The 109,330-nt window shown below is 42.8% G+C and carries 93 protein-coding genes, 1 tRNA gene and 12 pseudogenes; 57 read left to right on the top strand and 49 right to left on the bottom strand.

The features are described 5' to 3' along the window. Positions 1-796: pseudogene (locus SLS51_RS10875) on the top strand (ImcF-related family protein); the annotation flags it as partial. Positions 797-798: 2 nt separating this feature from the next. Here SLS51_RS10875 and tnpC read toward each other — a convergent pair. Continuing rightward, positions 799-1,503, bottom strand: a pseudogene (tnpC, locus tag SLS51_RS10880) (IS66 family transposase); the annotation flags it as partial. A 168-nt stretch (positions 1,504-1,671) separates the two neighbouring features. Here tnpC and SLS51_RS24925 point away from each other — a divergent pair. The 3 genes and pseudogenes from SLS51_RS24925 to SLS51_RS24665 form a co-directional block, all read left to right on the top strand. Continuing rightward, a pseudogene (locus SLS51_RS24925) lies at positions 1,672-1,830 on the top strand (hypothetical protein); the annotation flags it as partial. A 15-nt stretch (positions 1,831-1,845) separates the two neighbouring features. Beyond that, positions 1,846-2,004: a hypothetical protein gene (locus tag SLS51_RS10885; protein ID WP_323838200.1), complete on the top strand. Its 159-nt coding sequence runs from the start codon at positions 1,846-1,848 to the stop codon at positions 2,002-2,004. A 12-nt stretch (positions 2,005-2,016) separates the two neighbouring features. Beyond that, positions 2,017-2,166, top strand: a pseudogene (locus SLS51_RS24665) (DUF7716 domain-containing protein); the annotation flags it as partial. 56 nt (positions 2,167-2,222) lie between these two features. Here the strand turns inward: SLS51_RS24665 and SLS51_RS24670 are convergent. Both SLS51_RS24670 and SLS51_RS10890 read right to left on the bottom strand, forming a co-directional pair. Beyond that, positions 2,223-2,291, bottom strand: a pseudogene (locus tag SLS51_RS24670) (DUF7706 family protein); the annotation flags it as partial. Between the two features lie 464 nt (positions 2,292-2,755). Further along, positions 2,756-3,484, bottom strand: coding sequence for a LuxR family transcriptional regulator (locus SLS51_RS10890; protein ID WP_323838202.1), 729 nt, complete (start codon positions 3,482-3,484; stop codon positions 2,756-2,758). A 510-nt stretch (positions 3,485-3,994) separates the two neighbouring features. On the opposite strand from SLS51_RS10890, the gene SLS51_RS10895 reads away from it, so the two are divergent. Next, positions 3,995-4,588 carry an inclusion body family protein gene (locus SLS51_RS10895; protein ID WP_109791279.1) on the top strand — a complete coding sequence of 198 codons (594 nt, stop codon included), beginning with the start codon at positions 3,995-3,997 and terminating at the stop codon, positions 4,586-4,588. Between the two features lie 685 nt (positions 4,589-5,273). Here SLS51_RS10895 and SLS51_RS10900 read toward each other — a convergent pair. Beyond that, positions 5,274-6,002, bottom strand: a complete 729-nt coding sequence (locus SLS51_RS10900; RefSeq protein ID WP_323838205.1) for an autoinducer binding domain-containing protein — start codon at positions 6,000-6,002, stop codon at positions 5,274-5,276. A 449-nt stretch (positions 6,003-6,451) separates the two neighbouring features. Here SLS51_RS10900 and SLS51_RS10905 point away from each other — a divergent pair, with 449 nt between their 5' ends. The 5 genes from SLS51_RS10905 to SLS51_RS10925 all read left to right on the top strand — a co-directional run bounded on the left by SLS51_RS10905 (position 6,452) and on the right by SLS51_RS10925 (position 16,471). After that, a complete protein-coding gene (locus SLS51_RS10905; protein WP_323838207.1) occupies positions 6,452-7,057 on the top strand; it encodes an AidA/PixA family protein in 606 nt (201 codons plus the stop codon). 662 nt (positions 7,058-7,719) lie between these two features. Further along, positions 7,720-8,322: an AidA/PixA family protein gene (locus SLS51_RS10910; RefSeq protein ID WP_323838209.1), complete on the top strand. Its 603-nt coding sequence runs from the start codon at positions 7,720-7,722 to the stop codon at positions 8,320-8,322. A gap of 637 nt (positions 8,323-8,959) precedes the next feature. Then, a complete protein-coding gene (locus tag SLS51_RS10915) occupies positions 8,960-9,577 on the top strand; it encodes an AidA/PixA family protein (RefSeq protein ID WP_323838211.1) in 618 nt (205 codons plus the stop codon). A 718-nt stretch (positions 9,578-10,295) separates the two neighbouring features. Then, positions 10,296-11,963, top strand: coding sequence for a ShlB/FhaC/HecB family hemolysin secretion/activation protein (locus SLS51_RS10920; RefSeq protein WP_323838213.1), 1,668 nt, complete (start codon positions 10,296-10,298; stop codon positions 11,961-11,963). Positions 11,964-12,028: 65 nt separating this feature from the next. Continuing rightward, positions 12,029-16,471, top strand: coding sequence for a hemagglutinin repeat-containing protein (locus tag SLS51_RS10925; protein ID WP_323838215.1), 4,443 nt, complete (start codon positions 12,029-12,031; stop codon positions 16,469-16,471). 716 nt (positions 16,472-17,187) lie between these two features. Here the strand turns inward: SLS51_RS10925 and SLS51_RS10930 are convergent. Genes SLS51_RS10930 through SLS51_RS10940 form a run of 3 tightly spaced genes read right to left on the bottom strand, consistent with a single transcriptional unit; the run spans position 17,188 to position 18,472 of the window. Then, positions 17,188-17,661: a hypothetical protein gene (locus SLS51_RS10930; protein WP_323838217.1), complete on the bottom strand. Its 474-nt coding sequence runs from the start codon at positions 17,659-17,661 to the stop codon at positions 17,188-17,190. After that, entirely contained in the window at positions 17,625-17,984 is a 360-nt protein-coding gene (locus SLS51_RS10935) for a tlde1 domain-containing protein (protein ID WP_323838219.1), read from the bottom strand. Before SLS51_RS10935 ends, SLS51_RS10930 begins: the two co-directional genes overlap by 37 nt. 2 nt (positions 17,985-17,986) lie before the next feature. Beyond that, positions 17,987-18,472 (bottom strand): Hcp family type VI secretion system effector, encoded by a 486-nt coding sequence (locus SLS51_RS10940; protein ID WP_323838221.1) that lies wholly within the window; start codon positions 18,470-18,472, stop codon positions 17,987-17,989. 228 nt (positions 18,473-18,700) lie between these two features. Here SLS51_RS10940 and yhjD point away from each other — a divergent pair, with 228 nt between their 5' ends. Together yhjD and SLS51_RS10950 are read left to right on the top strand one after the other, a co-directional pair. Then, complete coding sequence (gene yhjD, locus SLS51_RS10945) at positions 18,701-19,696, top strand: inner membrane protein YhjD (RefSeq protein WP_323838223.1); 996 nt, start codon at positions 18,701-18,703, stop codon at positions 19,694-19,696. Positions 19,697-19,750: 54 nt separating this feature from the next. Continuing rightward, positions 19,751-19,957 carry a 2-hydroxymuconate tautomerase family protein gene (locus SLS51_RS10950; RefSeq protein ID WP_011144704.1) on the top strand — a complete coding sequence of 69 codons (207 nt, stop codon included), beginning with the start codon at positions 19,751-19,753 and terminating at the stop codon, positions 19,955-19,957. Between the two features lie 43 nt (positions 19,958-20,000). On the opposite strand, the gene SLS51_RS10955 is transcribed toward SLS51_RS10950, so the two are convergent. The 8 genes from SLS51_RS10955 to SLS51_RS10990 form a co-directional block, all read right to left on the bottom strand. Beyond that, positions 20,001-21,491, bottom strand: a complete 1,491-nt coding sequence (locus tag SLS51_RS10955; RefSeq protein ID WP_323838226.1) for an insulinase family protein — start codon at positions 21,489-21,491, stop codon at positions 20,001-20,003. A 178-nt stretch (positions 21,492-21,669) separates the two neighbouring features. Then, positions 21,670-22,377, bottom strand: coding sequence for a HAMP domain-containing protein (locus tag SLS51_RS10960; protein WP_323838376.1), 708 nt, complete (start codon positions 22,375-22,377; stop codon positions 21,670-21,672). 359 nt (positions 22,378-22,736) lie between these two features. Beyond that, on the bottom strand, positions 22,737-23,756 hold the full coding sequence (gene dppF, locus SLS51_RS10965) for a dipeptide ABC transporter ATP-binding subunit DppF (protein WP_323838228.1): 1,020 nt from the start codon (positions 23,754-23,756) through the stop codon (positions 22,737-22,739). Next, positions 23,753-24,733 carry a dipeptide ABC transporter ATP-binding protein gene (gene dppD, locus SLS51_RS10970; protein ID WP_323838231.1) on the bottom strand — a complete coding sequence of 327 codons (981 nt, stop codon included), beginning with the start codon at positions 24,731-24,733 and terminating at the stop codon, positions 23,753-23,755. The genes dppF and dppD overlap by 4 nt, the downstream gene beginning before the upstream one ends. Positions 24,734-24,745: 12 nt before the next feature. After that, the gene (gene dppC / locus SLS51_RS10975) at positions 24,746-25,645 is read right to left on the bottom strand and encodes a dipeptide ABC transporter permease DppC (protein WP_323838233.1); all 900 of its coding nucleotides are present in this window, start codon (positions 25,643-25,645) and stop codon (positions 24,746-24,748) included. 10 nt (positions 25,646-25,655) lie between these two features. Next, a complete protein-coding gene (gene dppB, locus SLS51_RS10980; protein ID WP_323838236.1) occupies positions 25,656-26,675 on the bottom strand; it encodes a dipeptide ABC transporter permease DppB in 1,020 nt (339 codons plus the stop codon). Between the two features lie 118 nt (positions 26,676-26,793). Next, positions 26,794-28,401, bottom strand: coding sequence for a dipeptide ABC transporter periplasmic-binding protein DppA (gene dppA, locus SLS51_RS10985; RefSeq protein ID WP_323838239.1), 1,608 nt, complete (start codon positions 28,399-28,401; stop codon positions 26,794-26,796). 602 nt (positions 28,402-29,003) lie between these two features. Then, the gene (locus SLS51_RS10990) at positions 29,004-29,924 is read right to left on the bottom strand and encodes an EamA family transporter (RefSeq protein ID WP_323838242.1); all 921 of its coding nucleotides are present in this window, start codon (positions 29,922-29,924) and stop codon (positions 29,004-29,006) included. A gap of 555 nt (positions 29,925-30,479) precedes the next feature. Between SLS51_RS10990 and SLS51_RS10995 the strand changes: the two genes are divergently transcribed. The 6 genes from SLS51_RS10995 to SLS51_RS11020 all read left to right on the top strand — a co-directional run bounded on the left by SLS51_RS10995 (position 30,480) and on the right by SLS51_RS11020 (position 35,444). After that, positions 30,480-31,256, top strand: coding sequence for a tRNA-dependent cyclodipeptide synthase (locus SLS51_RS10995; RefSeq protein WP_323838245.1), 777 nt, complete (start codon positions 30,480-30,482; stop codon positions 31,254-31,256). Positions 31,257-31,341: 85 nt separating this feature from the next. Then, entirely contained in the window at positions 31,342-32,565 is a 1,224-nt protein-coding gene (locus SLS51_RS11000; protein ID WP_323838249.1) for a cytochrome P450, cyclodipeptide synthase-associated, read from the top strand. A 305-nt stretch (positions 32,566-32,870) separates the two neighbouring features. Continuing rightward, positions 32,871-33,206, top strand: coding sequence for a PadR family transcriptional regulator (locus SLS51_RS11005; protein ID WP_323838251.1), 336 nt, complete (start codon positions 32,871-32,873; stop codon positions 33,204-33,206). 53 nt (positions 33,207-33,259) lie between these two features. Then, positions 33,260-34,153 (top strand): permease, encoded by an 894-nt coding sequence (locus SLS51_RS11010; RefSeq protein ID WP_323838253.1) that lies wholly within the window; start codon positions 33,260-33,262, stop codon positions 34,151-34,153. Positions 34,154-34,165: 12 nt separating this feature from the next. Beyond that, positions 34,166-34,351 (top strand): hypothetical protein, encoded by a 186-nt coding sequence (locus SLS51_RS11015; RefSeq protein ID WP_323838255.1) that lies wholly within the window; start codon positions 34,166-34,168, stop codon positions 34,349-34,351. Between the two features lie 16 nt (positions 34,352-34,367). Further along, positions 34,368-35,444 (top strand): methyltransferase domain-containing protein, encoded by a 1,077-nt coding sequence (locus SLS51_RS11020; protein WP_323838257.1) that lies wholly within the window; start codon positions 34,368-34,370, stop codon positions 35,442-35,444. A gap of 102 nt (positions 35,445-35,546) precedes the next feature. Here SLS51_RS11020 and SLS51_RS11025 read toward each other — a convergent pair. From SLS51_RS11025 to glyQ, 4 genes are all read right to left on the bottom strand, one after another. Further along, a tRNA-Pro gene (locus SLS51_RS11025) sits at positions 35,547-35,623 on the bottom strand. Positions 35,624-35,782: 159 nt separating this feature from the next. Then, positions 35,783-35,995: a type II toxin-antitoxin system RelB/DinJ family antitoxin gene (locus tag SLS51_RS11030; RefSeq protein WP_323838378.1), complete on the bottom strand. Its 213-nt coding sequence runs from the start codon at positions 35,993-35,995 to the stop codon at positions 35,783-35,785. 63 nt (positions 35,996-36,058) lie between these two features. Further along, positions 36,059-38,128: a glycine--tRNA ligase subunit beta gene (gene glyS, locus SLS51_RS11035; protein WP_323838259.1), complete on the bottom strand. Its 2,070-nt coding sequence runs from the start codon at positions 38,126-38,128 to the stop codon at positions 36,059-36,061. 9 nt (positions 38,129-38,137) lie between these two features. Next, entirely contained in the window at positions 38,138-39,052 is a 915-nt protein-coding gene (gene glyQ, locus SLS51_RS11040) for a glycine--tRNA ligase subunit alpha (RefSeq protein ID WP_323838261.1), read from the bottom strand. 211 nt (positions 39,053-39,263) lie between these two features. On the opposite strand from glyQ, the gene SLS51_RS11045 reads away from it, so the two are divergent. The 3 genes from SLS51_RS11045 (at position 39,264) to SLS51_RS11055 (ending at position 42,122) form a co-directional block, all read left to right on the top strand. After that, the gene (locus SLS51_RS11045) at positions 39,264-39,821 is read left to right on the top strand and encodes a DNA-3-methyladenine glycosylase I (protein WP_323838263.1); all 558 of its coding nucleotides are present in this window, start codon (positions 39,264-39,266) and stop codon (positions 39,819-39,821) included. Positions 39,822-40,026: 205 nt separating this feature from the next. Then, on the top strand, positions 40,027-41,280 hold the full coding sequence (locus SLS51_RS11050; RefSeq protein WP_323838265.1) for a valine--pyruvate transaminase: 1,254 nt from the start codon (positions 40,027-40,029) through the stop codon (positions 41,278-41,280). 521 nt (positions 41,281-41,801) lie between these two features. Beyond that, entirely contained in the window at positions 41,802-42,122 is a 321-nt protein-coding gene (locus tag SLS51_RS11055; RefSeq protein WP_323838267.1) for a YceK/YidQ family lipoprotein, read from the top strand. A gap of 62 nt (positions 42,123-42,184) precedes the next feature. Here SLS51_RS11055 and SLS51_RS11060 read toward each other — a convergent pair whose 3' ends face one another. Continuing rightward, positions 42,185-43,474, bottom strand: coding sequence for a YidR family protein (locus tag SLS51_RS11060; protein ID WP_323838269.1), 1,290 nt, complete (start codon positions 43,472-43,474; stop codon positions 42,185-42,187). A 133-nt stretch (positions 43,475-43,607) separates the two neighbouring features. Here SLS51_RS11060 and SLS51_RS11065 point away from each other — a divergent pair, with 133 nt between their 5' ends. Then, positions 43,608-44,225, top strand: a complete 618-nt coding sequence (locus SLS51_RS11065; RefSeq protein WP_323838271.1) for a trimeric intracellular cation channel family protein — start codon at positions 43,608-43,610, stop codon at positions 44,223-44,225. On the opposite strand, the gene ligB is transcribed toward SLS51_RS11065, so the two are convergent. From ligB to SLS51_RS11080, 3 genes are all read right to left on the bottom strand, one after another. Then, on the bottom strand, positions 44,219-46,126 hold the full coding sequence (gene ligB, locus SLS51_RS11070; RefSeq protein WP_323838274.1) for an NAD-dependent DNA ligase LigB: 1,908 nt from the start codon (positions 46,124-46,126) through the stop codon (positions 44,219-44,221). The genes SLS51_RS11065 and ligB overlap by 7 nt on opposite strands. Positions 46,127-46,461: 335 nt before the next feature. Beyond that, positions 46,462-46,713: a Tn3 family transposase gene (locus tag SLS51_RS11075; RefSeq protein ID WP_323838276.1), complete on the bottom strand. Its 252-nt coding sequence runs from the start codon at positions 46,711-46,713 to the stop codon at positions 46,462-46,464. A 327-nt stretch (positions 46,714-47,040) separates the two neighbouring features. Then, the gene (locus SLS51_RS11080; protein ID WP_323838278.1) at positions 47,041-47,412 is read right to left on the bottom strand and encodes a DUF4158 domain-containing protein; all 372 of its coding nucleotides are present in this window, start codon (positions 47,410-47,412) and stop codon (positions 47,041-47,043) included. Positions 47,413-47,596: 184 nt separating this feature from the next. On the opposite strand from SLS51_RS11080, the gene SLS51_RS11085 reads away from it, so the two are divergent. The 9 genes from SLS51_RS11085 (at position 47,597) to SLS51_RS11125 (ending at position 60,330) form a co-directional block, all read left to right on the top strand. Further along, positions 47,597-48,427, top strand: a complete 831-nt coding sequence (locus SLS51_RS11085) for a KilA-N domain-containing protein (protein ID WP_323838280.1) — start codon at positions 47,597-47,599, stop codon at positions 48,425-48,427. Positions 48,428-48,434: 7 nt separating this feature from the next. Further along, positions 48,435-49,046 carry a recombinase family protein gene (locus SLS51_RS11090; RefSeq protein WP_228901517.1) on the top strand — a complete coding sequence of 204 codons (612 nt, stop codon included), beginning with the start codon at positions 48,435-48,437 and terminating at the stop codon, positions 49,044-49,046. 576 nt (positions 49,047-49,622) lie between these two features. Continuing rightward, positions 49,623-50,816 carry an RCC1 domain-containing protein gene (locus SLS51_RS11095; RefSeq protein ID WP_323838283.1) on the top strand — a complete coding sequence of 398 codons (1,194 nt, stop codon included), beginning with the start codon at positions 49,623-49,625 and terminating at the stop codon, positions 50,814-50,816. 70 nt (positions 50,817-50,886) lie between these two features. After that, positions 50,887-52,215: an RCC1 domain-containing protein gene (locus tag SLS51_RS11100; protein WP_323838285.1), complete on the top strand. Its 1,329-nt coding sequence runs from the start codon at positions 50,887-50,889 to the stop codon at positions 52,213-52,215. A 786-nt stretch (positions 52,216-53,001) separates the two neighbouring features. Next, a complete protein-coding gene (locus SLS51_RS11105; RefSeq protein WP_323838287.1) occupies positions 53,002-53,679 on the top strand; it encodes a hypothetical protein in 678 nt (225 codons plus the stop codon). 1,207 nt (positions 53,680-54,886) lie between these two features. Continuing rightward, entirely contained in the window at positions 54,887-55,780 is an 894-nt protein-coding gene (locus SLS51_RS11110) for a hypothetical protein (RefSeq protein ID WP_323838289.1), read from the top strand. A gap of 537 nt (positions 55,781-56,317) precedes the next feature. Continuing rightward, the gene (locus tag SLS51_RS11115) at positions 56,318-57,004 is read left to right on the top strand and encodes a hypothetical protein (protein WP_323838291.1); all 687 of its coding nucleotides are present in this window, start codon (positions 56,318-56,320) and stop codon (positions 57,002-57,004) included. A gap of 604 nt (positions 57,005-57,608) precedes the next feature. Continuing rightward, on the top strand, positions 57,609-58,799 hold the full coding sequence (locus SLS51_RS11120; RefSeq protein ID WP_323838293.1) for an RCC1 domain-containing protein: 1,191 nt from the start codon (positions 57,609-57,611) through the stop codon (positions 58,797-58,799). A 235-nt stretch (positions 58,800-59,034) separates the two neighbouring features. Next, the gene (locus SLS51_RS11125) at positions 59,035-60,330 is read left to right on the top strand and encodes an RCC1 domain-containing protein (RefSeq protein WP_323838295.1); all 1,296 of its coding nucleotides are present in this window, start codon (positions 59,035-59,037) and stop codon (positions 60,328-60,330) included. 79 nt (positions 60,331-60,409) lie between these two features. Here the strand turns inward: SLS51_RS11125 and SLS51_RS11130 are convergent. Continuing rightward, positions 60,410-60,571 (bottom strand): annotated as a pseudogene (locus SLS51_RS11130) (zinc ribbon domain-containing protein); the annotation flags it as partial. A 168-nt stretch (positions 60,572-60,739) separates the two neighbouring features. Beyond that, a complete protein-coding gene (locus SLS51_RS11135) occupies positions 60,740-60,895 on the bottom strand; it encodes a hypothetical protein (RefSeq protein ID WP_157852133.1) in 156 nt (51 codons plus the stop codon). 135 nt (positions 60,896-61,030) lie between these two features. On the opposite strand from SLS51_RS11135, the gene gmk reads away from it, so the two are divergent. From gmk to spoT, 3 genes are read left to right on the top strand one after another with little or no spacing between them, the layout of a single operon-like run. Then, positions 61,031-61,654 carry a guanylate kinase gene (gene gmk / locus SLS51_RS11140; RefSeq protein WP_323838299.1) on the top strand — a complete coding sequence of 208 codons (624 nt, stop codon included), beginning with the start codon at positions 61,031-61,033 and terminating at the stop codon, positions 61,652-61,654. A gap of 54 nt (positions 61,655-61,708) precedes the next feature. Then, positions 61,709-61,984, top strand: a complete 276-nt coding sequence (gene rpoZ, locus SLS51_RS11145; RefSeq protein ID WP_011144672.1) for a DNA-directed RNA polymerase subunit omega — start codon at positions 61,709-61,711, stop codon at positions 61,982-61,984. Positions 61,985-62,001: 17 nt separating this feature from the next. Beyond that, the gene (gene spoT / locus SLS51_RS11150; protein WP_011144671.1) at positions 62,002-64,119 is read left to right on the top strand and encodes a bifunctional GTP diphosphokinase/guanosine-3',5'-bis pyrophosphate 3'-pyrophosphohydrolase; all 2,118 of its coding nucleotides are present in this window, start codon (positions 62,002-62,004) and stop codon (positions 64,117-64,119) included. A 172-nt stretch (positions 64,120-64,291) separates the two neighbouring features. On the opposite strand, the gene SLS51_RS11155 is transcribed toward spoT, so the two are convergent. The 12 genes from SLS51_RS11155 to SLS51_RS11210 form a co-directional block, all read right to left on the bottom strand. Beyond that, positions 64,292-64,576 (bottom strand): hypothetical protein, encoded by a 285-nt coding sequence (locus SLS51_RS11155; RefSeq protein ID WP_158538181.1) that lies wholly within the window; start codon positions 64,574-64,576, stop codon positions 64,292-64,294. Next, positions 64,557-65,057: a CaiF/GrlA family transcriptional regulator gene (locus SLS51_RS11160; protein WP_011144669.1), complete on the bottom strand. Its 501-nt coding sequence runs from the start codon at positions 65,055-65,057 to the stop codon at positions 64,557-64,559. Before SLS51_RS11160 ends, SLS51_RS11155 begins: the two co-directional genes overlap by 20 nt. Before the next feature lie 131 nt (positions 65,058-65,188). Beyond that, positions 65,189-66,568 carry a hypothetical protein gene (locus SLS51_RS11165; protein ID WP_323838306.1) on the bottom strand — a complete coding sequence of 460 codons (1,380 nt, stop codon included), beginning with the start codon at positions 66,566-66,568 and terminating at the stop codon, positions 65,189-65,191. Between the two features lie 117 nt (positions 66,569-66,685). Continuing rightward, positions 66,686-69,424 carry a fimbria/pilus outer membrane usher protein gene (locus SLS51_RS11170; protein ID WP_323838309.1) on the bottom strand — a complete coding sequence of 913 codons (2,739 nt, stop codon included), beginning with the start codon at positions 69,422-69,424 and terminating at the stop codon, positions 66,686-66,688. A 75-nt stretch (positions 69,425-69,499) separates the two neighbouring features. Next, positions 69,500-70,294 carry a fimbrial biogenesis chaperone gene (locus tag SLS51_RS11175; protein ID WP_323838311.1) on the bottom strand — a complete coding sequence of 265 codons (795 nt, stop codon included), beginning with the start codon at positions 70,292-70,294 and terminating at the stop codon, positions 69,500-69,502. Between the two features lie 36 nt (positions 70,295-70,330). Further along, the gene (locus tag SLS51_RS11180; protein WP_228985051.1) at positions 70,331-71,068 is read right to left on the bottom strand and encodes a fimbrial biogenesis chaperone; all 738 of its coding nucleotides are present in this window, start codon (positions 71,066-71,068) and stop codon (positions 70,331-70,333) included. Positions 71,069-71,130: 62 nt separating this feature from the next. Beyond that, positions 71,131-71,820 carry a fimbrial protein gene (locus SLS51_RS11185; RefSeq protein ID WP_323838316.1) on the bottom strand — a complete coding sequence of 230 codons (690 nt, stop codon included), beginning with the start codon at positions 71,818-71,820 and terminating at the stop codon, positions 71,131-71,133. A gap of 50 nt (positions 71,821-71,870) precedes the next feature. After that, complete coding sequence (locus tag SLS51_RS11190) at positions 71,871-72,590, bottom strand: fimbrial protein (RefSeq protein WP_323838318.1); 720 nt, start codon at positions 72,588-72,590, stop codon at positions 71,871-71,873. Positions 72,591-72,657: 67 nt separating this feature from the next. Next, on the bottom strand, positions 72,658-73,284 hold the full coding sequence (locus SLS51_RS11195; protein WP_323838320.1) for a fimbrial protein: 627 nt from the start codon (positions 73,282-73,284) through the stop codon (positions 72,658-72,660). Continuing rightward, positions 73,268-74,011, bottom strand: a complete 744-nt coding sequence (locus SLS51_RS11200) for a fimbrial biogenesis chaperone (protein WP_323838322.1) — start codon at positions 74,009-74,011, stop codon at positions 73,268-73,270. The genes SLS51_RS11195 and SLS51_RS11200 overlap by 17 nt, the downstream gene beginning before the upstream one ends. A gap of 125 nt (positions 74,012-74,136) precedes the next feature. Continuing rightward, positions 74,137-74,760: a fimbrial protein gene (locus SLS51_RS11205; protein ID WP_323838324.1), complete on the bottom strand. Its 624-nt coding sequence runs from the start codon at positions 74,758-74,760 to the stop codon at positions 74,137-74,139. 425 nt (positions 74,761-75,185) lie between these two features. Continuing rightward, the gene (locus SLS51_RS11210; protein ID WP_165578709.1) at positions 75,186-75,752 is read right to left on the bottom strand and encodes a tyrosine-type DNA invertase; all 567 of its coding nucleotides are present in this window, start codon (positions 75,750-75,752) and stop codon (positions 75,186-75,188) included. A 441-nt stretch (positions 75,753-76,193) separates the two neighbouring features. Between SLS51_RS11210 and recG the strand changes: the two genes are divergently transcribed. The 4 genes and pseudogenes from recG to SLS51_RS11230 form a co-directional block, all read left to right on the top strand. Further along, positions 76,194-78,275: an ATP-dependent DNA helicase RecG gene (gene recG / locus SLS51_RS11215; RefSeq protein ID WP_323838327.1), complete on the top strand. Its 2,082-nt coding sequence runs from the start codon at positions 76,194-76,196 to the stop codon at positions 78,273-78,275. Positions 78,276-78,867: 592 nt separating this feature from the next. Continuing rightward, on the top strand, positions 78,868-79,146 hold the full coding sequence (locus tag SLS51_RS11220; RefSeq protein WP_323838329.1) for a hypothetical protein: 279 nt from the start codon (positions 78,868-78,870) through the stop codon (positions 79,144-79,146). 95 nt (positions 79,147-79,241) lie between these two features. Then, entirely contained in the window at positions 79,242-79,502 is a 261-nt protein-coding gene (locus SLS51_RS11225) for a hypothetical protein (protein WP_323838331.1), read from the top strand. Between the two features lie 834 nt (positions 79,503-80,336). After that, a pseudogene (locus SLS51_RS11230) lies at positions 80,337-80,459 on the top strand (ISAs1 family transposase); the annotation flags it as partial. A gap of 27 nt (positions 80,460-80,486) precedes the next feature. Here SLS51_RS11230 and SLS51_RS11235 read toward each other — a convergent pair. Together SLS51_RS11235 and SLS51_RS11240 are read right to left on the bottom strand one after the other, a co-directional pair. Beyond that, the gene (locus SLS51_RS11235) at positions 80,487-80,777 is read right to left on the bottom strand and encodes a type II toxin-antitoxin system RelE family toxin (RefSeq protein ID WP_011144654.1); all 291 of its coding nucleotides are present in this window, start codon (positions 80,775-80,777) and stop codon (positions 80,487-80,489) included. Continuing rightward, on the bottom strand, positions 80,767-81,021 hold the full coding sequence (locus SLS51_RS11240) for a type II toxin-antitoxin system RelB/DinJ family antitoxin (protein WP_011144653.1): 255 nt from the start codon (positions 81,019-81,021) through the stop codon (positions 80,767-80,769). The genes SLS51_RS11235 and SLS51_RS11240 overlap by 11 nt, the downstream gene beginning before the upstream one ends. A gap of 377 nt (positions 81,022-81,398) precedes the next feature. Between SLS51_RS11240 and SLS51_RS11245 the strand changes: the two are divergent. The 3 genes and pseudogenes from SLS51_RS11245 to SLS51_RS11255 form a co-directional block, all read left to right on the top strand. Further along, positions 81,399-81,503: pseudogene (locus SLS51_RS11245) on the top strand (type II toxin-antitoxin system prevent-host-death family antitoxin); the annotation flags it as partial. A gap of 596 nt (positions 81,504-82,099) precedes the next feature. Further along, entirely contained in the window at positions 82,100-82,315 is a 216-nt protein-coding gene (locus SLS51_RS11250) for a type II toxin-antitoxin system prevent-host-death family antitoxin (RefSeq protein WP_323838334.1), read from the top strand. Positions 82,316-82,424: 109 nt separating this feature from the next. Then, a complete protein-coding gene (locus SLS51_RS11255) occupies positions 82,425-82,667 on the top strand; it encodes a type II toxin-antitoxin system RelE/ParE family toxin (RefSeq protein WP_323838380.1) in 243 nt (80 codons plus the stop codon). A gap of 57 nt (positions 82,668-82,724) precedes the next feature. On the opposite strand, the gene SLS51_RS11260 is transcribed toward SLS51_RS11255, so the two are convergent. Continuing rightward, positions 82,725-83,492 carry a Fic family protein gene (locus tag SLS51_RS11260; protein WP_323838336.1) on the bottom strand — a complete coding sequence of 256 codons (768 nt, stop codon included), beginning with the start codon at positions 83,490-83,492 and terminating at the stop codon, positions 82,725-82,727. A gap of 71 nt (positions 83,493-83,563) precedes the next feature. Between SLS51_RS11260 and SLS51_RS11265 the strand changes: the two are divergent. The 4 genes and pseudogenes from SLS51_RS11265 to SLS51_RS11280 form a co-directional block, all read left to right on the top strand. Next, positions 83,564-83,719, top strand: a pseudogene (locus SLS51_RS11265) (transposase); the annotation flags it as partial. Then, positions 83,711-83,859 (top strand): annotated as a pseudogene (locus SLS51_RS11270) (transposase); the annotation flags it as partial. The pseudogenes SLS51_RS11265 and SLS51_RS11270, both read left to right, overlap by 9 nt. Positions 83,860-84,032: 173 nt before the next feature. Beyond that, complete coding sequence (locus tag SLS51_RS11275; RefSeq protein ID WP_323838338.1) at positions 84,033-84,323, top strand: type II toxin-antitoxin system RelE/ParE family toxin; 291 nt, start codon at positions 84,033-84,035, stop codon at positions 84,321-84,323. 11 nt (positions 84,324-84,334) lie between these two features. After that, positions 84,335-84,652, top strand: coding sequence for a HigA family addiction module antitoxin (locus tag SLS51_RS11280; protein WP_139654436.1), 318 nt, complete (start codon positions 84,335-84,337; stop codon positions 84,650-84,652). 430 nt (positions 84,653-85,082) lie between these two features. Here the strand turns inward: SLS51_RS11280 and gltS are convergent, their stop codons facing one another. After that, on the bottom strand, positions 85,083-86,291 hold the full coding sequence (gene gltS / locus SLS51_RS11285; protein WP_323838341.1) for a sodium/glutamate symporter: 1,209 nt from the start codon (positions 86,289-86,291) through the stop codon (positions 85,083-85,085). 482 nt (positions 86,292-86,773) lie between these two features. Beyond that, positions 86,774-88,327 carry a 4-hydroxyphenylacetate 3-hydroxylase family protein gene (locus tag SLS51_RS11290; protein ID WP_323838343.1) on the bottom strand — a complete coding sequence of 518 codons (1,554 nt, stop codon included), beginning with the start codon at positions 88,325-88,327 and terminating at the stop codon, positions 86,774-86,776. Positions 88,328-88,800: 473 nt separating this feature from the next. Here SLS51_RS11290 and SLS51_RS11295 point away from each other — a divergent pair, with 473 nt between their 5' ends. After that, complete coding sequence (locus SLS51_RS11295) at positions 88,801-90,510, top strand: AsmA family protein (protein WP_323838345.1); 1,710 nt, start codon at positions 88,801-88,803, stop codon at positions 90,508-90,510. Positions 90,511-90,680: 170 nt separating this feature from the next. Beyond that, on the top strand, positions 90,681-91,103 hold the full coding sequence (locus SLS51_RS11300; RefSeq protein WP_323838347.1) for an NUDIX hydrolase: 423 nt from the start codon (positions 90,681-90,683) through the stop codon (positions 91,101-91,103). A 37-nt stretch (positions 91,104-91,140) separates the two neighbouring features. Here the strand turns inward: SLS51_RS11300 and fabY are convergent, their stop codons facing one another. The 3 genes from fabY to yihX all read right to left on the bottom strand — a co-directional run bounded on the left by fabY (position 91,141) and on the right by yihX (position 93,238). Next, on the bottom strand, positions 91,141-92,058 hold the full coding sequence (fabY, locus tag SLS51_RS11305) for a fatty acid biosynthesis protein FabY (RefSeq protein ID WP_323838349.1): 918 nt from the start codon (positions 92,056-92,058) through the stop codon (positions 91,141-91,143). A gap of 72 nt (positions 92,059-92,130) precedes the next feature. Then, the gene (dtd, locus tag SLS51_RS11310; RefSeq protein ID WP_011144641.1) at positions 92,131-92,568 is read right to left on the bottom strand and encodes a D-aminoacyl-tRNA deacylase; all 438 of its coding nucleotides are present in this window, start codon (positions 92,566-92,568) and stop codon (positions 92,131-92,133) included. Positions 92,569-92,611: 43 nt separating this feature from the next. Next, positions 92,612-93,238 carry a glucose-1-phosphatase gene (yihX, locus tag SLS51_RS11315; RefSeq protein ID WP_323838352.1) on the bottom strand — a complete coding sequence of 209 codons (627 nt, stop codon included), beginning with the start codon at positions 93,236-93,238 and terminating at the stop codon, positions 92,612-92,614. A 156-nt stretch (positions 93,239-93,394) separates the two neighbouring features. Here yihX and SLS51_RS11320 point away from each other — a divergent pair, with 156 nt between their 5' ends. The 3 genes from SLS51_RS11320 (at position 93,395) to SLS51_RS11330 (ending at position 96,343) form a co-directional block, all read left to right on the top strand. Continuing rightward, positions 93,395-94,849, top strand: coding sequence for a carbon starvation CstA family protein (locus tag SLS51_RS11320; protein WP_323838354.1), 1,455 nt, complete (start codon positions 93,395-93,397; stop codon positions 94,847-94,849). 757 nt (positions 94,850-95,606) lie between these two features. Beyond that, positions 95,607-95,759 (top strand): DUF5993 family protein, encoded by a 153-nt coding sequence (locus SLS51_RS11325; protein WP_041380504.1) that lies wholly within the window; start codon positions 95,607-95,609, stop codon positions 95,757-95,759. A gap of 14 nt (positions 95,760-95,773) precedes the next feature. Beyond that, positions 95,774-96,343, top strand: a complete 570-nt coding sequence (locus tag SLS51_RS11330) for a disulfide bond formation protein B (RefSeq protein WP_323838356.1) — start codon at positions 95,774-95,776, stop codon at positions 96,341-96,343. A 61-nt stretch (positions 96,344-96,404) separates the two neighbouring features. On the opposite strand, the gene typA is transcribed toward SLS51_RS11330, so the two are convergent. Next, positions 96,405-98,243, bottom strand: coding sequence for a ribosome-dependent GTPase TypA (gene typA / locus SLS51_RS11335; RefSeq protein WP_323838358.1), 1,839 nt, complete (start codon positions 98,241-98,243; stop codon positions 96,405-96,407). A 546-nt stretch (positions 98,244-98,789) separates the two neighbouring features. On the opposite strand from typA, the gene glnA reads away from it, so the two are divergent. The 4 genes from glnA to SLS51_RS11355 all read left to right on the top strand — a co-directional run bounded on the left by glnA (position 98,790) and on the right by SLS51_RS11355 (position 103,186). Further along, positions 98,790-100,199, top strand: a complete 1,410-nt coding sequence (gene glnA, locus SLS51_RS11340; RefSeq protein WP_323838360.1) for a glutamate--ammonia ligase — start codon at positions 98,790-98,792, stop codon at positions 100,197-100,199. A 153-nt stretch (positions 100,200-100,352) separates the two neighbouring features. Next, positions 100,353-101,402: a nitrogen regulation protein NR(II) gene (gene glnL, locus SLS51_RS11345; RefSeq protein ID WP_323838362.1), complete on the top strand. Its 1,050-nt coding sequence runs from the start codon at positions 100,353-100,355 to the stop codon at positions 101,400-101,402. A 9-nt stretch (positions 101,403-101,411) separates the two neighbouring features. Then, positions 101,412-102,851 carry a nitrogen regulation protein NR(I) gene (glnG, locus tag SLS51_RS11350; protein ID WP_323838364.1) on the top strand — a complete coding sequence of 480 codons (1,440 nt, stop codon included), beginning with the start codon at positions 101,412-101,414 and terminating at the stop codon, positions 102,849-102,851. Positions 102,852-103,045: 194 nt separating this feature from the next. Beyond that, on the top strand, positions 103,046-103,186 hold the full coding sequence (locus SLS51_RS11355) for a hypothetical protein (RefSeq protein WP_323838366.1): 141 nt from the start codon (positions 103,046-103,048) through the stop codon (positions 103,184-103,186). A 163-nt stretch (positions 103,187-103,349) separates the two neighbouring features. Here the strand turns inward: SLS51_RS11355 and hemN are convergent, their stop codons facing one another. Continuing rightward, a complete protein-coding gene (gene hemN, locus SLS51_RS11360) occupies positions 103,350-104,723 on the bottom strand; it encodes an oxygen-independent coproporphyrinogen III oxidase (protein ID WP_323838368.1) in 1,374 nt (457 codons plus the stop codon). Positions 104,724-104,916: 193 nt separating this feature from the next. After that, the gene (gene yihI, locus SLS51_RS11365; protein WP_323838370.1) at positions 104,917-105,426 is read right to left on the bottom strand and encodes a Der GTPase-activating protein YihI; all 510 of its coding nucleotides are present in this window, start codon (positions 105,424-105,426) and stop codon (positions 104,917-104,919) included. A 193-nt stretch (positions 105,427-105,619) separates the two neighbouring features. Between yihI and SLS51_RS11370 the strand changes: the two genes are divergently transcribed. Next, complete coding sequence (locus SLS51_RS11370) at positions 105,620-107,083, top strand: ArnT family glycosyltransferase (RefSeq protein ID WP_323838372.1); 1,464 nt, start codon at positions 105,620-105,622, stop codon at positions 107,081-107,083. Between the two features lie 53 nt (positions 107,084-107,136). Here the strand turns inward: SLS51_RS11370 and SLS51_RS11375 are convergent. Further along, positions 107,137-107,268: pseudogene (locus SLS51_RS11375) on the bottom strand (amino acid ABC transporter substrate-binding protein); the annotation flags it as partial. On the opposite strand from SLS51_RS11375, the pseudogene SLS51_RS24675 reads away from it, so the two are divergent. Further along, a pseudogene (locus SLS51_RS24675) lies at positions 107,262-107,339 on the top strand (helix-turn-helix domain-containing protein); the annotation flags it as partial. The pseudogenes SLS51_RS11375 and SLS51_RS24675 sit on opposite strands and share 7 nt — an antisense overlap. 174 nt (positions 107,340-107,513) lie before the next feature. After that, positions 107,514-109,193: a ShlB/FhaC/HecB family hemolysin secretion/activation protein gene (locus SLS51_RS11380; protein ID WP_323838374.1), complete on the top strand. Its 1,680-nt coding sequence runs from the start codon at positions 107,514-107,516 to the stop codon at positions 109,191-109,193. Positions 109,194-109,330: the final 137 nt, after the last annotated feature.

Consider the following 109,330-nt stretch of genomic DNA (forward strand, 5'->3'; position numbering starts at 1 on the left):
CAGTCCGCTGTTCAGCTTCACCCGCCAGATACAGGGGCTGCACAGCTATCTGGTGCCGCTGCTGGAGGGGCTCCTCGACAACGGCGGCCCGGCACAGCCGGGCCTGCGGGGGGTTTATCTCACCTCGTCCAAACAAATCGGCCAGATGGATGACATTTTTACCCAGTCTGCCGCCGTGCAGTATCACCTGGGGCCGCAGGCTTTTCCCACCTGGCCGGTGGCGGACACCGCGCCCTACTTCACCCACGCGCTGTTTGACGAGGTCCTGCTGGCCGAACCGAATCTGGCGGCTGAAAACCGCCGGTGGTTAAGCCGCCACCGCCACACACTGCTGACCTTCTCCACCGTGGGTACCGCCGTGGTGCTGGCCCTGTGGACCGGCTGGCACGCCGCCTATCAGAAGAACTACCGGGCCGGTGACGAGGTCCTGACGCAGGCCAAAATCTTCCTGTCGGTGCCGCCGCCCACCGGCGAAGACCGTCTCGGGAATTTACAGCTTCCCCTGCTCAATCCGCTGCGTGAGGCCACACTGGCCTACGGGGATTACCATCAGAAAGGGCTGCTGGCGGATATGGGGCTTTATCAGGGCGCGAAGGTCGGCCCGTATGTGGAAAACACCTACCTGCAACTGCTGTCTCAGCGCTTTCTGCCGGCCTTAATGAACGGCCTGCTGGACGACCTGAACCGGGCACCGAAAGGCAGCGAAGAAAAACTGGCCGTCCTGCGTATCATGCGGATGCTGGAAGATGGCAGCGGCCGCCATAAATCGCTGGTCGAACACTATCTGCAGGCGCGCTAGGTCTGACCTTTTCCCGGGGCCAGTATCGGCAACGGGGTCTCATCGGCATGCAGCACCGGGGACGTCAGCAGTGTCTGCTTCAGGGCATCGGCCAACGGCTGCAACGCCACAGCCACCTGCCCCACCCAGTCCGACAGGGTGCTGCGGGCCAGGGTTACGCCGCTGCGGGCATAGATTTGCTGCTGACGGTAGAGCGGCAGGTGGTCACGATATTTAGCGACCACCACCTGAGCCAGCAACCCCGGCTCCGGAAGGCCCTTTTCAATAAGATGGGCGGGCTGGGCTTTAGCATGCACACACTGACAGCGCGCGCAGCTGTACTGCGGGCTGATATAGCGCCGGACGATAAACGTGGCCGGACGGTATTCCAGTCGCTCACTGATTTCATCACGCAAAAAGCGCAGGGCATGACCGCAATCCGGGCAGCTCTCCGTCTCCAGCGCCAGCCGGATATCTTCACGGGGTAAAGTTGCCGGCAAAGGCTGACGTTTAGGATGAGACACGGGCGCGTCCTCCTTGATATGCAGGCGTGACAGCTGGGTTTCCAGCACCGCGATATCGGTATCGGCATCTTCCTCAAACTGACTGCGTTTGGGACCGGCAGGCAGGGTTTCGCTGTGCGCGCCAAAACGCCAGCGTTGCGCCTGTTTCAGGGCCTCTTCCAGCTGGCGAATATAATCACATTGTTGCTGAAGCAGCGCCATTGGGTCACATGGTGTTGTTTTTGCTCCGGGGTATATCGGCTACGGCTCATGGTGTCAGTCTCCAAATGAAAATCAGGAAGCAATAGCGTGCACGGGCCCGAGGGGGAGAACAAGGTGAGATAACCGGACGTTTACGGTCCAAAAAGTGGATTTGAACGTACTAGCCCGCCTAATCATTCATGGCACCATAATGCTCAAAATCCAACTAAGATAGAACTTATTCCAAGATCTCAACATCAAGTGCCTGGCGCTGTACAGAAAAGCCTTCATCCAAATCAGGAAGGCGGATTTAAAAAGTTAGGTAGTGGAAAATGTGGTGAACTATAAATAATGAGGTAGTTTATGAAATTAGTTTCTATTGCTGATCTATTATCGACCCCAGAAAATAATTCCAGCGAGTGGTTTTGCTTACCTCCAGATCAAAATAGTTGGACGTTAGAAACAGAAGGAGTTTTTTCTCTGAGTAGTGCTGATTTTCCACCTGATTCTGATGATTATTGACCTAAACAGGTAAAAGAAAACGGGTGGATTGAAGTTTTAGATGGAGGAGCAATTGAAGAAGTAGTAGCCAATACTAAGGCCCAGTTAGACAATCCATCTCTTAATGATCTATTGAAGGCATTTATTTTTTATTTCGAAAATGATGCTTTTATGGGGTTTTAATTATATGTGATATGAGCCGGAAAGGTCCTGCGAGATCTTCCAGCCTTATTTATGATCTACCGTGGCGAATACCCACGGTAAGCCAGCGCTAACTGGAGCTTACCGATGGCATCTTTAATCTGATACGCTTCCTCTGATTTTAAAAAAGATAGATATCAGAAGATAACCAATCCTAAAATCAATGATCACCATATTTATTATGAATAATAAACTTGAAGAGAAGTTAATGACTACAGTGGATATTATTAGGCACTATTTAATAAATAGCACTACGGATTATTTGGTGAAATGGTTCACTATTGATAAATATTTTAGAAGAGGATTATTGGTTTAGTAGGAACACTAAAAGCAACTCAAATAATCATTACTCTCCTTTAACTCATTCATATATTAAACAAAGAACTGGCAGAACCGTAGTATTACTATTCTGCCAAAGGAGAAGTACATTTGGTTGAGGCTACTTTTATATTTTAAATAGATATCATTACCATCTTGTCAGGAAAGTCTCTCCAACTCCTATTTACAGTGCTACCAATAAAGGTACAAAGGTAAAAAATATAATCATCTGATAATTACAAATTGATATTAGTTATATATAGCCAAGTAATGCAGCTTTAGCTATTGCCTGGAATTTATTCTTACAATCCAATTTCTTGACGATATTCATTAGGTGAAAATCAACTGTACTTTTAGTGACACAAATGGTTGATGCAATTTCAATTGATGTCATCCCATCTGCGGTATACCTTAATACTTCTAATTCTCTATGTGAAAATGAGGTATTATCGATATAGAACGATTGTAAATACTTTGTGTGTGATGTTAAGTATTTTATTATCCTAATATATACTCCTAAAATTTCTCCACTACATTTATACATTGTCTCATTATCAATAGGCCCATCTTTTCCCGCAACAGAGAATATTCCGTAAGTTCCTGAAAATGCAGGAAGACCAAAGGTGATCCCAGAACGAAATTCATATTTCTGATTCATATACCAAAGCTCTTGTCCATTAGACTTGGAAAAAAAATCCAAGTCCCATATTTTTGAAAAAGAAGGTGGAACAGGCCGGAAATTTAGAACGGGATCAATCATCCAATACTTTTTTTCTATATAAAGGGCTCTCCAAGATTCATGATAATTATTAAAGAAATACACTTCTCGATTAGAGATAGGAAAACGCGCCTTTAATACAAGGGAGAACAAACTAAATCCCGAAATTTTGTCAATAAGCTCACAAATTTCAGCTACAAAATGGGGGTCTACATCTAATTTATGAAAATTATAGGGTAAGGCATATGGTCGATTAATATTCATTCAATTTCCTCTTGAAAATTAAGAATATTGATAGTGAATCCTGATATTTATTATAGTAGCAAAATTTACACTTAATAAAGAAAATAATTATTTACTGTTATACAAAAGCAAGATTTGATAAACCACAATGTATTATTGGTAAACAGAAGAAATTATATCATTAAGATTGAAATTTTAATAATCAGGAAAAATAATATATATAAAAACATATTATAGCCATATGAAGAACATTAAACTATTTTTAAATCAATATAAGTGATTATTTAATATTTTAATCTTAAGTTTTTATGTTTTATTTTTCACAACAACAAATTAACTAACATATTGAGCTATATGAAGCAATACCTAATAAATATATGAGTAATTTTCCCGTATAAACTATGATTTATACCAGTAGCTGTTTCAACTTTAATAGTTAATTATATAAAAAGAAAGTTATTAGAATAATAATGAGTAAGCAAAATAACCTTTCGATTCCCAATAAATAGTTTAAATATGTAAAGAGGTGTTATGATGAGTGAAGTCATTCAGGGTAAAGATGATATTGCTATAACCAAGAATTCTATTACAGCTGATGTAACCTTTGTTATTGATGTTGATTCAATTATTGAATATCTTCGTAATAATAATCTTAAAAGTTCTCTGGATCCTAAAGATCCAACAGTTATCCGTCAGCATGTATATATAGCTAATTATACTCCAGAGCTTGGATTGAAAGTGGCGAGTTCATCTGGTGCCCGTGTCACGGTTCCCATTAATGCGAATATTAGATGGAGGGCGACAACTGTATCTAATAATTTCGACTATACGATTATATTGTATAAATTCAAAAAGCTTAGTATAGGAGACGATGTCATCTCTGTCCCATCACAAATATGGTCACAGAACCCTATGGGCAAAAAAGTTCCAATGGTCCCTTCAGGTATTAATGCGAATGAGGATGAACCTAAGATAATTTTTGTCGAATCTCAAGATAGTTATTTCCAAGCAATAGCTCATAAACCCGGAGTAGAACAATATACATGGTTCTTTGCCGCTTATGACGGTAAAAAGCTCCTGGGTTATTATCGATACGATCCATATGTTGAAGTAACTAATAGCTAATCATTTGTATATTTTCATTTTTTACTGGAAAATTATCAAAATAGTTTTCCAGTATTTTTATTTTTTACTTTATCAAATTTACCTAAATATCTATAACAAACACTAACCCATATAACAATAAAATGCGATTTCTCGTAGTAAGTGCAACATCCTTACACTAAAAATAAACCACTCCATATTCCTTTAAATAATTCATTTGATATTTTACCACTGAAAGTTTTTCGTGAACGTAATTCTCTATTTTTTCTGTGCAGGCAGATGGGTGTCGCTAAGGTATTTAACACCATAGATCATCTGGAGAAGTTACTCTCTTCCGATAAGCATCCTAAAGCAGAGTTTGACGTTTGCCATTTATTGGGCCTTGAGTCCATACAAACATTAAGCAAAGAACAAGCAGAATTATAATATTACAATTCTGCCCGAGAAAAAGAGTATTGATTGAATGTGTTTTCCAGTTTCAAAAAATATTACTTCCATCTTGTCAGATAAAATCATTCATGCCCTCTATTCAAAATAGGGACAATAAAGCCAACAATGATGAAATCTCAAATGTTTTCTCAAATTCCTCTACTTAATCCATTCAAATAATTATCTATAACTACTATCAGCATGGCTGTATAAATAATATATAGGCTATTTTATAAAGCGAAAATTATAAAAAAATGACAATTCCTAATTGATACTATTATATATAACCAAATAATGTTGCTTTAGCGATTGCCTGAAATTTATTCCTACAACCAAGTTTCTTAACAATATTCATTAGATGAAAATCAACGGTACTTTTAGTTACGCAAATAGTTGAAGCAATCTCACTGGAAATCATACCGTCTGCGGTATACCGTAGCACTTCTAATTCTCTACGCGAAAATGAAATCTTATCTATGTAGAATGTCTGTAAATACTTTGTATGTGATGTTAAATATCTTATTATTCTAATATATACCTTTAGAATCTCCCCACTACACTTATACATTGTATCGTTATCAATCAATCCATCTTTTCCCGCAACAGAGAATACTCCATAAATTCCCGAAAATGCAGGAAGTCCAAATGTGATCCCAGACCGAAATCCATGTTTTTGCGTCATATACCAAAGTTCTTTACCATTAGATTCAGAAAAAAAATCTATGTCCCATATTCTTGAAAAAATAGGCGGTACAGGCCGGAAATGTAGAGCAGGATCAATCATCCAATACTTTCTTTCTATATAAAGCGCTCTCCAAGATTCGTGATAATTATCAAAAAAATGCACCTCACAGTTAGATACCGGAAAACGAGCCTTTAATACAAGAGAGAACAAACTAAACCCTGAAATTCTACCAATAAGTTCACAAATTTCAGCTACAAAGTAAGCATCTACGTCTAATTCATGAAATTTGTAGGGTAAGACATATGGTCGATAAATATTCATTCAAGTCCCTCTTAAAAATTAAGAATATTGATATTTGAACCTAGCATTTATTATAGTAGAGAAATTTCCATGTAATAAAGAAAATGATTATATATTGCCATAATTTTCAAAATAAAGCTAAACAGCTTATACGCAAACCTAATTATGTAAATAAAAAGAATATTAAGCTATTTCCCAAAAAATATAAATGAAATTTTAATATATTAATCTAGAATAAATTTGTTTTGCATTTAAAACAACAAGTTAAATTAAAATATTAGCTATATCAAAGACACACTCTGATAAATATATAAGTAATTTTCTTATATAAACTATGATTTATACCAGTGGCTGATTCAGGTTTAATGGTTAATTATTAAAACACAAGAGAATTATTAAAATAATCAGGGAATGAATACAACAGTTCAATGTCTTACAAATGAATTTTAAACATAAGAAGAGGTATTATCATGATTAACGCAAGTGAACTCAACCATAAAACCATATCTGGCCCTGCATTCCGTCCGGCAGCTGATGTTATTTTTATTGTTGATGTGGAGGATATTCTGAAGACGTATCCCCAACCTCAAAGATCAGATCCAAGAAAACCAACCTATATTCAGAATTTTCATAATGACAATACTAAAAGTCCTATATATATAGCCACTCATATTTCAGATACTTACTCATCCAAAAGTGCTTTATCTGGCGATACGATAAGGGTCCCACTTAATTCTAATATCAGATGGAGAGCTATAAGTATATCTGTTAATTTTGACTATACTGTTTTGTTATATAATTTCTTTAAAGTATCTGGAGATACCCTTGTATCTCTACCTAAGTCATATGTTTCTAAATATCAAGAAATTCCAGCATTGCCTCCTGGTGTAGACGCTAATGGTTGGTATGTGCCAGATTTTGTTCAAACTGAAGATAGATTCTTTCAGTCAGTAGTTGATGGTCATTTAGGAGATTCAGGTACAAATAGAGAGCAATATTCATGGGACTTTGCTATCTATAGAAAAAAAGAACTTTATGGATTTTTTAAATATGACCCATACATTGAAGTTTACTAATAGCTAACCATTTAAATACCGTAATTTCCGAGACTGTAATTTCCACTGGAAAATTATCAGAACAGCTTTCCAGTGTTTACTTTTTTCACTTTATTAACTTACCTAAATATCTATAACAAACACTAACACATAAGTAATCTTCATCCCCTCTACCAATTAAACAATTTTCTGATAATTACTTCATTCACAATTTAAACAACATCATTTAATATTATTGTCCTCTCTAAGGAACATCACTTATAAAATTATTACATTAGAGATTAACGTTTCCTAATCCAAATATATCTGGGTGATAATTTAGCTTAACAATACAGAAGAAGATAAATCATAATATCTAATCTATTGATAAAATAAACTATATCAATAGAGATAATATTTTTTAAATAAAATTAAACAGTATATACAAAATATAATATCACCATAAAAATCATATTGAAGTTTTTATAAAACAACCAGCCAATAGATACGTTTAATGATATTCAAAGTAGTCTCTGATAAATATACAAGTAATTTCCTTTTACAAACTGTGATTTATACCAGTGGCTAATTCAGGTTTAATGGTTAATTATTAAAACACAAGGGAGTTATTAAAATAATCAGGGAGTGAATATAACAGTTCAATGTCTTACAAGTGAATTTTAAACATAAGAAGAGGAATTATCATGATTGATGCAAGTGATCTTAACCATGAAACCATATCTGGCTCTGCATTCCGTCCGGCAGCTGATGTTATTTTTATTGTTGATGTAGAGAATATTCTGAAGACGTATCCCCATCCTAACAGAGAGCCAAGAAACCCAATCCGTATTAGTAATTATTATAATGACAATACTAAAAGTCCTATATATATAGCAACTCATATTTCAGATGCTTACTCACCCAAAAGTGCTTTATCTGGCGATACGATAAGAGTCCCACTCAATTCTAATATCAGATGGAGAGCTATAAGTATATCTGTTAATTTTGACTATACTGTTTTGTTATATAATTTCTTTAAATTATCTGGAGATACCCTTGTATCTCTACCTAAGTCATATGTTTCTAAATATCAAGAAATTCCAGCATTGCCTCCTGGTGTAGACGCTAATGGTTGGTATGTGCCAGATTTTGTTCAGGCTGAAGATAGATTCTTTCAGTCAGTAGTTAATGGTTACTTAGGGGAGACAGGTACAAATAGAGAACAATATTCATGGGACTTTGCCATCTATAGAAAAAAAGAACTTTATGGATTTTTTAGATATGACCCATACATTATAGTTTACTAATAACTAAATATTTAAACACTTCAATTTCCACTGGAAAATTATCAAAATAGTTTTCCAGTGTTTATTTTTTCACTTCATTAATTTACCTAATCCCCATAACAAATACCAATTCAATAATTTCCCTACAATTATTCCATTCACAATTTAAACAACATCCTTTCTATTATTAACCTCTCTAATGAAAATCACTTGTGAAATTATCACATTAAAGATTAACATTTCCTAATAAAAACATAACTGGGTGATAATTTAGCTTAATAATACTATCAATGGATAACTTAACTATACAGAAGAAAATGCATCATAATGTCTGATCCATTTATAAAAGAAACTATATCAATAGAATTAAGATTTTTGAAATCAAACTAAACAGTATATACAAAATATAACATCGCCATAAAAATCATATTGAAATTTTTATAAAAAAATCGGCCAATAGATAAGGTTAATTAGATTCAAAGTAGTCTCTGATAAATATACAAGTAATTTCCCTGTACAAACTGTGATTTATACCAGTGGCTAATTCAGGTTTAATAGTTAATTATTAAGATACAAAGGAGTTATTAGAACAATCAGGGAGTGAATACAACAGCTTAATATTTTACAAATGAATCTTAAACATAAAAGAGGTATTATAATGATTGATGCAAGTGATCTTAACCATGAAACCATATCTGGCCCTGGTCCTGAATTCCGTCCGGCAGTTGATGTTATTTTTATTGTTGATGCAGAATATATTATCAATAATTATCCCCGACCTACACACCCAGAGCCAAATTGTCCAGTTAATCTTGGTAGTTCTGGCAATTTTGATAATACAAACACCAAAAGTCCTATATATATAGCAACTCATATTTCAGATACTTACTCACCCAAAAGTGCTTTATCTGGCGATACGATAAGGGTCCCACTTAATTCAAATATCAGATGGAGAGCTATAAGCATATCTGTTAATTTTGATTATACGATTTTGTTGTATGAATTCATTAAACGCAAGGGATCTAATCTTATATCTCTACCTGAATCATACCTTGTTAAAAGTCAAAACATCCCGGCATTACCTCCTAATGTATACGCCAATGGATGGTATGTGCCAGACTTTGTTCTGGCTGAAGATAGATACTTCCAGTCAACAGTCAATAATTATCGAACAGACGAAGAAAATGGGGAAATGTATACATGGCGTTTTGCTATCTATAGAAAAAACAAACTTTATGGCTTTTATGGTTTTGATCCATACATTGAAGTTTACTAATAGCTAATCATTTAAATATCGCAATTCCTACTGGAAAATTATTAAATTAGTTTTCCAGTATTTTTATTTTCCACTTTACCTAAATATCTGTAACAAACATTAATTTATATAATAATATTATTTCCTTATAAAGAAAATCTTCTAACATCCAAGTAAATTTCATTCCCCTCCACCAATTCAACAATCTTCCGACAATTATTCTGCCATCAATTCAGCGGATATTCTTTCTATTATCTATTTCTTTAGCTAAAATAACTTACAGGAACTATTACATCTGTCATTATCGTCTCTCAAGCTAAATAACCGTGAATTAAAATTTAGCTTATTATTATTTTCTTAGATTAATCTTTCCTTTCTTTAAAAATCTTCCTGGTACAATCCACACTATTATTTAAAAAAATACCTCCTGTTACTCATTCCACTTAAGTTAATTCATTAATAAGCAATAAAATCATGGCTCTAATTAACTCATTATTACCCGAATAACCAACTAATTAAAATTTCTAATAGAAAATCGAGATATAAAAGAAACGCCACTCGTTAATCAGAGCAAGATATAACCAATAGTGTGCTTTAATAACGAATAAATTAGCCAATATGTATACCCGCTATCTTTCAAGTTGCCTCTTGAAATCCATAGGGTATATGTCATTACTATCAGGCTATCACCCTATATTTATGTTTTATGGAATAAAATATCATCCTTATCGGTGAATTAATGATAAAAAGAATATCTATTCTCATATTAGGTTGTATTTCCTTTCAGATAATCGCCTCACCGGCAGAGGTAAATGATAATCTGCCAATGACTGAGGCTAGAAGAACTTTGCAAGATAGTTCCAGGGAAATTAACCAGCTGATAGAACAACGCCGATATCAGCAACTAAAGCAGCAGGCTAATGCAGTCCCTGAGTCAACTCCTGCGCCAGTTTTGCCGGAATCTAAGCAATGTCTGCCGTTAACCGGTGTTTACCTTAAAGGGATCTCCCTGCTCTCTGTTCGGGATTTAAGTACGCTCAGCGCTTTGTCCCCGGCGTGTATCAGTAGTCATGATATCAATCGGCTCAGCCATGAACTGACTCATCTTTATATCAGTAAAGGCTATATCACCGCCCGTGTTCAGTTTATTGCGCCTAATACCGATGGAGAGTTAGGGCTAAATGTTATCGAAGGGTTTGTTGAAAAAATCGAAGGCGGTGATCGCTGGGTGAATAGTAGTATGTTATTTCCCGGTCTGGAAAAACAACCGCTCAATATCACGCAGTTCGATCAAGGTTTAGATCAGGCTAACCGGCTACAGTCCAATAAAACTACCCTGGATATTTTACCAGGAACAGTGAATGGTGGTTCGGTGATTAAGCTGCATAATCAGCGCAGTAAGCCTTGGTTATTGAATATCAAAACTGATAATTATGGGCAAAAGAGTACTGGGAAATGGCGGGTCCGCACCAATGCCAGTTTTGACAGCCCATTTGGTTTATCCGATTTCATCAGTCTGAATGCCAGTAGTACGTTAGATAGCCCATCCAACCGGTATAGCCGTGCCTATACTCTGCTTTATTCAATGCCCTATGGCGCAGCAACATTCAGTGGGTTTGGTAGTTATTCCCAATATGCTAGCCGCCCCCATTTACAAATGAGAACAATAAAGATTTATGGTGATACTCAGCAAATCGGCATGCGTTCTGATTTTGCCTTCTATCGTAATCAATCTCAGATTAATAGTGTCAGCGGGCAATTCACTTACAAGAATTACAATAATTACATCGACAATGCCAAGATTGGTGTCAGTAGCCAAACATTGAGTGTCTTTGAACTCGGTGTTCATCATTTACATATCATTCCAACCGGATTAATCACGCTCAATCTGAGTGTTGAACAGGGTTTGCCTTGGTTTGGAGCACAAACCGGAACCGCTTATCTCGATAAGCAGTTCACCAAAGGCAAGTTGATGGTCAATCTGCATCAGCGTTTTATGCTGTTCAACTCGCCTTATCAGCTCAATAACCTGTTTTATGGGCAATACAACCAGCACGGTCTGCCCGGCGTCGAATGGCTGAATATCACTGATCGGAATGCTGTCCGGGGATTTAGCAAAAATACGCTATCCGGGGATAACGGCTGGTATCTGCAAAATACGCTGTCCCGGACGTTTCCCCTCGCCAACAGCACATTATCAATGCGTATCGGCATTGATATTGGCCGGGTTCAAGGATATCGCAGCCCACAAGGCTGGCAAAGCAGCGCCGGAATCAGTTCTGGCGCCACATTGAGATACCAGAGCATGGTATTCGATCTAGAAACCAGTCGAGGAAAGTTACTTTCTAATCGCCGAGCATCTGATGAACCCATTCAGGTGCTAGTCCGTTTTTCTTACACCTTTTGATGTTTTTAAGCAGTACCCGACGCTATACACACAGCAATATAACTAAATATATAGAGACTTAATGTATGAAAAACAAAAAATTCAGGTTATCCCCTACCGGCAAGCTTGCCGCTTCTATGGCAATCATTCTTGTCTCTTGTTCTACCAGTTTTGCCAGTGAAATCGTTGGGGGTGGCGACCCAGCACACCATCCCGATATTTTCGCGGCCGAAGGTAAAGCAACGGTTGTAAATATCGTGACACCCTCCTCTTCCGGGCTGTCACATAACCAATATCTGGATTACAACGTTGGCCAGATGGGCGTCGTCCTAAATAATGCGCTAGAGGAAGGTCAATCACAATTGGCGGGGCAGCTTGCCGCTAACCCTAATTTGAATGGTCAAGCGGCTAGTCTGATTCTGAATGAAGTTATCAGCAGGAACCCTTCCCTGTTATTAGGTCAACAGGAAGTGTTTGGTATAGCAGCAGATTATGTACTGGCAAACCCGAACGGTATCACCTGTAATGGATGTGGTTTTATCAATACTAACCGCGCTTCTCTGGTTGTGGGTAATCCATTGATAGAACAAGGTAATTTGCAAGGTTTCAGTACGTTTAATAATCAGAATAGCCTGAAAATTAAATCGGATGGTTTAATCGCCAATGCGATCCTTGATCTTATCGCACCCAAAATTGACAGCCGGGGCCCAGTCACCGCTCAAAAAGAGATTAATGCGATCAGTGGTGAAAATAAAATCTCCACCACAGGAGAAGTCATTGATTCTCAGCAGGAGTTAACCAGTGTATTGGATAGCTATTATCTCGGTAGTATGCAAGCCGGGCGTATCCGTCTACTCAATACCGCAAAAGGTAGTGGCGTTAATCTGCAAGGCTCGCTCACTGCCAGTGATGAGATTATTGTTGATTCCCACGGTCATCTCAATTTAGAAGCAGCACATCTACGAGGTGGAAATATTGATCTCTCGGGTAATGATATTGAGGTAAAAGGTAAAGTCAGCGAATCATCATATAGCCGTGATGGTAGCAATAATTACCAAAGCTATTTCAGCGGTTCTTATACCAATGATAGTAAAAGCAGTCAGTCACTCGCTCGTACTAAGCTTGAAGGCAAAAATATTTCATTAGTCGCCAACAGTAATCACCGGATTACAGCCACGGATATCGTAGGTGATGATGTGAATCTGAGTGGTGCTAATCTCACTTTAGATGGGCAGCAATTAAAGCAATCCACTAAAAATATTAATAACCAACGAAGTTATTCCTGGCGCCACGAGGTAACTCAGGAAAGTGAAAAACTGCATCAGGCAGGAAACAATATCCATGCCAAAGGAAATGCGAGCTTAAATGCGACGGAAGGTGACGTTAAGATCTTTGGCAGCAAAATAGATGCTAAAGGCGAGCTAGCGGTTACAGCGAAAAAAGGTGTTCAAATTGCCGGTCTGACTGAGACAGAAAGAAGCGCAGAAACAGGTTACAAAAAAAATCACACGGCTAAATTGCAGACCGGAAGTTGGGAAGAGAGTCAACAGACCGAGCGTTTGATTGCCAGTGAATTACAAGCAGGAACTCATCTTAATATTAAGGCAGGAACTCGTGCTGAAATTCTTGGGGCAAAAGTCCATGCAGGTCAAAATCTGACATTAGAAGCCGGTAAACAACTGCAAATCGATGTTCAGAAAACGGCTGATAGCCGGGCTGTACGTGATGATAAAAAATACTGGGGAGGTATCGGCGGCGGCGGGAATAAAGATAACAGTGAGTTGAAAGAAACCAACCATGCATCTGAATTGACAGCCAATGGGCGTTTATTGCTGTCAGGCTATGAAGGTATCGCCATTACCGGCAGCAAAGTGAAGGCGGTCCAAGGTGCTTTTGTAAATGCTAATAGTGGCGAATTAACCATCGATAATGCGGTCAGCCATATCAATCATAAAGTTGATGAACGAACGGGCACTGTATTCAACATCACTAGCGGTTCAAAAAGAAATAATAGCCAGCAACAGAAATCTCACGGTAGCGAGTTGGTTTCTGAAGCGGATCTTAAATTACTCGGTGATGAAGATATCAATATCATTGGCAGTCAGGTGCAAAGTACCGGCGCGCTTAGCCTGAACACATCCGGTAATATCAAGGTGCTCTCTTATGGCGAACGGAAACAGGTTGATAAACAAAGCACCTCTCTGGAGCCGCAAAACCACTTCCAACCAAAGGGGGATAAGCAGTATCGTGCCGGAATAGGTATTGAACATACCAGTAACAGTCAAAAAAATCAGACGGTAACACAGCAAGCTTCCACGTTGAGTGGCGGTAGCATCACTATCGATGCGGATAAAGATGTCACCCTACGTGGTTCCAATCTGGTGACGACCACAGGTGATGCTAAGATCACCGGTGCGAATGTTCATCTGTTAGCTGCGGATAATAAAAAATCCGAAGAGAAATCTCAGAGTAAAAAGTACGTTGGTGCCTATCTTACCGGAGGAATCGATAAAGTCGGTTCAGGTATTCATGGTAGTTATGAAGGAAATAACAGTAATCATACCAGTACGACGGCTGTTGTTTCCGGTTCTCAGATTGCAGGTAATTTGAAGATTAAAGCTAACGGTGAATTGGTTCAGGAAGGGACGAAGCATGAAGTCAATGGCACCTATACCGCTGAGGCAGGCAAAGTCAGCAATCTGGCTGTATCGAATACGGAATCAAATACCAATCACAAACTACAAGTTGGTACAGATATTGGTGTCAACGTAGATTATAGCGCTGTTACTCGCCCGATTGAGAAAGTGGTTAAAGAACCGGCTAAATCTGCGCTGGACGGCACTTTAACCAAAAAAGGCACACCTAATTTCGGCGCGGATATTGCCGCCAACGGCAGTAGTATCCAAACCGCGAACAAAAAATCCGAAACGGTTGTGACCGCTGTTCAAGCCAGCGATATCGTCATTAAAACCAATGGCGAACTGTATGATCAGGGCACTCAATATCGGGCTGATAAAGGTAACGTTACATTAACCGCCGGTAACCATATCAGTGAAGCAGCACAAAACCACCACCAAAGTAGCCACAGTGAAACCAGCGGCAATGCTGACCTACGTGTTTATACCACCACCGGTGAAGATATTTCTGCGAATGGTAAAGGCAAAGGTGGCACACAAAGCAGCCATACTGCGACTACCACAGCAGTCACTAGCCGGATTACCGCAGCGGATGACATTCATATCCGCGTCGAAAGGGATGCTGAGTATCAAGGTACCTCTCTGAATGCCGGCTCAGGCAAAGCCAATATAGATGCTAAAGGTGATATTCGTTTTGATAATGCCACCAATAGCACAACGAAAACAGCAACCGGTTATAACGGTGAGGCATCGGCTAAAGGGGGAAATTCGCCAGAGGGCAAGAATGTTCATATCGGTCTTGGCGGGGGTTACAACACAGATAGCAAAAACAGTACCACAGCTCAGGTCAGTGAAATTGGCGGTAAGCAAGGTGTCAATCTGAGTGCAGGTAATAACTTGACGTTGCAAGGTGCTCAAGTGACCGGTAAACAAATCGACCTGAACGCTAAACAAGGCAATGTTGAACTGGTATCTGCTCAGGATCGCACTAACAACGATAGCTGGGAATTTAACCTGAAAGGCAATGGCGGAAATGCAAGCTCGATCAAGAAAGCGGAAGATGACAGTACAACCACCACCGCAAAACAGAGCTTTGGTGGGGAAGTCAAAGTAGGTATTGATCGCCTGCAAGCAACAACCCAACGTAATAGCCATATTAAAGGTGAAAATGTCGTTATCAACAGCGGTGGTGATACGACAGTTGCTGGAGCACGGATAGAAGCTGATCAGGTAAAAGGCAGTATTGGTGGTGATCTACGAGTTGAAAGCCGTAAGGATACTGAACATGGGTTAAATGTCGGTGTTGATGCTGGCATGAATTACACCAAAGAATCCAAAGTAAAAAGTGACGATATCCCTAAAGACGAGTCAGCTAAGGATGATTCGTCTAAAGACGATGTGTCGAACGATGAGGTATTGAAAGATGATCCATCTAAAAACCCAACCGAAGAACCACAACCGAAAGGATGGCAGGAAAGATTAACCTCTACGTTTAATAGTCTTAATAATATTAAAGGTATTAATGGGGTTACAGGTAAACTTAAAAGCAATGTCGATATTAAAGATCGAGAAAATGTCGGTGAACAATCGGTTATTTCCGGCAATCAAGGGGTTAATTTAGATGTAAAAGGAAATACTCATCTGATTGGCGGGCAGATTGGTAGCGAGAAAGGCCATGTCATTCTTAATACCCAAAATGTGGAACAACAATCTGTTACTCGCTATGACAATAGTAAAGGCGGTAACGTTGCATTACCTGATTCTGTTAGCGGAATAGTTAAAGCAGTTCAAGAAGGTGTATTGTCCGGCAAAATACCTTTAGTGAAAACGTATAGTAATGAAACCGAAACTAGTACAACTAATGGCGAAATAATTAATCGTAAATCTGATTAATTTGTTCTTTTATAAAAGATCCTTCAAATGAGGGATCTTTTTATTGCTACCTATATTGAATATTTCAATAGTTCCAATTGACAATGTTAATGCTTTTTCATAATATCAAAAAATTAATAAACGACTTGGTAATATAATTATGTTTAGAATTTTCAAGCGAAATTTAGAACTTGAAAAATACTATAATTCACAAATTGGAATCAAAGGAATATTTAGAAAGGAAACTATTTGTTTAAATATATTCACTGCATATATTATTTTTATGATCGTGTTTAATTTCAATAATCCATTGCTTAGATATGTGGATTACGCTATGGCAATAATGCTAGTCATTATGCTATTAAGTATGTCTATTAAGATAAGTAGAGAGTTTAATATATTGATAAACAGATATCAATCAGAGGATATTAATTACTCTAACGAAAAGATAAAAACTTCACGTAAAGTATTAATTTCAATTATCTTAATAGCTGTTTCAACATTAATGTGGATACCAATCTCATATTTATCCAGCATTATTATATATAATTTTTCATTAAAAGTGCTTTTATTGATAATTATCAGCATATCAATATACCTAATCATGAAAATGTTTAATCAGAGAGTACTCACTATGCATGAATAGGGGATATTAACTCAATACAAGTACGCTTTATACTTTGAATTGTTAGATAATAAGCCGCCACAATGAAAGCGGCTTTTAAATAAAGCTAGCATCAATATGCCTTTATTTCCTTTGAAATTTGATAAATATTTTCTATACCGATAGAACACTCATCATCTGAAGCTAAAGTCGTTGTTATGAAACTGAGTTTATCCCTAGATTTGTTGGTAAATGTTACATGATACATTTGCCTATAAATCGGCTGAGATAAATAAATATCATCAAACTCATGTTTATCATTCAGTACTTTTTTCCTTTCAGCCTTAGCTATTTCACGTTGTAGAATAATAGCTATTTCACTTTTATTTAACTTCTCAGAAAGAATTAATGATGTTTGCGTTTTATCAAAATCGATATTATTTCTATCAATACCAAAGTCATTCAAACTATTCGCAGTAAGCTGAGTTGCCCATCCATTTATATCTGAACAATCAGGCCCTGCGGCAATAGCAGATATTGAAAATGATAATACAACTACCGATAGTAATATTATTCTACCGTTAAATCGTGATCGCCACTGACCCATATTTGTTTCCTGATGGATAAATTAAGAACAATACAACCGTCAGAGCCTGTTCCAGGATGTTTCCTATTATCGCCATGAATTTTAAAAGCATCCCTGCCACACATACTATTACTGCTATCCGGTATTAAAGATAAAGTGTAAGCTTTCGTTTTCACACTGTAATGTGGAGGGCCTATCTTGTAACTTCCACGAGGCAAAGGCCCTTTAAAGGGGACACATTCATTAGCGGTATTATTTTTAAATCCAACAGCACCAGAATATCCTTCAGCAACGAAGGTTCCATTATGATATAGCTTGCCTGAATTAACCTTAAATACCCACATATTTATGCCCTCTCAGCCCAACTATCTGAATATGTAATATTCCCATCAAGATAATGCCACGTTATTTTTTCATAGCTCAAATCAACATATTCATGATGAGTATGCCTTTCAAAAAAGCCATTTTTAATATCGTGCATAAATGTAACAATAGAAGAAACTCTGACGTTTTCTAATACGATTTTGAAGTACTCCTTTTCTTGACCAGCATTATCTATTTTATAGAATCTAAATTCAGCCTTCTTTAAGGTCTGACCTGTACTTAATGCTTTATATAAATAAGGTGATGATGAATCGATTGCTTTCTCAAAAGCAAATCCACCATGAACACGTTTCCCTGTAATCTTCCCTGTTATGTCATCCGTCGGTAACTCGACAGTGTGCATAAATTCCAGCACTTCAATGCTGCCTTCTCGATTCATTATGTCTACAGATCCTTTTATATCTGAACCGCCATCGTCTTGAAGCCAAAGATAAACGGGTATAGCCATACTAATTACCTCCTGAGTTATTGTTTCATTGGTCAATATTATATCAATGACATTAATAAATGGAAGATTAAATTTCACCCAAGACTATCGCCTGGAAAGTCTCTCCTCGTTAGGCTGGTGGCATATCACTTTGACAAGTGACTTAGATTTGACAACGGAATCATCTCGTAGAAATATTGCATGATGAGATTACTCATATTCAAGCAAAGTAACTATTTGAGGCTATACATGCCAAAGTATTATGCAGAAAAACAGGAAGCAACCCAACATCAACCGAAACGGTTATCCAGAACACCTTTGGAGAACGGCATTCATCACAGTAAAAAAACGATTTCTCTGACGGTCAGAGTAGGAAATTATATCCGCGCTATTCCTATTATCGCTCACTTTATCCGTGCAACGCTGCGTTTTAATGATCGGATGGGTAATCAGTTTGGTGCCGCAATAACGTATTTTTCCTTCTTATCACTTATTCCCATTCTGATGCTCTCTTTCGCCATTGCCGGGTTTATTCTGGCCTCTAATCCTGATTTATTGGCAAAACTGATTAACGGTATCGCCAACAGTATTAGTGATCCGACTCTCGCTAATACGCTGAAAAATAGTGTCGATACCGCAATTAAACAACGTACTACTGTGGGATTAACCGGTTTGGCAATTGCGCTGTATTCCGGTGTGAATTGGGTCAGTAATTTACGTCAGGCCATTCTTGCTCAATTCCACCCTATTTGGGTGCGAAATCAGGAAGATAACGAGAAAATCTATTTTAAATATTTTCGTGATTCTATTTCTCTGATTGGACTATTATTAGCGCTGGTGATCACGCTATCACTGACCTCTATCGCAGGCTCCGCCCAAGCAACCATTGTTAAGATGTTAGGGTTAGATGGCATTGAATGGCTGCGTCCATCTTGGTTCCTGATTGGATTAGCCATCTCTATTTCAGCTAATTATCTGCTTTTCCTATGGCTATTTTGGGTGCTGCCTCGCCACCAGCCAGAACGTAAAGCGCTATTGAAAGGAACATTGATGGCAGCGATAGGCTTTGAAGTGATCAAATATATTATGACCATGACGTTACCACGCCTCGCCAATTCCCCTTCGGGTGCCGCATTTGGATCTGTTATCGGTCTGATGACATTTTTCTACCTCTTTGCCCGCTTAACGCTATTCTGCGCTGCCTGGATAGCCACCGCGGATAATAATCATAAAAATACCGAATAAATGTGCCCAAGCAGAGCAATTTGCTAATAATAACCCAATGAATAGGAGCTGTTTATGCCGTTTGTTAATATCAGAATTACCCGTGAAGGTGCTACAGCAGAACAAAAGAAGCAATTAATTGAAGGAGCTACTCAGTTACTGGCCGATGTATTAGGAAAAAATCCGGCGACAACTTTTGTCATTATTGATGAAGTCGATACTGATAATTGGGGAATCGGCGGAAAGAATGTGACTGAACTTAGAGCTGAGGCTAAAAAGTAGCCTTCAATGATGAAGGGCGGTATTGTCCGCCCTTTTTGCTGCTTTAAGAGGCTTTTACATCAGACTTAGATGTCGGTGGTTGTGCCGGAATATCAACTTTATCCTTATGTGGTGTCAGCAACATAATCTGATTAAAGCTGTTTCTTAACTGGTCAACATCCATCTCCGCTTCCCCTTTCGGTTGAATCAGAATAAATGCAACCTCTTGTGAAAGGATCTGCTTCAACTCACGATTAAGCATTTCAGGGGTCAAGGAAGCTAAAAATGCTTGTCTCAAACGTTGATATTGCTCAGGAGCAAGATCCACCACATTGCTCTGTTGGGACAAAAGACGCTGATTAATCAGAATATCCGTGCTCGTATGAGCATACATGGCAAACAACTGGCTGAGTTGTGCTTGTTTTTGCGCATATAGCTCATCAAATTGTCCCTTCGGCAATCCTTTATCGCGTAGTGTGACCAATTCAGCCGCCAGATACTCCATTGCGGGTTTTAAATTACCGGCTGTCGTGTTGAGATTCAGGGCACAACTCGCACGATGATACTGGACTTTACAATCCAGCCCCAATTTCAACGCCTTATCATTTTTTCTTTCCAACCCAAGTTGCAGATAGCGATAAAGTGCCTCGCGGGTAATATCACTGATCCAATATTGATTAAGCACACGCGAATCATTAATCGGCTGCCAATTGAGATCCCAAATCAAGGATAAAGTATCTTCTTTCTTTTTATCACTGATAATCCCTATGGTCTCCGGTTTCATTGGTGACAACGCTGCAATAGTGGCCGGAGTATGGCGTTTACCTTTCAATGATGAAAACGCTAGGTTGATATTTTCCGGCAGAGTACGGCTATCTACATGTCCCGCAACGTATAACGTCATCATGTCAGGGGTATACCACTGCCGGTAAAACTGCTTAAGCTTCTCCAAATCAATAGGTTGAGGTGCGTTTTGTGCCGGATCGTGCCCTAACAGCGTTGAACCTTTCAAACGCCTACGCCACACGGGATCTTGTATATCTGGTGGGTAGGTTGCAACGGATGTATCAGCCATTTTCATGGCATGTTGCAGTGTTTCAGATGTAAATACCGCTTTACCCGCTGCATCAGCCAACCAGTTCAACGCGTCTTTTAGTAGTTCAGGCCGATTATGTGGCAAGCTCAAGCTATAAAGTGTGAAATCATATGAAACAATAGCTGGAGGCAGTGGGTATTTGGGATCAATAGCACTGTTCCATAACTGCTCTAATTTGGTGGAAGATAAGCTTTTGCTACTAAAGAGCACGACTTTCGGAATCAACCAGGTATAACCCGTTTGTTGGGTTTTCTCCGCCAGTGACCCTGTTTTCACGACCAAGCGCAACTGTATTCTGTCGTTAGGACGTTGTGGCGTCTGCAAAATTTGCCAGTTAAAACCGTTTTCCAGTTTACCTTGTTTCCAGGCAGGGTCAGGCTGCAAGGCTTCTGCCTGCGTCTGGCCCGTAACTGCCAGCATTATCCCACCAATAAAATAACGAATTTTCGTACCCTGCATGTGAACCCCTATAGATGTCTATCCTTGGTTTTAGCCTTCGAAGGTTTAACCATTGATGACAGAATATGTTCCCTTCGACCAATAATAACGGTAGAAAAAGCAAAAACCTGAATTTTAGCAGGCGAAATCCTGTCAGGCTTATAACAGAGGATTAGACCTCAAACCGCCATGAATGGTTTCATGATGACGGAGGTTTATGCTTATCAAATTGACGATTATATCCCCTGATCAACATACCCAGTTCATCATCCTGATGGTATTTAGGGCAAGCCATTGGCTCCGATGGTTGATCGTTATTAAGATCCCGTGCAATGTCACGTAATGGGTGCACAATAATCCGGTTGATACACCAGCTTATCGACACCGTAAGGATAAGGGCCAGTAATAAATAAGTTGTCAGCATCAGTGCCAACGTATTAATGACAAAACGATATACTCGGTTGGAATCCACTTGCAAAATCAGATGCCCTAGCGATTTAGCATCCGTCGATACTGAACCATAAACATGAAGAGGAATACTCACTTCCACAGGGATCCCAAAAACACGTTTAGCCAGTTCGGGGATTGGGCGATGGGTAGCAAAGCTCAATCGTATCACCCGGATATCCTCCGGTAACACCACATCCGCACGTCCTAAAATACCTACAGTGCGCAGCCCTATCAGCAACTCTTTTGCTTTACTGAGATCGGAACTAAGTAGTGCTTCCGTTAAAGGTGCCTGTACCTGAACTGCCGCATTATTAAGCTGGCTGATATAATCATCTTTACGTTGCTGTATAAAATGACACAATTGAATCGTAATAAAAATAGCAATGGTCACCAGCGTGACGCTGGTCACTGCGGCCATCTGTTTAATAGTTAACGAACGTTTGACGCGCAATTTCATTTTCACTTAAACCAATGCCTGTGGATATCGCAGTTATAACACGTGATCAATGGAATTGAGTATACTTGATTTTATCGCTAGCGATCCTGTTTCACTTATCCAAGTCGTTATTTTTCTGAAATAATTGTCTTTGGTAGCGATAAGTCGCTACCAAAAATATAAGCAAATATTTAAAGGGTGATACCGGCTAACCCAATATCACCAAAGATGTTTTATTGAATATACCCGTCATCTTTCAAGTTGCCTCTTTATTGGCTGCACTCGCTCACCCCGGTCACATAGTTTGCTATGCTCCCGGGGATTCACTCCCTTGCCGCCGCGATTCATCTTGAAATCCATAGGGTATAATTGCCAAGCAATTATTCCACCGTCACATTTTCATCCTGATCGACCGCAAAACAGGCGATCAGTTGATCACCATATTGATTCAATGTTGGCTGAAACTGAGTACAAACGCTAAGTGCCCGGCGACAACGAGCGGCAAATGCACAACCGGGCGGTGGATTCATTGGGCTGGGTAATTCGCCGGTCAATTTTATCCGTTCACGGCGTAATTCAGGATTCAGCCTCGGTGTTGCTGATAATAACGCCTGTGTATAGGGGTGACGTGGATGACTGAAAATCATCTCCTTACTGCCTTTTTCCACACAACGACCGAGGTACATCACCATCACTTCATCAGCAATATGTTCAACCACAGACAAATCATGGGAAATAAAGACATAAGAGAGCCCCAACTCTTGTTGTAAGTCCATCATCAGGTTCAATACCTGTGCCCGCACCGAGACATCCAACGCAGAAACCGGTTCATCCGCAATCACCACATCCGGGTCCAACATCAGGCCACGGGCAATCGCAATCCGTTGGCGTTGACCACCGGAGAACATGTGCGGATAACGGCTGTAGTGCTCGGTTTTTAGCCCCACCTTTTCCATCATCTGCAACACTTTCTCTTTACGTTCTTGTGCGTTCAACTTGGTATTGATCCGCAGAGGTTCCTCCAGGATCTGCCCAACTTTCTTACGCGGATTAAGTGAACCATAAGGATTTTGAAACACAATCTGGATCTTCTGACGACGTAGCTTTTCCGCGTCTTTATTGGGTATCAGCAGATCTTGTCCCTGATAATAAAGTTCCCCGTCGGTTGGCTTTTCAATCATCGTCAGCAATCGCCCCAGCGTGGATTTACCACACCCCGATTCACCAACAACGGCTAACGTTTTTCCCTTTTCCAATTCGAAAGAGACCCCATCCAACGCTTTTACCGTTCTAGCCGGTGAAAAGAGCCCCCCTTTAATCGGATAATATTTTTTCAGATCTGTCGCTTTTAATAACGGCACAGTGGATATTTGCTGCGCCGGATAAAGATACTCACTCATACTGTCGGCCTCCCCGCATCATCCAACGGTATATGGCATTTCACCTGACGTTCTCCTACCGTTCTTAATTCCGGTTCCACCTGACGACAATGGTCATTTGCATAGGGACAACGTGGGTTCAGTAAACACCCGATAGGCCGGTCATATTTCCCCGGCACAACACCCGGTAAAGGAGCAAGACGGGATTTATCCGTAGCAAATTCAGGTAATGCACGGAGCAACGCCTGAGTATACGGATGACGTGGCGCCCGGAAGATTTCCGATGCCTTGGCGGATTCCACCACCTGCCCGGCATACATCACGATAATATGATGAGCGGCTTCTGCAACCAATGCCAGGTCATGGGTGATTAATATTAGCGCCATATTTTCCCGTTGTTGCAACTCCAACAACAGTTCAATAACCTGCGCCTGAATGGTGACATCTAAAGCGGTTGTCGGTTCATCAGCAATCAGTAATTTTGGCCGGCAGGCAATCGCCATTGCGATCATTACCCGTTGACTCATACCACCCGATAATTGGTGCGGATATACATCCAAACGCGATGCAGGATCAGGGATACCGACCAAAGTTAATAGATCAATCGCCCGCTGGCGGCGAGTACGACGATTGCCACCTTGATGCACTTTCAGCGCTTCCATAATCTGAAACCCAACGGTATAACAGGGATTCAAACTGGTCATCGGATCTTGGAAGATCATTGCCACTTCCGCACCAACCAGTTGGCGACGTTCTCGTTCGGAAATTTTGGTCAGATCACGCTGGTTAAATTCCAGTTTGTCAGCCATCACTCTACCCGGATAATCAATCAATCCCATTACAGCCAATGAACTGACCGATTTACCTGAACCAGATTCTCCAACAATCCCAACAACCTGCCCTTGCTCAACTCGGTAACTGATGCGGTCAACGGCGCGGAATGGTGCCTCTTCGTCACCAAAGTGAACCGATAATTTTTCTACATTTAACAGTGCCATTTCGCCACCTCACTACTGCTTGAGTTTAGGATCAAGTGCATCACGCAAACCATCACCCATCAGGTTAAACGCCAACACGGTCAGCAGAATCGCCACCCCCGGGAATGTCACCACCCACCAGGCACTTTGTGCAAATTGCAATACATCAGACAGCATTGTCCCCCATTCCGGTGTGGGTGGCTGCGCCCCCATCCCCAGAAAACCCAAAGCAGCCATATCAAGAATGGCATTAGAAAAACCCAGAGAAGCCTGCACAATCAATGGTGCCAGACAGTTAGGCAGAATATTGATAAACATCTGGCGCATGGCACCCGCTCCCGCCACCTGTGAAGCCGTCACATAGTCACGGTTCACTTCTACCAACACCGCAGCGCGGGTTAAACGGATGTAATGTGGCAAAGAGACAAAGGTCAACGCCAGTGAAGCATTGACAATGGATGGCCCAAATATCGCCACCAGCACTAAAGCCAGCAACAGGCTTGGCAATGCCAGCATAATATCAACGATACGCATGATGATAATATCCACCACACCACCGAAATAACCCGCCAATACTCCCAGAACAACCCCCATCAACAGGGATAGCACCACCACCAGACAACCTACCAGCAATGAAAGCCGAGCGCCGTACATCAGACGTGAAAGTAAATCACGTCCAACATCATCAGTACCCAGAATAAACTGCCAACTTCCCCCTTCCTGCCATACCGGTGGCGTCAGCAAAGAATCGCGGAACTGTTCGGCCGCACCGTGTGGGGCAAGCACCCCCGCCAACAGAGCAACCAACAACATCAGCACAATATAAACCAAGCCAGCAACGGCCCCTTTATTGCGCTTAAAGTAATACCAGAACTCCTGCATCGGCGTCATAATCTTAGGCACACTGTTTGCAGGATCAGTCACTTGAGACATAATGTGCTCCCTATTTCTTATGCCGGATACGCGGGTTAACGACGCCGTATAGCAAGTCAACTATCAGGTTAACCAAGATGATCATGATCGCCACCAGTAATACACCGCCCTGAACCACCGGATAATCCCGGCGTTGAAGGGCATCGATCAGCCAGCGTCCAAGCCCCGGCCAAGAGAAGATAGTTTCAGTCAGGATCGCCCCCGCCAGCATCATGCCCACCTGCAAGCCGATAACGGTTACAACCGGCAGCAATGCATTGCGAAGCGCATGAACCACAATCACACGCATACGACTCAAGCCTTTAGCGCGTGCAGTACGGATATAATCTTCACCGAGTACTTCCAACATAGAAGAGCGGGTCATACGGACGATCACTGCCAGTGGGATCGTCCCCAAGACAACGGCAGGCAAAATGATATGCATCACCGCATCTTTAAAATCACCGGTTTCACCCCAGAATAGTGTGTCGATTAGCATAAAACCCGTCAGCGGATAACTGTCATCAAGGAAGACACTGTCGCTCATCCGACCCGATACGGGTGTCAGATCCAACTGGACAGAAACCAGCATGATCAACATGATCCCCCACCAAAAGATCGGCATGGAGTATCCGGTTAGGGAAAGTCCTATCGCAGTATGATCAAAAACAGAACCACGCTTTACCGCCGCCAGGACGCCAACGGGAATACCGACAGCAATAGCGAACAACATAGCGCATATCCCCAATTCAAGCGTTGCCTTGAAACGGGGAACAAACTCTTCCCACACCGAGATACGACTTTTCATGGAGATACCAAGATCACCATGTAACACATTACTTACATAATGAAAGTATTGCTGCCAAAGTGGTTTATCCAACCCCATTTCGGCCATTAGCTGGGCATAGCGCTCAGCCGATATTCCTCGTTCCCCGGCCATAATGGTCACCGGATCGCCGGGGATCATATGGACAAAAGCAAAAGTCAGTAAAGTAATGCCAATAAACGTTGGGATTACCAACCCCAGACGTCGGAGTATGAACTGCAACATATCCCGAACTCTCTTTTTTTAAATGCCGGTTACAGCTCTCAGGCCGTTTGGCTTGATAAGGGGGAGGACTTTCCCCCTTTGGCTCACAATTTAATCAAAACCTTAAGTCAAAACAGGATTATTCGAGAGACACGTTGCTGAAAATATGTCTGCCTAGAGGATCAACGACGTAACCTTTGACCTCTTTACGGATAGGTTCATATACCGTGGAATGCGCCACAATCAGGGCCGGAACCTGCTCGTGCATCACAGCTTGAGCCTGTTTATAAAGCTCAACACGTTTAGCATGCTCAGAAACGATTCGGGCTGGCTGTATGGCATCTTCAAACGGTTTGTAACACCATTTGGAGTAGTTGGAACCTCGCTCTTTGGCTGCGCAGCTAAACAAAGTCGCGAAGAAGTTATCTGGATCACCATTGTCTCCCGTCCAACCCATCATGACAATTTGGTGCTCGCCATCTTTAGCTCGCTTCAAATATTCACCCCATTCATAGCTAACAATTTTGGCCTTAACACCAATTTTTTCCCAGTCAGCTTGGACCATTTCAGCCATACGACGGGCATTCGGGTTGTATGGGCGCTGTACCGGCATTGCCCACAGATCAATGGTAAAACCACTTCCCATCCCTGCTTCTTTTAGGAGCTGTTTCGCTTTTTCCGGATCGTACTGATAATCTTTAAGATCATTGTCGTAACCCCACATGGTTGGTGGGATCAGATTTTTCGCTTTTTGACCTGCGCCCTGATAAACCGCTTCAATGATAGCGTCTTTATTGACTGCCATCGTCAACGCCTGACGAACTTTGACGTTATCCAATGGCTTTTTAATGACATTGAAAGCGACATAACCGACATTCAGACCCGGCTGTTCCAGCAAAACGATATCTTTATCCTGTTTCATGCGGGCAATATCCGCCGGATTTGGATATGGCATGATCTGACATTCGTTTTTCTGTAATTTTGCATAACGAACGGATGCATCAGGAGTAATAGAGAAAACTAGCCGGTCAACTTTGGCTTTATCTCCCCAGTATTCTTTGAAAGCTTTATACAGAATGCGAGAATCTTTCTGATATTGCACCAACTGGAACGGGCCTGTACCAATTGGATTCAGATCGACTTTCTCCGGTGTACCGGCTTTCATCATCTTATCTGCATATTCTGCTGACATAATAGAGGCGAAATCCATGCCTAAGTCAGCCAGGAATGGAGCTTCCGGGCGGCTCAGTTCAATCCTGACAGTATAATCATCTACTTTTTCAACCTTATTGATCATCTCACTCATACCCATGCCAATGAAATATTCATAGCTGCCGCCTGACACCTTGTGGTATGGGTGGTTTGCATCTTTTTGCCGCATGAAAGTGTAGATCACATCATCAGCATTAAATTCTCGGCTTGGTTTGAAGTCTTTGCTATCGTGCCACTTAACACCTTTGCGCAGATGAAAAGTGTAAACTTTACCGTCATCGCTAATATCCCATTTTTCAGACAGGCTCGGGATAATTTCAGTTGTACCAGTTTTGAACTCAACCAAACGGTTATACAGTGGTCTGGAGCTGGCATCATAAGTTGTACCAGCGGTGAACAGTTGTGGATTAAAGCCTTCCGGTGAGCCTTCGGAACAGTAAACCAATGTTTTTGCCTGAACGCTGGCGGTTACGGCCAATGCAACTAAGCTGACCCCTAGCTTCAATAACCTCGCTCTTTTAGAGAAAGTCGTCATTTTCTTGCACTCCATTTGTGATGTTGTTATGTACAGCCAGAATCTGCACTTCCTGTCCGAAACTGCGCTGTTTAGGTTTTGTTTATTATTTTCAGCTTATCAATTAAACAACTGTTGTCTCTTGCGTCAATAAGATCTCAACAGATGTCATAAACAACAGGAAAACACAAAGGAAACTAATAATTAACATAGTTAGCACAAAAACATGACAATGCGCACATTTTATAGACAAAAAGACCATAAAAAGCTCATGAATGCAGGATTAATCACTGTTAACCTGTGCGCAAAATTTGTGGTTGTTTGATTAATTAGTAAACGATTATTTCAGAGAAAAAGATGATAACTGGCATAAAATGCTGTGTGCCGAATAAAGTCGGCACCTGAAAAGTAAGTTAAATAAGTATAACATTAATAATATAAATAAATACAAAAACCTGTTACTCGTTTATCTACTTTTCATCGCTTCTGGTTTCATTAATAATTAACTAGTAAATTAACGACCGTTGCTATCATCAGGTCGCTATTAATACTAGATAGGTTTCAAATATTCACCTAATTCTTCAATTATCCTAATTTTTTCATAATTTTTTTGGATAACATCCTTATACCTTTTTGTCTTTTTTTATCTTACTTACACCAAGAATAATTAATAAAGAAACTATAACCGAAGCTGCAATCAAACTTTCAACAGAAAAAGCTATACGTGAATCAAGATATTGGAAAAGAATCGTAAATACAGGTATCAGTAAAAATAATAAAGAGATATGAAGGGGAGTAATGGCATTAATTGCCTTCAATACGAGATAGATTGGCAGTAAATGCCCGACAGCAACAAGAATTAACATCGGAAGAATCATGTCAATATTCAAACTAAGAGAAACATCGGATAGTGAAATATAACAAAATGAAAGTATCACCATTAAAATACTTCTAACAGACAATATCTCATATGTTTGCCATTTTTCCTTGAATAATTTCTTAGAAAAAATAGTGTATAACACCGTTCCTACAGCACCAATTATCACACTAACAATGCCAATAATCCTATCCTGAGTTGAGGTTGATGATAATCCACTATTTCCTAAAAATACATTCACTAGCATCACACCTACACCAATGAGAACTAACCAGGATATGACGACTTCCAATTTTTCTGTTTTTGCCTCGTTTTTATCGATAAAAGATGAAAGGAGGATTGTTATCGCAGGACCACAAGCCACTGAAGCTACCCCCACTATTGCAGGCTCAAGAAAACGTAGCGAAATGATTAATCCCCCCCAATTTAATAGAATTGAGATATTAACAATTAACACCAATAAGGTGTTCTTGCGAACCTTCACAATTAATTGATCAATCCCTTTGAAAATACTTATCATCATAAATAATAAAGTAGATGATATAAAGCAATAAAAGATAACAATAGCTGAATTTATCGATTGCGTTAAATACGCAACAAACACATCAAATGCTGCACTGATGAGGCAAAAAATAACCCCATATATTACGCCATTATATGAAGACATATATCACCTATTATTCTCTTATTCCAAAAATTAAATTTCCGATATTTGATTCCTTTTGTTATTGCGGATTCATCTTTAATATTTCCTGTAGAACAGTCAATCAATGTCATGTTTAGCCGTATCTTACCTTCTTTTTCTAACGTATTAACGATATGCAAAAATATCCTGTCTTTATGTCTACTGATAGAATTTTGATATTCACGCTTCGAAAATACTCGATTACCGTTTATTCTAAACTTATTAATTTCTAGTAAAACTGTGTTCCCTATGTCATTTAATTTCATATTTACATTCCATTTGATGCTCATAGAATATAATATTCATACACTATTCTTATGTTTTTTCAAACAAGTCATTTAATGAATGAGATATATTTCTCAGATGGATAAATTAAATATCATGGATAGTAATTAAATGTTATTTTTTACTATGATATTATTAGTCTATACGTAATTTTCCTACAGGATTACTGATACAAGAGATTAAATAAACCTCAAGTTAAATAGCGTGATTTATACAGGATTATGTGGAATTACATTAAAAAATGGAAAGTCAATGGAAATGTTATCTACTGAAAAAAAATGCTTAAAAGAAACGAACAATCAAATATTATCAATCCATTCAACATTACTGCACGATAATTCACCATCATTTACTGTCCAAGGTGAAACCTCTCGTTGTGACCAAATTATTCAAAAAGGGGATCACGCGCTAATAGGGATAAGCCCCTTTAACTCGCGTTTTTCAAAGGACTATGTGGTGGACCTTATTCAGTGGTCAAGTCATTATTTCCGACAAGTCGACATATTGTTACCCTGTGAACATGAAGCTTCACGCCTTTTAGTCGCTAGTGGAATTGATGATGCTAAAGCTATCAAGAAAACACATCGCGAAATTAGACGTCATTTATGTAACCTTGATTATGCTATTTCCATAGCAACGTTAAAAAGCAAACAAATCAGAGTCATCCAATTTAGTGACTTTGCACTAAACCATGACTACCAATCTCTTAAAACACAAGTTGAAAACGCGTTTAATGAATCAGAATCTTTTAAAAAAAGTTGCCTTGATATATCCTTTCAAGCCATAAAAGGGCGACTAAAAGGTACTGGGCAATACTTTGGTCAAATTGACCTACAATTAGTATATAAAGCGTTGCCATATATTTTCGCTGAAATTCCCTTTTACCTCAATACCCCTCGATTACTTGGGGTAAAGTATTCTACGTTACTTTATCACCGCCCTTGGTCAATCGGAAAAGGGTTATTTAACGGTAGTTATCCTATACAAGTAGCAGATAGACAAAGTTACGGAATCGTCACTCAATTATAAAACACAAACAGTCTGATGAGATAGTCACTGTGTTTAACGTTAATAGGCTCTTAGTAAAAAATATCCTTAGAAAGGAAGCAAAATAATGGCTAAATTAAGCTCTTTCAACATTCACGATCTCAAATTCATAAAAAATCCTTACGATTTTTACGACATTTTGCATAAACAAGATTTAGTTTATTTTGATCAATCCCGAAACAGCTATTTTATTGGCAAATATGAGGATGTTGACGCTATTTTAAAATCCTCAATTTTCAATACTAAGCCATTAACTGCACTTGCCGAACCGGTTATGGGGGATCGCGTTCTTATTCAAATGGAAGGTGAAGAGCATGCGTGTAAACGAAAACTCATGATGCAGGGGCTTTTAAGAGATTATTTTAATAGTCACTACGAACCCATGATTCGAAAGATTAGTGAAGATCTCTTACGACCTCATATAGAAAAAGGAAATATAGATATTGTTAATGACTTTGGCCGAGATTATGCCGTATTAGTAACATTAGGTATTCTCGGACTGCCAAGTGATAACTATCGTGATATAGCTGAATGGCACAAGGGTATCGCCAGTTTTATTACCCAGTTTGACCAAACAGAGCCAGAAAAAATGCACAGTCTTGAATGTAGTCAGAAATTAATTCACTTACTAAAGCCTATAATAGATCAGAGACGGTGTAATCCCAGTGAGGACATTATATCTATATTTTGTCAAGACACAGCGATGTCCATAAGTGAAATTACAGCACTGTGTTTAAACATTCTATTAGCGGCTACAGAACCTGCTGACAAGGTATTAGCAATGATGCTTAATCACTTAATATCTAATCCGAGTATGCTTGATGCAGTGATTAAAGATCGCAGTCTGGTTCGAGATGCATTTGAAGAAACTTTACGTCTGACGCCACCGGTACAACTCATTCCAAGAGAAGCGAGTGAAGATGTCACTATTTCTGGTATCGATATACCTAAAGGCACTGTAGTATTTTGTATGATTGGCGCAGCTAATCGTGATCCATCGGTTTTTCACAAACCAAATGAATTTGATCTATATCGAAGAAAAAATACCACTTCGCAACAGAAAGTAAATCGAAAGAGACATTTAGCTTTTGGTGCAGGTACTCATGCTTGTATTGCGGCTGCATTTTCACTCAGTCAATTGGAAGTTTCATCCAATATTATTTTGGATTGCCTGCATAATTTACGTTTTGCTGATCACTATCATTATCAAGAAACAGGCGTATATACACGAGGACCTTCTAAACTCCTTTTGAGTTTCGATCCAATAGCATCTTCTGCTATCAAGGAATAGTCGCCTTTATCTGAAAATCACTATGGAAACAATGGAATAGGAACATAAAGTTCATACTGTAGTGTGGTGTTGTGGTGTAATGACGCCTATACATAATAGTGAGTATGTGGAACTTCTGAAAAAACATCAGGCTTATGTGAAATCGCTCAGAAGATCCATCTAGAATACAGTTAAGGGATGCCGGAAGTGAGTATCCCTTGAAACAATCAGGAAATATCTTATATATTGACACCTTGATGTTCAATGCATATAGTGCCGTTATGAACAAATCGAAGAAAACACTTAACACTGTTGGACCAACAACAGTGGACTACACTGATCGAATGTATTGGAATGGCATCATTAAGATGAGCTTATCCAAGTTTTTCATTCTTAGTGTCCTACAACAACGACCTATGCACGGTTACGAAATTGCCCGTGAGGTTGAGCATTCTACCCAAGGGTGTTGTTCACCTACTGAAGGTACAATTTATCCAGTGCTACGCGAATTTGAGCAAGGTGGGTATGTAACAGTGCACAATGAAACAGTTGCAGGTCGTGGACGTAAAGTCTACACATTGACAGATAAAGGTCGTGAAGCCTTTGCTGTCGCTGTAGAAGCTTGGATGGACGTCGTTGTACATATCAATCGTCAGCAATGACGATTTTTTTAACTATATACATTACCCATTTATGCATTGATCAGGAATGTAAAATGAACCCAAACTCTTTTTCCGAAACACTTAAATTTTTTACCATCATAAGTACCGAGTTGATCGTTCTGTTTTTAGTTGTGAGTTTCATTGTCGCAATGATGCAAGAGTACATACCAGCCAGTACAGTACAGCGCCTGCTTACCGGACGTGGTTTGCGGGGCAATCTCGTTGGCGCAGGATTAGGGGCAGTAACACCATTTTGCTCCTGCTCAACCATTCCAGTTACCGTGAGTCTACTTAATGCAGGTGCACCATTTGGCGCTACTATGTCTTTCCTTGTATCTTCACCAATACTCAATCCGGTTATTCTGGGTTTGCTGGTGACATTGCTTGGTTGGAAATTCACACTATTTTATGGCGCTTCTGCTTTTATTCTCTCTGTAGCAGTGGGAGCAATCTGGCAGTTCATTGGTTTAGAACGAGATGTCAAAAAAGTGCGTGTAGTCGGTGATAACCACCCTCTGGGAGTAACGGATTTAAAGTCTCGTCTCTACCGCGCCAGTCGCGCTGCATTCAGTCTGTTTAAAACCTCCCTGCCCTACTTACTTATCGGTGCAGGTATAGGTTCCTTAATCTACGGTGTAGTACCGGGAGAATGGATTGCCAATATTGCCGGAGCCGATAATCCATTCGCCATTCCCGTTGCAGCAGCTGTAGGCGTCCCACTCTATATTCGAGCAGAAACATTGATTCCTATCGGTTTAGCATTGCAATCTCAAGGGATGAGTATCGGCGCTGTCGCAGCACTGATTATTGCTGGCGCAGGGGCGAGCATTCCTGAAGTTATTCTGCTCAATACCATTTTCCGTCCCCGTTTAGTGGCTGTTTTTGTCCTGACCATTTTCTGTGTTGCGGTCGGGGTAGGGTATATCGCTAATCTATTATTTGCCTGAAAGGAGGCCGTTATGTCTGAGAAGAAAGGGTTTATTGCCCGTTTATTCGGTAAACAGGAAACTTCCGCATGTTGTGCAATGCGGATTGAAGCGATGACTGAAGAAGCTCAAGATATTTCAAAGGAAAAAAATTCTGATTGCTGTAAGCAAAATACCAAAGGTGCTAAAGAAGAAAACCAAGCACCCAAAAATGTTTAGTTTAAGGAAGAAAAAGATGAAAGAACAATTGATTAAACAACGGATGGAAGACATACAACACTATTATGGAGAAACATTGTCCAACAAACAGGATCTCGCGACGAATATATGTTCTATGAACGCCTCTCCTCCAGACAGAATCAAAGAAATTCTTAAGCTTATCCATCCTGATGTACAGATGCGTTTTTACGGCTGCGGCGCCCCTTTTCCCCCTTTACTGGAAGGATCCACAGTTCTGGATTTAGGATGTGGTAGTGGGCAGGATTGCTTTATTCTGTCTCATCTCGTAGGCGCTGAGGGTAAAGTCATTGGTATTGATGCAACAGCAGCACAAATCAAGTTTGCCCAGAGTTTTGTCGACTATCATCGTCAGATCTTTGGCTACCCATCCACCAACGTTCATTTTCAACAAGGGCATATCGAATCACTAGAGGAACTCGATTTACTACCTGCCAGTATCGACGTTATCGTCTCAAACTGTGTTATCAATCTGTCTATGTCTAAGGCAGATGTGTTGGCTGGTATGACTCGCTTACTCAAGCCTGGCGGCGAAATCTACTTTTCTGACATTTTTTCAGATAGAAGACTGGACCAATCACTGAAAGATGATCCACAAGTTGTTGGTGAATGTATCGGTGACGTTCTATATTTTGAGGATTTTATACGGCTGGCAAGAACAATCGGTTTTAATGATATCCGTGTAACCCATAGCTATTTAAAATCCATAAATAATAAAGAGATCGAAACAAAGTTAGGCGGTGCAAAACTGTATTCCATGACACTAAGACTGTTCAAATTAGAACTAGAAGACCGCTGTGAGGACTATGGTCAAGTCGCAATCTATAAAGGTAATTTACCGGATGCCCCAAATCAGTTTGTTCTTGATCAAGAGCATATCTTTGAGGCAGGCAGAGCAATCCCTGTGTGCGGCAATACGGCTAAGATGATTACCAAAAGCCGTTACCATATATTGTTTGATTTAATTGGCGATGGGAAAAAGCACTATGGCCTTTTCAACTGTGGAACACCGCAGCAACTTGATGCTGATACTAAAATTATGCAAACCGATGTCCCAAACAACTGTGGCTGTTGAGTAAATGCTACCGAATAGCAAAAAGCCTTACAGCAACAATTGTAAGGCTTTTTTGATTTCTTTAAGTTCGCGGAGCTACTTTAACATCCCCAAACTATTATCTGGTCGGCGAGAGAGGATTCGAACCTCCGACCCACTGGTCCCAAACCAGTTGCGCTACCAAGCTGCGCTACTCGCCGAAAACGAGCCGAATCTTACTGCGCTCGCTACAGGCCGTCAATACCTTTTTGATAATCATAGGTTAGTTGCTGATAAAAACAACTGAAAGCCAGTGATGTCGCACTTTCTCACGGATTTCACATCACGCTTAAATTGACTTGAATATCTTGGCTGGCGCATCAGATACCAAGCTGATCGAATAAATCGTCAGCATCTTTTGCTTGATGAATGTCTTCACCACGATCGCTCTTAGCCAAAGTTTCGGCAGTCAATTTATTAGGTACTCGCATTTCAAACGGTAATGCTTTTTCCTTCACAACTTTAGTCAAGGTGATACGCACTAGATCAGATACGGTTAACCCCATACCAACCAAAACCTCAGTAAAATCAATGCCAAGGGCATTAAGTTCCGGCTATCGCATTTCACAACAGCCGGAATTGACTATTTCAGGTCACTATTGCAGTAACGAAATATCTGCCACTCTCAGGAACAAGTCACGCAACTCACTTAACAGGGTTAAGCGATTTACTCGCACCTGTAAGTCTTCATCCATCACCATCACATTGTCAAAGAAAGCATCAACAACTTCACGCAAAGATGCTAACTCAACCAACGCTTCCTGATAGCGACCTTTAGCAAATAGAGGTGCGAGTTTATCCTGTAAAACCACCAGATGTGTTGCCAGTTTCACTTCTTCTGGCGCTTTCAACGTAGAAACATTGACTTTCTCGTTCAATGTCTCTTCAGACTTCGCCAGAATGTTAGAAACACGCTTATTCGCTGCGGCTAACGCTGCAGCTTCATCCAGTGTACGGAAGTGGGTCACCGCTTTAACACGAGCATCGAAATCAGCGGGTTGGGTTGGACGACGCGCCAGCACAGCTTGAATGGTATCAACGCTATAGCCCTGCTCCTGATACCAAGCACGGAAACGGCCAAGCATAAATTCCACCACATCATCCGTAACCTTGGCATTTGTCAGCTTGTCGCCATACAGGCGAACCGCTTCTTCTGTCAGTGTCTGCAAATCCAGAGGCAATTTTTTCTCAACGATAATACGTAGAGCACCCAACGCAGCACGACGCAGCGCAAACGGATCTTTATCGCCTTTCGGATGCTGACCAATGCCAAAAATACCCGCCAGAGTATCCATTTTATCCGCGATAGCTAATGCACAAGATACACCGGTAGACGGTAACTCATCACCGGCAAAACGCGGCTGATATTGCTCATTCAATGCCAGAGCAACATCCTCTGCTTCACCATCATGACGGGCGTAATGCATTCCCATCACACCTTGTGTATCGGTGAACTCAAATACCATGTTGGTCATCAAGTCACATTTGGACAACAAACCAGCACGGGTAGCATGATTCACATCAGCGCCAATTTTCTCTGCAATCCAACCAGCCAACGCCTGAATACGATCCGTTTTATCACGCAAAGTACCAAGTTGTTTCTGGAACAAAACCGTCTCCAGACGAGGTAGATTATCTTCCAGACGCTGTTTACGATCCGTCTTAAAGAAAAATTCTGCGTCGGCCAAACGTGGACGAACCACCTTCTCGTTACCGTCAATGATTTGTTGTGGATCAGAAGAGTCAATGTTGGCAACAAAGATAAAGTTTGCCATCAATTTGCCGGCATTGTCGTAAACCGGGAAGTATTTCTGGTCACCTTTCATGGTGTAAACCAATGCTTCGGCTGGCACTTCAAGGAATTTCTCTTCAAATTTCGCTGTCAGCACAACCGGCCATTCAACCAATGAAGTCACCTCTTCCAGTAAACTGTCGCTGATATCAGCAACGCCGCCTAGCTTAACCGCCGCCTGTTCTACATCCTGCTTAATGAGTGCCTTACGGGTTGTATAATCTGCCAGCACTCTACCACGTTGCTGCAAAATCTCTGGATACTGCTCTGCATTATCAATCGCAAATTCAGATTCACCCATAAAACGGTGACCACGAATGACACGTGCGGATTTAATACCCAGAATTTCGCCTTCAATCAGTTCATCACCAAACAACATGGTAACGGTATGAACTGGGCGAACAAACTGAGTCTCTTTATCGCTCCAACGCATCAATTTAGGAATTGGCAACTTATTTAGTGCACTATTGACCATAGCCGCCAGCAACGCTTTGACACTACGGCCTTTAACCAGCGCACGATACAATAGCCATTCGCCTTTATCTGTCACTAAACGTTCAGCCTGAGCAGCCGTAATACCACAACCGCGAGCCCAACCTTCAGCCGCTTTTGTCGGTTTACCTTCAGCATCAAATGCCTGAGCAATCGCTGGACCGCGTTTTTCGACTTCACGATCAGCTTGCGCCTCATCCAAATTAGCAATTTTCAGTGCCAGACGGCGCGGCGTGGCAAACCAGCTCACTTCACCATACGCTAAATTCGCGTTATCCAACTCCGCCGCAAAATTAGCAGCAAATGCTTCAGCTAATGAACGAAGAGCCTTCGGCGGCAACTCTTCTGTGCCGATTTCCACCAGGAAAGTCTGTTGAGTCATGACAGCCTCTTAGTTCTGATTCTTTTTACACATAGGGAAGCCTAACGCCTCGCGGGAGGCATAATATGCTTCGGCAACCGCTTTGGTCAGGGTGCGAATACGCAGGATATAACGCTGGCGTTCAGTCACCGAGATAGCTTTACGGGCATCCAGCAAGTTGAATGTATGGCCCGCTTTGAGAATACGTTCATAAGCTGGCAGCGGCAACGGCGTTTCTAATGCCAGCAGGTCCTGAGCCTCTTTTTCATATTGTTCGAAGCAGGTAAACAGGAAATCAACATCTGCATGTTCAAAATTATAAGTGGATTGTTCCACTTCATTTTGATGATAAATATCACCATAGGTGGTTTTGCCCAGCGGGCCATCACACCAAACCAGATCATAAACACTGTCTACGCCTTGGATATACATTGCCAGACGCTCAAGACCATAAGTAATCTCACCCGTGACAGGTTTACACTCAAGGCCACCTACCTGTTGGAAGTAAGTAAACTGAGTCACTTCCATCCCGTTAAGCCACACTTCCCAACCCAATCCCCAAGCGCCTAACGTTGGGTTTTCCCAGTTATCTTCAACAAAACGGATGTCATGAACCGTCGGGTCTAACCCTAGCGCCTTCAGAGAATCCAGATACAGTTCCTGAATATTGTCTGGGGATGGTTTAATAATGACCTGAAACTGATAGTAATGCTGTAAACGGTTAGGGTTTTCACCATAACGGCCATCGGTCGGACGGCGAGAAGGTTGTACATAAGCAGCAGCAATTGGCTCTGGGCCAAGTGCACGCAGGCAAGTTATGGGATGAGAAGTACCCGCGCCAACTTCCATGTCCAGTGGTTGGACAATGGTGCAGCCCTGGCGCGCCCAATAATCCTGTAATGTCAGGATCAGCCCCTGAAAGGTCTTGGTATCAAACTTTTGCATGTTGGATCCGCACGCGATACATATGAATTTGAAAGGAAGTAGGCCAGTATACCCTTTGACTTTAAGATATACAGCACTGAATTCGCTCTTAATTTCGCCTTGAAATAAAAAAATCTCAATTTGGTTATTTAACTTGTATATCTATACAGTTAAGGTACTGTCAATGACCAACCACTCATACTGAAAGTAACGACTATTGGAATTAACACGTATGGAATTAACACGCTGCCATTGGGTTACCTCTGATCCTCAATATCTGGCTTATCACGACAATGAATGGGGGAAACCGCTACAAGATAGCCAAAAGTTGTTTGAAATGATTTGTCTGGAAGGGCAACAATCTGGGCTATCATGGCTGACTATTCTGAAAAAACGCGAAGGCTATCGTAAATGTTTTCATCAGTTTGACCCGGTAAAAATTGCCGTCATGGATGAAAATGATGTGGCACGGCTGATGCTTGATCCTGCTATTGTCCGCAATCGCGCCAAAATTAACGCTATTATCAACAATGCGCGGGCATATCTTAAAATGCAACAACAGGGTGAAGAATTCAGCACCTTTATCTGGCGTTTTGTTGATAACAAACCGATTATTAATCAGTGGAAAACCATCATAGAGGTGCCGATAAAAACAGATCTTTCAGATGAGTTATCACACGCACTGAAAAAAAGGGGGTTTAAATTTATCGGCAGTACCACTTGCTATGCATTTATGCAGGCAACTGGCTTGGTCAATGACCATATAACTGACTGTTTATGTAGAAAATAAATTCAGTGAATTACAATAGTCCCAAGATTAACACCAATAATAAAACTGGATATTAACCAAACATTTAGCTCTTTATTTTAAATGTTAAATTAAATGCCATATTAAATAATTAATAGTCATAATTTTCCAGATTGCACCTCGATAATGCGAAGGGTATGGTGTTATTTCTTCTAATTTAAATAACACACCGACAACGAACACGGCTATGATTTTTTCTCAATTCGGTAACAAGTTTACACAAGACGCAGGTATAACCCGCCTGATGAATGACCTTAATCAAGGGTTGCGGACACCTGGTGCAATTATGCTGGGCGGTGGTAATCCGGCACATATCCCGGAAATGGATGACTATTTTCAGCAATTACTGACTGAGATGGTCGCAAGCGGCCAACTCACGGAAACACTATGCAACTATGATGGCCCTCAGGGTAAAGATACGCTAATTCGAGCATTGGCAGAGATGCTGCGCGAAAAACTTGGCTGGGAAATTGGCACACAAAATATTGCCTTGACCAATGGCAGCCAAAGTGCATTCTTTTATCTATTTAACCTGCTAGCTGGACGCGGAGAAGATGGCTCTGTCCGCAAGGTGCTGTTTCCACTAGCACCGGAATATATTGGCTATTCTGACTCAGGGCTGGATGAAGGCTTATTTGTTGCCAATAAACCCAATATTGAATTATTGCCAGAAGGCCAATTCAAATATCATGTTGATTTTGACCATCTCAATATTACCGAAGATATTGGCCTGATCTGTGTTTCTCGCCCAACCAACCCAACGGGTAACGTTATCACTGATGAAGAGTTACAACGGCTAGATTATCTGGCTCAACAACACCAGATTCCACTACTCATTGATAATGCTTACGGCGTGCCATTCCCAGGTATTATTTTCAGCGAAGCTACACCATTGTGGAATCCCAATACTATTCTGTGCATGAGTTTATCCAAATTAGGGCTGCCCGGTTCACGCTGCGGAATCATTATCGCTAACGATAAAATCATCAATGCCGTCAGTAACATGAATGGTATCATCAGCCTTGCGCCGGGCGGTGTCGGCCCCGCAATGGCATTGGAAATGATCCGGCGCAATGACCTGCTTCGTTTGTCACAGGAAATTATCCGCCCGTTCTATCAACAACGGGTTCAAGACGTGATTCAGATTATCCGTCGTTATCTACCGGCGGAACTTTGCCTTATCCATAAACCAGAAGGTGCCATTTTTTTGTGGCTGTGGTTTAAAAATCTGCCGATAACCACAGAAACGCTGTATCAAAGACTGAAAAAACGTGGTGTGTTAATGGTTCCAGGTCACTATTTCTTCCCCGGATTGGAACAAGACTGGCCGCATGCTCATGAATGCATGCGTATGAATTATGTTCCTGATCCGGAAAGTATTGCCAAAGGGATTGCGATTTTGGCAGAAGAAATTGAGCAGGCACATCAGCAAGCAGCCTGAAATCAATATAGTAAAAAAGCTCCTGCCCGGAAATGCAGGAGCAAAATGATAACGAGGACTTTACATAATTATTTTCAGAATTTGTAGAATGCTTTGTGCATAAAGAAGAGAAAGAAACACGCCTTGTTTGCCCACTCTCCTTAAGCAGCCTCTATTCAATCAGAAATTTCTAAATCCAATGCCTCGAATAAGCGTGTTTTTGTGCGTTTACTGATGGCTAACGCAAGAGTACATTACGCATTTAACAAAGAGGCAACTTGAAAGATGACGGGTATAGACTATCCAAATCATCATGATGACGTACATTATTTTTTATTAATTAAAAAACAGAAAAAAATCCTGTTACATAAAAAATTCACGACTTTTTGATATCAGGGCTATGGTCAATGTTACATGACGTGATTATAGTGATTGATGTCAAAACTCTTCATTAAGAGATTTGGGAAAATAAAAATCACCCAACAAACTTATGCAAGAGCAAACTATTTCAGCGGCTTAGCCATACGAGATCAATAGAACCGATGAAGAGTAATAAATTAATTCTATTTTGCGTCACATTAGGATGGTTGTTAATCAGCGGGTGTACCAGCATCATGACACATTCAGGGCCTAGCCGAGGTTATTATCCCGGAGCTAAAGCTAACATTGAAATGTTAAAAGACAAAGATACGGGCTGGGTAATGAAACCATTACTCGCGATTGATCTGCCTTTTTCTGCGCTATTAGATACTCTCTTATTACCTTATGACTATATAAAATCTGACGAAGATCAATCAACAAGTTCACCAAAAGAGCGAATTGAAAAAATAGAAAAAGCACAACATCAAACCAAAACCAATTAATTGATAATCCGTTCCGGTTTATTTATTGCCACCAGCGGAGAATGAACTGATGGCAAATATATTTATTTCAATCCGGTTTCCACCAGGAAAATTTGCATATAACCATCGACTTCACGCATAAATGCAATATGATGACTATCCGGTGAAATCACCACCGCATCCGCAGCAGGCGCTTTTTCTGTACGCTTTGTCAAACGTTGCATCTGACCATTTTGTACATCGCACAGCATCACACTGTTATCACAAATAAAAGCAACAAACCGACCACTACTTTCCCAACTAAAAGCAGATTGAATGCCACAGTAACTCTGAGTTATTTGACGGAGCTCGCCACCATTTGGCGATATTGTCCACAATTGCACAATACCATTATCATCTTTCATTAAAAAACCAATCTGTTCACCATCCGGTGAAGCACGCAACCAGTGACGCGGGTTATTCACGACTCCCGGCCAGCGTTTGTGGCTGGTCAATGTCAAACGACGCTGCATTACACTGGCAGGCGGCGCAGGTAACGTTGTTTCCGTACCTTGCAGCGGTTTTTCCCCTGCTACCGCATAATCAGCATCCTGTTCAGGTAAATCAACTATATAGACTTCCGGTACTTTTTCCCCTGTTGCAGAAATAGTATCGCCAATAAATGCCAATGCCCAACGCTGCCAATTACCATCCGCTTTACAATATCCTGCTTGACCTACCCAACACTCTTCATAGGCGCGGTTAATATCATCACTGCCCGGCTCCGGCCGGAAAGTAGTAGTACTAACCACAACGGAGAAATAGCTACCATCATATTCACGGGGATGGTGCTTAGGTGGTTCAACTGGTTTGAGGGGCACAGCCACGGCGATATTGCGCAAATCCAGCGCTGGATCAAGCTTATGCATAACATGGTCGTTATAAGTAAAACTTAGACGGCTACCATCCGGGCTGAATACATGAACGTGGCTGCCTCCGCGCAACGCTCCCGGGGTATAAGGGGCAGTAATATCCATTGCATCCAGCGTAACCGCTTTTCCCGAAGAATCCTCACTGACAATGACGCCCCGACGGTGATGAAAGTCATAGTGCCATTGCTCATCTGGGCATTCTGGCCCATGAATAAACGCATATCGGACAGGTTCTGTTGGGCTGACTGTCACCACGCCAACATGAGCGCCCTCCTTTGCCTGATAGATAATTTCTGTTTTTCCACTCTGCACATGAATTTTTTCTATCGTTAAACCAGTAAAAGAAGCACCGTTGGGGCGAACATCATAAGCTAACCATTGGCTGTCTGGTGTCCAGACATTAATATTAGTAAGCTGGTGGCTACGGTTATCTAACGTGATTTGCCGTTCCTGAAAGGCCATTTTATTATCCTTGCATCAGGTTTTTTCGGATAAATAATATTAATCCGAAATGGATGGAACTAAAAAATTTCAGTCGAGACTTTACCACTTCGACATTACTCTTACTTTTTTATGCTACGTACATTTCATTTCTATGTTACTAAGTGTTCTTTATATCATCGGTATTACTGCTGAAGCGATGACCGGGGCTTTAGCTGCGGGCCGCCGTAAAATGGATATGTTCGGCGTGATTATTATTGCTTCCGTAACGGCGATTGGCGGTGGCTCCGTTCGAGATATACTACTAGGGCATTATCCCCTCGGTTGGGTTAAGCATCCTGAATATATCGTCACCGTTGCCTGTGCCGCCGTAATCACCACTTGGGTTGCGCCGATGATGAAGCATTTGCGCCGCCTGTTTCTGATCCTTGATGCCATTGGCTTGATTGTCTTCTCCATTCTTGGCGCACAGATTGCGCTGGAGATGAACTATGGCCCAATCATTGCTTCCATTGCGGCGGTTATTACCGGTGTTTTCGGTGGTGTGTTACGCGATATGTTATGTAACACCATTCCGTTGGTTTTCCAGAAAGAGATCTATGCGGGTGTCTCCTTTACCGCCGCCTGGTTATATATTGGCTTACAGCACACGCCGTTACCGCAAAACGGCATTGTTCTGATTACCCTGATCGCCGGTCTGACAGCAAGATTGGTTGCTATTCGCTACCGTCTTGGATTACCGGTCTTTAATTACGAACACTCCGATCACTGAGCCATATCAGCGGGGTTAACTACGACCCCGTTTTCCCGGTCAAAACCCGTTATCCCTGCCACTGACAGTTTCTCTGCAATCGCTTTAATCTGCGTGTCATTGACAAAATCAGACAACTTTTTCAACTGCCCGACAGTAAGCGGTTGTTTTAATTGTGCCGCGGCTAATTTCTGCTCCAGTTGCTGCCAGTGATCAACATTATCAGACAGCTTATCCATATAAGGCACTCCAATCCCTTTCATCCAGTAGGAAAAAGGCTGATTTTTTGCCTTGCTGAATTGCGAATAAATGACCTGTGCCCGTTTATCTCCGATTCCTGGTAAGGCCGCAATTTGTTGAGCTGAAAGCGCTAACCAACCGGTTAAATCAGTGACTAACTTCCGTTCGGTCAACATTACCCAACTACCGCTACTGACACCTGTCATTTGCAGATTTTCACCAAGCCATTTCAATCGTGCATTAAATTGTTGTTCACAACCCACCGTTAACGTCAAACAACTTAGTGCATGATAATGCTGCTTATCCGGTGGCTGAATATCCTGACGCTCTTTGATCCGCCATACCACCTGAGCTAATTTCGGGATACCATGGCCTGCCAATGTCAGCGTCACCTGATCCCCCGGTAATACATCCAACTGCCGCCAACGACGAACAGAACCAATATTGACTCTGCTTATCTGCCGATCATCCAGTTTCACCTTATCCAGCCCAAGAACCACTGAGATTTTGCCCGTTCTGCCAATAGTAAAATTAACTTCCCTGACTTGTGTAACCTGATGGCGTAAAGGGTGTTTCCATGCCACAGCCCAACTGTTAGATCCAGACCGCCACTGGTTTCCTTTAGGTTCAATTTCCTGTTTCAGCACGATACCGTCTGTAGCAAAAGGCATGGGTTGTTCAAAATAGTGCATCCGCAGTTTCTGCACCTGCTCTGGTTCCTCTATTTTATGACTGTAGCGAAGCGCCAATGGAAACCCCATATCTGCCAGTTTGCGCAATTTACTTTCCATCTCCGCAGGGCCATCCGGCCAGCTCCAGATAAACAAACCTATTTGTTTTAATTCTGACGAATGGCCCTTACGCATCATCAAACCCGCAACCCGATTACGAGCGCCATCACTCCCCAATAATTGCTGTCTATGCTCCTCTTTATGCAGAAAGAGTTCTCCTTGCAATACCAAATCAGGTGGAGCATTTTCTATATTCTGCGGAATATCGGGAATATGTCGGCTTTTCGCTGTCCAATTTACCCCTTCGGCACCATTGCCCCGGCTGATTAATGAAACCAGTTTCCCGTTCTGATAAACCAATGTTACCGCCACACCATCAATCTTTGGCTGTAACCAGACAGGTAATCTACCGTGCAACCATCGGTTAATTTCCTGCTTGTCTTTCAGTTTACTTAATCCGGTATGAGCAACCGGATGAACAAGCTTATTATCGGGAAAAACTTCCACAGGAAAATCTGAATGGGGTGCTTGTTTCAGACAGAATTGCCAATGAGTCAGCTCCGACATTAATTGATCATAAACCTCATCATCGATCTCGCTGATCCCTTTCTGACGATAGAGCTGATCCCAGTGCGCCATCTGTTGCATCAAGCTGTTAGTTTCACGTTGTAATTTGTCCTGCGACCATTCGGGGCAATTCTTCTCTGTATTCGAAACAAAAATTTCAGCCGCAACTATCGGTGAACTGAAAACAATGAACAGAATTAATATCAATAAATTAAGCATCCGTTGCTCCCTGGCTATCCATGCATAACAACAAAATAGAGGATAAAGAGATGCTGTCCAAGGCAGAGATAATAACTTTGCGAAGCGGTTCGAAGAATAACTGCCTGAAATCCCAAGGTAACTATTTTTGCCCATCCCCCGATAGGATTCAAAGTTACTTTTCAAGCCCTTCCACTGTTTATGACTTTAATCTGTAAATAATGTCGTCAGGTCAACCGACTTGACGAACTCACCAACGCTAAATGTTGTTGCTATGTCATTAAACTCAAATCGACCGTAGAAATTAATGTGTTGCCACGCCACTAGCGATATTTTACCCAGCTATCCCATCTCAAATAAACCGTCAGGATCACCTCTCTCAAACAAACTGGACAAGAGTTCTGCATTGAAATAAATAACTGCATTGGCTATGAGTCTGGTACATTCGTGAATAATATACCCGTTATCCTTCAAGTTGCCTCTTTGTTGGCTGCACTCGCTCACCCCGGTCACATAGTTTGCTATGCTCCCGGGGATTCACTCCCTTGCCGTCGCGATGCATCTTGAAATCCATAGGGTATATGTTGTTCATTTTCACTTTTTACATTCATTTTGCCCCCGTTGACATGCGCTATCGCTTTTTTTGTTTTATTTTGTCGGGCATAAGAGCTTAATTTCCTAACAATGGATGATTGCGTCGTTTCCTTCTGACCAAGAGAAGTCATTATATGTTGAATATTTGGCCACTCTTCGACAATCCGTTCTTCATGCACTTTACGAATAGGCTTATACGGTAATTGTTAAATTTAACGTCCTTATTTTTTCGGCTGATGATCCTTTGATTTACATGTTTTAGTTTTTCTTCAAGCTCATCTTTAAGTTCTTGCAAAGTTTGGGATATTGGTCTTTGTAATACGGGCAGATCTAGGTCATTCAGGACACTTTGTTTGTCGGCTTTCCACCTGTTCATGGGAATTAAGTCGTCTGTAAAACTTCGATATTTAGTGGTGTTCTGGTTAAAAATGTCCCCTGATTCAAAGGCTGTTTTAAGCATCCTGTATACGGCAAATTCATATCGATCAGGAATGAGTTGAGGTGACTTAACAATGCCCGCAAGATAAACACAGGCTTAGCTGATCTTTTAACAACCCGAGCGGCCAGGTCGTCTTGCCTGGAACTTTTATATTGGCGGCAGAATGATCAGGGAAATGGCAAGCCAGAATATAAGAGATATCCGTGATGACATCTTCCCGCGTGTAGGTAAAGAATATTTTCCTGGATTTAAAATACCCAAGCATAAGAATGAAGTTCACTCTGGAGTTAACAGACCAACCTTGCGGTATTATCTGATGCTCCGTATCGGATAAGGTGAAATAGTATTCTCGTTCCTCCAAAGTAAATCGAGGCAGGCCAAAATAGTCCTGAATTTCAGGTTGAGTCAGTATAGTCAGGCGCTTTTTATTGGTATTCATTTTTTTAATTCTTAATATGGCAGGGTGACATTGAGTATGTCACTTTATCTTTTTCTTACCACCTTTAATAGACATAGATTTATATACAGTTTATATTACATCTTTCCATCCGTATTTAGGCTAAAACAAGGCTGTCAATTAAACCTTCGTTTAACTGACACACCAAAAGCGAGAAGAAAGGTTTATGGCGCAAAAAATTGATGTTCGAGGTATAAAAGTCTCTGTCTTTTCCGACAAAAAAGATGACTATATATCGCTATCTGACATCGCTAAGTACAAAGATGGCGACCGCGGTGATTACATTCTGCAAAACTGGATGAGAAACCGCAGTACCATTGAGTTTATCGGTTTGTGGGAACAGCTCCATAATCCCGATTTTAATTCCATCGAATTCGATGGATTTAAACATGAAGCGGGCGCAAACAGTTTCTCTCTCACGCCAAAACGCTGGATCACAACCACCAATGCAATCGGGATCATCTCGAAAGCGGGCAGATATGGCGGAACTTATGCGCATCGGGATATTGCTTTTGAGTTTGCTTCCTGGATCAGCGCGGAGTTTAAGCTCTATCTATTAAAAGAATTCCAACGGCTCAAACAAGCAGAAAATGAACAGAAAAATCTGGAATGGAATGTTTCGCGCACTTTGGCCAAGGTCAACTATCATATTCATACAGAGTCAATAAAAACGAACATTATTCCCGCCCTGGAGCTTAACCCAAAAGCAAGAAACTTTGCTTACGCTAATGAGGCCGATATATTGAATCTGGCTTTGTTTGGCAAGACAGCCAGCGACTGGCGTAAAGAGAACCCGGAACTAAAAGGCAATATACGGGACTATGCCACACTGGAACAGCTTGTCGTGTTATCTAATTTAGAAAGCTTCAATGCTGAACTTATCGAGCAAGGCTTCTCTGCAAACGACAGGTTCCAAAAGCTGAATCGCGTTGCGGTCAGTCAAATGAAGATCCTGATAGAAAACAAATCCATTGAAAAACTTAAACAATTAAAATAGGTCGTTCATGCGAATTGGGTATACCCGTGTCTCCAAATCTGATGGAAGTCAGGTGCAGGATCTCCAACTGGATGCTTTACTTGCTGCCGGTGTTAATAAAGAAAACATTTATCAGGATGAAATATCAGGGAAATCAGACAAACGTCCTGGATTGGATGCCTGTTTGAAAGCCCTCAGACCTGGCGATGTGTTAATGGTATGGAAGCTTGACAGGCTTGGTCGAAGCTTAAAACACCTGGTGAATACTATCCATGATCTTGCGGATCGAAAAATCGGATTTAAGGTACTGACCGGGCAAGGTGCAGAAATTGATACGACGACGGCCAGTGGCAAATTGGTCTTTGGGATTTTTGCCGCGTTGGCCGAATTTGAACGGGAGTTGATCAGTGAACGAACAAAAGCAGGGCTGGCAGCGGCCAGAGCAAGAGGACGTGAAGGCGGACGTTCTTTTAAACTCACAAAATCTCAGGTTCGCCTGGCACAAGCTTCCATGAAGAGTAGAGATTGTAGCGTATCTGAATTATGTGAAGAGCTTGGGATTAGCAGACAGGCTCTCTATAAGTATGTAGGGCCAGATGGGGAACTCAGGGAACACGGCAAAAGAGTATTAAAATCTTAGCGCTAACTGAGCACCCATTTTTTTCCTCATCAACTTTGAAGCCTATCGGGGGATGGGCAAAAATAGCCAAGGTAGCGGACTTTTTTATATACTGCATAGAGCGGATATTTATGGTGAAAACCTGAATCATTTAACTATTTATTGCATTTCAATTAATAATTAAATACACATGTTACTCTGAATACTTGCATATAAATAATTCTTGAGAACATTTATGGATATTACGACAAAAATATTAATAATTCTTTATTTTCTGTTTTACGATTAATTATTAGTAAATTAATTTACGTGTTAATATATTATTAACAACCATAATGATATATATTTTCTTTAAATCTCCCTGATCAAACTTCAACATTGTGAATTTTATAGCTTATTGATATAAAAGAAACTTAAAACGGATTAGAAAAATAGATTTACCATTAGTCTTAATTATTTTTTCCTATTATATTTAAAGAATAGACAACCTTATTCATATCAGTAGAAATGCAGCTTAACCCGCAAGGGATAGATTTCATGACATAGACTCCCTGTGGGAAAAGGTAAATTCGATATAACCTTCATTAGGAGAGTAATATGAATCAAAATAACGATTTCTCACCAAGTATGGATACCAACGACAATCCTATAAAACAATATTGGCAACCAGACAGGAATAGTGACGCTGATAATAATACGCCCATCGCCTCTACTAAAGAGGCAACTGCCATGTTATTACCAAATGGCAGAGTGATCGCTTGGGGAAATGGTCCTAGTAGTCAAATCCCGCCCGACATTGCTCAATTACAGGATATCGTTAGCCTGAGTGCAACAGATGATGCTTTTGCGGCACTACGGAAAAACCGGAGCGTGGTCGCCTGGGGAAACGAAAACGAAGGTAACGATGGTCAAGTCCCATCCGACATTTCCCAATTGACGGATATTGTCAGCCTGAAAGCAACAGGTTCTGCTTTCGTGGCTCTACGAGCAAACAGAAACATAGTCGCCTGGGGCGATGAATTTTCTGGTGGTCGAATACCTGATGAAATTGCCCAATTGCAGGATATTACCAGCCTGAGTTCAACAATAAACGCATTTGCAGCCCTACGAGCAAATCGCAGCGTAGTCGCTTGGGGAATTAAAAATGGGGGAGGTCAGGTTCCACCAGAAATTGCCCAATTGCGGGATATTGTCAGTATTAGTGCAATAGGTTCTGCTTTCGCAGCTCTACGATCAAACCGCAGCGTCGTCACTTGGGGATTCCAAGACTTAGGTGCTCAAATCCCACCAGAAATTATTCAATTGCAGGATATTGTCAGCATAAGAGCAACAAATTTTGCTTTTGCGGCTCTACGGGCAAATCACAGTGTTGTTACTTGGGGCGACCCATCTTCGGGTGGCAGTATTCCGTCGGAGATTGCCCAATTACAAGATATCGTCAGTCTGTGTACAACATCGAATGCTTTCGCGGCTCTACGGGCAGATCGCAGTGTGGTTGCCTGGGAAGGCAATAATATCAAAACTCCACCCGAAATTGCCGTATTGCAGGATATTACCAGTATAAGTGCAACAGAAACCGCATTTGCAGCCCTACGGATGAACGGTAGCGTCGTTGCCTGGGGATATGGCGATTATCAAGGCAATCAAGTCCCTTCCGGGATAACTCGATTACAAGATATCGTTAGCCTTAATGCATCAAGAAACTCATTCACAATAGTGCGAACCAATGGTCAGAGGGTAGGCTGGGGCTCTATTTACGACAATAAACTACATAATGAATATGATAGTTAGTTAATCCATTGAGCAGAAGTTTTACGGTACAGAAAAGGTAAATCCGATATGACCTTATTAGGAGAAGAAGATGAGCCAAAATAACGATTTCTCACCAAACATGGATACCCACGATAATTCTATAAAGTTATACCAGCAATTTGGGACATACGGTAATAGTAACTCCAACGACAAAATCTGCATCGTCCCTACGGCCTGGTCAACCGCCATGTTATTACCAAATGGCAGAGTGATCGCTTGGGGAGATGATGATGTCAGAAATATCCCACCCGAAATTGCTCAATTACAGGATATAGTCAACCTGACTTCAACAATCTCTGCTGTAGCCGCCCTGCGGGCAGACCGTAGCGTGGTCGCTTGGGGTGATCGAGACAACGGCGGCGAAGTCCCACCAGAAATTGCCAAATTACGGGATATTGTCAGTCTGAGTTCAACGTCGAGTGCTTTCGCCGCCCTGCGGGAAAACCGTAGTGTAGTCGCTTGGGGAGATCCAGATCAGAAAGCGCCAAATTGGGGAAGCCCAATCCCATCCGATATCGCTGAATTACAGGACATTGTCAGCCTAAGTTCAACATATTCTGCCTTCGCCGCCCTACGAGCGAATGGTAGTGTGGTCGCCTGGGGAAATCCATATCAAGGAGGGCAAGTCCCGTCTGACATTGCCCAATTAAAAAATATTGTCAGAATAAGTACAACTGCGAATACATTCGTGGCCCAGCGGGCGAATGATCAAGTAGTCTCCTGGGGTAAATATTCTGTACCTTCTAATATAGACTACAAGTATTTCGTCAGCCTAAGTTCAACATGGACTTCTTTCGCAGCCCTGCAAAAAGATGGCAGCGTGCTCGCTTGGGGAGATGGAGAATCAGGCGGCAGCGTCCCGACAGAAATTGCTAACTTAACGGACATTGTCAGCCTAAGTGCAACAGACAAAGCATTTGCTGCCCTGCGGGCAGACCGTAGTGTAGTTACCTGGGGTGATCCGAACTCTGGCGGTCAGGTTCCACCCGAAATTGCCGCATTAAAGGATATAGTCAGCCTACATCCCGCAATAAGCTCACATCTAGCAAGAGGCTCATTCGCTGCCTTGAGGGCAAATCGCAGCGTAGTCATCTGGGGGGCAAGTACCAGCATCCCACCCGAAATCGCCAACTTAACGGACATTGTCAGCCTAAGTGCAGCAAATGATGCGTTCGCTGCCCTAAGGGCAAATGGTAGCGTGGTCTCTTGGGGACACAGTGATCCAAGCGTCAAACTCCCATCTGGGATAGCCCGATTACAAGATATCGTCAGCCTAAGTACAACCGGTAAATCTTTCACAGTCTTACGACAGAATGGTCAGATATTAGCCTGGGATGTTGGTAACGATAATATAGTACATAGTGAATATGATGATTAATCCATTGTCATTATGAATGACTAAAAAACACGAAAACCAAGGCTGAGCCATAATACCTCGGTTCAGCCTGTCGAGTATTCACTTTAAATCTCATCACAGCCGCTCTCTGTTATTACTAATATTAACTTTCAAATAAAGATTAAAAGACTATGACTTTACGAAATAATTTGGGACGTAAATCCTAAAAACCCCAAAATAACTGACATTTTCATAAACAGGCTAGAGCGGATATTACAATAAACCCCTAGTGATTTTTCTTCCTTGCTTTACAGTTAATACTTAGCATATTAAGTTACATATTTACGTATTAATAAGAGTAGCCATAAAGATGTACATCCCCCCTAAATTCTGTCGCTCAAGTCTCATAATTTCAACCCTTACCACTTATAGATAAAAAAATAATCTGAAATCAACTACCAAAAAATTAATTTAGCATTAATCTTAAGTTATCTGCCGATAACTATTTCCTATTATCTTTTTTTTAAAATAATTGCTAATCTTATTTATGTCTTCGTAGCAATAGAAATTCAGCTTAACCCGCAAGGGATAGGTTTTATGGCATAGGTTCCCTGTAGGTAAAGGTAAATCCGATATAACCTTAAGTTAGGAGAGTAATATGAATCAAGACGATTTCTCCTCAAACATGAGTTCCAGCAATACTCTTACATGAACGAAACCGTGTAATAACAACCTGCACGGGTGACCCGATGCAGAGAATAATCATCTGAAAAAGGAGGGCCCTTAAAAGGCCAATACAATCTGGCCGGGACAGGGTTATCACAAAGAATGAAAATTTTTAATATGGCAACCGGGGAGCTATCCCCATCAGAGTATTATTATACTCTTGCTGCACCCTCTTGGAACCCAACGTGGGCAATCAAAGCTCTCTGGAATCCGGTGATAAATGGGAAAGACAACAGGGGTAAGCCAATTCGTTACCCAGAACCAGAAGTAGGTACCAGTCCCTTATTGAATGTCTTTCCGCCAGTAAGAAATCGTAATTTTCCAAAGCCGATGGGAAGCGATATGACGCTGGAACAAGGCAGGTTCTGGATAAATGCACAAAACAGCATCTTCAAGGTCCCACGTGTGGTCACAGGCACGTATATCTGTCAGATGATTGCCGAACGTAAAGATGGACGTCCAGGGAAAGCCACAGCAATCCTCAAGACGGATGCTACCGTTGTAAATTATATATTCTACAGGTTCAAGGGAGACAAAAACGTTATGGAATCTAGCGTGAACGACCTGATTTACTCAGCAAACTGCCGAGGGACCGGATTTTCATGGGAGCGTAAACCCGAAGAGAAATTTGAGTTGGAAAGTAAGTGGGAAAACGCGGTACCGTCAATTAAAATGCAAGACACTAACGATTGGATTTATGATGTTGCTTTCTGGACGCCACCAGACAACAATCCAAATGGTCAGTTTAAAGACCCAGCCATCCTGAGACCTAATAGCTAACCTGGAGAAGCCAGATCCCTGTAATAACCCAGATAACCTATCTGGAATGAGAAGGCCGATAGCAGCAATAAATAAAAATCTTTAACAGAACAACCGGGGAGTAATCCCCGGTTGAGCACTCAATGAATACAGTTGACATCCTCCCCGCCACAAAGAGGGTGTCGCAAAAGCTCATGTTATCCATTAAAATCTGCGCTCTTCCTTTAGGCGCAGATCTTTTATGACCTTATTCACTCGAAAACTGGAACCGTCTGCTTACACTAAACGTCATAGCGTATAACTTATCAAGGGCCGTTGCCCTGATATTATGGGCTATTTTTAGCTTGTCTGGGTTGTCAGTTCCAATAACAGGCAATAAATCTCTGTGGGTTTATTGTCAATGCTGGCCTTTTGCGACACCCTCTAATTTGAAATATTAGCTTACCTGCCCTCTATTATTACCAAATTAAGTTACTCGTTCACGTAATAATAGTCATAAAGATGTATATCCCCGCTAAATCCCTCTGCCTAAATCTCATTATTACCACTCTTGTGATCTATCTGTGGAAAATAATCTAAAAACCACTACCAACAATCAGGTGTAGCATTAACCTAAGGTTATCAGCCGATAACTTTTTTCTATTAGATTTTTACTTAAATAATGTCTAATATTATTCATATCAGTAAAAACTCAGTTTAACCCGCAAGGGACAAGTCTTATGGCATAGGTTCCCCTGTGGGTAAAAGGTAAATCCAATATATACCCTATGGATTTCAAGATGCATCGCTATTCTGCACGCTACCCTCTGAGTTTTTGGGATACAAATAGCCAAGGTTACATTGGCCGAGATGGTTTTCCATTCCGGTTTCAACTCAATAAATAATAGTCATATTGAATTATCTCATGTGTATCAGCCAGCAATAGCGGATAAATCTAGCGGCAAGAGTAATAGCAGAAAATGGTAGGCAAATATACCTAAAGGCTCGGAAAGCAACATAAAGTAATGCGGACAGTCAGTGCAAAGTGGTATTTGACTTGGGTTTCCTCCGATCAAGAGGAAGTGAATAAGAGCCGGAGTCCAGAGACTAATTGAACAAAACCTGTCATTAAGACAGATAACCTGTAGTGACGACCTGCACGGGTACCCGATGCAGAAAATAATAACTGGAAAAAGGGGAATCTCTGAAAGGCCAATGTCATTTGGCCGGGACGGGATTACAGCAATAAATGAAAATTTCTCACGTAACAACTGGGGAATTATCCCCATCTGAATATCCCATGAATGCGGGTAACACATTCATCAACAGAATGAAACAGGATATTGGTCGGATAACGGCACATTACCGCCAGTGGCCGGTATGGATGATGTGCGTGTCTATAGGGGCGCTCTTTTCCACCTCGGTATTCGCCGCTGCTACACCCAATTGGAACCCAAGTTGGGCAATCAAAGCTCTCGGGAAACCGGTGATAAATGGGCAAGACAACAACGGTAAGCCAATTCGTTACCCAGAAGTGGGTACCAGTACCTTATTGAATGTCTTTCCGATAGTAAAAAATCATAATTTTCCAAAACCGATAGGAAAAGAGATGATGCTAAAAGACGGCATGTTCTGGGTTAGAGCACAATACAGAATCTTCAAGGTGCCACATGTGGTTACAGGTAAGTATACCTGTAAGATGGTTGCCAAACGTAAAGATAGATCTCCAGGGGAAGCCACAGTGACCCTCTATACGGATGCTATCGTTGTCAATCCAGACATCTACTGGTTCAAGGGAGACAAAAACGTTATGGAATCTAACGTGAACGACCTGACTTACACAGTAAACTGCCTAGGGACCGGATTTTCATGGGAGCGTAAACCCGAAGAGAAATTTGAATTGGAAAGTAAGTGGGAAAACGGGGTACCGTCAATTGAAATGCAAGACACCTGCAATTGGATTCATAATGTTGCTTTCTGGACACCACCAGACAACAATCCGAATAATAGGTTTAAAGACCCAGCCATCCAGAAACCTACTAGTACGGGCAGTACGGGCAGTGCGAACCTAGCGAAGCCAGATCCCTGTGATAACCCAGATAATATATCCGGGGTGAGAAAGGCAGATAGCCGCAATAAATAAAAATCGTTAATAGAACAACCGGGGAGTAATCCCCGGTTGAGCACTCGAAGTACATTGGAAATAGACAACCCGTTTCCATAACGGTCAGTTTTTACGTAAACCATTTAAATATTACCATTCGAATATTAATTCCTTCAGACCTGCCTCATTCACGCTTAACCCTATTATTTATTTACTCGTTCGCGTTACTCTTTCAATACTTTCATTCGTATGACATCTCAATGTATGTGATATTTTCTTTACCGGAACACATCCGCCAAATTATCAACCAATCACTTTTTTCTACTATCTTTCTATGCAAATAACAGGTAATGTTATTCAGTGACAATATAAATCCAGCTTAACTCACAAGAGTAGGTTTTACCTTATCGATAGAAATGCCGCCAGTAAAAACTGACGGCAGTAAGAGCTAAAATCCAATGAGGTAACGTGTAGTGACAGCTTGCACGGGTACCCAGATACAGAAAATAATAATCGGAAAAAGGAGAATCTCTGAAAGGTCGATATAATTTAACCGGGAGGGGATTACAGCAATAAATGAAAACTTCTAAAGAATATTTTATTAAGTATACAGAACCTAGTCGACCTCAAATCACGAGTAACCCTCAAATCATAGACTGGGTTCCAGAGAAAGCCATTTTAGCTCTCGGAAACCCGAAGATATATGGAAAAGAGAATAACGATAAATTGGTTCGTTATCCAGAAAGTGGGACGAGCACCTTAGTCTTTCCTAAAGGTGATCCACATTTCGATTTTCCAGGGACACGTTTACCTGATACCGCAGTGTTAAAAGATATGATGTTCTGGATTAAAACGAAAAACCGAATCTTCATTGTTCCACATGTTGTTACAGGAAAGTACACTTGTGAGATAATAGCCTCCCGCAAAGATGGCCAGCCAGGAAAGGCCACCATAACACTTTATACGGATGCAATCGTTGAAAATAATGAGCCCCAATGGTTCAAAGGGGACAGTAACGTAATGGAGTCTAAGCTACTCGATCTGTGTTACGAAATATCTTGCGAAGGAACGGGTTTTTCATGGCAGCGAAAACCTGAAGAGCAAGTTCAATTCGAAAATAACTGGGAAAATGGGGTGCCGTTAATTATAATGCAAGACAGCCAAGATATCCAAAATGTGATCTATAGCCTTGTGCTCTGGTCTGCACCCGTTGATTTAAATCCCAATTTTAAAGATCCTGCCATTCTTTTACCCAATGAATAAAATAATAACCAGCATCAACTAAGAGTAAAGGTCATTTATTTGGGATGAAGCGATAGCAACACAATGAAAATCTTTAACCAGACAACCGGGGAACAATCCCCGGTTGAATATCCAATGAATACGGATAATATACTGAGTTATCATTCACCTTGTTTTTTATCAACCTGAAATATCACAATATTCAATTCCAGTTATTATACTGATTTTCCAATAAAAATTAAAAAAGCGATAACTTCTCACTTCAAATGAGAAGTAAATAACCAATTACTGTAACTGTTAATATTTACACTAACCATTTAATATCATGACGTCGGGTTTAACTCTTCTGAGTCACATCATTCACGTTCAATCACATTATTCGTTTACCTTTTCATGTTATTCTTTCAATACTTTCATTCGTATAACACCTCAATTTATGTGATATTTTCTTTACTGGAATACATCCACAAAATTATAAACTGATCGTGTTTTTCTATTATCTTTTTATTCAAATAACAGGTAATGTTACCCAGTGGCAATATAAATCTAGCTTAACTCGCGATAAACCAATTTTATCTTATAGGTAAAAGCAAACCCAATATTAACCTTATCTAGGAGAGCCAATATGAACCCAAATGACCATCTCTCATCAAACATGGCTACCGGTGATCGTTTTATCCAGCAAAACCTAAAATCAGGCAGAGAAAGTCACTCTGGTGGCAAGATCTCCATCATCTCTATTGAATCGACAACCGTCATGTTATTGCAAAATGGCAGAGTGATCACTTGGGGAAAAAACTCAGATGATAATCAAGTCCCGCCAAGAATTGCCGAATTTGCCGAATTTGCCGAATTGCAGGATATTGTCAGCATAAGTGCAACAAAATCTGCATTTTCAGCCTTGCGGGCAGATGGCAGCGTGTCTATCTGGGATTCATTCCTCAATGACCTACTCCCGCCACAATCAAAAGTGAATAAGATGAAGAATATTGTCAGCGTGAGTTCAATTCCAATAAGAGATGTTTTCACGGGCCTACGGGCGGACGGCAGCATAGCCTCTTGGGGAGCAGTGGATTTTTTAAACACGGCCCTGCCAAGAATGTGTGGATTATCGCTACACAATATCATCAGCCTAAGCGCAACAGAGCAATCTTTTGCCGCCTTACGGGCAGATGGCAGCGTCGTCTCCTGGGGATTGGATTTTTTGCCAACCCCACCCGAAATTGCCGCATTAAAGGATATTGTCAGCCTAAGTTCAACAAATAATACTTTCGTGGCCCTACGAGCGAACGGCAGCGTTGTCTCTTGGGGTGTGGAAATTATCCCGCCAGAAATCGCCAAATTACAAGATATCGTTAGCATAACTACCAATTATAATTATGCCACCGCCCTACGGGCAGACCACAGCGTCGTTTCCTGGTGGGGAATAGTGGTTCCACCCGAAATTGCCGCATTAAAGGATATTGTCAGTGTAAGTGCCACACCGTATGCCTTTGCCGCCTTGCGAGCCGACCGCAGTGTGGTTGCCTGGGGAGATATAGACATTGGCGGAACATTACCACTTAAGATTGCTCAACTGAACGATATCGTCAGCCTGAGTGCAGCAGATTGTGCTTTCGCAGCTCTGCGGGCAGATGGCAGCGTCGTTGCCTGGGGACAACCAAGTCGCGGTGGTTATGTGCCACCGGAAATTGCTAAGTTGAAGGATATCGTTAGCCTGAGCGCATCACACTCTGCATTTGCAGCCTTGCGAGCAGATGGCCGCAGTGTAGGTTGGGGAGGAGGAGATACCAAAGCACATGGTGAATACGATTAATCAGTAAATGTGTTTTTTAGCAGGAGAGACGCTGGCCTGAAAATTGAGTTAATCCTCATAATCTCTTCACCTGTTATGAACGGATTAACACACTACGCTGACCGCCAGCAAATCAAATACCGCAATACAGGTGCTTACACCCTTTAAGCAGAAACCCAGTTTGATGGGGAAGAAATAGGTTTTGCGGCGCAGAATTCCTACAAATAAATCCGACACAGCCTATCAGGAGAGTGATATGAATCAACATAACGAGTTCTCATTCAGCACAGAGACCAAAGACACTTTTATCAAACAACGATCTGGAAGAAAAACTATCAGCTATGGTAGCAATGACGTCATAGACTCTAATGACTTTGGAACCGCCATATTATTACAGAATGGCCATATCGTTGCCTGGGGGGATGCGCGCTACGGTGGCGAAATCCCACCTGAAATTGCTCAACTGAGCGATATTGTCAGTTTAAGTGCAACAAGTGGTGCTTTCGCCGCCTTGCGAGCCGACCTCAGCGTCGTTGCCTGGGGGGATGCGGGCTACGGTGGCAAAATCCCACCTGAGATTGCTGAACTGAACGATATTGTCAGTTTAAGTGCCACACAATACGCCTTTGCCGCCTTGCGAGCCGACCGTAGCGTCGTTAATTGGGGGAATAATTTCTACGGTGGCAAAGCCCCACCTGAAATTGCTCAACTGAACGATATTGTCAGTTTAAGTGCCACACAATACTCCTTTGTCGCCTTGCGAGCCGACCGTAGCGTCGTTACTTGGAGCAATGAGCACTACAGCAACAAAACCCCACCTGAGATTGCTCAACTGAACGATATTGTCAGTTTAAGTTCAACATGTGATCGTTTCGTCGCCTTGCGAGCCGACCGCAGCATTATTACTTGGACCAGTAGTGATAGTTATGTCCCATCAGACATGGCTCAGCTGAATGATATTGTCAGTTTAAGTATAAATGATAATGCTTTCGCTGCCCTACGGGCAAACCGCAGCGTTGTTGCCTGGGGAAAGGGTTATAGCGGTAATGTCCCATCAGATATTGCTCAGCTGAATGATATTGTCAGTTTAAGTGCAAATGATGATGCTTTCGCTGCCCTACGGGCAAACCGCAGCGTTGTTGTTTGGGGAAGGAGTGATAGGAATGATGTCCCATCAAAAATTGCTCGGCTGAATGATATTGTCAGCCTAAGTTCGACAAATTCTGCTTTCTCGGCTTTACGGGCAAACCGTAGTGTCGTTGCTTGGGGAAATATAGATAATGGTGGCATACTCCCACTCGATGTTGCTCAACTGAACGATATCGTCGGCCTGAGTGCAACAAATTCTGCTTTCGCGGCCCTGCGGGCGGACCGTAGTGTCGTTGCCTGGGGGAAGCCAAGTACCGGGGGGTTTGTTCCACCCGAAATCGCTAAATTGCAGGATATTGTCAGCATAGATTCATCGGGGAGCGCCTTTACGGCTTTGCGAACAAATGGCAAACGAGTTGGCTGGGGAGGCGGGGATATTAAAGCACATGGTGAATACGATTAATTGCCGATTAAGCCATACTCTTTCATTGTAACCCGGTGACTGCTCCCCGCCGTAAAAAAACAGCGAGGCTTCCCACTTCTCAGGCCGCAACCGTCTTTATGACGGATTTACGCTGGCCTCCGTGGGCAGAAACGACAAGTCCCGCCGCCTGTAATGCTGTTATGCCCTTGCGCTGGATGTTGATCGCCGCATTGATATCGCGGTCATGTTCGACTCGACAGAAAGGGCATTGCCAGATCCGCCCGCTCATGGACTGCCGCCAGACGTAATCGGGCCTTGCCGCGGTTAGCACTGCCCTTTTAAGACAGTAAAAACGCTCAAAATAACGCGCTTTTTCATCTCAATGCGTCGGATATTATAGTGCTTCTTAACAATTAAAACTCCTTGAGAAATTAGCCATCGGCGGAACTCACTGTATTTCATCCATGCCTCCTTTTCGACCAAGCGATGGTGACACATAAAACAGCAAATACACCATTTTTGTTTCATTCAACAACAGTTGTGATAATACATAGAGCAAAATTTTAACTAAAGAAGTCAACCCTTGGCGATACAAAATATCCATTGGCAATTTTTCCCCTAAGAAAATTTCGGCGGAAATGCATCGGCAACGCGACATGTGTGAATGGGTACGTGTATACTGTTATAAGAATTTTATTCTGCCTTATTTAATTATTATCCAATCAACCAAGATACCACCATGATCCAAGGCACGTTATATATTGTCTCCGCGCCAAGCGGAGCGGGTAAATCAAGCCTGATTCAGGCTTTGTTAAAGACTCAACCTCTGTATGATACTCAGGTTTCTGTTTCCCATACCACACGTGCAATGCGTCCCGGTGAGAATCAGGGTGAGCACTATTTCTTTGTCACGGAAGAAGTATTTCGTCAGATGATCAGTAACCATGAATTTCTGGAACACGCCCGTGTTTTTGATAATTATTACGGTACATCCCGGAAAGTGATTGAAGAAACGCTTGCCAGTGGGGTTGATGTTTTTCTTGATATCGATTGGCAAGGAGCGCAGCAGATCCGCAAACAAATGCCCTCTGCCCGCAGCATTTTTATCCTGCCGCCGTCAAAAGAAGAGCTCTGTCGCCGTCTGCGCGGTCGAGGGCAGGATAGTGAAGATATTATTGAAAAACGCATGGATCAAGCCGTTGCAGAAATAGTTCACTATAACGAGTATGATTATTTAATCGTTAATGATGATTTCAATACTGCATTGGCCGATCTGCACACCATCATCCGTTCAGAACGCCTGCATCGGGAGCGCCAGGCACAACGGCATGATGCTTTAATCAGCAAATTATTGGCAGACTGAACCAAGTTTCAGTATGATGCCCAGTCATTTCTTTACCTGTGGAGTCGCACACATATGGCACGCGTAACTGTTCAAGACGCTGTAGAAAAAATTGGTAACCGTTTTGACCTGGTGTTGGTCGCCGCTCGTCGAGCACGTCAACTACAAACAGGTGGTAAAGATCCTCTGGTTGCTGAAGAGAACGATAAAGTCACGGTTATCGCTCTGCGTGAAGTGGAAGAGGGCCTGATCAACGGTAAAATTCTGGACGTGCGTGAACGCCAGGAACAACAAGAGCAGGAAGCCGCAGAAATGCAGGCGGTTTCCGCTATCGCGGAAAGTCGTCGTTAATCTACGGTAGGTCTGCCTTGTATCTGTTCGAAAGCCTGAATCAGCTTGCCCAAAAATACCTGCCCGGGGCTCAGATTGAGCTCCTCAAGCAGGCTTACTCTGTTGCGCGGGATGCCCATGAAGGGCAAACCCGTACCAGCGGTGAGCCCTACATTACTCATCCTGTCGCAGTTGCCTGCATTTTAGCCGAGATGCGTCTCGACCATGAAACGCTGATGGCCGCCTTGTTGCATGATGTTATTGAAGACACGCCCGCCACCTTTCAGGATATCGCCCAGCCTTTCGGCCCGGTGGTTGCCGGGTTAGTCGAAGGGGTCTCCAAACTTGATAAGCTGAATTTCCGCGATAAAAAAGAGGCACAAGCGGAAAATTTCCGCAAAATGGTCATGGCAATGGTGCAGGATATCCGCGTCATTTTGATCAAACTGGCGGACCGTACCCACAATATGCGCACGCTCGGCGCGTTACGCCCAGATAAGCGCCGCCGTATCGCCCGGGAAACGTTAGAGATCTACAGCCCCTTAGCCCATCGTTTGGGTATCCATCATCTGAAAACAGAGTTAGAAGAGCTGGGGTTTGAGGCCCTTCACCCTAACCGCTACCGGGTTATCAAAGAAGTGGTAAAAGCGGCCCGGGGTAACCGTAAGGAGATGATCCAGAAAATTCTGTCTGAAATCGCAGGCAGGCTGACTGAAGCCGGCATTGAATGCAAAGTCAGCGGCAGGGAAAAACATCTCTATTCTATTTACCAGAAAATGCACCTCAAAGAGCAACGTTTTCATTCAATTATGGATATCTATGCTTTTCGGGTCATCGTTAATAATGTTGATATCTGCTATCGGGTTTTGGGGCAGATGCACAGCCTGTATAAACCCCGCCCGGGCAGAGTCAAAGATTACATTGCCATCCCTAAGGCCAATGGCTATCAATCCCTGCACACTTCCCTGATTGGCCCTCATGGGGTGCCAGTCGAGGTCCAGATCCGCACCGAAGATATGGATCAAATGGCCGAAATGGGCGTCGCGGCACACTGGGCTTATAAAGAACAAGGTGAATCCGGTACCGCCGCGCAAGTCCGTGCGCAGCGCTGGATGCAAAGTCTGCTGGAATTACAGCAAAGTGCCGGTAGCTCTTTTGAATTTATCGAAAGCGTTAAATCTGATCTGTTTCCTGATGAGATTTACGTTTTTACCCCAAAAGGGCGCATTGTGGAATTACCCGCCGGTGCCACCCCGGTTGATTTTGCTTACGCCGTACATACCGATATTGGTCACGCCTGCGTTGGCTCACGGGTTGATCGCCAGCCATATCCATTATCTCAGTCTCTTACCAGCGGCCAAACCGTTGAAATTATTACCGCGCCGGGTGCCCGGCCAAATGCCGCCTGGCTGAACTTTGTCGTCAGTTCAAAAGCCCGCGCTAAAATTCGTCAATTGTTGAAAAACCTCAAGCGGGAAGACTCCATTGGGCTGGGGCGTCGCCTGTTAAATCACGCGTTGGGTAGTGGGAAAAAACTGGTTGATATTCCACCGGAAAGTATCAATAAAGAATTGACGAGAATGAAACTCTCGACAATAGACGATCTGCTGGCTGAAATCGGGCTTGGCAATACCATGAGTATCGTCGTCGCCCGTAATTTGCTAGGCGCGCCGCCAGAAAATACCACAAATACCTATCACAACAATGGCGCCCGTAAATTACCCATCAAAGGCGCTGACGGTGTGCTGATTACGTTTGCCAAATGTTGCCGGCCCATCCCCGGTGACCCTATCATCGCCCATATCAGTCCCGGCAAAGGGTTGGTTATCCACCATGAGTCTTGCCGTAATATCCGTGGTTATCAGAAAGAACCCGAAAAATTTATGGCCGTCGAGTGGGATCAAGAGATCAATAACGATTTCACCGCCGAAATAAAAGTGGACATGTTTAACCATCAAGGGGCGCTGGCAAATCTGACCGCCGCCATTAATGCAGCCAATTCCAATATTCAGAGTATGAATACCGAAGAGAAAGACGGCCGGGTTTACTGTGCTTTTATCCGGCTCACGACTAAAGACCGTATTCAGTTAGCGAATATTATGCGCAAAATTCGGATCATGCCGGATGTGATGCGAGTCAGTCGTAACAGAAACTAAACCGGATAGCCCGTGCAAATCAGCAGGTGAACAATCAACAGCGCTATCCACCGCCGACCCACAAGACACCGGCGGCGGATACGGGGCTGACAGCACGTCATCCCGGTTATCAAAGAACAGACCAATCAATACTGAATCAACCTCATCCAGTATGCGGTCTAACCAACCCTCCTCACCCACACCAAACATCAATACCAATCCGATAGCGATAAACAATAGCGGCAAAATCCATGTTCGGCACCAATACGCTAACAGCATACGGGGATACCGCGAGTAGCGAATTTTGTTGCCCAATAAAAACCCACAGACGGCCAACAATATGATCCCGATAACCAGTACCATCCGACTTATCAGCATCCCATAAGGCATCACACACAAAATCGATGAAAACTCGCCCTTCATCATATCCCGCCAAACAGCCACATGTGTGATACGATTCAGGAGATAAACGGACCACAAGCCCGCTGCAAAAACCAAGTGCGCCAAATGCACATGTGATTAGCTTGTGATAATGTCCGGGAGCGCGTCGACTTCACCGTTTTCGTTACCGACGCCTGACCCTTCTGAGGCATGGGTTCAACGACGGCCGTAACAATTAGCATCTGCCGGCGACTTCCCTGCTTCTCACGAAAGAAGACTTTTTCACAGGCGATCACATCACGTCGCTCATTGTAGATATAATTCATCACATCTGTTGCCCGGCGTTCTGTCACTCGGAACACCTGGCTGATTTCACTTTTGGTAAATCCACTCCCCTTCAATAATCCCCAATACGCGACTGCCATGTACAACGGTGTATCCTTCAAATGAGACAAACAGGCCGGCAACCGAAAATCCCCATGATTACTTTGTTTGCCGGTAATAGTCTGACCTCCAGGCAAATCGGTCTGGCTACCGCTTATCTGAAGCAGCATTGAATCATTAACATTGATTGTCATTTTACTCTCCACTGGTGACTAACGGGTCAATTTGTTACCACATGAGAAATGAAATAGTGCGATTTATTGAGATGAAATACCTATGGCGGCTAAGCCACCATGCCATATTTAAATACCTTGCCAGCGCAGCGTTATTTCATGACTAGAGTTGCCTCCATAGACGTTTTGAACTCACCAGAAAGCTTGGGGTCTATCGCCTTCGTTTGCCAAAGCTGCACAGAAAACCTGTTGAGAGAATGATGAGAATAATACTCGCCTATTTCGTTGCCGTGCTCATCCTTTTTAATTTTTTTCACGGCTGACGTATCATCTACATTAAAAACCAGCACACTTTTAGGGTCAGCCGCTGAACCAAATGTTACTGGCTGACCAATCTGGTTGCCGCCTACAAGCTTAGTCTGTGTGCCTAGAACTCGCGGCAACACTTTTATCGCCAACGCGTTATCGAAGTCCTTACCCCCAGTCTCCTTAGAGGTGTCCATCACTACTATACTTTTACCATCAACACCGAGATGCTCGGTAGAAAAATTCACAATGGCTACGCCTGTATCGTCCTTATTGGGTGTATCGCATACAACACTTATCAATAGATCATATATCTCTACCGTTGCCCGGTGTAACTCTTTTGGGAATATCGTGTCCGACGGCTCCCGGCGAATCTCTCCTAAATCAAAATCCTCACTAGACTGACTTTCAAAAATACACTCCGGAGGGGATATCACTGTTACAGGGTCTTTGATAGTCGGAAGAATTGGTCTGGACCACCACATAAAATCCCCTCCATCAATTAAAATACCCACAGGTGCATCAACACTCTGGGTTTCGAATTCAACTTTTTCATCGGCCTTTCGCTTCCATGAAAAATTTACCCCTTGACAAGACACATCAAAAGAAAGGTCACTTAGTTCTGCCTTTGCTACACTCTCATCATCCTGATTACCAGTAGTTCTCGCCACGAGCGCTACTGGTGATTTAGAATACTTTGTCCCTGTACCATCGATATCCACCGCCATGTTTTCCTTGGGAATGGCTACTCCTGGACGACCATTTGTAAATTTGGCTTCAATTGAGCATTCGTAACGGCCTGAAACCACTCTCGGGACTTTAAAAATTTCCCCGTGCCCTGCTTTGAGCCGGAACTTGACCTGATCCAACGTTTTACTACTACCCCACTGCATAGACAGTGTTGGAAACACATCTTTTAAGGTCGCTTTACCCGTTGCCGGATAAGTGATTATTCCGTCACTCCACTTTACCTTTCGAGCAGGCCCCAGAGCGTCAATGGCGCGATCAGCATTCCAATTTATTGTCGGCGCGGCGAACAGTGTGGGAGAAGAAAAGATACCCACGGATAGGCATATCATCCCCACCCATATCGGCATCGACCACCAGCGACAATGAACCACCATCCAACTCATATCCTGTTTTATCTTGTTAATAAATGTCTTATTCGTCTTCATCGGCTGCCCAACCGGGAGTAACTTCCCAGTTGTCCTGTTAGAAATTTTCATTCGTTGATACACCCCATCCCGACCAAATCACATCCGCCTTTCAGAGGGTCCTCTTCCTAATAATTATGGTTTTCCCCATTAGGTTGTCAGCGCAGAACCACAACACATTGCCTCATCTTAACGACAGGTTTCGTTCAATTGCCGCATTGGATTCCAGCGTTTATCTGCCTTCGCCTTTACCGGAGGGGGCCCCAGGTTAAATGCCACCTCGCACTGCTTGTCCGGTGTACTGCCCCACTTCACTTTCAGTACCCCGCTGGGTGGCATACCACTCAGATACACTTGTCCACCCTCCCCGACTATCGCGGCCAGATTTGTGTCTGTATCCCCTTTAAGCCCCGCCATTGCCCCAAACGGCACGGGCTTACCGTTATAGGTCAAATTCATCAGCAACTGCTGCCCAATACGCACGGGGTAATCCACCATCACAACCGCGCCACTCGTCGGGAATACGTTCTTGCTACCCTGTGCCATGTCAGCCCCTTCCGGCAGCGATGACGGATCTAAACTGATACTATTACGGCTGTACGTCTGGGCATAAGGCACAACCGCATATCCCCAGCGATTAGTAGTCACCGAACTGGAATTCATCACACGAATACCTGCAACCCCCGATGTCCGCACTAATACAGCAGCATCACCAATACGCGATGCCAAAGTAACGCCATGCTGATGTGCAATCAGCCCTCCACTAAACCCGTAGTTCACACCGCGTCCCCCCCATGAATCGTAGTTGTATCCCAAGTTGGCTTGCCCAAAGGAACCAAGATATCCCATTGACACTGACCCGCTGCGCCCTCTCCCTTTATTCGCCTGACTCTGCGATACGTTCCAAGACAGACTATGATCATCCAGCACCGATCCGCCTATGCCCAACTGGTTATTACTGCGTCCCGTACTATCACGGGAAAAACTATAGTTAGCATACGCATTATTCAGCGCCGCATAGGAGCCAAACAGGCTCAGAGGAACGTTTACGTTCAACGAAATTTGCCGATTTTCAGGCCAGTCGCCGTTACCGCGCATGCGATCAATGCTGTAATTAAGCCCCCAGCCCACACGGTAGAAAGAACCATTCAATCCCATCGATAGGGTGGTGTTAGTTTTAGAGCTTCCCCAGTAGTTATCCCGCTGACCACTGAGCCACAGAGAATAGTTACCGGGCAATGACTGGCTCAGTCGCATCTGCCAACTACTGCGTCGCCGCTCAGACATCCAAGAAGGGAGTTCTCCCCAAACACTGTAGCCTTGAGTGTTCGCATCCGAAAAACTCAGGTAATTACGTGTGGAATAGCGGTACGCGGTTAAATCCACCGTCGTGCCAGTGGTCAGCATACTTTTCGAATATTTAGCGCGGTAAGATTCCCCACGCAGGATGTCAGGCGTATTTTGTAACCGGGTCCGGGAAGTCGTGATATCCGCAGATAACGCCCCCATCATGCCCAGAGAGAGCCCGGTTCCCAGCGCCGCGGATTGGTACGATTGCGCCACCAGGCCACCACCGTATAACGTGACGTTACCAGGCAGACCGTAAATCATCGAGGCCATACCAAACACCGGCTTACGTATGCCACTGCCATATCCACTACTGTAATAACGCCCGGCGGCCACTTCGTACTTGAATTGCCCCTGCCGCAACATCATAGGCAGACTGGAATAAGCCTGAGTGAACCCATGGTGAGTACCATCGGCCTCAGTTATCGTTACCTGCAAGTCGCCTCCGACACTGCTGCCCACCAAGTCTGTGATACGAAATGGGCCGGGTGCCACGTTGGTTTGATAAATCACACTGCCATTCTGCGTCACCGTAATCTGAGCATTGGATTTAGCTATCCCACTGATAATCGGCGCAAAACCACTCAGCCTGCCGGGCATCATCGGGTCACTGGTGGCAAGCCCAATACCACGATAAGGAAAACCATCAAATACCTGACCTGCCACACTACCGGTCGAGGTATCCCCTATCGTCAGATCACTGCGTAACGCCACCACGTCCCGCTGCAAATAGGTTTGCTGAAAGTTCCAACGTTGCTGGGATTCGGTCGTTTTTTTCACTGCGTCATCGAATGAGTCATACCGGTTATCAGTTTGACTGCTATAAGAATAAGTCGCCGTATTCCGAAGACGCCAGGCCCCCAGATTCAATCTAGAATTGAAGCTACCGAACAGACTCTGATTAGTCTGTTTATTACCAAATTGTGAGCGTTGATTCTGGCTGCCATTGATGCTGTAGTTCAGTAAAAAAGCCGGAATGCCCTCCTGCCATAACGTCGGATCAACCAAGCCATTCGTTGAAGGCTTCATCGCTATTTGGGGTACGCTCACATTCAGCCGCATCTGGGAAAAGTTCAAGCTGGCCGCCGCTTGGGGAATCAATTTACCCAACGGACTCTCTATCGGCTTATCCACCGGCAATGCTTTCAACGCTGGTATGCCGCTGATATTAACACCAGCCGCTTCCAACAAATCTGGGGTAAGTACCGGCGTCAGCTCGGCATTACCCTCGCCATGACGCTGGAACGTAATATCACGCGTATCAAAAAAAGTACCATTCACGTAGATATCAACACGGTAAGTTCCCGGTGCCTGACCTCCTACGGTCTCAAACTGTGATAAGTCTACCGGTTGACCGGAATTCGAACCAAAGCCCAATAAAGCCGGATCAAAATAATCACGCGCTGTTGCATGAGCGCTCCATCCCGTCAGAAATACCAGCATCACCCGACAAAAAACGAGAGAACCCCCCATTTGATGCTTTGATAGGGTAAGAGAGGTAGAAATACCTTGATTTACACAACGACAACAAGTAAACGGCCGTTTTGAACGACAGCTTATTGCCGGAATCAACACTTTCATTCTTAATTACCATCTCTTATTTAACATATAGAGGTTCATTGCTCATATCTCTTCTGTCGATACCTTGCAACATCGCTATTGACCACTGCCGGATACGGCAATAGATCTACTCTCTTCATCAGTGTCTAACCCAAACTCATCAATAGCACGCCACGATACAGTGACATGACTACCAGGAGACACTTTACCTGCCGGCAGCGACCAGCTCTGCTGACCAAAGGGTGGCACCATCCTAAACAAATCCTTGCCCGGTACGGCAAACGAACTGACATGCAAAGTCTGCAACGTTATCCAAAACGGTGACGGATTAGTCAGCATCACGACATCCTCTTTTACTGACGCGCTTAACTGTTTCACCGCACCGGCAACCCCCTCTTTTGGTATCCCTTCAGGACGGTAGAACAATTTCACCGCCAGAGCTGTCACCATTTTCATCTTGCCAGAGTCATCTCTAGATACTGGTAATTGTTTCTCAGAAGGCAACATATGCAGATTCAGAAAGAACAGAGATTCTCGATCTTTCGGCAAAACCCCACCAATACGAAGGATTTTCAACACCAGCCGTTCATCTGCCCCCACCTTTGCAATCGGCGGAATAACGATAAATGGTGCCTTAACCCCCAGCGGTAAACCGGTCTCTGGGTTTAGTTCTTGTACGATTGACTGAATGAGATAATTGTTGTCGCTGTTATTAATGAGTGTCGAAGAGACTCCGTTGCTGGATGATTCAGGATAAATCACACGAGTGTCATTGAGATGCAACCCCTTCAGACTCTCTGCTGCCCTGAGTGGCAATACCGGTAATATTATTGCCAGAACACATGACACAGTTATAACGATCTGTTTTATTGAAATATTACGCTCCACCATGTCATGCTCTTCCAATTTCAAAATATAAAAACATACTTAGTCGGCCCGTAACGTACCGCTCTGTAGTCTACTCACTCCACCGGCATCGGTGATCATCGACCATGTCACTTTACTTCCCGCCGTACCTGCCAAGGAAAAAGTCATCTGGCCGAAAGGGGCCAACATTGACGGGGCTTTGTTAAGATCTACTGCCTTGCCATCAAATTTCAATTGGGCAAAAGTCTGGTAATACGGTGTTGGGTTAGTCACTACGACAGTATTGCCTGCTCGTATAAATGTCAGTCGGCCATAGGCCTGCTCCGGTGTCATCGGCAGCTTATCTGGCCGGTAGATAAGTTTAATATTCATCCCCAGCGCAATAGACAGAGATGCACCAATCTCTCCTGGTTTTCCATTGCCATTGGCCTTGCTCTCATCTAGTGTTTTCTTCGCCGGAATCGCATTAATACGAAAACGAAACAGAGACTCTCGATCAGCTGGGAAATCACCGCCGGTACGTATAACTCGCATCACGTTCAAGCTATTACCCTCCATGCGAAACAACGGAGGCAACACGGTAAACTCCGATGAACGGGTATTTGAGTTATCTCCCGGAGTCACAGCAGCTTGTATTAGATACACCTCATCGCCTGAATTCTGCAATGACATGCTTTGCACCTTGTCGCCCTGATGATAAATAATACGTGTCTTCCTCAACATAAGACCCGCATGTGCTGGTGACGATGCCATAACCGCCCATATCGCCAGCATTCCCATGACTATCATCTTTTTCATATATCCCACTTCATCTCAGAGAATCAGACAAAATCCCTTGAATACACCCGGCTTAACACCATCTACTGATACACGAACTCAAAATGTATACTCACATTCGCTATTCCTCCGCATAATACATTGGTATCGTTACTCTCTGTTTTACACGTTGCTGGATTCTTTTCATCGCCCACACCTCCCACATACGCCCTGAACCTCCTCATTGTTCCCTCCAATTTCCCACCATTTCCTTTTACACTGTCTGAGAGATCTACCCTATACGGGTCATCCTCCTTCCTTACCTGTACAAACTTGTTAGTTTTTTCGTCTAATATCCTAACTCCTACTCCTTTGGCAGTAGAAGAATCATCCATGAAAAGCTCCGGATCTGTTATGGCAGGCGCATCACTCCATATGTAGAAAGCGGGTTTTGATTCGCCTAGATCACAGTCACTAAACATAAAGTTCAGTTCTAAGGGATCTCTTGCGATATATTTGCTATTTCTGAGTTCACTGGCATAGACCGGAGCGAAACCATCCATATAAGTCCCGGCAAAGCTGGACCCATTCACGCTCAACACACAGGTCGGAGGCAATAACATGCCTCTGAAATTGATTGTACGATTCGTATTTGGATCCTTCGCCTGCACTGGAAAAGTCATCACACAACCGATGGTCCATCCAATCAGCATCATGAAGAGCAACACATATTTTGCCCTGCTGTGATATGTCATTAATTCACTGTTTATAAGATTGCTATTTTTCGTTTTCATCTAACTCTTTCCGCCTCTCCCAATTTTTATCATCCGTGATAAATCACACCTCACGGATAAGAATATGTAAATGTGACGTGCGCAATCAGCGTGCCGGGTTGAATAATCTTACTATCTCTTCCACGTGCGATTGCTACCATTACATACATCTCAGCACTGCCCTCATCAAATTCAACCGGAAACGGGAACTCCATTTCCTGATGATTGATTGACAAGTGATCATTCAGCCCTATTTTCTTCTTCTCATTTTCTTCGATTAAAATAATAAACCCCAGCCCCTCAGAGGTACCAGAATCACCGGAACTAGGATCACTAAATATTGAACCATATTCAGCGTCGATGGTATTTCCAGATACAGTGATCCTGGGTGTAAGGCCGAGACTCTCCGGATCGCCACAATTCGTTAATTTCAGCTTAAATGACTTAGGAGCTGATACATCCCCTTCATGACTAAACTTTGCCGCCAGCAGGGAACCAAAATTCAGCTCCGAACCCTTCATATCACCACCACCGATCTCTATGTCACAAGGATCAGGAAAAACACTTACACTCAGCTGTACGTTTACCCCACTCGTGATCGTCGGTGGGTACTTGGGCCCGGTCTTGGAGTCATCAGCCATGACGCTGCTTGCCAGGAACAGCAGAACCATTACAGAACTCCAGCAGAAGCAGCGCATCACAACCTGCAATACCGGGTTTCTACCCTTGGGCAGGAAGGTCGACGGGTCATTCAGCCTGCTTTTTTTTTGTTCTGTCGCTGTCCCAAACATCGTGCTCACCTCAAATTAACCCTATCACTCTTCTGTTAACGCGATATCACGCTGCAATGCCGATACATCAACGATAATTAAACGTAAACGTCAGTGTAGCCTTGATTTTTCCTGCCTTTTTGCAGACCGCTACCGTCTGCCCGCCTGCCAAAGCACATACCAGTGAAAGTTTCACCGGCACAGTAGGCGTTTTATCGTTTACGATTGTGCCTTTATTAGCCAGATGAAACGGTTCATCGTCCTTTAAATCTGGGGACCATTCTGTTCCACTAAACTTCTTCAATTGCACAGTGATGCCCACTGCCGTTGAAGCTTCGTTTTTTTCATCTGCCCCTTTATCACGAAACAAGCTCTTATCATTCGTACCAACATGATTTCCGGTAACGGTAATCGTGGGAGTAATACTGTTGCTATTGACCACACTCGTGCAATTTCTCAGCGTAATCTGAATTTCCCTGTTAACTTTTCCTAATACCAAGTCTGCAAACTGCACTATGCCCAGCTCGATATTATTGCTGTCCACAATGACATCACACGTGCCTTGCGTAATTTCGGCCCTAAATGTGGCCCCAACAGAATTCGCTGCCCACAAGGGACAAGAAGAGAGCCACAGAACCCCACCCATGCCGATGTAATTCAGGTACCTGCGTAGATGCTGAACCCTTGAGATATCGGCTTTACTGAATTTCACCATCGAAGTTCTCTCCACCACCGAGATCGCTAATCACCGCCCATTCCACCTTCTTTTTATTCTGACTATTCTGAGCGGGATAAACATGGGTGCTGAAAGGTGCCAACATTTGTGGATGACTGTCAGAAAACTTCACCGGCACCCCATCAACTTTAATCTGGGTAAAACTGATGTGATAAGGCGAATTATTACTAACTTGAATGCCCCCGGAAGCATGGGTAAAACGCAGCGCTTTGTATGCCAGCTCTGGCGTACCCACCAACCCCGTTGGCCGATAAAATAGTTTGATGGTATTGCCGATGGCATAAGCTATCCCGCCGCCAATTTTGGTTTCTTCGAAGCGCTGGCCCTGAGGATTATTACTACCGGGAATAGCAGAGGCATTAAAATAAAAGACACTCTCCCGGTCAGCCGGCAACTTGCTGGTATCACCTAAGATGTGCAGGACATTGGTTCCTTTAGGGTCCAAACGAAATAAAGGAGGCGTGACGTAAAATGGTGTTTTACCCTTGCCATCAACGGTGCTGGTGATTTTAGTTGTCACTAGGTAAGGGATATTGGTTGTTGTATTGCGCACCGATACCGTTGCTCCAGCTTTATCCTGTAAGAAAATAATGCGTGTAGCATCGATGCCAAATCCGCCTTCAGCCCAGCTCTGTGACGCAAACAAAAACGCGGCCAATACAAGGCTTTTTACTATGATGTTAGGAAGTCGGAGTTTACTGATCATCTTTTGTTTCTCATATCTTGGCTCAATCAGCCAGTAGTTGCCTAATAAAAGGCATCATCAATCATCTATGATTTTTCATCGAAGGAGCCTGAGGAAGCATCCCTCAGGCTAAAACAACATAAGCATTAGTTATACGCATAGGAGAAGGTAATAGGAGCACGAACATGCTGATTTGCTTCTGGCTTAGGGATTATTGATGCCATATATGCAGTGAATGTTATGGACTGACCATTGAATTCTGTGCCCGTAGACCCCTTAGCTCCCACAGGGACATCTCTATTGTTTGAGACAACTGTTTCTTTAGCTTCTTTATCCTTATAAGTTAGTATTGCGCCTACATTCTTACCATCTTCACTGTTATTAAAGATGACGTTCTCCGATCCGCCCAACACTGGTCCTGTCACACGCAGTTGAACTTTGGCTTCATCGATATTCTTGTCATCACAGTTACTAAGATAAATAGTAATCGGTCTAGGATTCTTATTAACATACGACGCGATGCCTTTTTGCTCACCAATAGTACCCGCTACAAATGCTGCTGGATTGGCGTTCCCCAAATCCACGTCCGCACCTGCATTAGAGCCGGTTACATCACACGTCGCAGCCACAACGTTACCTGTAATCGTTACCGTAGTATTCTTCCCCACATGCCCCTCATCAGTCGTAGTCGTCCCACCTGCTGCCAAAGCAGCCGAAGCTGCCCCCAAAACCAACGCCGCCACGACGCTTATCTTTAATATCTTTTTCATTTCATTAATCTCTTTTTAACTACTTAACTAAAATCTGGATCAAACTCGTGCATCACGTTTTGACAAACAGAGACATCTAGCTGTACAAATATTTGTCAATTAGGACCATTTTGACAATTAGTATACAAAAATTTTTCTGTGCAAAAACAAAGCAATATGGATATAACTATAGTCATTTCGCAAATTTTAAGGATATTTAATTATTTAATCCGAAATTAGTAACAGTAATTTCTTTAAAGTAACGAAGGAAGTGTGATGTTTTTACATATTGGAATAAAAAGAGTGGATTATCGAAATGTTTTTGTGGTAGGATAGTTGCGTTTTACAAATATATACAAATCTATCTCTTTTTTTATTAGAAAACTTTTAGTATAATTTCTAGGCAATTGTATACTAATTGTCAAAATGGTCCTAACTGTCATACCTTAACGTCTAACTTTTATACTCCAAACTCCTTGAAAACGTTCAGCATTACTGGCTGTATAGCGTACCGTATGGCGAATGTTTTTATGTCCAAGATAATCTTGTATCAGTCGGGTATCTATCCCTCGATCTGCAAGAGCAAAACCGCAGGCATGACGCAACATATGCGGATGCGGATCTACCGCGATATTCGCCCGTTGTCCTAACTGGTTGATAATCTGATAGATACGCTGGCGAGTAAGCGGTTTCCCACAACGCGACAAAAACAGCCAATCACTATCCGCGCCCTGTAAAGTTTTGCGCACTTTAAGCCATGCCTTAATCGCCTTAACCTCACGCTGCAACAGGGGATGGTTAGTACAAAACCCTCCCTTTAACCGCCTGATATATAAACATTTTTCTTTTAATTCCATGTCAGATAACCGTAAATGCCTCGCTTCACTAACACGAAAGCCGTGGATATAGCTCATATAAACCAGACAGTAATTCCGTTCTGGATTAGGCCCAACTTTTGCCATTTCCAACATGCTTTCTACTTCTGATTGAGTCAGATATTTTCTTTGGCCCATGATTATTTCTCCAAAATATATTGATAGTACAACCCGGCTATATCCCGCTTAGAACAGACATAAGCTAGGATAAAATAGACACCGCTACCCAAAACGATGGCCTATTGTTCACCGAGGCTACAAGAGGTTATACAGATATGGGGCAAAATTTAAACACCTTTTTTGATTATTTTTTCACCTCACAAGCACGTTAGTTTACATTTGACTGACAGGACAGATTATTCAAAACAGGCTACAAGAACCTGTCGTTACAAATCGCCTTTTTCGTTATAGCGGCTTACTCTTAAGGTATTGATATGGTTTTCAACCAGTTACGAAGGAAAATATTCCATTGATTACGTTAAACTCGTCTGTATTATTATGGATGGTAAACAGGCTCAGGCCGTGACCTGCGAAACCTGATGGACTACCATGCAATCTAATGGAGATAAAAGAAACCTTATGAGAGGCCCATTGCTTGATGCCATCCCTCTGACTTCCCTACGTGGCGTCGGGGCAAATCAGGCCGCAAAATTAGCAAAAATAGGGCTGGTTAATTTGCAGGATCTGCTGCTGCATTTCCCGCTGCGTTATGAAGACCAGACACGCCTTTATACTATTAATGATCTTTTACCCGGTATTTCCGCCACCGTCACAGGTGAAATCCTGCGTACCGATGTTACTGTTAGTCGTCGTCGAACCCTGATCTGCAAAATTAGCGATGGTACCGGCGTGCTCACACTGCGCTTTTTTAACTTTTCGGCGGCAATGAGAAACAATCTCGCGAAAGGGAAACAGGTTGTTGTCTATGGTGAAATCAGAAGAGGCGGTCAGGGTGCCGAAATTATTCATCCTGAGTATAAGATTCAAAATCATACTGGAAATGTACAGCTTCAAGAGACATTAACACCGATTTACCCGACAACAGAAGGTGTTCGTCAGGCGACGCTGCGTAATCTCATTGATCAAGCACTGAAATTACTGGATACCTGTACAATCAATGAACTTTTACCGGAAGAACTTAGCCGTTCTATTATTAGTCTGCCGCAAGCACTGCATACCTTGCACCGCCCAACACCAGATATTGCGCTGGTGGATCTGGAAACCGGCAAACATCCAGCTTATCGCCGTCTGGTTCTGGAAGAACTTTTAGCTCACCATTTGAGTATGTTAGCCGTCAGAGCTGGCGTACAACGCTATCACGCTCAATCGTTGCCGACTGAGGACAAGTTAAAACCGCAATTCCTTAATCGCCTGCCATTTTCTCCAACCCATGCGCAACAACGGGTTGTCACGGAAATTGAACAGGATCTGGCAAAAGATGTTCCCATGATGCGACTGATTCAAGGCGATGTAGGTTCAGGAAAAACGCTGGTTGCCGCATTAGCTGCGTTGCGTGCCATTGCACATGGTAAACAGGTCGCCTTAATGGCACCGACTGAACTACTGGCAGAACAGCATGCAAATACATTCCGGCGATGGCTGGAACCTTTGGGTATTCAGGTCGGCTGGCTGGCAGGTAAGCAAAAGGGGAAAGCACGTCAGAAACAACAAGAAGCCATTGCCAACGGTCAAGTCGCCATGATTGTTGGTACGCATGCCATGTTTCAGGAACAAGTGAAGTTTTCCGGTCTGGCGCTGGTGATTATTGATGAGCAACATCGGTTTGGTGTGCATCAACGTCTGGCTTTATGGGAAAAAGGACGTGAACAGGGTTTTCATCCTCACCAATTGATTATGACGGCCACCCCGATTCCCCGTACCTTAGCCATGACTGCTTATGCGGATCTTGATACTTCTATTATTGATGAATTGCCACCGGGGAGGACACCAGTCACAACCGTTGCGATCCCGGATACGCGCCGTGAAGAAATTATCAAACGGATCAGAAACGCCTGTCTTGATGAAAACAGACAAGCCTATTGGGTCTGTACGCTGATTGAAGATTCCGATGTGCTGGAAGCTCAAGCGGCACAAGCCACCAGTGAAGAATTGACGCTCGCTTTACCGGAACTGAAAGTCGGGTTGGTACATGGCCGAATGAAAGCCGCAGAAAAGCAGCAAGTGATGGAAGCTTTCAAATGTGGAGAATTACAGCTTCTGGTCGCCACAACGGTTATCGAAGTGGGCGTGGATGTGCCGAATGCCAGTTTGATGATCATCGATAACCCGGAACGGCTCGGCTTGGCGCAACTTCATCAGTTACGCGGCCGAGTTGGCCGTGGCGCTATCGCTTCTCATTGTGTTTTACTTTACAAAACACCGCTGAGCAGTACCGCCAGAATACGCCTGCAAGTGCTTAGAGACAGTAACGATGGTTTTGTTATCGCACAGAAAGATCTGGAAATTCGTGGCCCCGGGGAGCTATTAGGAACACGCCAAACTGGGAATGCGGAATTTAAGGTAGCTGATTTACTAAGAGATCAGGGAATGTTGCCGGAAGTTCAGCGTATTGCCCGACATCTCCACCAGCATTATCCTGAACATGCCCGTGCCTTGATTGAACGCTGGCTACCGGAACGGGTACATTATGGTAATGCGTGATTGAGAACATACCCGTCATCTTTCAAGTTGCCTCTTTGTTGGCTGCACTCTCTCACCCCGGTCACATCGTTATCTATGCTCCCGGGGATTCGCTCCCTTGCCGTCGCGATCCATCTTGAAATCCATAGGGTATATATCAGAGCGGGCTTTTCGTTTCTCAACGCTGCCAAAAATAGGGATATCTGGTTTTATCCAATCATTAAGATGCTCTGCTATAGAGATTTCTTTTAATTATTCTATTAAATTGATAATGTATTATTGCCAAAGGAATAGAAAATAGAACTACAATTATTCCTAAATTAGCACCAGCGTTAAAATATATCCCCAGAAAATATAACAGATAAATCTATGATAGGAAATTATCATCAATGTAATATTGAATTACTAAATTTAAATAGTACATATTTCTATTAACCCAATGAATGTAATTTTAAATATTTTCTTTTCGAAGTATAAAACCTTGATGGGGGTCACACAAATAATAGTTTTGTTGGTCTTTTTTATCCTATACTTATATTTCATTATGGTACATGTTAGGATGTTTTTAAATTAGAGCTAAATAAATCTACGTTGATATAATGGAGAGCTTAATATGATTTATGTCAAAAGTCTTTCAGAGAATATGGTTAAAGTTGCAATTAGCAAATGGAGTAGTGACGAAGGTAATGACGAATATATTGAAATTAATAAAGGAGAGGTGGCTCAATGGGATAGATCAGATCAGCGCGGTTTTTTAATGTCAGTAGTACGCGAAGATAATATTTCAGTGTTGTATTCAATAAAATCAGATGGCTACTTAATTATTTATAGTAACAAGGTTGAAAATAACGGCAGCCGGATAGACTCTTTATATTCGATACCCTCTGCCTAAAAAATTTATTATCGCACTAGTTTTTTTAATTTAATTTTTGTTCGTATATCGTTGAGTTTAATGCAAATATTTATTATTGATATAGTGGAGGATTTATGATTTATGTTAAAAATCTCTCAACTGAGCCGGTTAAAGTTTCGGTTAATAAATGTGGAGAGGAAGGTAGAGAGGAATATTTACATCTTGATTGTGAAAATGTAAAGGTGTGGGATCTATCCGATACGCATGGTTTTATATTATCAGTAATACAGAGAGGTATTGAAAAATCATATTCTGCTTCTCATAACAGTTTTATTATTATTTTTAATGATTATGTACAAGATAGCGGCACCAATATATCTCATCAAGAGAAATAAATGAGAGCTTGTCATCCGATTTAATTGAGTGTTAGACAAAATTAAATCACCATAATCAGGAATGGAATCTCCATTCCTGAACTATTTATATTCAACGGTTTGCTACTTTCTCCCCTAATGCTTGTTTTTCTGCTTGATTGATAAAGATATTTCCAGCCTCTTTATAATTAATCAGTTGTTTTATCAACTTCCGCTGACAGAATTTCCAGACTGGGTGTTTAGCCCCAATATTTGATGAATAAGATAATAGAAAAAAATTATCGACTGATAACTATAGATTAATACCAAATTGATTTTTTGGTAGTTGGTTTTAGATTATTTTTTATCGATAAAGCGTAAAAATTAAAATTATGAGACTTGGGCAACAGAATTTAGGGGGGATATACATCTTTACTGCTACTTTTATTAATACGCAAACATGTAACTTAATTTACTAAGTATTAACTGCAAAGCAAAGAATAAAAATCACCAAAAGGGGCGCAATATATTTTCTATTTATAAAGAAATGAGTTACTTTGTTTCTTTAGGATTTACATTAAAAACTATTTCGTAGAGAGCGGGAGTGATAAAATTTCAAGTAAATACTCGATAGGTTGAATTATTATATTTTTCTCAGTCATTGGTTAATGGTCTGCAATAACAAAATAACACTTAATAAATTAACTAATCATATTCACTATGCTCTTTAAGTCCTGAATGACGAAGTTTCTCGGAAACTAATTGATAATCATTGCGGAACCAAATGGCGCGGGTAAATTGACGCTCATTTATGTTGTTGAGACACTCCTCATCAGTAAAGGCGAAAGTAAGCGGATAATGACTTTTTTATCGTAAAACAAAGGTAAAGAAGAACCAGACACCAGACAACTCATTGAATTATTTTTACTTTATTGGAATACCATCACGCTGGACGCTCTGCATTGCCAGACAGAAACCCTCAATCTTATCACCCAGCGTTAGGACGATTTCATTGCGGTATATTTACTATACAATTCGTTTACAAGCTATTTCATAAGTTTTCGCATCTTCCCGTTTACCAACAGCGATCACCAATATTACGATCTCTTCTTCTATCACTTGGTAAACCAGACGAAAGCCTGAAGAACGGAGTTTAATTTTAAAGCAGCCAGCCAGATTACCGTGTAATCTGGCTGAATCAATATAGGGATTGTTCTGTAACTTCCGTAGCTTCTTTTTAAATTGGTCGCGTATGCTCTGATCCAGTTTGTACCACTCTTTCAGGGCTCGTTCGTCGAAATCGATATTAAATATCATCAAGGTTTACCCTGATACGTCTAGCGGGATTTTTAAGACGGTCACGTACCACTGCTAAGATGTCTGCATCTTCATCATGATCTGCCACCATAACGGAAACTTCAGTGAACGGCAGCTTTTCATTCTCCACAACATAGCGCAGAAAAAGACGTAGCGCATCGGATGGCGATAAGTTCAGTTTCTCAAATGTCTGATACGCACTTTTTTTAAGTTCTTCATCAACTCTGATCTGAATAGTACTCATAACGTTATCTCCTGTAATGACATTTGTATTACATTCTATTGCATAACATTTGTAATGCAATAAAAATTTTTTGCTATAAGTGGAGTATAGAATCGCTGATAACTATTACCGTCGATCAAATCTGATTTTTTTAACAAAATATTCACGATCTTGCGCTGGGTAACAAGCGGTGCTGACCATTTCTGAAGTCCCGCCTATCTATAATTAAAAGTTATCAGTATTATTTCCTATTATCCTTTTAATCAAAGAATAGTTAATATTCTTCATGGCAATAGAAATTCCTCTTAACCTACAAGGGATAGGTTTCACGGCATAGACTCCTTGTGGGTAGAGAAGTAAATCCGATATGACCTTATTAGGAGAACAATAAGTGATGTATGGAAATTATTCCCGCACAACTGGCTAAGAACCAGTTTGGTGATCTGCTTAGGAAAGTTCAGCGTGAACCTGTGGAAATTAGTAAGCATAGTAAGCGTGTGGCAGAATCATGAAACGTTATTTACATTAATACGTTAGCGATGAATTAGATATAATTTTTTAATATTGGTTAATTTTCGAACAAATATGAGGAAGTAAAATAAATATAAAACACTTATGATATGTTTTGTGGAAACTATTATTCTTATAATAATTATGCCGTTTAAACAATAGAGAGATGCCAATGATCCGTCGTTATGCCTTTAATGCTAAATTGATTTTTGGGTAGTTGGTTTTAGATTATTTTTTATCGATAGATGGTACAGATTAAGATTATGAGCCTTGGCAACAAAACTTAATGAAGAAATACGGGGTTATTTGATGGCTCAGTATGCTGTTTACCGCAATAAATCCCCTAAATCGAGAGAGTAATACCCTTTCATTATCGACATTCAGAATGACCTATTAGACGATTATAATTCACGGACAATATTACAAAGTCAGTGACAACGGTAGCAAAGAATTGCCTCAAATAGACGCGTTAAGAGCAAAAGATACCCAAAAGTCATCTTGGTTGGCGGTTAGCTATTTTAATTACTGGTGGCTCCATGCACTTTTAACCATAATAGCTATTCGAGCCATTTTAAACGGTAGGTAATGTATGGAAATTATTCCCGCACAACTGGCTAAGAACCAGTTTGGTGATCTGCTTAGGAAAGTTCAGCGTGAACCTGTAGAAATTAGTAAGCATGGTAAGTTACAGAATTTAAAAGCCGTTCTGGCTGAATCTATTGCACAAGCTGATCGTGGCGAATTGCACAGTATTGATGATGTATTTGCACCGTTGACAGTTGATGAACTTGAGGGTAGGGCTTAAGGATGAGTGTCCGATTTACGAAGAAAGCCAGAGAGCATATTCGTGCAATAAAACTTTTATGAGCCGATAGGGGGAGAATGTCGCGGAAGCTTATTCAACTTCGTTGCGTGTGACTATGACGGAAATTCTTGATCGTCACCCATCCCCCGGTCGTGATCGCAGTGAGGATCTTTATTTTGGTGTACTGAGTTTCCCCATAGAGAGCCACATTATTTACTACCGGGAAGTTCCGACTGGTATTGAAGTGTTGGCGGTGTTGCATCAGACGCAAGATCCACATAACCATCTATACCCTATGGATTTCAAGATGCATCGCGACGGCAAGGGAGCAAATCCCCGGGAGCATAGATAGAGGCGATAGAAGTATTATTATCAGAATGACTACTCCTGTCCGGTTGTCAATATTATTTCATCTATTCGCCGCTCGAATTTGCTCTGTATCCGGGTGACAATCCACAAGGAACACCATCATCTCAGTGGCATCTTTGCTCAGGTAGAAGCGGACCATCTTTTCGTTGAACTCATGTACTTTCGCCGCAGGCACGCTGATGGCGTCTATACCGTTTGACATCAAAATACCATTCATCATGAAACGGGAAGTACGTTTATTACCGTCAAAAAAGAATTGCTGTAACGCACCAAAAAGGAAGAATGCAATTCCCTTTTCAAAAGGCTGACACTCATCCAATGCCGCCATACCGGCTTGAAAAATGCGGTTCAATTCTGGTGCGCCTGATACGGTAGGTAACGGAATATGCCGACCACACTCACCCAAACTAACATCTGGGGTGTAGCTGGCCTCCCGCCCTTCTCCACGGAACGTTCCCCACTCCAAAGCTTCATTACGGGCAACTATACTATGAAGTTTAGTAAACATAGCCTTGGTCAACTCAAATTGACCTTTTTTCACCAGTGATAACAAGCGTTTGGAACTTTCTGCAAGATTCAGTACTTGCTCCTGATCAGAAACCTTCCTACCACCGACAGTTACACCGTCCAATAATGTTTTCACTTCGGGGAAAGTAAAAGGATTGCCTTCAAGAACGCTAGCATCCCAAACAAATTCTGGTAGCATCCGGTGAAAACGAAAGCATACCCGCTCAATAGAATGAATCGGAACAATAAGAGGAACCGAAGATCGGTCCCAACGAAACCCCAGAGCGTTAAAAAGCTTCATCGTTGTTCATCCTTCTTACTATATTTGAATGCGTTAAATTATAAGTAAAACACAGTAAAAGACCATCTCCCCTGACTTTCCCGCCAGAAACGCTCCCGCTTGACGAACTGGTCCGTTAAGTTGACGCTGCCACTAATTTCGAATTTATCCGCGAATTAATCGCCCCTTTGTATTGCCACAATAATGGTCGGCCTGCCATCGATCCGGTCAGGCTAATTAAAATAATAACCTGCCATGTCTGGAAGGCCAGTAAAGAGCTGGCCAGAGAAAACCGATTAGCCTCATGGGGAGAAAAGATTTACAAACGACGAAAGGAGACGATAGAGCGCAGTTTTGCAGATGTTAAGCAGCACACGGACACCGTTATTTTTAACAAGGTTTGTCAACGGTCTGACTATTTACCATGTAAATGGTGTTCCATATACTGTCAATTATTCATTATTTCACAAACATAACTTAGCGGAAAAATGAAACACACATTGAGCGTAGACAAAAACAAAGACCATTTGTATCCTGTATCGATACAGGATACTATCAACCATGATTAAGACGTTCCGGGATCAGTGGTTGGATGATTATTACTTTCGCGGTGAAAAATCACCCAACATACCCAGCACAATTGAAAGTGCTTTAAAGCGTAAGCTCGATATTATCCATGTCGCTAAAGGCGAGAAAGATTTAAGAGTGCCACCGGGTAACAGATTTGAGCATCTGGAAGGCAATCTAAAGGACTGGTGTTCGATCCGCGTTAACAAGCAATATCGCCTGATATTCCAATGGGATGCAGGCGAGGCTAACGGGATCTATCTGGACCCCCATGCATACAGGTAAGAGGTGAAACTATGATTGAAGCACTAAAAATTCCCGCGCATCAACCTACCAGTGTGGGCGCTATGCTCAAAGAAGAATTTCTGGAACCCTTGGGGATCACCCAGGGCGAACTGGCAAAAGCTATGGGCGTAGGCCGGAAGACTGTCAATGAGCTGTGCGGTGGTCGGCGTGGAGTGACTGCGGAAACGGCCTTTTTGCTGGCAAAGGTTTTGGGAACCACACCGGAGTTTTGGCTTAACCTCCAGTTCATCAATGACATGTGGCTGGCTCAGCATAATGAGGTTTTGGCTGACAAATTGGAACACGCGCGGCCCTTGGTGGCCGCCTAGTTGCGAATATATTGCGTTGTATTGTCGTTTTGACGGTGAAACTATGACGGTGCTTGCGTGACTGCTCCCCGCCGTAAAAAACGGCGAGGCTTCCCACTTCTCAGGCCACAACCGTCGATGCAACGGATTTACGCTGGCCTCCGTGGGCAGAAACGTCTCATACCCGCTCAATAGAATATGTACAGGGAAATTCTTTGGCAGAACATTTGGATAAGATATTCCAAAAATTGACGATAAATTCAGAAAAATAACCAAAATAAAGTTAGGTATTCTGCAAAAATATTTCCCTACTACCGTCATAGTTATCGCCTCAATTACATTAGTAACAAAATTGAACAGTAGTGGAAAATTTGAATTATGCATTACAGCAGAACACAACAACAATACTGCACCAACTGCATAGCTGGTGCAGTACCTTGCTAATTTATCCCTACACAGCCGGGAATACCGGCAACAACAGATAGAGTTTAATCACAATCGCGTTAACGATATCGATAAAGAATGCGCCGACCATCGGCACCACCAGAAACGCCACATGAGATGGCCCGAAGCGATCGGTAATCGCCTGCATGTTCGCAATGGCGGTAGGTGTCGCGCCTAAACCGAAACCACAGTGACCCGCCGCCAGCACCGCAGCATCATAGTTTTTACCCATCACCCGATAGGTGATAAAAATCGCATACAATGCCATGACGATGGCTTGGATAGTGAGAATGACCAACATGGGTAATGCCAACGAGGCCATCTGCCACAATTTCAGGCTCATTAATGCCATTGCCAGAAACAGGGAAAGGCTTACGTTACCCAGTACAGAAACCGCTCGGTCAAAGACTCGGTAAAAACCTAGCACCGACAGACTGTTACTGAGGATAACCCCGATAAATAACACACAGACGAACGTCGGTAATTCAAACCACGTACCTTGCAGAAGTTCAGATACAAAATTACCTGCCATCAGACAGATAGCGATCAAGGCGATCGTTTCCAGCATCACCAACGCTGTGATCATCCGCCCGGTATACGGTTTTTCAAATGCCGTTGGCACTTCGGTATCATCGCCCCTCAAGCCCGGGGTTTGTGTGTTTCTCACCAGAAAACGGGCAACTGGTCCACCAATCAAACCACCCAGTACTAAACCGAAAGTCGCACAAGCCATTGCCACTTCTGTTGCGTTTTCAAAACCATAACGATCACTAAACAGTTTACCCCAAGCGGCACCGGTACCATGACCACCAGATAGCGTAACAGAACCCGCCAGTAAGCCCATTAATGGGTCCAGCCCTAACAGTTCAGCCAAGACGATACCCACTGTGTTCTGAACCAGCAACAAGCCAACAACAACGAAGACAAACGTGAACAGAACCTTACCACCCGCTTTCAGGCTGGCAAGATTGGCATTCAAGCCGATAGTGGCGAAGAAAGTTAACATCAAAGGGTCTTTAAGAGATAAATCAAAGTTGATTTCCCAGCCTGTTGTTTGTTTAACCGCTAAAAGAATCAGAGCAACTAACAGACCACCGGCGACCGGCTCAGGAATGGTGTATTTTTCAAGAAATGGGACGGATTGTACAAGTTTACGCCCAAGTAATAGTACTAATGCAGACGCAACGAGCGTGCCATAAACATCAAGATGATACATCTATGTACCCCAGCTATATTGTTAAAATTATGTAAGTTATTACGACGTTATACTCATCCTTTAGAGAACGCCAAAAGCAGGCAACGCTGGATTAGAAAAAAAATCTGCAACAAACACAAGTTAAAACATATAAAAATGTGACCAGAGCGAATCATGGCAACCGCTAATTTTACAGTTCGCTCCTGATTGGCTGAAAACGTTACTCTCTTCCGATACTGCTGCTGGCGGTCTGACAGCCATCACTCTTAATCTGGTGTTTCCTCAGGAGAAATAGTCTTTCTACAAAGCTGATATCGGGTTACACATTATCAACTCATCACGCACGTATACCTGTTATCTTTCAAGTTGCCTCTTTGTTGGCTGCACTCACCCCGGTTACATCGTTCTCTATGCTCCCGGGGATTCGCTCCTTTGCCGTCGCGATGCATTTTGAAATCCATAGGGTATATATTTCATCATCGTGCGTGATGATGATTTATCTCCTAACGGTTGGAAGGCCAAATAAAATCGTTACCAACCCAACCATCAAGATCGTATTCACTCATACACTGCTCAGCAAACCCTTTCAATTGATCCACTAAGCCCGTGGCTTGGGAAGCCAATAACACATCGACTCTGATAGCTTCGTGGTTGCCGGAATAATTGCGCTCGTATAATTCATGCCTGCCAGCAAATTCCGTACCGATCGAGTCCCAAATCAGTTTCATGAGCTTGACTCGCTCAACTGCACTGTAACCATTAGAGCCACGCATGTATTTATCAAGATATGGAGACAGTTCCGGGTTGGAAAAATCGCGGGCATGAGAGTTAATATAAATCAAGGCACTGCCCAGATCCTGTTCAATAATCTCTTTTACCCGCGGGTAACCCAGCGTCATAAACCAACGATAAGCTATCCCATACTCGTACCGAGGCAATAGGGCATCTCCACTCCAAGGCTCCGGGGATTTAATCATCGCATCACTGAGCGCCCAAAACATATTACGCCATGACAATACTTCACCAACCCGTGCTTGCACGCCACGAAAATCCTTCGTACCCGTAGCTTCAACACCCTTAATAAGCAACCCAGAAAGAAAATCAAGTTTAACCGCCAATCGAGTCACACCATGCAACATAGCCCGATGAAAATAACCCGATTCAGCAAAAAATAACGAAACTTTATCTACATCTCCATAGATAAATATATTTTCCCAAGGAACCTTCACTTTATCCAGAATCATTATCGTATCGTTCTCATCAAATCGGGACGAGAGCGGATAATCAAAAGGACTGCCCATTTTATCAGCCGCCATTGCGTAAGAAGGACGACAAATTAATTTCACTCCCGGGGTATTCATCGGCAAGGTAAAGACCAACGCAAATTCCCGTTTCTTTATTGGTAAACCGTAATGACCAATAAAGTTGTAGTGACTAATCGCCGATCCTGTGGCAACAACTTTAGCGCCGCTGACAATTAATCCATCATCACACTCTTTTTCAACATGAATACAAATATCCCCAATTTCATCAGGTGATAAATGACGATCTATTGGCGGATTAATAATCGAGTGATTCCAATAAAACACGCTTTCCTGCGAACGGATATACCAGCTTTTTGCATTATCAGCAAAATCACCATAAATTTCCGGTTTTACGCCGAGCGAGGTAAGAAACGAAGCCTTATAATCAGGGCTTCTACCCAACCAACCATAACTCATGCGAGCCCACGCGGCGATAGCATCACGATCAGCAATTAAATCCTGCTGTGAGCGCGGTATACGGAAAAAAGGGTGTGTTACACCACAACTACCCGTATCTGTCGCCGTGGTCAGTACGTCACGATAAGCAGGATCGTGCAAAGCGTCATAGAGTTTCGCAACAGCTCGGGCCGGATTTTGAAAAGCCGGATGGTTGACAACATCGTGAATGCGTTCACCATAAGCCCAGACTTCCCGACCATCATTTAGCCCATCCAGAAATTCCTTTCCTGTAAGTGGGCGGGTTGTGCGGATATTACCCTCATTCGACGATTTTTGTTTCATGTTTTCTGACATAGAAGATTCCTTACATTTTTTATTTACCGGAAGATGGGTGAAAATAAACTATGCAGTGTTATTTCAAGCATCAATCAAACTGAGAAAGGAATAGAAAGGAATAACGAAAAAATATCATTATTCCATTTATAGCCATCCATTAATACATTAATTCATTCGGATGTCATTGGCTATATTGTCATGCAATAAAATATAGATTTAATAATTATATTAATCACACAACATAATTATTAGCAACTTCACACAAAATGCCAAGTCATTAATAAAAACTTAGCACAAAAAACAAAAACACAATTAGTCAAAGATTAAACCTTGAATTTTATTTTAATAGAATAAAACGATAACGAATAATTCATTACTTTTTCATTTCATACCCTGAAATTATTAGAAATAACAACTAATATAGTGACTTGTTGATATTTTTATTGTTAAATTATACAAAGGAAGCTATAAGCCGATTAGATTGGAGTCTGATGATGAGATGGTTAGGAAAATCGCTGGTTACTCTGTTATTACTGGTAATACTGGCAGTAATCACTGTTTATGCCGTGATGCAAACAAACTGGGGAACACACCAGCTTAGTCAATGGCTGAGCCATCACAGCCGCTATCAGGTCCAAATCGGCAATATCGAACATAACTGGTCACAACCAGGTACCCTGGCATTTTCCAATATTGTCATTAGCAATCAGCAACAGACTTTCATTTTAGCGGCTCAAGTTGTCGCATTCGATTTCAACTGGCAGCAACTGACTTCCCCGCGTCATTTTCATCGTCTGTTATTGCAACAGGGCCAATTAACAATCAGAGGCCAGCAACAATCCTTACCTTTTAGCGCCAACATTCTCCAACTTAATCAGATGGCTATTCAGTCAGAAAATGCAAGCGGGCAAATTCAAGGGCAAAACATCACCGGCGGTATCACCCCCTGGAACCCACAATCAAATACGTTGGCAGGGAATGGGGAATTTCAATTCAGCGCTGATAAACTGAATTTCAATGATATTTCTCTCGAAAAAGTCATTATACGAGGAGATAACCAGCAAAATACCCTCACTCTCCGTTCATTTGGTGCAACATTGGCACAGGGTTCGGTATCAGGTAATGGGCAGCGTCTGCCTGATGGTAGCTGGCAGTGGGATAATTTACTTATCAGCAATATTCGTTGGCAAACGCCAATGACACTTGAAGAGTTATTGCTAAAAACAGACAAATTACCCGCAGTCAGCATCAAAGATCTGAGTCTCACTAATGCCAAGCTGGAAGGTAAAAACTGGTCTGCTAACTATCTGGATGTCTCAGTAAAAAATGTCGGGTTGACTAACGGGAACTGGCAGGCAAAAGAGGGCATCATTGATTTCAACGTTATGGATACTACACTGAATGATCTTCATTTCACCGATGTTATTGGTCACCTTCTTCTTGCAGGCAATAAACTCGCTATTTCCAATCTCACTTCCCGTTGGGAAAAGGGATTATTCCACGTCAAAGGGCAATGGAATCACCAAACGAAGCAATTCAACATCACCAATGCAACGGTTGCCGGTTTAACTTACACCTTGCCACAAAACTGGCATCAGTTGCTGAAAAAATCATTGCCTGAGTGGATATCCGAATTTTCCATTAACGAGCTGACAATTAACAACAGCTTGCTGATTGATATTAACCCCGATTTTCCATTCCAGCTTACTGCCCTCAGTGGTTATATCTATGACATGGAATTACTGAAAGAAGGGAAATGGGGAATCTGGCGTGGCTCTTCGAACCTAAGTGCCACCAGCGCAACATTTAACAAAGTTGAATTACGTCGCCCTTACCTTAAATTACATACAGAGGGAAATAAACTGATCTTCGACCAATTAGATGCCTCTGTTGATGATGGATTACTGAAAGTGAAAGGTACAGTAGATCAACAGGTACAGAAGCCATTTACTTTAGATTTCCGGGGAATAGATGCAGATTTAGCGATTTTGCCTCAATGGCGGTGGGTGCCGTTGAAATTACAGGGTAAAGGCAATTTCACGCTGTTAATACAGGGAGATCTTGCTGCTGATGATATTAAAAGTACTATCGATGGTTCATTGACTGCCACGGATAAACAATCAGGCAGCGAAACTCAAGTCATTAATAAGGGGCAAATATCCACCCCAAACTGTGAAACCTGTCCGGTTGTTAAGTTATAGTAACGAATATTCGGGTACCTATGTACCCGACTCAACCCTATAATAATTACTTTCTATTTCAATCCATTAATAAAACCCCCGATCAGTATCAACCGAAAAACCGTATTAATATCGGTGACATTAAAAACGCAATTAAATTTCACCAATGAAGTTGTAACAAGGTACAAAAAATGACATGTATACTGCCTGAATATATTGAAAACAAGCTGCAAAATTATGACCGTATTGTTGTCGGTGGCATCATCAGAGATCAAAATGGCAATATTCTGTTCTTACAACGAGCTCCTGATGAATCCCCGCCAAATCTCTGGGAAATTCCTTCTGGCGGTGTAGAAAAAGAAGAAAATCTATTACAAGCGCTATCTCGTGAAATAGAAGAAGAGACCGGGCTGCTTCTTGATGATGTTATTGGTTTTCTAAGCGCGGTGGAATATTCTATTAAGGAGACTCGATGCCTCCAGGTAAATTTCAATGTCATATGCACAGGTGAAGTTAAACTTTCACCTGAACACACGCAATATCAATGGAGCAATATAGATAATTTCCGCAGTAAACTTGATGACTTTATGTTGCGTGTACTCAACGAGTCGTGAAAGTCCCCCAGTGGCATATTTAATGCCACTGAGAAATCTAAGCAATAGCCGTATAAGCATTCGGCAATACCATGTAGGTGCCCGTAAATACCGCACCGATTCCCTGATCACCGCTAACAATCACATCCAACTTCACTCTCGCTTTACTGCCTTGTGCCAAACGAGCCAAATCGCCGCTCATATTTTTAAGATCGGCAACAGATTTTGGTCTGCCAACAACCGGTTTTTTGTAGCGGATATCAGCATCAGCCAAAATGATATCACCACCTAGTTGACGTTCCTGTAACAACAACCAGATCAATCCCCAACCGGTCAGGGTTGCCAGAGAAAACAGACTACCAGCAAAGATAGTTTGGTGAGGATTTTGATTCCCGGCTTCCGGCATGGTGGTAATAAAGCTTTGACCGGTATATTGAGAAATTCGTACCCCCATTTTTTCACTGAGGGGAATATGTTTGTACCAAGCCTGTTGCAGTTCGTTGCACCAATCTGGCCGGTGAAGAATATCATCAAGTGTTGCAACCGGCTTTATCATCAGAAAATGACGAATGGGTGTCGTTTGTGGGCTAGTAATTGGCCCACGGTTTTCAAACCCCAATTTACTGAAAAACTCCACCGCATGTTCACGAGCACTGCATACTACCCGTTTAACACCCTCTTGACGGGCAACAGATTCCAGGGCCATTGCGATTAATTTTCCTAAGCCTCTACCTTGCATGTTGGGATGCACTGCCAGAAAACGGATTGCCCCTTCACTATCCGCATTAATATATAAACGCCCTACCGCCACCGGGTTGCCTTTCTCATCCACAACCATCTGGTGATGAGCCATCGTGTCGTAACCATCTTTCTCAGAGCCTACAGGCTGATGCAGTGGCTTCCGCAACATTTCCCAACGAAATCGGTAATATGCTTCCAGTTCTTGTTCTGTTTCAGGTACTCGCAGATGATACATAGAAACTGCCCCTTTCTTTTGATCATGATGTTTAATCGGGGATGGTTGCGTTCTACTGGCTATTTTTGGTTGCTAGACCTGCAACCAGAAAGTGACTGGCCCATCGTTTGTCAAGCTGACTTTCATATCGGCAGCAAACCGCCCGATTTCTGTTTTTACACCACTTTGGCGGCATTGTTCAACAAAATAGCGATATAATTCGTCGGCCTTATCTGGGGCAGCGCCACCGGAAAAACTGGGTCGCATGCCCTTTTGAGTATCGGCAGCCAGTGTAAACTGGGAGACAACCAGCAAACTGCCTCCGATTTGTTGGACGTTCAAGTTCATTTTGTCCTGTTCATCACTGAATATCCGATACCCTATCACCTTCTCACACAACCGTTTTGCCTTCTGTTGATCATCTCCTTTCTCAACACCTAGCAACACCAGCAGGCCGTGACCAATTTCCCCAACCACTTCGTTCTTAACAACAACATTTGCCTGTGTTACCCGCTGGATTAACGCGATCATATTTTTCCTTTGCTCAATAGTAGCATCAGCACACTATCCTCTATTATCTGTTCAATCCCTCATTATGTTCAGAAAAACCGATTGCTTCGAAATAATTTGGCACGGTCTGCCTATCAACAACATGAACGCTATTGATCCCTAATGCCTCGGCCGCTGCCACATTTTCCAACACATCGTCAAAAAACACCGCCTGATCCGGTGAAAAACCTTCTGTCTCAAGCACATATTTGAAAATATCAGGTTCAGGTTTACGCATTGCCAAATCCTGCGACAAATAGAGGTAATCAGCGGATGCCGCAATCTCAGGATAATGATGTGGCCAGTAATCCAGGTGCAAACGGTTGGTGTTGGATAACACCACAACCCGGTGTCCCGCCTCACGCAATGTTTTCATTATCTGAATGACTTCAGGCCGAATATTAATAAAGATAGCATGCCATCCAGCAGCAAACTGCTCAAAACTGAGTGAAATATTCATTTCCTGACATAAAGTATCAGCGAATTCCAGATCAGTAATTTGACCACGCTCATGTTTTTCAAACGTTTCTCCTATAGAGAAACTTTTTGTCAAAGCCGCAAGAGGTGTCCCGCTCAAATTACTCCATACCGCTAAAACTCTTTTAAAATCAATCTCAATAATCACATTACCCATATCGAAGATATATAACATAATTACCCCCTGGCTAATTAATAACTTTTTACTTTAATCGTATTTTCAATTAGAAAACAGTACGGACAAGTAAAAAGCGAATCACTTCACGGTATTTTTCTTACGAAACGATAAAGTAGCACCCAGATTAAAAAAGTCGAGTAAGGTGTTATAGTTATGTTATGGTTCCTCCTCTGTATCGGCCTTCTTCTGGCTGGATATTTCATATATGGCAAAATTGTTGAAAAGATATTCACTATTCGACCAGAAAGAAAGACCCCTGCTCTTTCTATGGCTGATGGTGTTGATTACGTTGCGATGTCCACCCCAAAAGTTTGGTTAATTCAGTTACTCAATATTGCCGGCGTTGGCCCTATTTTCGGCCCGATTCTTGGTGCCCTCTATGGCCCGCTTGCCATGCTGTGGATTGTATTCGGCTGTATCTTTGCCGGTGCAGTACACGATTACTTCTCCGGTATGCTCAGTGTGCGTGCCCGCGGTGCATCCGTGCCCATTATCGTTGGTAACGAACTGGGCAAAACCATGAAGCATTTCATGAACATATTTGCGGTTATTCTGCTGATGCTAGTTGGCGTCGTCTTTGTTCTGAGTCCAGCCGGCTTACTGAATAACTTGCTGAAAGAGGCAATGGGTTGGGATAACATTGCTATCTGGGTCGGTGTTATCTTTGCTTACTATATTCTCGCAACGCTGGTGCCTATTGATAAAATCATCGGTCGCCTTTACCCACTGTTTGGTGCATTGCTGCTGTTTATGTCTGTCGCGCTGATGGTCGGTTTAGCAATGAGCGATAAGCCTTTCTATTCACAAGGATTAGATTTCACCACTAACTTTAACCCGAAAGATCTGCCGGTCTGGCCATTGCTGTTTGTCACGATTGCCTGTGGCGCTATTTCTGGTTTCCACGCCACTCAATCTCCGCTGATGGCACGTTGTATGCAGAATGAAAAAAATGGCCGTTTCGTTTTCTACGGTGCAATGATTGGTGAAGGTATTATCGCACTAATCTGGTGTACATTGGGCCTGAGCTTCTATGAAGATACTAACGCATTACAGGCCGTGATTGATCAAGGTACGGCCTCTCTGGTTGTTCACGAAGTATCCACGTCTCTGTTAGGTACTGTCGGCGGTATTCTGGCAATCCTTGGTGTGGTGATTTTGCCAATTACTTCTGGTGATACCGCATTCCGTTCTGCCCGGCTTATTATTGCTGAATTCCTGAATATCCCTCAGCAACAAATGACCAAACGTCTGTTATTAAGTGTGCCAATGTTTATTGTCGGTTATCTGATTACCAAAACCGATTTCAATATCATCTGGCGTTATTTCGGTTGGGCGAACCAAACCACAGCAATGGTCATGTTATGGGCTGCTTCCGCATGGCTGCTGCGCCGTAATAAATTCCATTGGATTACCACCCTACCAGCCATGTTTATGACCGCGGTGTGTTTCACCTATCTGGCATTTGCACCAGAAGGTTTTGCGCTAAACTGGAATATCTCTGTTGTTATCGGCCTGGCGGCAATGGCGGTTGTCACAATGACTTTTTTTGCAAAAGTCCGCGCCCAATCAGCTTCCGATAATATAAAAGCCAAAACATTAAATGAGTAAAAACCCAAGAAAAGATTAAATATCACAACAGCCCCTCACGATAAAAAGTTGAGGGGTTTTAATCGCCGACCTCCTTTATCGTGATAAGAAAAACTTATTCCTCCTGAAAATATCAGGCGAGATATCACATGGATATTGATAATTTAAGCGTTACGACCAGAACAATGAGTGTCTACATATTGCAAGTTATGCCAGAAGCTCACGGCTCATTATCGTGACAAACAATGAAAAAGAACTCATCTGGGTAGAGGATTAATTGTAGAAATTTGGCTAGATTAGGCCATTTAAAAGCAAACCTACGAATAGTCGTTAAATTGGGAAGTTTCCAGGCAAAGATACGATTTGTCGTTTTTAATCGTTTCCTGCTTAACTATTAAATAAAAAACAACTCATTGTAACTCTCGCCAAATGATAATCACGCAGATCCTGCTGAATAGTGGCAGACATAAATAAGATTGACTACAATTGTTATTAGCAGCACACTACGAATAGTGGGTTAAATTATACACCGTTCGAATACCATGCTTTAATAAATGTAGGTTTGTACGTTTTCAAATGCGATACCAAAGAGAACAACGCCCATTAATGGCACCAAAGCTTTTCTTTTAATGGACAACTTGTCTTTGGATAATTGATCGCTTGTATCGAAGTAAACGATCCTAAACTGAGCTCGATAAATTCCCGACCCTGAAGAAAGCAATCTACTACAGGGAAAGGTCTTGAATGTTTTTAGAAAACAGGAGAATCAACCATGTATATGTTTTTACCTTTTTTACTCGCATTATTTGCGGTTATCACCACCCTATATGGCAAGTATAAAACGAGTTATACCTTATGGGGCCTTCTTTCGGTGACGACTGTAGCTTGGTTTATCCATCATGCAACTGATTCGTTAAATCTATCTTTTTAACGGGAGACAATCTGATGAATCAGGTATTAGCAACAAAACAACAGATCAGCTTCGGCATGATATTTAACCTCATAGGGTTATTTGCTATTAGTGCTGTCCTAACCCTTGCCTTCTATTATCAATTGGTCCTTTCAGAACTCCCTTGTCCATTATGTTTGCTACAGCGAGCAGGCATGATCATGATAGGGTTTGGTTTCCTGTTTAATCTGTGTTTTGGTATCAAAAGTGCGCACTATGGCTTATCACTTATCGGCTGTGTCGTGACTGGCATTGTTGCGATCCGACAAGTATTTTTACATATCACACCCGGTGATCTCGGTTATGGTTCCGCGCTTTTTGGTATACATTTCTATACTTGGGCCCTTATCTGCTCAGTTATCGCGATTATCGGCATATCCGTCATGCTGATATTAAAAAGCTTGGAAAAAACAACCGAAGAAAAGCAAAAAACGCCTGCCATCGGTCAGATTATTATCGGGTTATTTGTCATATTAATTACCGCAAATTTAATCTCCACTATTTTGGAGTGTGGCGGTGGGCAGTGTGATGACAACCCAACGTTCTATCAATTGCTCGGTAAATAATTCATTTGTTAAAAAACTCAGGGCGCCATTGGCGCCCTAAGCATTGGTATTGCAGGAAAGATTATGCTTCTTTGCTGCGATACGCACGACGGCGTTCGTTTTCCGTCAAATGGCGTTTACGCAGACGAATAGACACCGGGGTCACTTCTACCAGTTCGTCATCATCAATAAACTCCAACGCTTGCTCCAGGGTTTTCTTAATATGTGGAGAGAGGGTTGTCGCTTCGTCAGTACCAGATGCACGGACGTTAGTCAGTTTCTTACCTGTCAGACAGTTAACTGTCAGGTCATTAGAACGAGAATGAATACCGATCACCTGGCCTTCATACACTTCCGCACCATGACCAAGGAACAACTTACCGCGATCCTGTAAGCTGTAAAGTGCATAAGCAACCGCTTTACCCTGACCATTGGAAATCATCACGCCGTTCTGACGGCGACCGATTTCACCCGGACGAATATCATCATAGTGGCTGAATGTTGCATACAGCAGACCGGTACCGGAGGTCATTGTCAGGAACTCAGTACGGAAACCAATCAGACCACGGCTTGGAATAACATAATCAAGGCGTACACGGCCTTTACCGTCTGGTAGCATGTCGCGCAGATCCGCTTTACGCTCACCCAACGCCTGCATCACATCTCCCTGATGTTGCTCTTCAATATCCAGAGTCACCTGCTCGAAAGGTTCTTGTTTGCGACCATCGATTTCACGGAAGATAACTTTCGGACGAGATACCGCCAGCTCAAAACCTTCACGGCGCATGTTCTCAATCAGAACAGATAAGTGCAATTCACCACGGCCAGAAACACGGAACGCATCTGGATCTTCTGTTTCTTCGACACGCAGGGCAACATTGTGAACCAACTCTTTCTTCAAACGCTCAAGGATTTGGCGTGAGGTGACATATTTGCCTTCACGTCCACAGAAAGGGGAGGTGTTAACACAGAAATACATACTCACTGTCGGCTCATCAACAGCCAGCGGTGGCAGCGCTTCAACAGCATTCGTATCACACAGCGTATCGGAGATATTCAGCTCACCCAAGCCGGTAATCGCAACGATATCGCCCGCTTCCACTTGCTCACTCTCAATACGCTCCAGCCCTAAGTGGCCCAGTACCTTACCGATCTTACCGTTCCGGGTTTTACCTTTGCTATCAATAATCGTGACGTTCTGGTTTGGCTTAACAGTACCACGTTTGATACGCCCAATGCCGATAACACCAACATAGTTATTGTAGTCAAGCTGAGAAATCTGCATCTGGAATGCGCCATTCAGGTCAACTTTCGGTGGCTCTACATGATCGACAATCGCCTGATACAACGGCGTCATATCTTCCGCCATATCTTCATGATCAGTACCGGCAATTCCCATCAATGCTGATGCATAGATAATAGGGAAATCCAGTTGTTCATCCGTCGCACCCAGATTGACAAACAGGTCAAACACCTGATCCACAACCCAATCAGGGCGTGCGCCAGGACGGTCAACTTTGTTAATGACCACAATCGGTTTCAAACCATGAGCGAACGCTTTCTGTGTCACAAAACGGGTCTGAGGCATTGGCCCGTCCATAGCATCGACCAGCAAGAGTACACTGTCAACCATAGACATAACACGTTCTACTTCACCGCCGAAATCGGCATGTCCCGGAGTGTCTACGATATTAATACGGTAGTCATTCCATTTAATGGCGGTATTTTTTGCGAGAATAGTAATTCCACGCTCTTTCTCCAAATCATTGGAGTCCATCACACGCTCTGTCGCTGTCGCACGGTCACCGAAAGTACCGGATTGTTGCAGCAGCTTGTCAACCAAGGTAGTTTTACCATGGTCAACGTGCGCGATGATGGCGATATTACGCAATTTTTCGATCACAAACTTTGCCTCAGGCATTTTATAAATGGCGCGCTATTGTACACACATTGGTCGAAGGACTAAACAGGATCACAATAATCTATGCTGAACAACTTGATAACAATGAAATTGTGATCCCTTTCACGCCCATAAACAGACGCACTTTCGGCACAAATGCACTAATATTGTGCTTCGCAGTAACATAATTGCACTAATTTAGTGCAATTTTCCCGAATATCAAGGTATCCCATCACGGGTATACTCACAACACAGTATATGGCAAGGCGTTAAAAAGTTGGCACGCTTTTCGCAAATGCTTTCGTGATTGAATTGATTTTCACAACTATACCCTATGGATTTCAAGATGCATCGCGACGGCAAGGGAGCGAATCCCCGGGAGCATAGCTAACGATGTGATCGGGGTGAGTGAGTGCAGCCAACAAAGAGGCAACGTGAAAGATAACGGGTATATAAGTTTGCAAACGTATAAATAGCCTTGTTAAGGTAAAACGATGTGACTGTGTTTTCTTTAGTCTTAACCACGACCATTTTATCAAGACCGACACAAACCAGGAGAAACCGAGTATGTCCGTTGAACATGTTTTAACCATGATTGAAGAGCATCAGGTGAAGTTTATTGATTTGCGTTTCACTGATACCAAAGGCAAAGAACAACATATGACCATTCCTGCTCATCAGGTTAATGCAGACTTCTTTGAAGATGGCAAAATGTTTGACGGATCTTCAATCAGCGGTTGGAAAGGGATTAACGAATCTGACATGGTACTGATGCCAGACTCAAGCACAGCCATGCTTGATCCCTTCTTTGACGATGCCACATTGACTCTACGTTGTGACATTTTGGAACCAGGCACCATGCAAGGCTACGACCGTGATCCCCGTTCCATCTCCAAACGTGCTGAAAACTTCCTGCGTTCAAGCGGAATTGCCGATACTGTCCTGTGTGGACCAGAACCTGAGTTTTTCCTGTTTGATGACGTGCGCTTCAGCAGTGCCATGTCTCATTCTTACTATCACATTGATGATATCGAAGCTGCATGGAATTCCGGGACGCAATACGAAGGCGGTAACAAAGGCCATCGGCCTGCGGTAAAAGGCGGTTATGCTCCGCTGCCTCCTGTTGATTCTTCGCAGGATTTACGTTCAGCGATGTGCCTGACGATGGAAGAGATGGGGTTGGTTGTAGAAGCTCACCATCATGAAGTGGGAACAGCAGGCCAAAATGAAATCGCTACCCGCTTCAACACCATGACCAAAAAAGCGGACGAAACCCAGATTTACAAATACGTCGTACATAATGTCGCGCACAATTTTGGCAAAACCGCAACCTTTATGCCAAAACCACTGGTTGGTGATAATGGTTCCGGTATGCACTGCCATATGTCTCTGTCTAAAAACGGTACTAACCTGTTTGCCGGTGACAAATACGGCGGTCTATCTGAACTGGCGCTATTCTACATTGGCGGTATTATCAAACATGCTCGTGCGCTGAACGCGTTTACCAACCCGACAACCAACTCTTATAAACGTTTGGTGCCGGGCTATGAAGCACCGGTTATGCTGGCCTACTCTGCCCGTAACCGTTCGGCATCCATCCGTATTCCGGTTGTTGCCAGCACCAAAGCTCGCCGTATTGAAGTACGTTTCCCTGATCCGGCGGCTAACCCTTATCTGGCATTCGCCGCTCAATTGATGGCTGGCCTTGACGGCATCATCAATAAAATTCATCCCGGTGATGCGATGGATAAAAACCTGTATGACCTACCACCGGAAGAAGCCAAAGAGATCCCAACTGTCGCCTCTTCTCTGGATGAAGCACTGGCAGCACTGAATGCCGACCGTGAATTCTTGACCCGTGGCGGTGTATTCACCGATGACGCCATTGATGCTTATATTGACTTGAAAAACAGTGAAATAGAGCGGGTCCGTCTGACACCACATCCACTGGAGTTTGAACTCTATTACAGTGTGTAATTAGCCGCGCCGTTTCCGCTGATCATTTTTTGTTGCCGTGAAACCTTTAGCCCATCTTCGGATGGGCCTTTTTCCTGCCATCTAAATTTCAGGCTTTGACTGGGTTTTACGCTCGAACATGATACAGTGCACCAAAAAAGTGCAGGAGTGTGGATGAAAACGGAAAATCTGCCCGACAGCGAGCAAATATTAAACTCACTCATTAACAGTGTATTGGTACTGGATACGGATCTCGTCATCTGTTATGCCAACCATGCAGCACTGCAATTATTCGCTCAGAGTGCCCGTAAACTATTCGGTACACCTCTTCCAGTGCTGTTCAGCTATTTTTCACTGGATACAGAATTGATGCGCTCTAGTCTGGTCAGTGGCCAGAGTTTTACTGATAACGAAGTAACATTAGTGGTTGAGAACCGCTTTCATATTATGTCGCTCAGTGCCCAACCCATTTCCGAGCAGTTCATCTTGCTGGAACTGGCGCCTATGGATAGTCAACGCCGGTTAAGCCAAGAGCAGGTACAACAAGCTCAGCAGATAGCCGCACGGGAATTGGTTCGGGGGCTGGCACACGAAATCAAAAACCCCCTTGGTGGGTTGAGAGGAGCCGCACAATTACTGTCCAAAGCACTGCCTGATCCTGCTTTGCGGGAATACACCCAGGTGATTATTGAACAAGCCGACCGATTGCGCCATCTGGTAGACAGATTGCTTGGCCCACAACATCCGGGTGAGCGAATTAAACAAAGCATTCATTATGTTGCTGAACGGGTCTCCCAGTTAGTCTCGCTGGAAATGCCGGATAACATCACACTGGTAAAAGATTATGATCCCAGTTTGCCAGAACTGGCCCACTATCCTGATCAAATTGAACAGGTATTGCTAAATATCACCCGTAATGCCTTGCAAGCACTAGAAAAACAGGGGGGAACCATTACCCTCCGCACTCGTACCGCTTTTCAGATTACCTTGCATGGTAAGCGCTATCGTCTGGCGGCCAGAATTGACGTGGAAGATAACGGGCCAGGTATCCCGCCACCAATTCAGGACACCTTGTTTTACCCAATGGTCAGTGCACATGAAGGTGGGACAGGTCTTGGTCTATCCATTGCTCGCAATTTAATAGACCAACACTCCGGCAAAATAGAATTTACCAGTTGGCCGGGGCACACAGCATTTTCTATCTACTTACCAATTAAGAAATAGAGGATAACGATGCAACAGGGAAAAATCTGGATCGTCGATGATGACAGTTCAATCCGCTGGGTACTGGAACGGGCGTTAAGTAACGCGGGGATGGAATGTACCAGTTTTGCCGACGCGGATAGCGCCCTAACCGCGCTGGCCCAAAACACACCTGATGTACTGATTTCGGATATCCGTATGCCGGGAATGAATGGGCTAAACCTACTGAATAATATCAAACAGAGCAACCCGTTGCTGCCAGTCATCATTATGACCGCCCATTCTGATCTGGACGCTGCGGTCAATGCTTACCAACAAGGTGCTTTTGATTACTTACCAAAACCCTTTGATATTGATGAAGCCGTTGCCTTGCTGGAACGGGCGCTTAGCCACTCCCGCGATCAGAATCAATCAATTAAAAGTCCACAGGTCGTCACACCCGTTTCTGACATGATAGGAGAAGCGCCTGCCATGCAGGACGTTTACCGCATTATCGGCCGCCTCTCCCGCTCCTCCATCAGCGTCCTGATTAATGGCGAATCCGGTACCGGAAAAGAGCTGGTGGCTCATGCGCTGCACCGCCACAGCCCACGGGCCAATGAGCCATTTATTGCCCTTAACATGGCAGCTATCCCTAAAGATTTAATTGAGTCAGAGTTGTTTGGTCATGAAAAAGGGGCTTTCACCGGCGCTAATCAGGTACGTCATGGGCGGTTTGAACAGGCTAATCGCGGTTCACTGTTTCTTGATGAAATTGGTGATATGCCTCTGGACATTCAGACCCGTCTGTTACGGGTATTGGCGGAAGGTCAGTTCTACCGAGTTGGCGGTTATGCTCCCGTAAAAGTGGATGTGAGAATTATCGCGGCAACCCATCAGGATCTAGAGCGCTTGGTACAGAAAGGCAAATTCCGTGAAGATCTCTATCACCGCCTCAATGTTATTCGTATGCAATTACCGCCCTTACGTGACAGAGTAGAGGATATCCCTCGCCTGACCCGCCATTTCTTACAACAGACCGCCAAAGAGTTGGGCGTAGAAACAAAGATTCTCCATCCTGACGCAGAAATAGCCTTAATGCGTTTACCCTGGCCGGGCAATGTTCGCCAGTTGGAAAATATCTGCCGCTGGCTGACAGTCATGGCGGCAAGCCAAGAAGTATTAGTGCAAGATTTGCCGTCTGAATTATTTGAAACTCATCATACCGAAACCGGCACAACAACATCTGTAAATACCGTACCCGCAAATACAATACCGGAAAACTGGTCGCGGCTACTTGCCCAATGGGCAACAAATGCCTTGGAAAATGGTCGGCAGGATCTGCTATCTGAAGCATTACCATTATTGGAGCGTACCTTACTTGATTGTGCACTTAAGCATACTAAAGGCCATAAACAAGATGCTGCACGATTGCTAGGTTGGGGACGCAATACTATTACACGGAAGTTAAAAGAACTTGGGTTGGAGTAAGGAGATAATATCTCCAGCCTTATCACCACCTTGCGGAATTATTATTCCCAGCACGAGTAATGCCGCCGGAATAAAAAAATTCCAGCCAAAGTGGCCGCAGTCATAGCCTCTCTTTACGTTTTTGTTCTACTTGTTAAGTTTTTTCCTCTTATTATTGTTATTTTTATCTGTAGCTTAGTTTTGATGGTAAATGTATGGCATTGGTCATTATGGGTTTTCGATCTTTACCCGTTATCTTTCAAGTTGCTTCTTTGTTGGCTGCACTCACTCACCCCGGTCACATCGTTATCTATGCTCCCGGGGATTCGCTCCCTTGCCGCCGCGATGCATCTTGAAATCCATAGGGTATATTATTTAATTAATCGCTTTATTTAAATAGATCTAGGTAAATGAGGTTAAGTGAAAACCGTAAAATCGTAAAACCGGATATCCAAATGTAAAATAAAAAGATCTTAAAACGGTTAAAACCTTTTTATTTAAAAACCATACTCTGAACAATCAAATCACCCTTGAAAACTGACGCTGGCTAACTTCCCGGCGTAAATAAATATCAAAACACATACAGATATTACGAATCAGTAACCGGCCTCGTGGCGTTACCCAGATCTGTTTCTCATTAACTTCAACCAGTCCATCGTCAACTAATGGCGTTAATAATTGCAAATCTTCCGTGAAATAATGGGTAAAACTCAGCCCATATTGCTGCTCAATATCGGCAAAATTTAGACGGAAATTACAGATAAGCGCTTTAATAACATCACGGCGAATACAATCATCTCGGGACAGCGTTAAACCACGCCATAAGGCATGCCCCTGTTTTTCTAATTCCGCATAATAAGTTTTTAACTCTTTTTGATTTTGAGAATAGCTATCGCCCAACATACTAATAGCAGAAACTCCCAAACCTAGCAGGTCACACTCTTCCTGAGTGGTATAACCCTGAAAATTGCGATGTAACTTCCCTTCCCGTTGAGCTACCGCCAGTTCGTCATCCGGGCGAGCAAAATGGTCCATGCCGATAAACTGATAGCCATTGTTTGTCAGCGTTGCGATTGTTTCTTGCAATATATCCAGCTTTTGCTCGGCACTCGGTAAATCATGTTCCTTAATTTTACGTTGAGCAGCAAATAAGCTCGGCAAATGAGCATAATTGAAAATACTCATTCTGTCCGGTGATAACGCTAATACTCGCTCCAGAGTAAATGCAAAACTTTCTGGTGTTTGTTTCGGCAGGCCATAGATCAGATCAATACTGGTGGAATTAAAACCCGTCTTGCGGGCACGTGCTACCAAAGCAAAGATAAACTCTTCATCCTGTTCACGGTTCACCAGACGCTGTACTTCTTTATTGAAATCCTGTACGCCCATGCTCAGGCGGTTAAAACCTTCACTGCGCAGGTGATCAATCATATCCAGTTCAATTTCACGTGGGTCAATTTCAATGGAAATTTCAGCATCCGGCAGAAAATCAAAATGGTGACGCAACAATCCCGTCAATTTACTGATTTGGTCTTTATCAAGGTAGGTTGGTGTACCACCGCCCCAATGCATCTGACTCACTTTACGACCAGAAAACAACTTTGCCCGGTCACGAATTTCCCGTTCAAGCCATTGCAGATATTCATCCGCTTTATGCTTCTGACGGGTGACCTGTTTATTACAACCACAGAAATAACAGAGCTTATGGCAAAACGGGATATGGAGGTAGAGAGAAAGCGGTCGTTCAGGATAACAGGTAGCAGCCTCGATAAATGCTGCATTGTCATACTGTTGATTGAATTCCAACGCCGTAGGATATGAAGTATAGCGAGGGCCGGAATAATTGTATTTCTGGATCAAAGGCAGATCCCAAACGATGGCTTGCTCAGACATGCTCATTCCTTCCGATGTTTTTGCCCATCAAAACGTAACGCTTTCATATGGTTAATATGTTGCGCTATGGTGGCTCCGCGCAGCCGGGTTTTACGCCGCGATAATCGCCATAGTTTACCCAATAACCATAGCAAATAACACACTAATAGTATGGTTATTAGGATCAATCCGCCTCTGATCATGAGAGATTAAATTATTTACCTTTCAGCAGTTGCATAATGTCATCCTGCTTCTCTTCTTCACTCTCTTCCTCATCCAGTTTAATACCTAACTCTTCCATCAGAGCGTCAATCCGATCCAGCGTTGTGTCAACATAAGCATGCTCTTCTTTAGACAGACTTTCGCCATTTTCCAGACGCTCTAACAATGCATCCAGACGATCGTCGTTTTCTAGCATCGCCAACTCTTCCTGTGGCGACAGACGTGGTTTTGTCTCGACTTTATTAGCAACGACAGGTTTTGTCGGTTGTTCTCCGACAATCAGCGGAACAGGCACTTTACTGCCAAGACGTGGATCACGTTGCTGTTTGCCTGACTGATGTTTATCACCGCTCTGCTCCTGATTGCGGTTACCGGGCGAATTGCCGCGATGTTTTTTCTCACGCTTACGTGCACGCCCTTCCGCATTCAATTCTTCGCGGTTTTTTCTTTTCTGTTTACTAGCAGATGCTTTGGCTGGTGCTTTTTTCTTTAACGGGTTCATAGCCTGTTACTCAGTTTGGTTTATCAGGGTATTGTTGCGCCGGAATCTAGCAGAAACTGCACGTATAGAAAAGCGCCGTGAATAACTCTTTATCTTTTAAAAAAAATAGCCAAAAATCTCTTATCATTCATGCATGGTTTAACCATCAACAAATATTCTATTACTCTTAGCTTTCAATAAATGATAAATCGATATGCCTATTTTTGATACTTCTTGCTATAAATCCGTTTACTTGTGGGTAGTGGGTTATGCTTTGTTATGGATGATAGTGAGTTATTCATTCGACCCAACCGTCCCTTATGATGCCGTCGAAGCATTGAACTGGGGGAAAAACGGCGAATGGGGTTCACCTAAAAATCCGTGGTTAGTGGGTGTAATGATGCTGCCTGCTATCCATATCAGCGGTGTTTCATTGAGTTTTTACTGGTATTTCATTCACTTTATTGCTATTGCGATTGGCATGCTCGGTGTATGGCATCTGGCATTTCGGCTGACAGGGAAAAAAGAGCTGGCATGGCTCGCCATGCTGACATTGAACCTGTCTGGTATTATTAACTTCGATATTATCCCATATAACGATAATTATCTGCTAATTATGCTATGGCCGTGGATTATGTTGTTCTTTCTACGAGCCGTGTATGACAATCCGCATTGGTGGTTGGCGTTTGCCCTGAGTTCCGGGCTGGCAACAATGGGAAAATATTCTACATTGGCATTGGTTGGTTCAGTTTTTCTATTGACCCTGTTTGTGCCTAAAATTCGCCAATGTTACCGCCAACCCGCGTTTTATCTCGCACTGGTTATCTGGTTTATGCTGGTCCTGCCTAACTTCTGGTGGCTGTGGAATAATGATTTTGCCGCCTTCAAATGGGTAAATTCACAAATAGATAGCGGGTTTAATCTACAGACCACCCGATCATTATTATCAGTATTTTATCCACTGATTATCGTTGGCATTATTATTTATCAGCTCGGCGGCCGTATTAGCTGGCCGAAGGAACAACCGAACCGATTGGTAAACATTATCATCTTGTTGCCATTACTGATTATCTACTGCTGGTTCTCATTCAATAAGGGGGGAAGAATGACAGAATGGCTGCACCCCTTTATGTCTGTTTCATCAGCGCTGTTGGTCGGTTCTATTACCCGATTTCCACAAAAATCATTACGCAGCACTTTGAGAGGGTTGATTATCGTTGCGGTATTGATTTTGATGGGATACGTACTGATTATGACAGCCAATGTTCACGGTGCCGGCCATAAATTCGAAGGTATAAAAGACTTTTCCCGGCAACTGGAACAACGCTGGCATCAACGCTATTCGACACCGCTCCATTATGTCGGGGGCGAATACTTGCATCAGTGGCTGACTGTTTACGCACCAAGTCAGCCAGAGACAATCCAACCTTGGATACCGGGAGAGCAGGCACCCAATATCTACAACCGCCATGTTAAAGCAAGTGATATTGTACGTGACGGCGCTATTCTAGTAGGTGAAAAGGGTAAAACGTGTGAACAGGAAGATTTTCACAGCGTTCTGCAATACTGGCCAACTCTGATAATAGAGAGCACTGATGAGTTTCTTTTCCAGCCTGAACCTGAAACTAAGCCAATATTGGTTTGCGTAGGTTTTGTGCCACCGGAAAAATATCAGTAGCTTTCTCTGCAAGTTGAAAGCCTGATTTATAGGCTTTCAACATTTCATACGCTATTAACCAACAGACCGACTAACTTAGCAACATCCTGTATGATGGCTTGCACATTGCCGTTACGTAGCGCAGCAAAGGCCAGAGGTGTGTCGTCATAAGAGATCACTTTGGCTGTCGGATAATGCTCGCGCAGATGCTGCACGATTGCCAGGTTGGGGACGCAATACTATTACACGGAAGTTAAAAGAACTTGGGTTGGAGTAAGGAGATAATATCTCCATATCGATCACCACTTTGTAGAATTTAATATATCAGATTCCCCATTAGCAGGATTAAATAACCAATCCAGATCACATTTTATACTACCCATTCAGACAAGAAAATAATCCCACATTAGAATAGTTTATTAATGTTATTATTAAACTGTCAGGATTATTTATGAGAAGACGCTTTCTTTATCACCAAAGCCTGATAGGGCTTATCCTGCTGGCAATTTCCGAACTGGTCTATGCCTCAGCATCCATCAGCCCTGCGGATCAAGAAACCATCACGCAACAACAAAAAGCATTGCTGCAACAAGCCGAGCAACAACGGGCAACGCTGCGCAACAGCATCACCTTATCTCCATCACCCGATGTAACACCGGGTACAGCGGAATCTATCTGCCACACCATTCACCAGATTGAATTCGACGGTGCCAAAAGCCTGCCTCGATCAGTCAAACAGCGCTTAATACACCCTTATTTATCCCACTGCTTATCTTTGCAGGACATTAATGCATTGGTACGAAAAACCACTAATGCCTACATTGAACGGGGTTATGTCACTTCCCGGGCCGGACTCAGCGCACAGGATTTATCCTCTGGTGTTCTCATCATTACGGTCAATGAAGGCAAAGTTGAATCAGTCAGTCTGGACGGTGAAACACCTCTCTCGTTGAAAATGGCTTTTCCGAGCATAGTGGGTAAAACGCTTAACCTGCGAGATATCGAACAAGGCATGGAACGTTTAAATCGCCTGCCATCTCAACAAATGACCATTGATATTCAGCCGGGCAAACAACCGGGTTATTCCACGGTTATCCTAAAGCGAACATCGATTCGCTTACCCGTTAGTGCCAATTTAGGAGCGGATAACAGTGGTCAAAAAAGTACCGGCACCGGGCAAATCAATACCAACGTGAATCTGGATAATCCATTACACCTCGCTGACCAGTGGTCATTATCCGCCAGCCGTAACAGTGACTTCCGCAATAGCCATCAAAGCCGTAGCCTCTCCGCCAATGTGACGGTTCCTTATGGTTACTGGTTATTCAGTTATCAATATGCATGGAATGACTCTTTTCAGAATATCCCAGCATGTTCACAAACCTATCGCTACACAGGTGACAGCCAGACTCACCGGCTGGCAGTAAACCGGACGTTATATCGTGATGGAGAACAGAAGCTGGCACTGGATATGGGGCTGACACGCCGTCGGACCACCAATTTACTGGCAGGAGAAACATTATCCATCAGCAGCCCGACACTGAGCACAATCAACCTCGGCGTTAATTACAGTACCACGCTGGCAGGTAGCTATATCACTTTTAACCCGATGGTGAGCCACGGTTTACAAACATTTGGCACCACCAAAGATGATCCGCGTTTCTCAGATGCGCCACGGAGTCAATTTCACAAATTCAGTCTGAACGCCAGCTATTTCATGCCTGTCACAGACTCCGTTTATTACCTCTCATCGATTTACGGCCAGACCACGCCAGACAACCTTTACGCCAGCGAACGTCTCTCACTGGGGGGACAATATTCCGTTCGGGGATTCAAAGAGCAATATCTCACCGGCAACCGCGGCGGATATTGGCGCAACGAGCTGAACTGGCGGATATCAGAACTGCCTATCCCAGGCGAACTCGCTTTAACCGGAGCGCTGGATACTGGCTGGTTACAGGAAAAAACCGGACAAATCGAGGGCGGCAATGTCACCGGTACGGCTCTGGGCTTATCACTGACTCACCCTGGATTCAACCAGACCATCACTATTGGGAAACCCCTCATTCACCCTGATCACCTAAAACCGGATCACTGGGTCGCTTATTGGTCAGTATCACTGACTTTTTAACACTTAAATTAAACAAAAGGGATAGTACGATGAGTAAACGCAACAACTCGGTGGCGAGAGGCACGAGTTATCTATTAATTTACCTGACCGCCATTCAGCCGCTTCACCCGGCGATTGCCGCGGGGATCACACCGGAT

Origin of the sequence: Photorhabdus africana (assembly GCF_035181445.1) — a bacterium.
Lineage (GTDB): Bacteria > Pseudomonadota > Gammaproteobacteria > Enterobacterales > Enterobacteriaceae > Photorhabdus > Photorhabdus laumondii.

Excerpts from the sequence above, each read along its gene's own strand:
- SLS51_RS11180 (WP_228985051.1), bottom strand. The coding sequence starts at position 71,068 with ATGAAAAAGATGATAGTCATGGGAATGCTGGCGATATGGGCGGTTATG.
- SLS51_RS11160 (WP_011144669.1), bottom strand. The coding sequence starts at position 65,057 with ATGACAATCAATGTTAATGATTCAATGCTGCTTCAGATAAGCGGTAGC.
- yihI (WP_323838370.1), bottom strand. The coding sequence starts at position 105,426 with ATGAACCCGTTAAAGAAAAAAGCACCAGCCAAAGCATCTGCTAGTAAA.
- SLS51_RS10925 (WP_323838215.1), top strand. The coding sequence starts at position 12,029 with ATGAAAAACAAAAAATTCAGGTTATCCCCTACCGGCAAGCTTGCCGCT.
- SLS51_RS11295 (WP_323838345.1), top strand. The coding sequence starts at position 88,801 with ATGATGAGATGGTTAGGAAAATCGCTGGTTACTCTGTTATTACTGGTA.
- SLS51_RS11380 (WP_323838374.1), top strand. The coding sequence starts at position 107,514 with ATGAGAAGACGCTTTCTTTATCACCAAAGCCTGATAGGGCTTATCCTG.
- SLS51_RS10995 (WP_323838245.1), top strand. The coding sequence starts at position 30,480 with ATGGAAATGTTATCTACTGAAAAAAAATGCTTAAAAGAAACGAACAAT.
- SLS51_RS11095 (WP_323838283.1), top strand. The coding sequence starts at position 49,623 with ATGAATCAAAATAACGATTTCTCACCAAGTATGGATACCAACGACAAT.
- SLS51_RS11015 (WP_323838255.1), top strand. The coding sequence starts at position 34,166 with ATGTCTGAGAAGAAAGGGTTTATTGCCCGTTTATTCGGTAAACAGGAA.
- SLS51_RS11065 (WP_323838271.1), top strand. The coding sequence starts at position 43,608 with ATGTTACTAAGTGTTCTTTATATCATCGGTATTACTGCTGAAGCGATG.
- SLS51_RS11240 (WP_011144653.1), bottom strand. The coding sequence starts at position 81,021 with ATGAGTACTATTCAGATCAGAGTTGATGAAGAACTTAAAAAAAGTGCG.
- SLS51_RS11320 (WP_323838354.1), top strand. The coding sequence starts at position 93,395 with ATGTTATGGTTCCTCCTCTGTATCGGCCTTCTTCTGGCTGGATATTTC.
- SLS51_RS11175 (WP_323838311.1), bottom strand. The coding sequence starts at position 70,294 with ATGGTGGAGCGTAATATTTCAATAAAACAGATCGTTATAACTGTGTCA.
- SLS51_RS10885 (WP_323838200.1), top strand. The coding sequence starts at position 1,846 with ATGAAATTAGTTTCTATTGCTGATCTATTATCGACCCCAGAAAATAAT.
- SLS51_RS10900 (WP_323838205.1), bottom strand. The coding sequence starts at position 6,002 with ATGAATATTTATCGACCATATGTCTTACCCTACAAATTTCATGAATTA.
- SLS51_RS11090 (WP_228901517.1), top strand. The coding sequence starts at position 48,435 with ATGCGAATTGGGTATACCCGTGTCTCCAAATCTGATGGAAGTCAGGTG.
- dppC (WP_323838233.1), bottom strand. The coding sequence starts at position 25,645 with ATGTCTCAAGTGACTGATCCTGCAAACAGTGTGCCTAAGATTATGACG.
- dppD (WP_323838231.1), bottom strand. The coding sequence starts at position 24,733 with ATGGCACTGTTAAATGTAGAAAAATTATCGGTTCACTTTGGTGACGAA.
- dppA (WP_323838239.1), bottom strand. The coding sequence starts at position 28,401 with ATGACGACTTTCTCTAAAAGAGCGAGGTTATTGAAGCTAGGGGTCAGC.
- SLS51_RS10935 (WP_323838219.1), bottom strand. The coding sequence starts at position 17,984 with ATGTGGGTATTTAAGGTTAATTCAGGCAAGCTATATCATAATGGAACC.
- recG (WP_323838327.1), top strand. The coding sequence starts at position 76,194 with ATGAGAGGCCCATTGCTTGATGCCATCCCTCTGACTTCCCTACGTGGC.
- SLS51_RS11120 (WP_323838293.1), top strand. The coding sequence starts at position 57,609 with ATGAACCCAAATGACCATCTCTCATCAAACATGGCTACCGGTGATCGT.
- SLS51_RS11105 (WP_323838287.1), top strand. The coding sequence starts at position 53,002 with ATGAAAATTTTTAATATGGCAACCGGGGAGCTATCCCCATCAGAGTAT.
- SLS51_RS11300 (WP_323838347.1), top strand. The coding sequence starts at position 90,681 with ATGACATGTATACTGCCTGAATATATTGAAAACAAGCTGCAAAATTAT.
- SLS51_RS11185 (WP_323838316.1), bottom strand. The coding sequence starts at position 71,820 with ATGAAAACGAAAAATAGCAATCTTATAAACAGTGAATTAATGACATAT.
- hemN (WP_323838368.1), bottom strand. The coding sequence starts at position 104,723 with ATGTCTGAGCAAGCCATCGTTTGGGATCTGCCTTTGATCCAGAAATAC.
- SLS51_RS10950 (WP_011144704.1), top strand. The coding sequence starts at position 19,751 with ATGCCGTTTGTTAATATCAGAATTACCCGTGAAGGTGCTACAGCAGAA.
- SLS51_RS11050 (WP_323838265.1), top strand. The coding sequence starts at position 40,027 with ATGATTTTTTCTCAATTCGGTAACAAGTTTACACAAGACGCAGGTATA.
- glnL (WP_323838362.1), top strand. The coding sequence starts at position 100,353 with ATGAAAACGGAAAATCTGCCCGACAGCGAGCAAATATTAAACTCACTC.
- SLS51_RS10905 (WP_323838207.1), top strand. The coding sequence starts at position 6,452 with ATGATTAACGCAAGTGAACTCAACCATAAAACCATATCTGGCCCTGCA.
- SLS51_RS11200 (WP_323838322.1), bottom strand. The coding sequence starts at position 74,011 with ATGATCAGTAAACTCCGACTTCCTAACATCATAGTAAAAAGCCTTGTA.
- SLS51_RS11225 (WP_323838331.1), top strand. The coding sequence starts at position 79,242 with ATGATTTATGTTAAAAATCTCTCAACTGAGCCGGTTAAAGTTTCGGTT.
- SLS51_RS11045 (WP_323838263.1), top strand. The coding sequence starts at position 39,264 with ATGGAATTAACACGCTGCCATTGGGTTACCTCTGATCCTCAATATCTG.
- SLS51_RS11290 (WP_323838343.1), bottom strand. The coding sequence starts at position 88,327 with ATGTCAGAAAACATGAAACAAAAATCGTCGAATGAGGGTAATATCCGC.
- SLS51_RS10890 (WP_323838202.1), bottom strand. The coding sequence starts at position 3,484 with ATGAATATTAATCGACCATATGCCTTACCCTATAATTTTCATAAATTA.
- SLS51_RS11355 (WP_323838366.1), top strand. The coding sequence starts at position 103,046 with ATGGCATTGGTCATTATGGGTTTTCGATCTTTACCCGTTATCTTTCAA.
- glyQ (WP_323838261.1), bottom strand. The coding sequence starts at position 39,052 with ATGCAAAAGTTTGATACCAAGACCTTTCAGGGGCTGATCCTGACATTA.
- SLS51_RS11125 (WP_323838295.1), top strand. The coding sequence starts at position 59,035 with ATGAATCAACATAACGAGTTCTCATTCAGCACAGAGACCAAAGACACT.
- SLS51_RS11205 (WP_323838324.1), bottom strand. The coding sequence starts at position 74,760 with ATGAAAAAGATATTAAAGATAAGCGTCGTGGCGGCGTTGGTTTTGGGG.
- SLS51_RS11115 (WP_323838291.1), top strand. The coding sequence starts at position 56,318 with ATGAAAACTTCTAAAGAATATTTTATTAAGTATACAGAACCTAGTCGA.
- SLS51_RS11100 (WP_323838285.1), top strand. The coding sequence starts at position 50,887 with ATGAGCCAAAATAACGATTTCTCACCAAACATGGATACCCACGATAAT.
- SLS51_RS11055 (WP_323838267.1), top strand. The coding sequence starts at position 41,802 with ATGAAGAGTAATAAATTAATTCTATTTTGCGTCACATTAGGATGGTTG.
- dtd (WP_011144641.1), bottom strand. The coding sequence starts at position 92,568 with ATGATCGCGTTAATCCAGCGGGTAACACAGGCAAATGTTGTTGTTAAG.
- gmk (WP_323838299.1), top strand. The coding sequence starts at position 61,031 with ATGATCCAAGGCACGTTATATATTGTCTCCGCGCCAAGCGGAGCGGGT.
- rpoZ (WP_011144672.1), top strand. The coding sequence starts at position 61,709 with ATGGCACGCGTAACTGTTCAAGACGCTGTAGAAAAAATTGGTAACCGT.
- SLS51_RS11250 (WP_323838334.1), top strand. The coding sequence starts at position 82,100 with ATGGAAATTATTCCCGCACAACTGGCTAAGAACCAGTTTGGTGATCTG.
- SLS51_RS11080 (WP_323838278.1), bottom strand. The coding sequence starts at position 47,412 with ATGAATACCAATAAAAAGCGCCTGACTATACTGACTCAACCTGAAATT.
- SLS51_RS11190 (WP_323838318.1), bottom strand. The coding sequence starts at position 72,590 with ATGTTTGGGACAGCGACAGAACAAAAAAAAAGCAGGCTGAATGACCCG.
- SLS51_RS10895 (WP_109791279.1), top strand. The coding sequence starts at position 3,995 with ATGATGAGTGAAGTCATTCAGGGTAAAGATGATATTGCTATAACCAAG.
- fabY (WP_323838349.1), bottom strand. The coding sequence starts at position 92,058 with ATGTATCATCTGCGAGTACCTGAAACAGAACAAGAACTGGAAGCATAT.
- SLS51_RS11020 (WP_323838257.1), top strand. The coding sequence starts at position 34,368 with ATGAAAGAACAATTGATTAAACAACGGATGGAAGACATACAACACTAT.
- glyS (WP_323838259.1), bottom strand. The coding sequence starts at position 38,128 with ATGACTCAACAGACTTTCCTGGTGGAAATCGGCACAGAAGAGTTGCCG.
- SLS51_RS11370 (WP_323838372.1), top strand. The coding sequence starts at position 105,620 with ATGCCTATTTTTGATACTTCTTGCTATAAATCCGTTTACTTGTGGGTA.
- dppB (WP_323838236.1), bottom strand. The coding sequence starts at position 26,675 with ATGTTGCAGTTCATACTCCGACGTCTGGGGTTGGTAATCCCAACGTTT.
- glnA (WP_323838360.1), top strand. The coding sequence starts at position 98,790 with ATGTCCGTTGAACATGTTTTAACCATGATTGAAGAGCATCAGGTGAAG.
- SLS51_RS11275 (WP_323838338.1), top strand. The coding sequence starts at position 84,033 with ATGATTAAGACGTTCCGGGATCAGTGGTTGGATGATTATTACTTTCGC.
- SLS51_RS10915 (WP_323838211.1), top strand. The coding sequence starts at position 8,960 with ATGATTGATGCAAGTGATCTTAACCATGAAACCATATCTGGCCCTGGT.
- SLS51_RS11000 (WP_323838249.1), top strand. The coding sequence starts at position 31,342 with ATGGCTAAATTAAGCTCTTTCAACATTCACGATCTCAAATTCATAAAA.
- dppF (WP_323838228.1), bottom strand. The coding sequence starts at position 23,756 with ATGAGTGAGTATCTTTATCCGGCGCAGCAAATATCCACTGTGCCGTTA.
- SLS51_RS10955 (WP_323838226.1), bottom strand. The coding sequence starts at position 21,491 with ATGCAGGGTACGAAAATTCGTTATTTTATTGGTGGGATAATGCTGGCA.
- SLS51_RS11010 (WP_323838253.1), top strand. The coding sequence starts at position 33,260 with ATGAACCCAAACTCTTTTTCCGAAACACTTAAATTTTTTACCATCATA.
- SLS51_RS11220 (WP_323838329.1), top strand. The coding sequence starts at position 78,868 with ATGATTTATGTCAAAAGTCTTTCAGAGAATATGGTTAAAGTTGCAATT.
- SLS51_RS11195 (WP_323838320.1), bottom strand. The coding sequence starts at position 73,284 with ATGGTGAAATTCAGTAAAGCCGATATCTCAAGGGTTCAGCATCTACGC.
- SLS51_RS10940 (WP_323838221.1), bottom strand. The coding sequence starts at position 18,472 with ATGGCTATACCCGTTTATCTTTGGCTTCAAGACGATGGCGGTTCAGAT.
- yhjD (WP_323838223.1), top strand. The coding sequence starts at position 18,701 with ATGCCAAAGTATTATGCAGAAAAACAGGAAGCAACCCAACATCAACCG.
- yihX (WP_323838352.1), bottom strand. The coding sequence starts at position 93,238 with ATGTTATATATCTTCGATATGGGTAATGTGATTATTGAGATTGATTTT.
- SLS51_RS11110 (WP_323838289.1), top strand. The coding sequence starts at position 54,887 with ATGAAAATTTCTCACGTAACAACTGGGGAATTATCCCCATCTGAATAT.
- SLS51_RS11235 (WP_011144654.1), bottom strand. The coding sequence starts at position 80,777 with ATGATATTTAATATCGATTTCGACGAACGAGCCCTGAAAGAGTGGTAC.
- SLS51_RS10920 (WP_323838213.1), top strand. The coding sequence starts at position 10,296 with ATGATAAAAAGAATATCTATTCTCATATTAGGTTGTATTTCCTTTCAG.
- SLS51_RS11085 (WP_323838280.1), top strand. The coding sequence starts at position 47,597 with ATGGCGCAAAAAATTGATGTTCGAGGTATAAAAGTCTCTGTCTTTTCC.
- glnG (WP_323838364.1), top strand. The coding sequence starts at position 101,412 with ATGCAACAGGGAAAAATCTGGATCGTCGATGATGACAGTTCAATCCGC.
- SLS51_RS10910 (WP_323838209.1), top strand. The coding sequence starts at position 7,720 with ATGATTGATGCAAGTGATCTTAACCATGAAACCATATCTGGCTCTGCA.
- gltS (WP_323838341.1), bottom strand. The coding sequence starts at position 86,291 with ATGTATCATCTTGATGTTTATGGCACGCTCGTTGCGTCTGCATTAGTA.
- SLS51_RS11135 (WP_157852133.1), bottom strand. The coding sequence starts at position 60,895 with ATGGATATTTTGTATCGCCAAGGGTTGACTTCTTTAGTTAAAATTTTG.
- SLS51_RS11060 (WP_323838269.1), bottom strand. The coding sequence starts at position 43,474 with ATGGCCTTTCAGGAACGGCAAATCACGTTAGATAACCGTAGCCACCAG.
- SLS51_RS11165 (WP_323838306.1), bottom strand. The coding sequence starts at position 66,568 with ATGAAAATTTCTAACAGGACAACTGGGAAGTTACTCCCGGTTGGGCAG.
- SLS51_RS10930 (WP_323838217.1), bottom strand. The coding sequence starts at position 17,661 with ATGGGTCAGTGGCGATCACGATTTAACGGTAGAATAATATTACTATCG.
- SLS51_RS10960 (WP_323838376.1), bottom strand. The coding sequence starts at position 22,377 with ATGAAATTGCGCGTCAAACGTTCGTTAACTATTAAACAGATGGCCGCA.
- SLS51_RS11280 (WP_139654436.1), top strand. The coding sequence starts at position 84,335 with ATGATTGAAGCACTAAAAATTCCCGCGCATCAACCTACCAGTGTGGGC.
- SLS51_RS11325 (WP_041380504.1), top strand. The coding sequence starts at position 95,607 with ATGTTTTTACCTTTTTTACTCGCATTATTTGCGGTTATCACCACCCTA.
- SLS51_RS11210 (WP_165578709.1), bottom strand. The coding sequence starts at position 75,752 with ATGGGCCAAAGAAAATATCTGACTCAATCAGAAGTAGAAAGCATGTTG.
- SLS51_RS11260 (WP_323838336.1), bottom strand. The coding sequence starts at position 83,492 with ATGAAGCTTTTTAACGCTCTGGGGTTTCGTTGGGACCGATCTTCGGTT.
- SLS51_RS11330 (WP_323838356.1), top strand. The coding sequence starts at position 95,774 with ATGAATCAGGTATTAGCAACAAAACAACAGATCAGCTTCGGCATGATA.
- SLS51_RS11170 (WP_323838309.1), bottom strand. The coding sequence starts at position 69,424 with ATGAAAGTGTTGATTCCGGCAATAAGCTGTCGTTCAAAACGGCCGTTT.
- SLS51_RS10990 (WP_323838242.1), bottom strand. The coding sequence starts at position 29,924 with ATGTCTTCATATAATGGCGTAATATATGGGGTTATTTTTTGCCTCATC.
- typA (WP_323838358.1), bottom strand. The coding sequence starts at position 98,243 with ATGCCTGAGGCAAAGTTTGTGATCGAAAAATTGCGTAATATCGCCATC.